This window comes from Paraplanobispora takensis, assembly GCF_016863195.1.
Lineage (GTDB): Bacteria > Actinomycetota > Actinomycetes > Streptosporangiales > Streptosporangiaceae > Planobispora > Planobispora takensis.
Window position 1 is genome coordinate 111694 of record NZ_BOOK01000031.1, and the last position, 94309, is coordinate 206002.

The following is a 94309-nucleotide window of genomic DNA, read 5'->3' on the forward strand; positions in this document are numbered from 1 at the left end:
GCTACGGCCGGATCACCACCGAGATCGCCCCCGCCGGCGAGTACTACTTCGCCGAGGAATACCACCAGCAGTACCTTCACCGCAACAAAAACGGCTACTGCGGAATCGGTGGAACGGGTGTTGCCTGCCCGGTCGGTTTGACCTCCGGCGAGGCGTAGACCTGCAGAGATAGCTAGATCCTGGCCCGTGGTCACCTGGCACGTCCGCCCTCGATCATGGGCCAGAGCCGTTTTCGGCGACAACCTTCACTACAGGTTCAAGGCGACGGCGCTCCGCGCCGCGCGACGGCCCGCGCTCGCCCGTCGTCCGGGCATGCGGCCTTGGGGCCGGTCCCGGCCGCCGGCGGCGCGGGCCGTCGCCGTACAGGCACCCCGCCGTACCGAACGCACCCGCCGTATAGACGCGCACCGTCGCTGGGCGTTCCGTCACCGCCCCTGCTCGCTATGCAGCGGTCTCCGGCGTTCTTCGGATCGACACGGGCCGCTGTGCTCATCGGCAGTCAGGGGTCTGTGCTGTACCAGCCCGGGTCCCCGTCGATCGGAACGATGACGCCTCTGGCGGCCAGGGTCTCCAAAGCAGCAGTCAGTTCCCCTCGGGTCACCCAGCCATGATGGATGGACTCGACAAAGAACTGGATTCGCCACAGATCAAACTTGAGTGAGCCTGGCTGGGAACCGAGGTCCGCATCCACTACGACCCGTTCCGGGTAGGCGGTGGTTATACGGCACCCGATCCCGTGGACGTAGTAGTGCACGCCGCTGGGCAATTGCCAGATGCGGGGTGCGTGACGTCGGATGACAGCCCGGTGCAGCGCCCATAGATCATCGCCGCCTGTCTGATCCGACATGGCGGTTCCGACGTGATGAGAGAGCTCATCGAGACGGACGACGAATGCTGTAACCAGCTCGATGGCATCCATTACGGAAGCTTCTGGCTATCCAAGGTGGAAACCTCATTCTGTCCCCAGTGAGGGTCCCAGCTCGCGGGCGATCAAGGTGCAACAGGACCGGGCGGCTGGATGAGCTGTGTCCAAACTCCGATGGGGTGATCCTCCGGCTTCAGCCACAGGTGAGGCTGAAGCTCGCGGTACTGCTCGTCATAGCCGGTGTTCCAGGGAAAATGCCCTTCACGGTCGGGCCAGACGACTTCCAGGATCGGAAAGGGCGGGTGGTGATAGAACGAGATCGCGCGACCGAAGAACTCGCGGTACCACTTGAGATCGACGTTCTTGAGGACCACGGGATAGCGGTCGAGGAGATCGTGCCGTTCCTGGTCGGCCTGTGCGGGTCGGCCGGCGGCGATTTCGTCGCCCAGGTCGTTCAGCAGTTCGTGCATGAGGTGAACGTCCAGGCCGAACATGGCCAGCTCAGGGGAGCGGTGAGTGTGCCACAGGCCGACCGTGTAGGCGAAGCCGGGACCATGATCGTCCTCGGGAATCATTTTCACACTCCAGCCGCGCGTCTGGACGTGTTCGACGGTGTGCTGATCCATAAGGTCCAGCTCATTCCGATCCCCGTAGTCATGGCAGAGGATGCAACGGCATTCGGGTTTGTCGGTGGGCATAGCGCGAGGTTACGGGAGACTCTCGGCAGAGAAGTAATCGGAATGCATCCGGTTACAGGTAACGGTCGATCGAGCCTCCCCACATGAGGACTCTTCGCTCGGCCATAGCTCGGCGACGGCGACGTTGGGCGACCCGCAGCATCCACTGAACCCAAGCAGTCTCGTCGGCATAATCGGGTTTGTCGGCTGGGTACGGGGCTGTCGATACGGCGAACTCAGCGAGTATGCGTCGACGAGTTCGCTCGTCCGGATGCTTGGGGTCCTGCTGGTCCGCCGATTCAATGATCATGGACTGTGGAGGACGATCGAGCCCGTTCCGTTGTCGCGCCACGCGCGTAGGAGAACGCGGCCGTACACGTATGAGGGATAGGGCGAGGCGGAGACATCGAGCCTCGCCGTACGGATGCATCCCGTTCCACTCGTCGGCATCGTGGTCAAGGCGTCGAGAAGCGCGCGGCGGGCACTGGCGGAGGCGTGGGCCACGCCACATGCGGCATGGCCGTTGCCTTCATCGGCTGACCAGACGTAGAGGACGGGGTCATCCAGAAAAGGCATACTCGCCGGGTCGAACACGGTGGTCTTAGGCTCTGGCATGGGTCGCACCTCCGATGTGCGATCAAGGCCCCGGTCGGTGGTTGCGTCATCTTCCGGGGCCGCCCAGATCAGTCGTTGACGTGCGCATCCATGAGACATCCCGAGTAGGCCGTGCAGGGAGCGGCGCTTGGGGGACACTGGAGGACACGGGCGGATCCCCCTTGTCCGGCGAAGGGTGCACGGTATGACCGAGGTCCCCGCGTGGGCGGTACGGCTACGGGCCGAGCGGCGTAACCGGCTGTGGTCGCAGAAGGACATGGCCTTGGAACTGGTCAGGGTCGCTGATGAGCGGATGCGCGTCCGGCTCCCGTCCCGGGAGTCGATCGTCAGGCGGATCAGGTCGTACGAGGCGGGGGAGCATCAGCCCGACGATCCGTACCGCATGCTGTACTGCCGGGCGTTGGGCCTCGACGAGGGGGAGCTGTTCGGCGATCATGCCGGAGACCCTCTTGACGATGAGATAGAGGCCCTGGAGTTGGCTCGCCGGGTGGCGGTGAGCGACGTCGGGAGCGGGACGCTGGAACAGTTGGAGCGCGCGGTGGACGATCTCGCCGTCGCCTATCCCGGCACTCCGCCGGCCCTGCTGCTCGACAGGACAAAGCGGCACCTGTCATATGTGGCGCGGTTGATCGACGCCAAGAAGACGCTCGCCGAGCATCGGCGGTTGCTCGTGGTCGGTGGGTGGCTGTCCCTGCTGGCAGCGACGTGTCACATCGATCTCCGGCAGTTCGTGGCGGCCGGTGCGCGGTTGCGTACGGCCGCGCAGTTGGCCGCCCACGCCGAGCATCCCGAGATCGCCGCGTGGTGTCTGGAGACCAGCGCGTGGCAGTCGCTCACGGCCGGTGACTACCGGCACGCGTTGGACCTGTCGCTTGGAGCACAGCGCGTCGCACCGAGGGGAAGCTCCGCCTACATTCAGGCGACCGCGCAGGAAGGCCGTGTGTGGGCTCGACTTGGAGCCGGACCGGAGACTCGGGATGCGTTGGATCGAGTGGCGCGAATGATCTCACCCCTTCCCGTGCCTGATCGTCCCGAGCACCACTACCGGTACGACCCCGCCAAGAGTGAGGCGTACGTGGCCACGACTCTGTCATGGCTGGGAGACCCGGCGGCTGAGCCGTACGCACGACAGGTGCTTGCCCGCCTGGAGTCGGTCAGCGACGGGCCGCCGCATCCACGTCGAGCCGTATCGGCACGGCTGGATCTCGCTCTGGCGCTCCTCGCGGCTGATCAGCCTGACGAGGCGGGGGATCTGGCGCTCACGGCGGTGACGAGCGGGCTGCTGGTCCCGTCGCAGTACTGGCGAGCACAGGAAGTGATCACTTCCGTCGAGGCACGTCATCTACCCGAGGCCGTCGAACTGCGGGAGGCGTACTTGGAGCTGTGCGGCCCTTCCCAAGAAGGGCCTGCCTGACCGCCATCGGCGGAAAGACGCCTCCGGCGGGGTCGAGGCACACGGGAAGATCAGTCCAGACATGGCCCTGCTACGCGGATTTGCTCCGCCGCTCGCGTTCGATCCCGCGCACGGTGCTTATTCGCTGCCGGACGACCTCTGCCCAGAAGTGCTCGCCATCACGGTGACCAGTTCCGGCGTACTGCCAATCTTGAACTGTGATCGCTTCGGCCGGGAGGTCAGGTAGATCGCGAGCCTTCCAGGACTCATCGGCTCGATAGCTCGCCCTGGCGTGGCGAAGAGCGCCGAGGGTCGTGGAGTAGTGGCGGCTCTTGGTCGAGAAATGGCCACGGTAGCCGAGCATGTGAGCCCAGCGCTTCAGCGGGATGTCTCCGTACTGGGGAAGCCCGTTGAGGACGAAACAGGTGTAGATCATGCGGCGTACGTGCTCGGTCACGTCGAGGAAGGCCACATCCCGGACGCGCCTGATGGGGTGATCAACGGTCCCGGCCGACTCCGCCCCCTTGGTCGCGTACTTGGCCACGTACGCCGCCACACGTTCATCGGTCACGCCGTCAAGCGACTGAGCAACGAAGACCGGCTGTACGTCGAGCTGACTTCCCCACTTCAGCGTCGGCGCCGGCCCCGGGGAGGGAGCCGGAACGAGGACCGCAACGGAGGCAGCCGCCTTCCGGATGGCTTGTTCGAGAGCTGAGACGGTGGTCCACTCGGGCGGGCGATCGTTGGGACCGGCAGGACCGTCGAGGCGGATCACGGCATGGAAGTGGACCAGTCCGCGAGCTTGGTACTCGGCGACCTTGGCGTACGAGAGCCGAAGGCACTGCCGCAGGGCCGCTCGGGAGACACCGAGCGCGCGGGCGAAGGTGGCCGGAAGTGCCTGAGCGAAGCGACGCCACAGCTCACCCGCATGAGCGTTCCACAGTACGGCCCCGCGGTAGTCGTAGCAGTCGACGCACAACGGTTGACCTACCTGGGGATCGTCCGCCTCGTGCCGTGCCCCGCAGCCCATCCGCCGACCGTGCTCGCAGAGAGGGTGATCGCGCCGGGGACGGCAGGGACGGTCGTCCTGGTGGGAATGGACGGCCCCGAAGGACGGGGCGGTGAACGTGACGAACACGCGTGGATGCACGCCAACGTCTTCGGGGACGCCCTTGCCGCCGCGCAGGCCGGACAGGATGAGGTGATACGTGTCGTCCTTGTACGTGGCCGAGCACGACGGGCAGCGGGACGCGCGCCGGTTTCCACAGGCTGTGAGCAGGAAGCCGGTCGGTTCGTCGGCAGTCCGGTACACATCCAGCAGTTCACCCGTTCCGGCGTCCACGGTGATCCGTTCACCATGGAGCCGGACGGGCCGGGCGCAGCCGCCCGTGGCGTACACCATTCGCAACCACCGGTCGAAGTCCGGCATGGCTGCGCGTTGCAGGGCGGCACGCATGTCAGAGGGGAGGGAAGGAACGTTGCTCATGCGACGTCCTCCTCGGTGTCCTCTGAAGCGGTCTGCGGGGCGTCGCGTCTGATCTCGACGCCCAAGACCGTGGCGACTCGCCGCCACTTGTCGGCGGTCCACTTGGGGGACCGGGCAGCTTGGCGCCTGCCCCACTCCTGGGCCTGCGCCATGGGGGACGGGGACTCCGTGACGACCTCCTTTCCGAGCCGGGAGCCACCATCGACGAAGGGACAGGACGAGCACCGATACGGGCATGCCGAAGACACGCTTGATGTACGGCGGTGCTGTCAGCGAGATGAGAAAGGAGTGGAGTATGTCTGGCGAACCGGTGAGCGTGCGCGTCATCTGCGGCCTACCGCTGGGCCGGGTCCCTCCAGCGGAACGGCGATCTATTCGTTTTCGTTATGCGCTGCCCGGTGATTTATCACGCTCGATTTAAGCCAGGGCCGGTTTCTCGCTGCCTGCCACTTCACGACGTGGCATTGACACTTCCTGTTGTACCACCGGTTTCTGACGAATAGACATATCAAGCCAGCACTGCCGACGCTTGCGTGGACGTCCCCCGACGTCCACCGGCGTCCGGTCGCGTCCCATGGCGTCCATCTGCGTACGGCTGCGCAGGGGCGAAAGTAAGAGAGCCGTCACCCCGCGGTCAGGGTGACGGCTCACGAGACGTCCGAAGACGTCCCCGCTCATTCTTCTCTCCAGATGGGTTCGAGCAGGTCAGGATTGAACTTGCGCCGTCCCTTGCCGCTTGGGTAGATGATGACGGCATGCAGAGCCTCCCGGATGTAGGCCCGCTTCACCGTCAACGGAAGTCCGCCCTCATCCTCCGGTAGGTACCAGCGACGCCGGATCTCTTCGACGTCGGTGGTGCGCCGTGCCTGACGACGCTGGGAGGAGGCGGTGAAGCTTTGGGCGTCAGCCCGGAGGCGGGCGATTCTCTTCTCCAAGTCGGGTGCCGTTGAGAAGAACAGCTCATTGCTGATGTTTCCGGCCGCCCACTGCGTCCGGAGTTCTTCAAGTCGAGATTTCGCGTCATCGTATTCCTGCTGTCCCGGCCACTCCACGGGATCGGCTGAAGACGCCAATTGGGCTTCTTCGAGTTTGGCGAGGACCGCTTCCGAGATGTAGAGATCGACCATGTCCCCCCGTCGGCCGAGGCTGCCGCAGCCTCCGACGGTCTTGGCGGGACAGATGTAGATGTGCTGGACACAGTCCTTGCTGTGCGTGACGCGGAGGGACGTGTTGCAGAGAGAGCCGTCGGGTTTGGCCTTCCCGCATCGAAGGAAGCCGGTCAGCAAGTAGTTGGGCTCCCGGAAGTCCGGGGCGAGGATGTGACCGATCCTGCCGTCCCGGTGGATGTAGTGCCCTTTGCGTGCGTCGAACAGGTTCTTGACGGCCATCCACTGCTCGGACGACACGATCGGTTCCCACTTCCCGACGACGGGGTTTCCCTCCGAGCCCCTCACGAGTTCACCGTTGATCTGTCGCCAGCCGCAGACCCGGGGGTTGGTGACGGTGATTTTCAGCGAGGACGGTGTCCAGTCATTGCCCAACGAAGTCTTGACGCCGTCTCTCTGCCACTGGTTCGCGATCGAATGAAGGGAACGGCCGCTGATCAGGTCGAGGATCGCCTGCCGTACCAGGGGAGCTTCGACGGGATCGAGGGTCAGGCGATCGGGCTTCCAGCCGAAGGGCCGCGTTCCGCCGACAGGTAGGCCCTGTTCCGCCCGTGTCCGGTGGGAGCGCCGCATCCGGCGCTGCATCTTCCGGACCTCCATCTTGGAGATGACCGCGCCGAAGAGACCCATGCTCTCCGTGTCCTCGCTGTAGAGGTCCTTCGCCCCGCGAGCGTCGGCGAACACGCGGCCGTCCTGATAGGTGATCGCCTCCACGAAGCGCTCGTAGTCACCGGGACGCCGGGCCAGGCGGTCCTCCGCCACGATGACGACGCCCCGCACCGCCGTACCGTCGGGCAACTCGCCGGCGCGCAGTGCCCTGAGCATGTTCTCGAACCCGTCGCGGACCACGTCGGCCTTGGCGGCCGACTTGTCGTTATCCGTGTACTCGTGGACGACGGTCCAGCCGTGCCGCTCCGCCGTCTCGCGGTTGAGCTTGTGCTGGTCCTGAACTCCGTGTTCGTCCCGCCTGATGTCGGCGGAGATGCGAGCGTATGAGACGACCGGGATCGGTGAGCTGCCCTGAGCCATGGTGACCTCCGCCACAATTATTGCGTCAAGAGAAGGTCTACTACCAGCAGTACCTTTACAAGATCCCGAACGGGTACTGCGGAATCGGCGGCACCAACGTCAAGCTGGGTGACCCGTCCGAGTGGGCCTGCCAGACGGGTCTGACGAGCTCGGAGCAGTAAGCACGGCAGGAGGGAGACCCTCGTACGGCCTCAGGGCTGTCCGGGGGTCTCGTTCGTTTCGGGGACGACGAGGGGCCATGCCTGAACGGCAAGAATGAAGCCCCGCCTCGCTGAGGCGCGTATTGGCCCTCGAGTGATCGTGTGAGTCGTATCGATTTCCCTCGACACTCCAACCCGCGGATGCGACATGTCGAACGTCCTCGGTTTGAGATCTGTTTGGGTGTAGCCTCCACTGTGTTACTTCCCCCAAAGGAGGCATCAAACGATGGATCTCGTCCTCCGTGCTCTCGATGCCGTCGCCGCAGGCACCATGGCTCGCAAGTGCGAGAACGAGAGGCTGGACTTCAAAGAAGCCAAGCCCGACTTCAAGGAAGCTTGTAGCGACCTGGCCGAGGCGGCGGTTTGCTTCGCCAACGCAGGCGGAGGCTTCATTGTCGTGGGAGTCGTCGACTCCAAGGCGGGACACGAGGCGTTCGTGGGATGTGAGCTCGATCCGGGAGTGCTGCGGGGCAGGATCCACCAGCTGACGAGTCCCAACCTGTTGGTTGAGGTCACTGCTTTGGAGTTCTCGGGTGCAAGGCTGTTGATCATTGCTGTCCCCGCAGGGTTGGATGTCTACTCCACAACCAAGGGGTATGCCTATCAGCGCATCAATGATCAATGTGTTCCGATGCGTCCGCTTGACATCAGCCGCCTCACGGAGGAGCGGCGTGGGATCGATTGGTCAGCGACATCGAGCGGGCGCTCGATCGAAGAAGTAGACCCCCTGGCCCTTCGTTACTGCCGACGGCTTCTCCAGAACTCCTCGGATGCGACACGGCAGTCATACGGCCGGCTGTCGGATATCGATCTTTTTCGAGTCTTGAAGGTCGTCGCAGATGACGGATCGTTAAACCGGGCAGGTGAGCTCCTGCTCTGCGAGAATTCAACGTCCACGCTTTTGGATCTTGCTGTCTATCAGCATCGCCGAACTCAGGCAGGAGAGGCGGATGCGATTGTGCGTATGCAGTCTCCGATGGTGCTGGCGTTCGAAGAGGTCCTGCAGTCCATACGGGCACGGCAGGGGATAACTCCGGTAACCCTGGCCGACGGGCAGCAGATCCAGATCGAAGACTACCCCTCTGCGGCCGTTCGAGAGGCTATCGCAAATGCCTTCATACATGGGGATTGGCGTCTCCGATCGCCTATTCAGGTGGACCATTCTTCCGAGTATCTCCGCATAACCTCTCCGGGTCCATTGGTGAATGGAATAACGGTTAACAACATTCTGACCATGGGCTCTCGTGCGAGATATCCGACGCTTGCATCAGCTTTCCGGCTGCTTGGGCTGGCAGAAGAGGTGGGGCAGGGGGTCGATCGCATGTTCAGAGAGATGATCAAGTCAGGTCGTGAGGCTCCGACCATCGTAGAAGACCGAGATCAGGTCGCTGTCGCGTTCCGCGGGCAGCCGCCCAATACAAAGATTGCACGTTTCCTTGCGACGCTTCCGATCGAAGAGCAGGAGGACACTGATGCTCTTCTGATAATCCGGGCTCTTTGTCGTAAGCGTACAGTCGATGCCAGTGAGATCGCCCCGGTGATTCAGCGTTCGGCTGATGAGGCTCAGGCGAGCCTCCTTCGGCTGTCAACCAGTCCGGTAGATATTCTTGAACCTACTCGAGGTACGATGCGGCGAACCTTCCCCTCCTATCGTCTTCGTGGAGAGGTTGTTTCTCGACTCGGCGCGGCCGTTTCCTACCACAGTAGAGCGATTGACGAGATAGATCGAAAGGTGATTGAGCATATCCGGGATTATGGAGAGGTGAATAGTAGGACCATTCAGCGCCTCTTCGATGTGGATGTGTATCAAGCGCGCGATATCTTGAGGGATCTCGTTGGCCGCGAGATTATCACGCGGACCTCGGAACAGAGTAGAGGGACAGCCGTTCGATATGGCCCGGGCCCTGCATTCCCGGCGAAGAAGGGCAGATCGAAGACGCCTCGTAAGGCAAAACCATCTCCTGAGAACAACGAGATGTTCTAGCGGCATGGCATGGCATGACGGCTACTGCGGAATCGGCGGCACCAACGTCAAGCTGGGTGACCCGTCCGAGTGGGCCTGCCAGACGGGCCTGACGAGCTCGGAGCAGCACTCCGGTTGAACTCGTAGAGACCGAAGCAGGCGATACGCGTAACGGGGCGGGTACACCCCCGCCGAGCAGGAATGGCGCGAGCAGGTGCGGCTGCAGGCGGCCGAGTGGTTCGAGGGCGGACGGGAGCTCAGGGTCACTGAAGGCACGTCCCTGGGCGCCGATCGGTGCCTGCCCGGTGGTGACCGTGCGCGGCAGAGGTCGGGGCCGGGTCGACATGGCTGGCGTCATCTGTGCCGCGATGGTGAGCGACCGCACCTGCTTGTACCGGCCGCACTTCTACCGGGGCCGCGCGGACGAGCCGAAGACGTTTTCCCGGAAAGGACCGCGAGACCTGATCGTGGCTGTCCATCAGCACTCGGGTGCACCACTGGTGAGGTGCTGGGGCGACCTGAAATGTGCACCTGAACGGCCAGTTGACCGGCTTCACCGTCGAGAACGCGCACTGGCTGCCGCATCATCCACCTGCCTGTCTATGCGCCCCACCTGAACTGTCAGATGCAACTGACTATGGCACTCACTTCCGATGCGCCCTCAACGGCATTTGAAGCCTGGCCGGAACGTCGCAGCGTCTCACCCCGCGAAGTCAAACCGACCAGGGCGTACGGCAAACGCCCAGGTGACATGCGGTGAAGGGGTGCATAGATAGCACATTGACGAAGAAAAGAAATGGTTGACAGGAACGACAGCGAATACTGATCATATCGGTGATCGCCTGGATATGCCGACCACCCGGCGAGTGCTCTCCAGCGCATGCCGTAGATGGAGGAAACGCAGCGCACATCGCCCCCAGCTCCGATGAGCCTGAAATTTACAGACTGTTTTGCCACCGGCGACGGCTACCGGCACGGCGTACTCCGTCATTTCCCGACCTCCGCTCCTACCTCCGATAAACAGTTTTGCCATGCCAGGAGAAAGGCCACCGATGGCGTCCACCGCCTCCGCTCCCGTCTCTGCCACTCCTCCCACCGACCTGCCCCGCCGCCGGGGACTGATCATCGCGGCCAGCGTGCTGGCCGGAGCGGCACTGGCCGTGTTGTGGTCCTTCCATTTCGTCGACAGTGTGATCGGTGACAACGTCGCCAACACGCTGCTCGGCTACGACGCCAAGCAGGCCGCGATCGGCGGTCTGGCGGCCGGGACGCTCTTCGCCTTCGTCTCGGGGCTGGCCGGGACGTTCACCGCGTGCAACATTGCCGCGTTCGGTGCGATCGCGCCGATGACCCATGCCCGGGATGAGGGAAAGTCCGCTGCGGCGACCGCGAGCGGGATCGGGGCGACCCTGCGGCCGATCGGGTGGCTGGCCCTGGGCATGACCGCGGTCTCGGCGCTCTACGGCGCACTCGGTGCGCTCGTCGGCCAACAGCTGCCTCAGCTGTCGGAGGCGCCGGCCGGCTCGGGGATCTCTCCCCGGCTGCTGCAGGCCTCGATCGTGTTCGGTGTGATCGGCCTGGTCTTCGTCTACCTCGGTCTGGCCGCGCTGCGTGTGGTTCCCGACCCCTTCGCCCGGCTGTCGCGCCGGTTCCCCCATCTCCGGCTGATCGTGATCGGCGCCCTGATCGGAGGGTTTCTCGTTGGGCGGCCGTTCCCGCTGTTTCGCAAGCTGTTCGAGTACGCGGTCGAGACCCACAACCCCTTCTACGGGGCGGCGGTGTTCGTCCTGCAGTCGCTGGGCAACATCACGCTGGTGGCGCTGCTGTTCATCGTTTTGATGCATGGGACCGGAGGCCGCTTCACCCGTTGGATGACCGCCTCGCCGTCCCGGGTCGTGACGATCACGGCGGTGGCGTTCATCACCTTCGGCGCGTTCACCTTCCTGTACTGGGATCTGCGCCTGCCCGCGCGCTTCGGCTACGGATGGTTCCCCACCGCACCCTGGCAATGAAAACCGCAGGCGGCAGAGTACGGTGCGCCGCTCAAGCCCGTCACCGGCCCACAGCGGACTCTACGAGTTCAATCGGAGAAGCACAGCAGGAGGGAGACCCTCGTACGGCCTCAGGGCTGTCCGGGGGTCTCGTTCGTTTTCGAGGTGATCGAGGAGGTCCGTGGATATCGTCCGCGTACCTGTGACGTCGGCCGGAGATCCACCTGGTCGGTACGGTACGCAGGGGGTGCTCTTCGACCTCCGTTCCGACGCGTGCGGGGTTCCGAAGCGGACCTGAAACGGCGGATCCCGGCCGTCAGGGGGCCGATGACGCCTCCCAGAGCGCGGACAGCGGAAGAGCCCGCATTCGGCCTCCGAAGGGAAGCGTTTCCTGGCCGGCATAGAGGACGTACCCGGCGATGAGCCGGTCGCCGAGTCTGCGGGCCAGGTGCTGGAGCCCTTTGAAGTCGTCGGCGCGTACGGTCTCGGCCGCTTTGACCTCGATGCCGACGACCTCACCGGAAGCGCGCTCCAGGATGCCGTCGACTTCGACTCCATCCCGATCGCGGTAGTGGTAGAGCCGGACGGGCTCCTCCGCCCAGGTCAGTTGGCGGGCCAGCTCGCCCAGGGCGAAGTTCTCCAGCAGCGGGCCCACGGGTGCGGTGATGTCGGTGATTCGGGAGGGGGTGAGTCCGGCGAGATGCGCGCCGAGCCCGGAGTCGACCACCAGGAGTTTGGGTGTGGCGATGGCTCGTGTGGTCGAGTTGGAGGACCAGGCAGGGATGCGCCGGATGAGGTATACCAGGTCGAGTAGGTCGACATAGCGTTTCACGGTGTTGCGCGGCACGCCGAGGTCGCGGCTGATGTTGTCGATCACGGCCAGGCCGCCCATCCGTCCGACAGAACGTTGAGCAGGCGGCGCATGTCGGCCGGGCGTTCGATATCGGAGACCTGCCTCACGTCTCGGTTGATCAAATCGGAGATGTAGGACTCGAAGAAGCGTGTTCTTCTGCGATGCGAGGAGCGGTGGACGGCTTCCGGATAGCCGCCTCGCAGTGCGCGATCCAGATAGTCGCTCCTGCGCAGGCCGGGCTGGGGACGGTGAGGTCGGGGCCGTGACGGAATACCGCATCGACGAATCCGTCGGCGCTTTGCTCGATCTCCCCCTGAGACAGGGGCCAGTGCTCGATCGTCTCGGATCTGCCGGGAAGGGCGTCCGGAAGGTCGCGCAGGCCCAGGAGGCGGGCGGATCCCGTCAGCGGGAAGCGCCCTGGTCGTGGATCGGCATCCACCTCCCGTTTGATGGACAGGAGCAGGCCGGGCACGCGCTGGATCTCATCGATGAGAAGAAGCCCGTTGTGACGCACGATTCCGTCCGGATCCTGCCGTGCTGCCGCGCGTACGGCCGCCTGATCCAGGTAGAGCTCACCGGCTCCTGCAGTGCTGCGCACGATGGCCTGGGCCAGGGTGCTCTTGCCGACCTGCCGGGCACCACTGATCACCACCACCCGGGTGTCCGTGGGTGCTTCCGTCGCCATGGCTTCCGCGCGGCGCGGGAAGAGCGTCAGCTCATCAATGTCCACGAGCCGAGGTTGGTCGTCTCCAGCTCGCGTTGTGGAAGATCTGCCCAGAGACTCATGGCAGTTTTGCCGAACGTTATGTGGCAGTTCTGCCGCTCATGTTGTGGTAGATCTGCCGGGCTGTGAGGAGTCGATCGGAGATGGCAGATATGAAGAACTCCCAGGTCATCGCGGGATCGGCGGCACCAGGGTTGCGTGTCCGGTCGGTCTGACCTCCGGTGAGGCCTGACGGACATTCCTTGATCCACAGTGGGTGGATCAGGGAGGGGAACGTGAGGGTCTTCTGCGAGATCCTCGCGTCGCTCGTGGGATACGAGTTCGATGACCTCGACTGGCAGGCTGTCGAGGTCGGGCTGGTGGACACCGATGATGAGCGGGAAGAACGCTGGTACGGCTGTCCGCTGATCGGTGCGGTGGTCAGTCTCGACCTCAAGCCGGCCCGGGCCGTGGGCGGGACGGAAGTCTCGGTCAAGGTGTACGGCGCCGCCGACGATGCTCTCCGGGCACAGGTGGAACTGGCCTGCGATGTGGCGGCCTCGTACGACATCAGCCGTGCTTGATCGCTCGGTGGCCTGCACGCAGAGTGATCCCGGCGAGGATTCTCTCCGCATAGTCAGGGCGGCGGTGCTCCGCACCGCGCGTCAGCTCGTGCTCGCCAGCCGTCCGGGCATGCGGCCTTGGGGACGGTCCGGGTTGTCGGGGAGGCGGGCTGGTGCGGCGAACAACTCGGGCTGCCTTTGTTCGGTCGGCAGCACGAGATCGCCAAGTTCCCGGGAGGCATGAAGCCGCCGCCGTGGCCGGAAGTTGATCCTCGGATGCGGGATTGGGTGAAGATGGCCGACGATCTTCGTGCGGAGTCGGACGAAGCGCTTCCCGAACGCTTGGCCCGTGTACATAAAGGATTCGAGCAGATACATCTGTTTCTCGATGGCAATGGGCGGACGGGCCGGTTGGTGCTTAACTTGATCCTTTGTCGAACGGGGTATCTCTCAGCGATCATCTATAAGCGCGATCGCGACAAGTGCCTCCAGGCGATGCGTCGAGCCGGCAGCGAGGAATTCGGCTCGTTGGGTGAGCTCGTCGCACGTAGCGTGACGACGAATCTGTACCGTTTCGTCATGCCGGCGGTGGTGGGTCCAGTCAAGCTCGTCCCTCTCCCCGCTCTTGCGACGCACGACGTGACCGAAACGCGCTCCTGGCCGCCCGCCGCCTCACGGGCCGTCTCGAGCACCTCGGCGGGCGAAGCGTCGATGAAGTGGAACGTCGATGAAGTGGAACGTCGTGCCGCCCTCCATCTCGATCGACGGACGCGGGTGATGGGTGAGGACGAAGACCGGTGTGCGGAACGGCGGGTTGGGTCCCATGGGCCCTTCCGGTCCGGATCCTCGTGCCTTGTTTGATGGACGGGGCTTTGATGGACGGGTCTTACCAGCGCTCCACAAGGTGCTCGCGGCCGGACGGTGGGTCGTACGGCTCGGGCCAGTAGTCGACGATCCGGCTGATCAGCCCCTGGTCGGAGATCTCGAACCACACGCACGCGTCCTGATGTCCGGTGCCGACGCGCGCGTCGATCCACGCCGCGGCATGGCGGCCATCGGCGACGACGCGCCGTACCCGCAGGTGCCAGTCACCGGGATACTCCATGTTGAACCGGAGGAAGGCAGGCTTCCCGCGGATCCGTTCCCGGGTCTGTGGCATCTCGTACACCACATCCTCGGCGAGCAGGGCACCGAAGCGCTCCCAGTCACGCCGCTCGGCGCTGTCGACGTAGGCGTGTACGGCCTGCCGGCTTCGGGAGGTCTCGTCCATGGACGGGACGTTACATCCGAGCACCGGCACCTGCTTCCACCGTGGCGTGGCGCGCACGGCAGGCGTTCCGCTCGCGTCCGGCGCGGGTGACGCGCTCCGCTGCGGGATCGGGGACAGCCGTGATCATCTCTGACGGGGCCGTCTTCGGGGGGCTCCCGGCCACTCGTCACAATGTCGGCCATGGCTTCTCTTGTGCATCACGTGAGCATCGACTGTGCGGACACCTACCGGCTCGGGACCTTCTGGGCCGAGGTGCTGGGTACCAGGATCAGCGACGAGGATCGGCCCGGCGACCCCGAGGCCCTGGTCGAGGCGGAGGGCATCTCGATCCTGTTCATCGCCGTCCCCGAGGGCAAGACGGTCAAGAACCGGATCCACTTCGACATCCAGCCCACGGACCGCACGCGCGACGAGGAGGTCGAGCGTCTGCTGTCCCTCGGCGCCACTCTCGTCGGCGACCGCCGCCGCCCCGACGGCTCCGGCTGGGTCACCCTCGCCGACATCGAGGGAAACGAGTTCTGCGTCGAGCGCAACGCCGCCGAGCGGGCCGCCACCACCGCCTGACCGGTAAGCGATCTGACCGGTAAGCGATCTCGGTGACGGCTTCCGCTGCGGGGCCAAGGTGACGCCCTGCCCCCCGGGCGACAGCTGATCGTGCTCCTGTCTCAGTCGCTGAACCAGGACCGTGCGGCCGGGCGGGCGAGCCAGAAGACCACCGCGATTCCCAGAGCCAATCCCGGAAACGAGCCGAGGTGGGAGCCGAGCAGGAAGAGGAGGCTGAACAGAATCACGAAGCCTTCGGCCGTGAACACGGTGATGCGCACCCATCGCTTGCGAGAGTCGTATCTCGTGGTCAATACGGTGAGTAGTCCGAGAGGGACCAGGACCAAAAGGCTCGACGGCGGCAGCAGCGAATACCACAAGGGCGGGAGGCTCCCCACCCCGAAGATGACGGGGCCGATCAGCAGGACGAGCCCCAGGAGACCTGTCGCCGCCTGAACCCTGATGAGGAGACGGGCTGTTCTCACTTCCTGCGGCATCTGATCGGCCGCGTACGCCTTCGTCATCGATGTCCCTGAGGTAGATGGACCGCCTGCCGGTGCCGGTTGAGCATAGAGGACCGAGCGGTCATCGATCATCTGGGAGAGGCCGGGGCGAAGGACTCCGCTGCCGGGTCCGGAAGGCCGTCGGGTGGCTCGCCGGCTTCCGGGCGTGAGCGTTCAGTTGAGGAAGTGGACTTCGAGATCGCCGTCGAGCAGGTCGGCGGTCTGTGCGATGAAGCCGGTGATGTGCGGGGACTCCAGGTTGGCGGCGTGGTCCTCGGGGGCGCGCCACACCTCGTAGAACCAGAAGCGGGCGGGCTCGCCCACCTCGGTGTGGAGGTCGTAGGTCAGGCAGCCCGGGGCCCGGCGGGTCGGTGCGACGAGTGCCGTCAGCGCGTCGCGCAGGGCGGCCTCGTGACCGCTCTTCGCACGCATCCGCGCGATGACCGTCAAGGGGGGCTTCGTCGATGTCATGGGGAGCTCCTCAGCGATATGCGATGGGGGACGCGGGACACGGGATGTGGGCCCCGGAACAGGGCCGGTTCAGAGGCTAGGGCGAACTGGTCCGGTGATACAGTCCACTCGCATGCCGCCAAACCGGACCAATCACATCACCGGCCTCCTCCTTGAGGTGCCCGACGACGGGCGGGCGCTGCACGAGCGTCTGACGGCCGCGATCAGAGGGGCCATCCTGGCGGGCCGTCTGGGGCCCGGGGACGCGCTGCCTCCGAGCCGGGCGCTCGCCGAGGAGTTGAGCTGCTCGCGCTGGGTCGTCAACGAGGCGTACGGGCAGCTCGTCGCCGAAGGACATCTCACGGCGCGGCAGGGGTCGGGCACACGGGTGGCGCCGGGTGTGCCGGTGCGGCCGGCCGTCCCGCCGGCCGTGCCCTCCGTGCGGGCGCCCTCCCCGGTCGTGGCCGATCTGCGGCCGGGGGCACCCGACGTGGCGCGCTTTCCCGCGGCGGCCTGGAGCCGGGCGACGCATCACGTTCTCATGACCGGCGGGGACGCGGACGTGTTCCCGCCGGCCCAGGGCGTACGGCGGCTGCGCGAGGTCGTGTCCGGTTATCTGGGCCGGACCCGGGGGGTGGCGGTCTCGCCCGAGGAGGTGGTCATCACCTGCGGCACCACACACGCGGTGGGACTGCTGGCGGGTGTTCTGGCCCGGCGCTCCGGGTCGCGGCTGGCGGTGGAGGATCCCGGCTGGGGCCGGCTCGGTGACGCGGCCGCCCACGCGGGGCTGACGATCGAGCCGGTGGCCGTCGACGGCGAGGGCATCGACGTCGGGCGGCTGCGGCGAACGGAGGCGGAGGCGGTGCTCTGCTCGCCCGCCCACCAGTTCCCCACCGGCGCCGCGCTGTCGGCCGGACGGCGGCGGGCCCTGCTGGCATGGGCGGCGGAGCGCTCGGCCGTCGTGCTGGAGGACGACTACGACGCCGAGTTCCGGTACGACCGCAAGCCGATCGGAGCGCTGGCGGCCCTCGACCGGGACAACGTCGCCTACCTCGGCTCCGTGAGCAAGACCCTGCACCCGGGCCTGCGGATGGGGTGGATGATCCCTCCCGCGCGTCTGAGAGACCCGGTGATCGAGGCTCTCGAAAGGTCGGGTGCGGGTCCCGGCGTGTTCGACCAGCTGGCGCTCGCCCGGCTCATCGGCGCCGGCGACTACGACAGGCACCTGCGCCGCGCCCGCGCGCTGTACCGCGAGCGCCGGGAGGCGGTGCTCGCGGCCCTGCGCGGTCACTCCGTCATCCGCGACGCCGGTCCCGTCGAGGGGATCGCCGCGGGGCTGCATCTGGTGCTCCCGCTGCCTGCCGGGCACGACGACCGCGAGGTCGCCGACCGCCTGGAGCGCCGGGGCGTGCTCGCGATGCCCCTGTCGCGCTACACCCGCCGCCCCCTCCGGCCCGCCCTGGTCATCGGGTACGGCCGGCTCTCGTCGGCCCGGGCGGCCTTCGCCGCGGTGGAGATCGCGGCGGTACTCGAAGACCGTGCCGGGTCCCGCTCCGTGCCCGTCGGACTATGACGTCGCGGCGACGTCGAAGGAGACCTTCTCGGCCCCGATCCGCCGGATGCGTCCGGTGCCCCACTCTCCCAGGGGGGCCAGGGCGGCGTTGAGGGAGAGGCCGTGCTCGGTCAGGGAGTACTCCACCTTCGGCGGGACCTCGCGGTAGACCTCGCGGTGTACGAGGCCGTCCTCCTCCATCTCCCGCAGGTGCTGGATCAGCATCTTCTCGCTGACGCCGGGCAGGCCGCGGCGGAGTTCGGCGAACCGGCGGGTTCCGTGGTCGTGCAGTTCCCACAGGATCAGGGACTTCCACTTTCCGGAGACGACGTCCATCGCCGCGTCGATGCCGCAGAAGTAGGGGCCGCGGCGTGCCGATTTCGTCATTCACCCCTCCGAGAGGTACTTACCAAAAGGTAAGTACCTGACTAATTAGTCTGTACTGGTCAAATCTACAGGCAGCGGAAAGGATCAACACGAGCGAAGGAAACACGAGGGGAGTCCCGAAGATGACGACCGATGGCAGCATCCGGGTGAGCGTTCTGGGACTGGGGGCGATGGGGAGCGTTCTCGCGGGCGCTCTGGTGAAGGCCGGATACGCGACCACGGTGTGGAACCGTTCGCCGGGCAGGGCGGACGAGCTTGTCGCGCAGGGGGCGCGGGCCGCCGCCACGGCCGGTGAGGCGGTCCGGTCCGGTCAGCTGGTGATCGCGTGTCTGCTGGACCACGAATCGGTCCGCGAGGTGCTCGATCCGCTCTCCGGCGAGCTGGCCGGGCGAACCCTGATCAACCTGACCACGACGACACCGGCCCAGTCGCGGGAATCGGCCGCCTGGGCTGCCCGGGCCGGGGTCGCATATCTGGACGGCGGCATCATGGCCGTACCCGAGATGATCGGCCGGTCGGGGGCGTCGATCCTCTACAGCGGATCGGCCGAGGTCTTCGAGCGGTACGAACCGCTGCTCGATCTGTGGGCGACCAGCACCTATTTCGGGGACGACGCCGGGCTGGCGTCGCTGTACGACCTGGCCCTGCTCGCGGGCATGTACGTCATGTTCGCCGGGTTCATGCACGGCGCCGCCATGGTGGCGCCGGCCGGTGTGACGGCCGGCGAGTTCGCCGCCATGGCCGCGCCCTGGCTGACGGCCATGACCGGCGGCTTCCACGGCTTCGCCGCGGTCATCGACGGCGGGGACTACGCCGCCGAAGGACAGCAGAGCCTCCGCTTCTCCGACCTCGGCGACATCCTGGCCGCCAGTTCCGAGCAGGGCATCGGCACCGAGGTGGTCGCCGTGGTCCAGCGGCTCATCCGGCGCCAGATCGACGCGGGCCACGGAGATGAGGGGTTCGCCCGGATCATCGAGAGCATCAGGCAACCGGCCTGAGAGGCCGTACCCTCCCGCCCAGGCTCCCGTAGGGGGTCACACCCCGTACCGGCCCGAAGCCGGGTGAGGGGTTCCGGTCGAGACGGCATTGTGATCCTCGATCGGCGGAATTCCCGGCCGGCGCAGCCGCGTCAGCGTGACGACGCGGGCGGCCAGCACGCCGAGGTTCGCCGCTGCCATGACCGCGAACCAGACGACCAGTGGCATCGAGTAGTAGCAGAGCTGCTCGAAGGTGATGTCCCGCCCGCCTCCGATGAGCCGGGTGAGCAGGTCGGGGAGGGCGATCAGGAGGGCGAGGGGGATGAGCCGGGGCGACAACCGCAGGGCGAGCCGCCGGTGAGACCGGGTGGCGAGCCGGTCCGCCCAGGCCCGCGTGCGCCGCAGGGTGCGGACGGCCAGGAGCAGGCTCAGCAGGGTCAGAGCGCCCAGCACCAGATCGACGCTCAGCCGTCCCGGGGCGGCGGCCGGTGGCTCGCCGCCGGTCACGAGGGCGGCCAGCCGGTCCGCCAGCGCTCCGACGCCCTCGTTGCCCAGGCCGAGGCCGCTGTTGCCGATGACCGCGACGCCGTAGCCGCCGGGCAGCAGCAGCACCTGGGCGGTGTAGGTGAACCAGACGCCGTCGTGGCCCACCCGGCCGTCCCGGTCGCGCCAGCCCAGCCCGTACGGCCGCCGCCGGTCCGTCGAGGTGTGCATGGCCGCGACGCTCGAAGCCGACACCAGCCGTGTGCCGTCGGCCGCCCGGCCCGCGTTGTTCTGCACGATCAGCCACCGGGCCATGTCCGCGGCCGTGCTGATCACGCCGTCGGAGCCGTTGACGAACCGCTCCGGCTCGGTGGCGGGGATCGATGCCCCGTACGCGTACAGATGCCCCCGGCGCACCTCGCGCGGCAGGTCGCGGGGGGTCCTGTCGATCGTGGTGGTCGCCCGCATGCCGAGCGGGCCGAACACGTGACGCCGCAGGTAGCCGGTGAACGGCTCACCCGAGACGACCTCCACCAGCCGGGCGGCGAGGTGGTAGTTCGTGTTGGTGTAGGAGTGCCTCGTGCCGGGGTCGGCGGCCAGCGCGGAGCCGCGGGCCCGCGTCACGGTGCCCGCGAGCGAGTCCGGCTGCGGCAGGCTCTTCTCCGCGAGTGTGCCGTCGGTGATCCCGGAGGTCTGGTTCAGCAGCTCGCGCACCGTGATCCGCGCCCCCCGGGGATCGGCGAGGAGGAAGCCGGGCAGATAGTCGCGCACCGGCGCGTCCAGCGCCACTTCGCCCGCCTCGACCAGCTGCATCACCGCCAGGGCGGTGAACGACTTGCTGACCGAGGCCACCGGCATCGGCGTCCGCTCGGTCACCGCCGCACCGGAGGAGTCGTGGCCGTACCCGCCGGTGTACAGCACCCGATCGCCCTTGGTGATCGCGACGGCGATGCCCGGGTATCCCGACGTGCCGGCGAAGTCGTCCACCACCCGCCGGACCGCCGACTCCTCCGGCGTCTCGCCCGCCGACGCCGGACCCGGCATCGCCATGATCATCGAACCGGTGACCGCCGTGATCACCGCGGCCACCGTACCCCGCCACCAGCCCCTGACCTGCCCCACACCGCACTCCGATCGTCTCGTCGAACGTCGGCCACGTTATGGATCGCGGGTATGCGGCCACAGGAACCGAAGGGCAGTGACCACCCCTGACCTTCGTCGGGTACGGCGCCGCCGCGCGTGCGGGGTCCCGTCAGCGGGCGATCAGCGCGCCCCGCAGGGAGAGGGTCCTGGTCTCGGCCACCCGGCGGTTCTTGATCCAGAACAGCCGGACCGACCTGCCGCCGGCGGCGGCGAGCTCGGGGACGGCGTCGCCGTCCAGGTCGAGCAGCGCCACGTTGACCCCGCCGCCCGGGATCCGGACCGGCGGTCGCGGCCCGCCGGCCGAGCCGTACAGGACGGCGACGTCGCCCGTGGCGCGGGCGGCCGCGACGATGTCGCTGTGGCCGTCCCCGTCGATGTCGCCGGTCGCCAGTGAACCGGCGTGGTCGTTGCCGGGAGCGCTGGTCCCGGTGATGCCGGGCAGCGCCACGATCTTCTTCCGATGCCTGTCGATGCCCGAGGGCCCGCCACGCAGGATGAGGAGCCTGCCGGTGCCGATCCCGGCGACCACGTCGGCGTACTTGCCGCCGTGCAGGCGGCCGACCCGCACCGACCAGCCGAAGGGGTCCCGCGTGCACTCGGCGGTGTTCGCCCTGTCTTCGGCGCCCTGTGAGCCGCCCGCGCACGCCTCGACGTTCATGACGCGGCCGTCCACGTTCCCGCTGGTCACCATGGTGTCGCCGGTGAGCGTCACCCCCTTGGCCGAGCCCTTGAACACGTGGACGGCCCCGCCGATGTCGTAGCCCGGCCGCCCGGACGGCGCGGTGACCACCAGGTCGCCGTAGCCGTCGCCGGTCACGTCGCCGGAGGCCAGGGCGGCGCCGAACAGGCGGCTGTGCTGGCTGAAGCCGAGCACCCCGGGTGTGTCCTCGCTGAGCCGCAGAGCCCGGGAGGAGGTGAGGCCGCCGCGGGAGCCGTACAGGACGACGGCCGCGCCGCCGTGCACCGCCGCGCTGTTCAGCGTGGTCTCCGGGGCGCCGACGGCGATGTCGGTGTAACCGTCCCGGTTGAAGTCGGAGGTGGTCAGCGCGTTGCCGAACCCGTGGCCGGTGCCCAGCGGGGGGACGCCGTCCCGGCCGGGGGTGAAACGGACGGTCCGGCCGAGGTGGGGGTAGGCGCGCCGGCCGTAGGAGACGGTGAGCGTGCCGCCGCCGCCGGCGGCCACGTCCGCGAGGCCGTCACCGTTGAAGTCGCCCGTCGACAGTGCGGTCGCCCGCCGGCTCAGGGTGGTGGCCTTGCTGCCCAGCGGCTGGACCATGACTGATCCCGAGCCGCCCACCACCAGGTCCGCCCGGCCCTCGCCGTTGACGTCCCCGCGGACGGGCCCGGGAGAGACCGTGGCTCCGACGCAGAGCGCGGCGGCCAGCACGACGATCACTACGCGAGGGGGCATGGGGGGATGCTAACCCTCACGTCCCTCGACGGACGGCATATCGCGATACAGGGATGAATCCGGCATGACATGATCCGCGCGGGGATCCCGGGGGTAGAGGGCGGCCAGGACGTGGGCGGTCTCGGCCATCCGGGTTCTCAGCTCGGCCGGTTCCAGGACCTCGACCTCGGCGCCGAGCTTGAGGAACTCGGTCCGCGCGTGCGTCAGCGACTCGATGGGCACGGTGGCCGTGACCCAGCCCCGGGCGTCGGGCGGACCGGCCGTCTCGTCCACGGCGCTGACCACGGCCGAGCCCATCAGCCGGGCGAGCTGCTCGCGCCCGCCGGGGGAGAGCCGGACGGTCGCCCGGCCCTGGAACAGCCGTGACCGGAAGTCCGCCAGATACGTGTTCCAGTGCCCGGCCAGATCGAAGTCGCCGGGCCGCTCGAACGTCTCACCCGTCACCTCCAGGCTGAGGATCTGGTTGACCCGGTAGGTCCGCATCATGCCGTCGCACCGGGCCACGAGGTACCACTTGCCCGCCTTGAGGACCAGGCCGTACGGCTCCAGCCTCCGGTCCACCTCGGACGGCGCCGCCCAGCGGCTGTAGCGCACCTGGATGACGCGCCTGTTCCAGACGGCGTCGGCCACGTCCGGCAGGTGGGGGACCCGGTCCCCGTCGTAGTACCAGCCGGGCGCGTCGAGGTGGAAGTGCTCCCGTACGCTCCTGGACCCCTCGCGCAGCTCGCGCGGGAGCGCGGCCTCGATCTTGAGCTCGGCGGCGGCGGCCAGGGCGCCGAGGCCGAGTTCGGCGGCCGGTCCCGGCATCCCGGCCAGGAACAGCGCCCGCGCCTCCTGGGCGGTCAGGCCGGTCAGGCGGGTCCGGAACCCGTCGAGCAGCCGGTAGCCGCCCTGATGACCGGCCTCGCCGTACAGCGGGATCCCCGCCGAGTGCAGCGACTCGACGTCGCGGTAGATCGTGCGGACGCTGACCTCCAGTTCGTCGGCGAGCTGCCGGGCGGTCAGCAGGCCGCGCGACTGCAGGAGCAGGAGGATGGAGAGAAGCCGGGACGCTCGCACATCACTGACATTACGTGTCAGTGGAGGGGTCATACGGTCCGGTCATGGCGTTCATCGAGAAGAACATGCGGCCGCTGGACCCGATCACCGTCGGCGGCCGTCCGTACAAGCGTTACCACGTCGACCGGCCCGACAAGCCGATCGAGCCGGAGGTCGAGAAGGCGGCCTACGAATATCTGCCGAAGCTCGTGCCGGCGCCCGCCGGCGACTCCCCGGCCGGCTGGACCGTCCTCCACAGGGGCGGGGACACCGGCGCCTACCTGCTCGTCTACACCTGGGCCTGGGACAACGTGGTGGAGGTGCACACCGCCGCGGCCGGCCAGCCCGCCGTCGGCTGCCCCGACGAGGATCCCGCGAACTTCGTGCCCGAGACGCGGCGCTGGGCCGGATGCGTGTGGGAACTGCCCGCCCTGGAGTACGAGCGGGCGGCCTGGGTCCGGCACATGTTCGTCAAGGACGCCCCGGACCTCGACGGCTATCTCGCCGACGCGCGCCCGGAAGGCCCGGTGGGACGGTGAACGACTTCGACTTCTTCGTCGGCACCTGGGACGTCGTCAACCGCAGGCTGCTCAGGCGCAACTCCGGGAGCGACGAGTGGGAGGAGTTCCCCGGCCGGAGCGTCGCCCGCGGTTTCTTCGGCGGGGCCGGGAGCTTCGACGAGATGACCCTCCCGACCAAGGACTTCGACGGCGCGACGGTCCGCGTCTACGACCCCGCGCGGCAGGAGTGGTCCATCCACTGGATCAACAGCACGCGGGGGATCGACCCGGTCCCGATGGTGGGCCGGTTCGCCGACGGGGTGGGCACGTTCTACGCCGACGACACCGACGAGGGCCACCCGATCCGCGTCCGGTTCATCTGGTCGGGCGTCACGCCGGAGTCGTGCCGGTGGGAGCAGGCGTTCTCCTACGACGGCGAGCAGACCTGGGAGACCAACTGGACCATGGACTTCACCAGGGTCTCCTAGGTTCCGCGCCGCTCGGGCCGGCGGCCACGCCCGTGTCCGGGGCACGGGATGCTGGAGGGCATGAGATCCGATGACCGCGTGCCCGGCGGAGTGCCGGGCGTCGATGTTCCCGACCGGCGGGGCCGTACCGGCCTGGACCGGGTGGGGACGGACCTGACCGGCAACCCCCGGGTCCGGGTGCGCGAGGTGGAGCTGCTCTCGTCGAGCTGGTACGTGCTCCGCAAGACGACGTTCGACTATCAGCACTCCGACGGGCACTGGAGCGTGGAGGAGCGCGAGACCTACGACCGGGGCAACGGCGCCACCGTGCTGCTCTACGACGCCGGGCGGGCCACGGTGCTGCTGATCCGGCAGTTCCGCTATCCCGTCTACGTCAACGGCCACCCCGACGGGTACCTGCTGGAGACCCCGGGCGGCCTGCTCGACGACGACGACCCGGAGACCGCGATCCGGCGGGAGGCCGCCGAGGAGACGGGCTACGAGATCGGCGAGGTCCGGCACGTCTTCGACGTCTACACGAGCCCCGGCTCGATCACCGAGCGGGTGCACTTCTTCGCGGCGCCGTACAGCGCGGCCGACAAGACCTCCGAGGGCGGCGGGCTGGCCGAGGACGGCGAGGACATCGAGGTGGTGGAGCTGCCCCTCGCGAAGGCGCTGGAGATGATCGGGACGGGGGAGATCGCCGACGCCAAGACCATCATGCTCCTGCAGTGGGCGGTTCTGTCGGGCCCGTTCGCGTCCCGGGCCTGACCTCCGGTATTCGCCGCGGTGTTTCCCGGCGGGCGGGGGCGGCGAATATAAGCGGACATCGTCCGGCCGGCCGTTTGCGGGAACTCCCACACCTCTCCGGAAAGGCTCCTGACCAGGACGGAGAGGACTGTTATTCGAAACCCGGGTGTACGGCCTCCGCCCCAGGGCGGGGCGGCTGCCGTGCACCCGGCGGAGCTGCGGCTTTCCGGAACGCTCCAGGAGCGGTCCAGTACGGCGCCGCGCATTCCCTGCATGATCGTATTCATTGGGCGCTGACACTTTGTATTTAGTGTTGTCAAACTGTCATTTACCGATATGTCTATTGCTGTCAGGCATTTCTCTACCATGTCGGCATGGACCTGGAAGTGCGCCATCTTCGAGTCATCCATGCCATCGCTGAGCATGGCAGCATCTCCAAGGCGGCCTCCTCGCTCGGCCTGTCCCAGCCGTCCCTGGCCGGCCAGTTGCAGCGCATCGAGCGCATGCTCGGCGGGCGCCTGTTCGAGCGCGCCGCGGAGGGAAGCCGTCCCACCCCGCTGGGCGAATGGATCATCGAGCGTTCCGGCTCGGCGCTCCGCGCCTTCGACACCCTGCGGTACGACGCCCGCCACTACGCCCAGCGGGGAGCGGATCCGGTCATCCGGGTCGGATGCGCGGACACGGCCCTGGCCAGCCACGTCACCACCTGCCTGTACGAGCTGTTCCCCGAGGCCGGTCTCACCGTCCGGACCGAGGAGTGCATGGATCTCCTGCCCTCCCTGCTGGAGGCCGGGCGGCTGGAGCTGGCCGTCCTGGCCGACTATCCCGGGTACGAGCTGACCTCGTCCTCCGGCGTGCTGTACGAGGCCTCCGTGGTCGAGCCGATCTTCGTCGGGATCTCGGCCTCGCACCCGCTGGCCGGTCGGGAGGAGATCGACCTGGCGGACCTGGCCGAGGAGCACTGGGCGATGTCGCCCAACACCGAGGCCGGGTACCGCGAGCACTTCTGGACGGTCTGCCGGCGGTACGGCTTCGCCCCGCGCCTGTCCTTCTCGGTGAACAGCACCCTCGCCCGCGACCTGATCAGGGCGGGCAAGTGCGTGGCGACGTTCCGCCCCACCGCCGTGGAGCATCCCGGCGTCGTCATCCGCCCGCTCGCCGACGCCCCCCTGCTGATGCGCAACGTCATCGGCCGGACTCCGTACGGGCTCCCGGCCGGGACCATGATGACGCTGGTCGGCACGGCGATGCGCAGGTACAGGCAGCAGGCGATGAAGGTCCCCATGTACGCGGCCTGGCGCAGGCGGCGCGGGCCGGGGGCCCTGGACGTGCACTTCGCCCACCCCGCCGGGATCCTGTAGCCCCCGCTCGCCGGATCCTGCAGCCCCCGCTCGCCGGGATCTCGCAGCTCCCGCGCGGCCGGGATCGCGACCTCCCTCTCCCATAGGGCGAACCTATGGAGAACTGGAGGGTTCTGCGCCGGGTGGTACGGGTGCGACCTTTGGTCCAGCCCTGGCCGGCCACGGCTCCTACGTCCCCCCACCCCCCGGGGACGCCTGAAAGGAGTCATCCAGAGTGAAGACCAAGGTCAAGTTAGGGACCGCGGCCGTCCTGGCCGTCGCCGTCCTGGCCTCACCAGCGCTCGTGGGCACCGCGGGCGCCGCGGCACCCCCGTCGGGCCCGACGGACCCGGTGCCGCTCAGCGGCGTGCGGGAGAGCAGGGACGCCTTCGTCCCGCCGGGCCCGGACGACCGCAAGCGCGCGATCGCGACCGCGGACAAGACGCTGGCGGCGGAGTCCGGGACGGTGCGCAAGGCACCCGAGGACAAGTTCGAGCAGGTCGGTGTCGTCACGGGCACGCACGGCGTCCAGTACGTCCACTACCGGCGGATCTACGACGGCCTGCCGGTCTACGGCGGCGACGTGATCGTCGTGACGGACAAGAGCGGCGAGACGGTGCAGAGCCTCAGCTCGGGCCAGAGCGCCCCGATCGACGTGGACACCACGCCCACGGTGAGCGCCCGGACCGCCGCCGCCACCGCGCGCGGAGAGCTGAGGAGCGTCAAGAGCGCCGCCGAGCCCGTCCTCGTGGTGCACGCGGCCACGGCCGAGCCCCGGCTGGCCTGGGAGGTCCTGGTCACCGGCCGGACCGCCGAGGCCCCGAGCGTGCTGCACGTCTACGTGGACGCCCGGACCGGCGCCGTCATCGACAAGGTGGACGACGTCAGGGCCGGGACCGGCAGCGGCCACTACAACGGCAACGTGACCATCGCCACCTCCGGGTCCGGCGGTTCCTACTCCATGACGGACACCACCCGCCCGGGCCTGCGCTGCGGCGGCCAGAACGGCTCCGCCTACACCGGCCCCGACGACAGCTGGGGCAACGGCCAGGGCACCAACCTGGAGACCGCCTGCGTCGACGCGATGTACGCGGCGCAGAAGGAATGGGACATGCTCCGCGAGTGGCTCGGCCGCAGCGGGTTCAACGGCAACGGCGGCGCCTTCCCCGCGCGGGTCGGCCTGAACGACGTCAACGCCTACTGGAACGGTTCCTACACCAACTTCGGTCACAACCAGGCCAACACCAAGCAGGCCACCCCGATCGACGTGGTCGCCCACGAGTTCGGCCACGCGGTCTTCCAGTTCTCCGGCAGCGGCGGATCGGGCAGCGGCAACGAGGCCGGCGGCCTGAACGAGTCCACCGGCGACATCATGGGCGCCCTCACCGAGCACTACGTCAACGCGCCCGCGACCTACGACGAGCCCGACTATCTGGTCGGCGAGGAGGTCAACCTGGTCGGGCAGGGCCCGATCCGCAACATGTACAACCCGGGCGCGCTGGGCGACCCCAACTGCTACAGCTCCTCGATCCCCAACACCGAGGTGCACGCGGCGGCCGGGCCGCAGAACCACTGGTTCTATCTGCTGGCCGAGGGCACCAACCCGCCCGGCAAGCCGTCCAGCACGGTCTGCTCCGGCACGGCGACGCTGACCGGCATCGGCATCCAGAAGGCCGGCCAGATCTTCATGGGCGGCCTGAACACCAAGACCGTCCCGTGGACGCACGCCAAGGCGCGGGTGGCCACGCTGAACGCCGCCAAGACGCTGTTCCCGGGCAGCTGCACCGAGTTCAACGCCACCAAGGCGGCCTGGAGCGCGGTCAGCGTCCCGGCGCAGAGCAACGAGCCGACCTGTCAGGTCCAGGGCGACGACTTCAGCGTCTCGGTCTCCCCGGCCTCCGGCACCGTCGACGCGGGCGGCTCCACCACGGCCACGCTCTCCACCGCCGTCACCAACGGCAACGCGCAGACCCTGACCCTGTCCGCGACCGGAGCGCCCTCGGGCACCCAGGTGAGCTTCAACCCCGCCACCGTCACGGCGGGCCAGAGCTCGACGGTGACGATCGCCACCTCGTCGGGCACCCCGGCGGGGACCTCCCAGATCGCGCTGAAGGCCACCGGCTCCACCACGAGCAAGACGGCCACCTTCGCCCTGACCGTCGGCGGCGGTGGGCCCGGCCCGGTCGAGCCGCCGGACATCAGCCTCGCAGGCGTCAAGGCGCACCTGCAGCAGTTCCAGAGCATCGCCACCGCCAACGGCGGCACCCGCAGGTCGACCGGGGCCGGTTACACCGCCTCGGTGTCCTACATCGAGCAGAAGCTCACCGCCGCGGGCTACACCGTGCGCCGGCAGTCCTGCACCTCGGGCTGCACCGGCGGAGCCGGGCCGAACCTGATCGCGGACTGGCCCGGCGGTGACGAGAACCAGGTCATCATGGCCGGCGCCCACCTGGACAGCGTCGCGGCCGGACCCGGCATCAACGACAACGCCTCGGGCTCGTCGGCCCTGCTGGAGGTCGCGCTGACCCTGGCGGCCACGAGGCCGCAGATGGCCAAGCACGTGCGGTTCGGCTGGTGGACCGACGAGGAGCAGGGCCTCAACGGCTCGGAGTTCTACGTCAACTCGCTCAGCTCCACCGACCGGAGCAAGATCAAGACCTATCACAACTACGACATGGTCGGCTCGACCAACGGCGGCTACTTCATCAACAACATCACCACCGAGGCCGCCCGTCCCCTGAAGGAGTTCTACGACAGGCTGAACCTCCAGCCCGAGGAGAACACCGAGGGCGCCAACCGTTCCGACGACGCCTCCTTCCGCAACGCCGGCATCCCCACCTCCGGGGTGGCGGCCGGGGCCAGCGCCACCAAGACCTCGGCGCAGGCGTCCAAGTGGGGCGGTACGGCGGGCCGGGCGTTCGACCCCTGCTACCACCAGGCGTGCGACACCACGGCCAACATCAATGACACGGTGCTGGACAGGGCCTCCGACGCCGCGGCCTACGGCGTCTGGAAGCTGGCCGTGGGCGGGGGATCCGAGCAGGACGACTTCTCCGTCTCGGTGAACCCGGCCGCCGGCACCGTCCAGGCGGGCGGCTCGCTCACCGCGACGCTGAGCACCGCGGTCACCCGCGGCGCCGTCCAGGACATCACGCTCAGCGCCTCCGGGGCGCCCTCCGGGACCACGGTGGCCTTCGACCCGGCGACGATCAAGGCGGGCGCGACCTCCGCGGTGCGGATCACGACCTCCGCGAGCACCCCGGCGGGCACCTATCCGATCGAGCTCAAGGCGACCGGCACCGCGGCGTCCCACTCGGTCACCTACACCCTGACGGTCGGCGGGACCGGCGGCGGGCGGACGTTCTCCAACGACACGCCCTTCCCGATCGACGACGGCTACCAGGACTCCACCGACATCCCGGTCACCCTCACCGGGTCCCCGAACGCCACGTTCGAGGTCACGGCGGACATCGACCACACCTGCGCCCAGGACCTGCGGCTGACCCTGGTCCAGCCGAACGGGACACGGCGGGTGCTGAAGTACGAGTCGTACGGCAGCTGCACGCCGTACAACGGTCCGGTGCGGTTCACGGTGAGCAACACCGCCCGCCTCGGGAACGGGACCTGGACGCTGGTCGTCGGGGACTACTTCCAGAACGACACCGGCACCTTCAACGGCTGGAAGATCACCTTCTAGCGGCGCTCCCCGGCCGGAGGGCGCAGGGGCCCTCCGGCCGGCGGGTGCGTCCCCGGCCGAGCCCATTCCCGGGGACGCGCCGCCGTACCCCTCAGGCCGTCTCGCGCCCGAGATAGGTGAGGGGACCGGCGTCGGGGACCTCGATCTCGTGGAAGCCGAGCCGGTCGTAGAAGGCGCGGGCGGCGGTGTTGGCGGTGACCATTCCGAGGTGGACGGCCGCAACGCCCTTGCGGTGCAGCGCGTCCAGGAAGGTCAGCATCAGCTCGCGCCCGTGCCCCCGGCGCTGGTAGGCGGGGAGCAGGTCGATGTGGAGGTGGGCCGGATAGTCGGCCAGCTCCGGGACGATCATGCGCTCCGGCCGGTACATGAGGTCGATCATGGACTCGCTCGGGGAGACCGGCGGGCCGTCGGGCGCGGGGAAGCGCTCTCTCATCCGGGGCAGCCACTCCCGGCGGTAGTTCCCGACGAAGGCGGCCGTGTCCGCGGTGCCGAGGACGTAGCCGACGGCCCGTTCCCCGTCGTCGAGGACGAAGGTCAGATCCGGCTCCAGTTCGGCGTACGGAGCGGCGAAGATGCCGGGCATCAGGTCGAGATCGGGATAGATGTGCCGGGAGTCGCCGCCTTCGTGGGCGGTCCGGACGCAGATGTCGTAGAGGTCGGCGCGATCATCGGGGCGGTAGGGCCGGACAGTCGTCATGGGAGCCATGATGCTTGCTGTGGGAGCGCTCTCACAAGATTTTCCGCCGGTGAGTGGGGTCTGACATGAGGGAATCGCCCCTGTTACGCTGCACCGCATGATCGAGGTGGAGCTGCGCGGCTGGCGGCCCGACGACGTGCCCGTCGTGCTGGAGGCCTTCCGCTCGCCCGACATGGCCCAGCAGTCCTCCCACCCGATCGACACGCCCCGCGCGGCGCTGGAGTGGATGGCGCTGTGGGGGTTCCGGGACGACGCGCAGGCGTTCGCGGTGGTGGCCGGCGGCGAGGTCGTGGGCAACGTCGCCGTGAGCAACATCGACGCCCACGACACGGGGTGGGTGTCCTACTGGACGTCGCCGCGCGCCAGGGGCAGGGGCGTCGCGGTGGCCGCGGCGATCAAGCTGGCCGAGTGGGCGTTCACCGAGCGCGGGCTGTTCCGGCTGGAGCTGGGACACCGCGTCAGCAACGCCGCGTCCTGCGCAGTCGCGACCAGGGCGGGGTTCGCGATGGAAGGGGTCGAACGGGCCAAGCTGCGTTACGGCGACGTCCGCCACGATGTGGAGCGGCACGCCCGCCTGGCCACCGACTGACACGCCGTACGGCGCACCGGGGGAGCCCCGGCGACGGGGACTACAGGGCCCTGAGGCCGGACAGTACGTCGCGCAGGAGGTTCTCGCGGGGCGCGGCGATGGTGGTGGGAGGGGTGTGGACGGTCAGCAGCCCGGCGTTGCGCAGATCGCCGAGGAGGACCCGGACCACCCCGACGGGCAGCCCGGTCCGGGAGGCCGCCTCGGCCACCGTGATCGGCCGGCGGCAGGCGCCCAGCAGGCGCAGGTGTTCCGGGGGCAGGTCGGGAGGGGCCGGTCTGATCGCCGCCACCGTGGCGATCAGGTCGAACCCCTCACCGGCCGGACGGGTCCGGCCCCGGGTCACCGTGTAGGGACGGATGATCGGTCCGGGATCCGGGTCGGGCCATCGGTCCGTCATCGGTCGTCATCCTCCTCGGCTCTGCGCCACCCCGCGCGGAAGGACGTCAGGACGGTGCTCGGGGTGACGGTCTCGGTCTCCGGCGCGGGCCGTACCCGCCGGGGCAGGCCGTTGCCGGGGACGGTCTGGCCCGTCTGCTCGGGCACGGCCGTCTGTTCGGGTGTGACCTGGGAGGTCTGCTCGGAGGCGTTCCAGGAGGCCTGCTCGGACACGGTCCGGGAGGTCTGCTCGGAGGTGCCCCAGGAGGTCTGCTCGGGAGTGCTCCAGAGGGACGGCTCGGACGACAGCGCGTCCCACGGCGCCGGGCCGGACGAGGCGGACCAGGCCGGCTGCCCGGACGCCGTCCGGGACGCCGGGGCGTGCTGGGGCGCAGCCTGCCGGACGCGCTTGGGCAGCCCGCTGTCGGTGGTGGGGATCCGCTCCACCTCGACCGAGTAGGGGGAGGCGGAGGGCAGTTCCGGCCTCTCGGCGACCAGTTCGGCGGGGATGAGCACGATCGCGGTGGTCCCGCCGTACGGCGACGGCCGCAGCGAGACGCGGATGCCGTGACGGGCGGCGAGCCTGCCGACCACGAACAGGCCGAGCCGGTCGCTGTCGGCCAGGTCGAACTCCGGCGGGTCGGCCAGCCGCTCGTTGATGTGGGCCAGCTCGGCGGGGGTCATGCCGAGACCGCGGTCCTCGACCTCGATGGCGTAGCCCCTGGCCACCGTCTCGCCGTGCACGCGCACCGTCGTGTTGGGCGGGGAGAAGATCGTGGCGTTCTCCACCAGCTCGGCGATCAGGTGGATCACGTCGGTGACGACCGTGCCGACGAGCGACGGGCCGCTCGGCACGGTGATCGTGACGCGGCGGTAGTCCTCGACCTCCTCGACGGCGGCGCGCATCACGTCGTAGATCTCCACCGGTACCCGCCAGCCGCGGGCGGGCACCGACCCGGACAGGATGATCAGGCCCTCGGAGTGCCGGCGCATGCGGGTGGTCAGGTGGTCCAGGGCGAACAGGCCGTCGAGGGACTCGGGGTCGACGGCGCGCCGCTCCATCGTCTCCAGCATGGTCAGCTGCCGGTGCAGGAGCGACTGGCTGCGCCGGGCCAGGCTCACGAAGACCTTGTTGACGCCCTTGCGCAGCTCGGCCTGGCCGACGGCCGCCTCGACCGCCGTGCGCTGGACCGAGGCGAACGCCTCGCCGACGCTCACGACCTCGGCGGTGGTGCCCTGGTGCAACTCGGGGGTGGCGGACTCGGCCTCGGTGCAGACGTCCTCGCCCCTGCGCAGCCGGGCGACCACGTCGGGCAGGCGCCGGTCGGCGAGGTCGAGGGCGGCCCGCTGCAGGCTCACCAGCTCGGCGCCGATCCGGCGGCCGAACCGCACCGAGATGAAGATCGACGCCACGACCGCGATCAGGCCGACCCCGCCGACGATGCCGACGCGCAGCAGGATCGAGGTGGCCAGCGGCGCGGAGCGGTCGCTGTTGCGGCGGCTGACCTCGCCGCCGAACCGGTCGAAGGTGTCCGACAGCGCGGTGGCGGCCGTCGCCCAGGAGGAGTCGGGGCGCGAGGCCGTGGCGAACGTCCGCTCGATCTGCTCGAACGTCCGGTAGGGGGCGCTGGCCGAGAGGTTCACATAGGGGGCGCGCAGCTCCTCGTCGAGCTGGTTGAAGCCCAGGGAGTAGAGGAGCTTGCGGCCGGCGGCCAGCTCGGCGAAGGCCGCGCGGTCCCGGTCGTCGAGGGACTTGGCGGCCACGACTCCGGAGATCAGCGCGGCCTGCCGGCTCAGCAGCTCGCGGCTGCGCCCCATCACGACGATGGCCCGGGTCTGGTCGACGAGCTCGGGATCCTGGGTGATGTACATCTTCTCGAAGGAGTCGAAGATCGCCCAGACGATCGAGGAGTAGGCGTCGAGGGTCTGCTGCCGGGTGGCGGAGCGCGAGTCGACCCCGGTGCGGATCGTGGTGAGCTGGTCCAGCTCGGAGGTGAGATGGGCCACCCGCTCCTGCAGCGCCTCGCTCATGTCACCGCGGTACTCCTCGGCCATCTGCCGCAGCTGCTCGCGTGAGGCGTTGGTCCGGGCCCGCTGGGTGTCGAGCGCGGAGCGCGCGGAGGTGTCGCCGCCGAGCAGGCTCAGGGAGAGCAGCCGTTCGTGCTGAAGGGCGGTGGTCAGCGTCCGGGTCGGCACGACCACGCTCTCGTAGAGCGCCCCGGCCCTGAGCAGGTCCGCCCCGCCCTGCAGCGTGGACGTGGCCGCGAACCCCCAGATCGCTACCAGCGAGACGAGTGGCACCAGCAGAAGGGTGAATATCTTCGTCTTGATCGAGTATTTTCGGCCACCCATAATGCCTCGCATTACGTGTATGCGCGGTTAACAGTGGCGAAACCCTAGCAATCTCCACGACCTACGGCCAGAGACATACAGGCCTAACCACAAGAAAGCATTTGTCTCTCTCTGGGTGACACGGAACCCGGAGGCCGCCGGGCACGTCTGTAGATGACAAGAGGGGGAGGCACGCCCATGACGAGGGTTGCGGAACTGATCGAGGCCGAGCTGGCCCGCACGGTGGAAGCGGTGCTCGCCGAGGGCGGCGAGCTGGAGCGTGCGGGGGCGGTGCAGCTGGTCAGGTTCGGGCCCGCGTTCATCACCGCCGAGGTGGGCGACGGCAGCGAGCGCGTGGAGCTCCAGGTCGCCGACGGAGCCCTGAAGTGGTACTGCACCTGTGCCGAGGGCAGGCGGGGCGCGTTCTGCCTCCACTGCGTCGCGACGGCTCAGTCGGTCAAGAGGAGGACGGACAAGAACGCCTCCTGCGGCGTCCCGTCGGAGACGGCGTCCGACAGCACGGTCCGGATCGCGTCGTAGGCCGGCCGGTCGGCGCCGCTCAGCACCGACGGCTCCGACCAGACCAGCACGTGCTCTCCCGGCGGCAGCCATGACAGGTCGGTCAGGCAGTCGTACAACGCGTCGAGGTTGTGCCCGAAGCGCTCGGGGAACGACAGCGCCTCGGCGATCGCGGTCATCGCCTCGGCGGAGGTGGTGACCGCCGTACCGTCCACCCGGTGCGGTGTGACGGCGCGCAGCATCTCCTCGTAGGCCGTCAGCGGGCCCCGCTCGAACATTCCCCTGGACAGCACCGGCCACCCCCGCATGGCTTCTGACGTTTCCTCCTGCCTACCCCCGGTGTGGCCAAAAGAAACGGAAGAATCGGACATTAGGGGAGAGAGGACGATTAAGCGCTGGACATTATTGTCTAGTTGTCTGACAATCGCACTGTGTCCTCCACTGTGACCGCGAAAACCGGGACCGCGGAACCCGCGACCACGCAAGCCGCGCCCGCCAGGAAACTCGCCGTCGTCGGGGCCGCCGTGCTGTGGGGTACGGCGGGCACCGCCGGACTGCTCGTCGGCGGCGTCGACCCCGTCTCCCTCGCCGCCGCCCGCCTGGTGATCGGCGGGCTGGTGCTCGCCGTCGCCGCCGGCGCGGCCATGCGGGCGCTGCCCCGCAAGGGGCTGCTCGCCGCGGCCGCCGCAGGGGTGGCCGCCTACCAGCTGTGCTACTTCGCCGCCGTCAGCAGGACCGGGGTGGCCATCGGGACCGTGGTCGCCATCGGCAGCGGCCCGGTGTTCACCGGGCTGCTCTCCTGGCTGGCGGACAGGGTGGTGCCCACCCGGCGCTGGGCCGGGGCGACCGCCGCGGCGATCATCGGCTGCGCCGTCCTCACCGGCGGGGGAGGCGAAGCCCGCGCGGACGGGATCCTGCTCGCGCTCCTCGGCGGCCTGATCTACGCCTTCTACGCGGTGAGCGCCGCCCGGGTGATCGGCGCCGGAGCCTCCTCCGACGCGGTCATGGGCGCGATGTTCGGCGGGGCGGCGCTGCTGATGCTCCCGGTCCTGCTCGGCACGGACCTCGGCTGGCTCGCCGAGCCGCGCGGCCTGCTGACCGCGCTCTATCTCGGCGGCGCCACCACGGCGCTGGCCTACCTGCTGTACGGCAGGGGCCTGCGCACCACCCCGGTGGCGACCGCCGCGACCCTCGCCCTCGCCGAGCCCGCCGTCGCCGCCCTGCTCGGCGTCGTCGTCCTGGGCGAGCAGCTGACCGCGATCTCGGCCGCCGGGTTGCTGCTGCTGGGCGCGAGCCTGGTGGCGGTCGCACTCCCCGAGCGGAAAGCGGCACAATCACTCCTGTGACGCTCCCGCTCCGTCCCGTATCCGCGGTCGCCGCCCTGGCCGACGCACTCCGCCGCCGGGTGCTGTCCGGCGAGATCGAGCCCGGCACGGCGCTGCCGGAGCAGGAGCTGTCGGCGGCCTACGGCGTGGCCCGCCCCACCGTCCGCGAGGCGCTGGCGGTCCTGGTCCACGAGGGCCTGCTCCGGCGGGAACGGCACCGCAGCGCCCAGGTGGCCGAGGTGACGGCGGCCGACCTGGACGACCTGATGTTCGTCCGGCGCCCGCTGGAGGACCTGATGGCCCTCTCCCTGGCCGGGCGGCGGGTGGCCGAGGCCGACGGGGCGCTGGCCCGGATGGCCGCGCTTCCCGGCGACGCCCCCTGGTCCGACGTGGTCGCCGAGCACATGGCGCTGCACCAGGCGCTGATCGTGGCGGTGGGCAGCCCGCGGCTGGAGCGCCTGTACTCCGCGCTGGCCGCCGAGACCCGGCTGGGCCTGGTCCGGCTGCGCACGGTCTACGCCGACCGGGACGTGCTGGTCGCCGAGCACCGCGATCTGCTCGACGCCATCGCCGGCGGACCGTCGCCGGAGGCCCGCCGCGCCGTCGCGGAACATCTGGACCACGGCTGGGGAGAGTCTTGACACTCGGACTTCAGCGGTTCTATTGCACGGGAAGGCCCTAAGTCGTCACAATCGCGGCCATGCACGGCAATTCAGTGCCGGATACGTACGTGTACGTCACCGAGGAAGGCGTGACTCGCCACTACGCGGACGGAAGCGTCGACGCGCTCGCATGGGAAGACGTCGTCGAGGTACGGGTCGTGGGGGACACGGACACGGACATCCTGTACATCCTGCTCGACCGGGACGGGCAGGGATGCGTCGTGCCCAAGTCGGCGACCGACGGAGCGTTTCTCACCCGCCTGCGGTATCTCCCGGATTTCGATCTCGACCGGCTCAGCGCGGCGGTGAGCACCGCCCGCGATTCATACGTCGTGGTCTGGCGCAGTCCCGATCCGCCCTCGGCCCTGCCCGACCTGGAGTACGACTGACCTCGCGAGGGTCAAGTCGTCATTTCTGTGTGTCCACACCCGATTACACAGTGCGTACGAATGGTTGAAAGTACACATTTGGACCGTTCCGTCAAGGCGTGCCTATCCGACTATATCGGCCACTAGTGGCCAACGGTCTCTATTCCGCTCTTCCTGCGTGATCAATATGATTTCGAAGGGTACTTGCGGCTTTCTGAGGCTTTTGGGAAATCTGTCAACCCTTGGCACCTTGTGTACGTCTGCTATCTGTTAATTCCCGGATAGTTGGGTGGGGAATGGTATGCGGGTGGGGACAGAGGGGCCCGCTGACGTGCTCCTCGACGGTATGGCACGTTCCGCATCGAGCATATGGACACGTTCGTATGCCCGTTTACTGGTGGCGGGAGATCTCGCCTGCGCGGTTCTGGCCTGCGAGATCGTGCTCGGGGTCAGGTTGTGGCTGGGCGCCTTCATCCCCCTGGGCGAGGCGATTTTCGGTCTGGGGCTCGCTCTGTGCTGGCCTTTGGCGCTGGCCTTGGGGGGCGCCTATCGCCGGCGCGCGCACGGTGAGGGAACGGAGGAGTTTCGGGCGGTTTTCGAAGGGGGAATCGGTCTTACCGCGGCTGTCGCAATCGGTGCTTATGCGACGCAGACCAGCATTGCCAGGAGTTTTGTCATGGCGATGCTGCCCGGCGCCCTGCTCCTCACGATTCTCTTTCGCTATCGCATGCGCAAAAGGCTGCACCGGCGGCGCACCGCCGGTGAGTACATGCGCCACATGGTCGCCGTCGGTCACCGGGAGTCGGTGCTCGACCTGGTGATACAGCTGCGAAGACAGCCCTACCACGGCATGGCCGTGGTGGCGGCGTGCCTGCCGTCCGGCGCCGAGCGGGCCGACGTCGGCGGGGTGCCGGTGCTCGGCGACTTCACCGACGTGCCCGAGGCGGTGGCCAAGGTCAAGGCCGACGCCGTGGCCATCCTGGCCTGCCCCGAGCTGGACGGCACCGCGCTGCGCCGGCTCGCCTGGGAGCTGGAGAACGACCGCGTCGACCTGTTCGTGGCGCCCGCGCTCATGGACGTGGCGGGCCCGCGCGTCAGCATCCGCCCGATGGCCGGGATGCCGCTGCTGCACGTCGAGCATCCCGAGTTCACCGGCACCCGCTACTGGGTGAAGAACCTGTTCGACCGCTGCGGCGCCGGGTGCGCGCTGGTGGTGCTGGCCCTGCCCATGCTGCTGATCTCGGCGCTGATCCGGGCGACCAGCCCGGGACCGGCGCTGTTCCGGCAGGCCAGGGTGGGCAAGGGGGGCGTGGAGTTCCGGGTCGTGAAGTTCCGCACCATGGTCGACGGCGCCGACTCCCTCAAGGGCCACCTGCTGCCGGAGAACGAGTTCGACGGCGTGCTGTTCAAGATCCGGAAGGATCCGCGGATCACCCGGGTGGGAGCGTTCCTGCGCCGCTACTCCCTCGACGAGCTGCCGCAGCTGCTCAACGTGGCCCGCGGGGAGATGTCACTGGTCGGCCCGCGCCCCCCGCTGCCCGAGGAGGTCGAGCAGTACGGCGTGGACGTCCGCCGCCGCCTGGTGGTCAAGCCCGGGATGACGGGCCTGTGGCAGGTCAGCGGGCGCTCCGACCTGTCCTGGGAGGAGTCGGTCCGCCTGGACCTGCGGTACGTGGAGAACTGGTCCCTCTTCCTGGACCTGCAGATCCTCTGGAAGACCTGGAGCGCCGTCGTCCACGGAGAAGGGGCCTACTAGACGTGAAAGCACTCGTGCTCGCCGGGGGGTCGGGCACCCGATTACGGCCGATCACCCACACCTCCGCCAAGCAGCTCGTCCCCGTGGCCAACAAACCGGTGCTCTTCTACGGGCTGGAGGCCATCGCGGCGGCCGGCATCCGGGAGATCGGGATGGTCGTCGGCGACACCCAGGCCGAGATCGAGGCCGCCGTCGGCGACGGGGCCGCGTTCGGCCTGGAGGTGACCTACCTGCGCCAGCGGGCGCCGCTCGGCCTGGCCCACGCGGTGCTCATCGCCCGCGACTATCTGGGTGACGACGACTTCGTCATGTACCTCGGCGACAACTTCATCGTCGGCGGGATCGACGACCTCGTGGAGCGTTTCGCCCGGGACCGGCCGGCGGCGCAGATCATGCTCACCCGGGTCGGCGACCCCCGGCAGTTCGGCGTCGCCGAACTCGACGCGCGGGGCCGGGTGATCCGGCTGGAGGAGAAACCGCGCGTGCCCAAGAGCGACCTCGCGCTGGTGGGCGTCTACCTGTTCACGCCGGAGGTCCACGAGGCGGTCGCCGAGCTCAAGCCGTCCGGGCGGGGCGAGTTGGAGATCACCGACGCGATCCAGTGGCTGATCGAGGAGGGCCGGCGGGTCGAGTCGTCCGTCATCTCCGGCTACTGGAAGGACACCGGCGACGTGACCGACATGCTGGAGGTCAACCGGCTGGTCCTGGAGTCGGTGGAACCCCGGCTGGACGGCCGGGTGGACGGCGTCAGCGAGTTGATCGGCCGGGTGGTCGTCGAGCCCGGCGCGGCGGTCGAGAGATCGCGCATCGTCGGCCCGGCGATCATCGGGGCCGGGGCCAGGATCCTCGACAGCTACGTCGGCCCCTTCACCTCGATCGCCGCCGGCTGCACGGTCAGCGGCAGCGAGATCGAGTACTCCATCGTCCTGCCCAGATCCTCGATCTCCGGGGTGTCCCGGATCGAGGCCTCCCTCATCGGCCACGACGTCGAGGTCACCCCCGCCCCCGCCACTCCCCGAGCCCACCGCCTCGTGCTGGGCGATCACAGCAAGGTCCAGATCAGTTCATGAGTGCACCTCTCTGCGGGCCCGCGCGGGTCCTCGTCACCGGCGGCGCCGGATTCATCGGTTCGGCCTACGCCCGGATGCTGGCGGCGGACGGAGCCGAGGTGACCGTGCTCGACCGGCTCACCTACGCGGGCAACCTCGCCAACCTGGAAGGGGTCCCGCACACCTTCGTGCACGGTGACATCTGCGACCCCGTACTGCTGTCGCAGGTGGTCCCCGGCCACGACGTCGTGGTCAACTTCGCCGCCGAGTCCCACGTGGACCGGTCGATCGACTCGGCCGCCGAGTTCGTGCGGACCAACGTCATGGGCGTGCAGACCCTCATGCAGGCCTGCCTGGAGGCGCGGACCCCGCGCGTGGTGCAGGTCTCCACCGACGAGGTGTACGGCTCGATCGAGACCGGCTCGTGGAACGAGTTCGCGCCGCTGCGCCCGCGCTCGCCGTACTCCGCCGCCAAGGCGGGCGGGGACATGATCGCCCGGTCCTACGCGATCACCCACGGCCTGCCGGTCTCCATCACCCGCTGCGGCAACAACTACGGGCCCCGCCAGTTCCCGGAGAAGGTGATCCCGCTGTTCGTCACCAACCTCCTGCAGGGACGCAAGGTGCCCCTGTACGGCGACGGGAGCAACGTCCGCGACTGGATCCACGTCGACGACCACTGCGCGGCCATCCGGCTGGTGTCCTGTGAGGGCGAGCCCGGCGAGGTCTACCACATCGCCGGGACGGCGGAGCTGACGAACCTGGAGCTCACCGAGCGCATCCTGCGGGCCTGCGACGCCGGGTGGGAGATGGTCGAGCACGTGCAGGACCGCAAGGGCCACGACCTGCGCTACTCCCTCGACGACGCCAGGCTGCGCTCGATGGGGTACGCGCCGAAGATCGGTTTCGACGCCGGCCTGGAAGAGACGGTGCGCTGGTACGCCGACAACCCGCACTGGTGGAAGGCGCTCTCATGACGCGATGGCTGGTCACCGGCGCGCGGGGGATGCTCGGCGCCGACCTGGTGACCCTGCTGCGGGGCGAGGGCGAGCAGGTCGCGGCGCTCGGCCGCGACGAGCTCGACGTGCGGGACCCCGACGCGGTGTCGCGGGCCGTACGGCTGCACAAGCCCGACGCGGTGGTCAACTGCGCCGGGTGGACGGCCGTGGACGACGCGGAGACGCGCGAGCCGGAGGCGCTGGCGGTCAACGGCCACGCCGTGCGGGCCCTGGCCCGGGGCTGCGACGAGCTGGGCGCCCGGCTGGTCCAGGTCTCCACCGACTACGTCTTCGACGGCGCGGCGCGGCGGCCGTACCGGGAGGACGACCCGACCGGCCCGCTCGGCGCCTACGGCCGGAGCAAGCTGGCGGGGGAGCGGGCGGCGCTGGAACACGGTCACCTCGTGGTGCGCACGGCCTGGCTGTACGGCGCCCACGGGGCGAACTTCGTCCGGACCATGGTCCGGCTGGAGTCCGAGCGCGACACCGTCACGGTGGTCGACGACCAGACCGGGCAGCCCACGTGGACCGCCGACCTGGCGGCCGAGCTGGTCCGGCTGGTCCGCGCCGACGCCCCCGGCGGCGTCTACCACGCCACCAACGCCGGCCAGACGACGTGGTACGGCTTCGCGCGCGAGATCTTCGCCATGCTGGGCGCCGACCCGGACCGCGTCCGGCCGGTCGGCAGCTCCCGGTTCCCCCGCCCGGCCCGGCGGCCCGCCTACAGCGTGCTCGCCCGCCGTGCCGGGCCCGCCATGCGGGACTGGCGGCGGGCGCTTCAGGCGGCGTGGCCGTCGGTGGTCGGCGGTGTCCGGTGACGGGCGGCGCAGACCCCGTAGTCGGGCAGCAGCCCGGCGGCCAGCGCCTCCTCCAGCGTGGGCGCCGCGGCGTCCTTGTCCGACAGCAGCGGCTCGCCCTCCAGCGGCCAGCCGATGCCGACGGCCGGGTCGAGCGGGTGGATCCCGTGCTCGCGCCCGGGCGCGTACGGCTGCGAGCACGCGTAGAGCACGGTCGCGCCGTCGCTGAGCGCGAGGAAGGCGTGGCCGAGTCCTTCGGCGATGTACAGGCCCCGGCGGGTCTCGTCGTCCAGGCGCACGGCCTCCCAGCGGCCGAAGGTCGGCGACCCGGCCCGGACGTCGACGACCACGTCCAGGACGGCGCCGGAGACGCACATGACGTACTTGGCCTGACCGGGCGGGACGTCGGCGAAGTGCACGCCCCGCAGCACGCCCCGCCCGGACACCGAGCAGTTCAGCTGAGCGAGGTCCAGCCGCAGGCCGGCGGCCTCCCGCAGGTCGGAGGCGCGGAACGCCTCCAGGAAGGCGCCGCGGGGGTCGGCGTGGACGCGGGGGGTGTAAAGCCAGGCTCCGTCGATGCTGAGGGGCTCCATGCGCCGAAGCATGTCACGCCACCGGGCGTTCCAGCCCGGAAGATCGGGAATTGCCCAAAGGAGATCAGATCCTCATGATGACCGCCGTTTTCTCCAACAGCTCCATGGGCGAGGCCCAGCGGCGAGAGTTGCTCTACGGCGGGGAGGTGTTCGTCTACTCGGCCACCCCCGCCTCCCGCGAACTGGTGGCTTTCACGAGGGAGCTGATCGCCGACGCGTTCGGCGGACGTGATCCGGAGACCGCCCAGCACGACATGGCGGTGGAGGAGTTCGCGGCACTGCTGGCCGATCTCAAGCCGCGCTTCATCCACCACCCGCGCTGCAAGAAGCTGCTGCCCGCGATCATGGAGGAGCTCGGCTGCGTGCCCGAGCGCACCTACTTCGACGTCCCCCGGCTGCGCACCTCGACCTCCGACGACTATCTCAGCTCCGGCATCTCCTACGCCTTCCACCCGCACCGCGACTGCTGGTACTCGGCGCCCTTCAGCCAGATCAACTGGTGGATCCCGGTCTACGAGGTGGTCCCGGAGAACGTGATGGCCTTCCACCCCCAGTACTTCGACCGCCCGGTGCGCAACGGCAGCGCCCGCTACGACTACGGCGAGTGGAACCGCACCAGCCGGCTCACCGCCGCCCGGCACGTGCGCTCCGACACCCGCGAGCAGCCCAGGCCGGAGGAGCCGGTCGAGCTCGAACCGCAGGTCCGGGTGGTCCCCGAGCCGGGCGGGGTGCTGCTGTTCTCCGGCGCCCAGCTCCACTCGACGGTGCCCAACACCTCGGGCAGGACCCGCTTCAGCATCGACTTCCGCACGGTGGACGTCGAGGACGTGCGCGACCGCCGCGGGGCCCCGAACGTCGACGCCGCCTGCACCGGGACCACCCTGCGCGACTTCGTGCGCTCCACCGACCTGGCGGCGATGCCCGAGGAGCTGGCGCTGGAGTACGAGTCCGGGGCGCTTTCGGGGGCGAGCTGAGTGGCCGGCGGAGCCTGTAACACCCACGGTGATCTACGCGAAAGGGGAATGTGCCGATGACGACCTGCCGGCTGTGCGGTTCGGAGAGCCTCGCGAGCGTCGTCGACCTCGGTGCGACCCCGCCGTGCGAGCTGTTCCTGACCGCCGAGCAGCTCGACCTCCCGGAGACCGCCTATCCGCTGCACCTGAGGGTGTGCACCGGGTGCCTGCTGGCGCAGATACCACCGCTGATCACTCCGGAGGACACCTTCACCGAGTACGCCTACTTCTCCTCCTACTCCACCTCCTGGGTGGAGCACGCCCGCCGGTTCGTCGCGGAGCGCGACCTGGCGCCGGACGCCTTCGTGGTGGAGGTGGCCAGCAACGACGGCTACCTGCTGCAGCACGTCGTCGCGCGGGGGATCCGGTGCCTGGGCATCGAGCCGTCGGCCAACGTCGGCCGGGCCGCCCGGGAGAAGGGGGTGCCGACCCTCACCGCGTTCCTCACCCCCGAGACCGGCGCGGCGGTGCGCGCCGAGCACGGCCCGGCCGACCTCGTCGTGGCCAACAACGTCTACGCGCACATCCCGGACGTCGTGGGGTTCACCGAGGGGCTGCGGGCCCTGGTCGCCGACGACGGCCTGGTCTCCGTCGAGGTCCAGCACCTGCTGACGCTGATGGAGCTCAACCAGTACGACACGATCTACCACGAGCACTTCCAGTACTACACCGTCGCCTCCGCGCAGCGGGCCCTGGCCGGCGGCGGGCTGAGGCTGGTGGACGTGGAGCTGCTGCCCACGCACGGCGGCTCGATCCGGCTGTGGGCGCGGCCGTACGGCGAGCCGGGCCCGCGGGTGGACGACGTGCTGGCCCGGGAGAAGGCCGCCGGGCTGCACGAGCTGTCCGGCTACGCCGACTTCGCCGCCCGGGTGGCCAAGGTCCGGCGGGACCTGCTGCGCTTCCTCGTCGAGGCGGCCGACGCGGGCAAGACCGTGGTCGGCTACGGCGCGCCCGGCAAGGGCAACACCCTGCTCAACCACTGCGGCGTCCGCCCCGACCTGCTGGCCTACACGGTGGACCGCAACCCCTACAAACACGGCAGGTTCACTCCCGGCGCGCGCATCCCGATCCTGGCGCCCGAGCGGATCGCCGAGGACCGGCCCGACTACGTGCTGGTCCTGCCGTGGAACCTGCGCGACGAACTCGTCGAGCAGCTGTCGTACGTCCGCGAGTGGGGCGGCCGGCTGGTCTTCCCCATCCCGAGCCTGGAGGTCGTCCCGTGAAGGTGGTCCTCTTCTGCGGCGGTTACGGCACACGCATGCGCAGCGGCGCCCCGGGGGACCCCCCCAAGCCCATGCAGCTCGTCGGACCCCGCCCGCTGATCTGGCACGTGATGCGCTACTACGCGCACTACGGGCACACCGAGTTCATCCTGTGCCTGGGCTACGGCGCCGAGCACATCAAGGACTTCTTCCTGAACTACCGGGAGACCACCTCCAACGACTTCGTCCTGCGCGGCGGCACCGTCGAGCTGCTGTCCACCGACATCGCCGAATGGTCGATCTCGTTCGTGCAGACCGGGATCGACTCCCCCATCGGGGAACGGCTGCGCCGGGTCCGCGAGCACATCGACGGCGACGAGCTGTTCCTGGCCAACTACGCCGACGTGCTCACCGACGCGCCGCTGCCCGAGATCGTCGACCGCTTCACCGCCTCCGACGCGGGCGCCTCGATGGTGGTCGTCCCGCCGACGGACACCTTCCACTGCATCGAGGTGGACGAGGACGGGTCGGTGGGCGGGATCACGCCGGTCAGCCAGATGCCGTTGTGGATCAACGGCGGGTACTTCGTGCTCCGCCAGGAGATCTTCGAGCACATCCCGCCCGGCGGCGACCTCGTCGCCGACGGCTGCATGGAGCTGGCCAAGGCGGGCCGGCTGCTGGCCTATCCCCACCGGGGGTTCTGGAAGCCCACCGACACCATCAGGGAGCGCGTCGCGCTGAACGAGGCCTACGCGCGCGGCGAACGCCCGTGGATGGTGTGGGAGGACGGCCGGGCGCCGCGCAACCCCCGCCGTCTGGTCAGGCAGGTGTCGTGATGTCCCGGGCGAGCGGCGCAAGGCGGGTGGCCCGATGATCCGGCTGCTCCCCGAACGCTGCGCCGAGATCCTGCTGCTCGGCGCGCACTGCGACGACGTCCCGATCGGGGCGGGCGGGACCCTGCTGGAGCTGTGCCGGGCCAGTCCGGAGGCGCGGGTCACGGCGCTCGTGCTGTCCGGCGGGGGCACCGCCCGCGAGGACGAGGAACGGGCCGCGCTGGCCGCGTTCTGCCCCAAGGCCGAGCTGGAGGTGACCGTCCTGGACATCCCGGACGGGCGGCTGCCCGCGAACTGGGAGCGGGCGAAGGAGGCGCTGGAGCGGGTGCGGCGGCGGTGCGACCCGGACGTGGTCTTCGCGCCGTCGCCGCACGACGCGCACCAGGACCACCGGGGGCTGGCCCGGCTGGTGCCCACGGCCTTCCGCGACCACCTGGTGCTCGGCTACGAGATCCTCAAGTGGGAGTCCGACCTGGCCCAGCCGAACGTCTTCGTGCCGCTGCCGCAGGACGTCCTGGCCGAGAAGACGGCGCTGCTGCACGAGCACTACCCCTCGCAGCACGGCCGTACGTGGTTCGACGAGGAGACCTTCCGCGGCCTGGCCAGGGTGCGCGGGGTGCAGTGCCAGAGCCGCTACGCCGAGGCGTTCCACGCGGCGAAGCTGACCATCGGTCACACGAGGTAATCGGGAGACAGGCGTGCGTGTTCTACTGACCGGCCACCAGGGATATCTCGGCACGGTGATGGCCCCGGTCCTCGCCCGGGCCGGCCACGAGGTGGCCGGCCTCGACTCCGGGCTGTTCGCCGCGTGCGTGCTCGGACCGGAGCCGGACGATCCCCGCGGGCTCGCCGTGGACCTGCGCGACGCCGGTCCCGAGCACGTCGCCGGATTCGACGCGGTGATCCACCTGGCCGCCCTGTCCAACGACCCGCTGGGCACGCTGGCCCCCGAGCTGACCTACGCCATCAACCACGACGCCTCGGTACGGCTGGCGCGGCTGGCCCGCGACGCCGGGGTGCGCCGCTTCCTGTACGCCTCCACCTGCTCGGTCTACGGCGCCTCCGGCGGCGACGACCTCGTGGGGGAGGACGCCCCGCTCCGCCCGGTGACGCCCTACGCCGAGTCGAAGGTCCGGGTCGAGGACGACCTGGCGGCGCTGGCCGACGACGACTTCTCCCCGGTGTTCATGCGCAACGCCACGGCCTTCGGGTTCTCGCCCCGCCTGCGCGCCGACATCGTGCTGAACAACCTGGTGGGCCACGCCGTGCTCTCCGGCCAGGTGAAGGTGCTGTCCGACGGCACGCCGTGGCGGCCGCTGGTGCACGCCCTGGACATCGCCGACGCCTTCGCCGCGGCGCTCACCGCCCCGCGCGAGGCCGTGCACGCCAGGGCGTTCAACGTGGGATCGGAGCAGAACAACGTGACCGTCGCGGAGATCGCCGCCACGGTCGCCGAGACCGTCCCCGGCTCCGAGCTGCTGATCACCGGGGAGACCGGGGCCGACCCGCGCTCCTACCGGGTGGACTTCTCCCGGATCCGCGCCGCGCTCCCGGAGCACCAGCCCCGCTGGACGGTCAAGGCCGGGGCGGTCGAGCTGGCCGAGGCCTACGAGCGGCACGGGCTGACCCGGGAGGGCTTCGAGCACCGCTTCACCCGGCTGGCGTGGCTGTCGGAGCGGCGCGCGGCCGGGAGCATCTCCCCGGAGCTGCGGCCGTGACCGCCGGGGAGGACAAGACCGCCGGGGAGCGGATGCACGCGCTGGTGCGCCGGCTCTATCCGATCTGCCGCAGCATCACCGGCGACGGCGTGCGCCGCACGCTGGAGATCGTCGGGGAGTCGATCCCGCTGCGGGTCAGCGAGGTGCCCACCGGCACCGAGGTCCTCGACTGGACGGTGCCGCGGGAGTGGAACATCCGCGACGCCTACGTCAAGGACCCCTCCGGACGCAGGGTCGTCGACTTCAACGCCTCCAACCTGCACGTCGTGGGCTACAGCGTGCCGGTCTCGGCCACGATGACCCTCGACGAGCTGCGCGGGCACCTGCACACGCTGCCCGACCAGCCCGGCCTGGTCCCCTACCGGACCAGCTACTACGCCGAGACCTGGGGCTTCTGCCTCAGCCAGGAGACCCTGGACGGCATGGGGCCGGGGCCGTACGAGGTCGTGATCGACTCGACCCTGCGGGACGGGCACCTGACCTACGGCGAATGCGTGGTGCCCGGCGAGACGGCCGACGAGGTGATCGTCTCCTGCCACACCTGCCACCCCTCGCTGGCCAACGACAACCTGGCGGGCATCGCGGTGGCGGTGGAGCTGGCCCGGCGGCTGGCCGCCGGGGGCACGCCGCGCCACACCTACCGGTTCCTGTTCATGCCGGGGACCATCGGCGCGATCACCTGGCTGGCGCGCAACCGGGAGCGGACCGGCCGGATCAGGCACGGGATCGTGCTGGCGTGCGCCGGGGACGGCGGCACCCTGACCTACAAGCGCAGCAGGCGCGGCGACGCGGTGATCGACCGGGCCGCGGCCCACGTGCTCGGGGACCGGCCGCACACGATCCTGGACTTCTCGCCGTACGGCTACGACGAGCGGCAGTTCGGCTCGCCCGGCTTCGACCTGCCGGTCGGCGGCCTGACCCGCACCACCTACGCCGGATACCCGGAGTACCACACCTCGGGCGACGACCCGGACTTCGTGCTGCCCGAGGCGATGGCCGACACCCTCGGAGCCCTGGAGGAGATCGTCGAGATCCTCGACGGCGACCGCCGCTATCTCAACCTCAGCCCGTACGGCGAGCCGCAGCTGGGCCGGCGGGGACTGTACGGCTCGCTGGGCGGGCGCAGCGACACCGAGCAGGCCCAGATGGCCATGTTGTGGGTGCTGAACCTCTCCGACGGAGAGCACGGCCTGCTCGACATCGCACAACGATCGGGACTGCCGTTCGCCACGGTGGCGGACGCGGCACGCGCGCTCGTGGGCGCCGGGCTTCTGAAGGAGAAGGTGACATGAGCCAGCTGGGTCTTCGGGTCGGCGAGCTGGTCGAGGTCCGCAGCGAGGCGGAGATCCTGGCCACTCTCGACGGGAAGGGCGAACTGGACAGCCTGCCCTTCATGCCGGAGATGGTGAGGTTCTGCGGGCAGCGGCTCACCGTGCACAAGGTGGCGTACAAACTGTGCGACACGATCAGCGGCACCGGCATGCGCCGCATGGAGCGGGCGGTGCACCTGACCGGGGCGCGCTGCGACGGGTCGGCGCACGGCGGCTGCCAGACGGCCTGCTCGATGTACTGGAAGGAGTCCTGGCTCAAGCGGGTGGAGGCGGGACCCCGTCTGGTCCCGGTCCCCGGGCCGGCCTCGGACGACCGGCTGCTGAAGCTGGTGGAGGTCAACACCCGCAAGGAGCCGGCGCCGGACGGCGAGGAGCTCTTCTCCTGCCAGGCCACCGAGCTGCTGCGGGCCGCGCCCACCTGCCTGCCGTTCCGCAGCCTCGGGCAGTACGCCGTGGACGTCAGGACCGGCAACGCGGGCGTGCTCGCGACGCTGTACACGATCTTCGTCGGGCTGTTCAACCGCTACCAGAAGCTGAGCAGGCGGATCCTGCCCGGACGGCTGTGGATCAAGAGCGGCATGGAGTGGGGCTTCGTCCCCGGCGGCCCGCACACCAAGACGCCGACCGGCGCCATCGGCCTGCAACCGGGCGAGCTGGTCAGGATCAAGTCCAAGGAGGAGATCGTCGCGACCCTCAACGCCGACCGGCTCAACCGGGGCATGGGCTTCGAGGAGGAGATGGCGCGCCACTGCGGCAAGGTCGCCCGGGTCCAGGCCAGGGTCGAGCGGGCGCTGGATGAGAAGACCGGCAGGCTGCTGACGATGAAGAGCCCCTGCATCACGCTGGAGGGCGTCTTCTGCGACGGCGCCCACAAGCAGAACTGCCCCCGGGAGTTCGTCCCGTTCTGGCGGGAGATCTGGCTGGAGCGCGTGGAGGAGCCCCGATGACCGGACCCGCCGCGGTGCCACCGTCCCCGCTCTCGCCGGAGCCTGCGGTCTCCCGGGATCCTCCAGTGTCCCGGGAGCCCCCGGAGACCGGCGCCGACCTTCACGAGCCCGCGGAGGCCGGTGCGGAGCTGCGGGAGATCGGCGACAAGGCGGGCCGGAGCCTGCGCTGGAGCCTGGCCGGGAACCTGGTGATGAAGGCCGGCTCCTTCGTGCTGAGCCTGGTGATGGCCTGGCTGCTCGCCCCCTCCGACTTCGGCGTCTTCGCCGTCGCGCTGGCCGCCACCCAGTTCGTCATGGTCGTCAAGGACCTGGGCGTGCAGGCCGCGGTGGTGCAGTGGCGGGGCAGGTTCGAGGAGATGACGCCCACGGCGACGACGCTGAGCCTGGTGTCGGCGGTCGCGCTGTACGGGGCGATCTGGCTGGGCGCGCCCGCCTTCGCGCGGTCGGCGGGGACCGAGGAGGCCGCCGGGGTGGTCCGGCTGCTCACCGCGGTCATCCTCGTCGAGGCCGTCACCGCGGTGCGCAGCGCCACGCTGGTGCGCCGGTTCCGGCAGGACCGGCTCTCCGTGGCCATCATGGCGGGGTTCGCGGTCCAGGCGGCGGTGTCGATCACGCTGGCCGCCGGCGGCGCGGGCCCCTACAGCTTCGCCTGGGGCCAGGTCTGCTCCGCGGTGGTCACCGGGGTGCTGGTGATGGCCTTCGCGCGGCTGCCGTACCGGCTCGGCTTCGACCGCGCGGTGGCCGGCCGGCTGTGGCGCTTCGGCCTGCCCTCCGCCGCCGGCCTCGGGCTGGAGGCGGTGCTGATGAACGTGGGCTACGTCATCGTCGGCAACGTCCTGGGCGAGGAGGAGCTCGGCCTCTTCCTGCTGGCCTTCAACGTCTCCAGCTGGGTGCCCCTGCTGATCACCAGCGCTGTGCGGTACGTGTCGCTGCCGAGCTTCTCCCGGCTGGCCGAGCACGACCCGGTGGCGCTGCAGGAGGGGGTACGGCGGGCGGTCCCGCTGCTGTTCTCCTTCGTCATGCCGATCGCCGTGCTGCTGTGGGTGCTGGCCCACCAGCTCATCGGCCTGCTGTACGGGGCCGAGTGGGACCGCTCCGCCGGCGTCCTGCGCTTCCTGGCCGTCCTGATGGTCGTGCGGCTGCTGACCTCGCTCGCCTTCGACATCCTGACCTCGGTGGGGGCGACCAGGAGCACCGTGTGGCTGAACCTGGGCTGGGGCGCGGCCCTGGTGCCCGCGACGTTCGCGGGGGCCCACCTCGACGGCATCCGCGGCGCGGCGGCCGGGCACGCCCTCGCCGCCGTGGCGGTGGCCCTGCCGCTGGCGGTCCTGGCGCTGAGCCGGGTGGGCGTGCGCCTGGGGCCGATCGCCCCGGCGCTGGTACGGCCGCTGCTCGGCGGCCTGGCGGCCGGAGCGCTCACCTGGGCGCTGGCCACCGTGATCGGGGACCGTCCCCTCCTGGAGCTCGGCCTGGCGGGAGGCGCCGGGCTCATCACGTATGTCCTGATCGTCGTGCCCGGGGAGCAGCTCCGGCGGTTCGGCGCGCGTCTGAAGACGAGGAAGTCAGATGAGTAGTACCGACACGCTGGTGTCCGTCGGGCTGCCGGTGTACAACGGCGCGGACCGGATGGAGGGCGTGGTCCGCTCGATCCTGGAGCAGGACCACGAGAACCTGGAACTGGTGATCTCCGACAACGCCTCCACGGACCACACCGAGGAGCTCTGCCGCGAGCTGGCCCGGCGGGACGGCCGGATCGTCTACCACCGCCAGCGCGAGAACATCGGCGCGACGAACAACTTCATCTACGTGGGCGACGTGGCCAGTGGCGCCTTCCTGCGCTGGGCGGGCGACGACGACCGGCTGGAGCCCTCGTGCATCTCGCGGTCGCTGCGCCCGTTCGCCGAGGACGAGCGGCTCGTCCTGGTCACCTCCCAGACGGCCTACACCGACGCCGGGGGCGTCACCCGGACGATGCCCTACACCGGCACCGGGCTCGGGTCCGACGACCCGGTCGCGCGCATGGCGGAGATGATGCGGCTGCACACCCAGACCTACCTCCTGCTCGACCCGCTGTACGGCGTGATCAGGCGCGAGGTGCTGGCCCGCATCCCGCGCCGCAACATGCTCCGCGAGGACGAGGTCCTCGCGATCAAGCTCGCGCTGGCGGGGCCGTGGAGCCACGTGCCGGAGGTCCTCTCGCACCGCAACGTCCACCACCGGCGGCTGTCCGCGCTGGTCCCGCACCTGGAGGTGCCCCGCTGGACGGCGCGTTTCGCCACCACGCTCCAGTACCGCGAGGTCCTGCGCTGGCTGCCCGAGGCCGGGCTCGATCCGCGGGACCTGCGGCGGGCCCGTGCCGTCGTCCTGAGCATGTACGTGCGCCGCCAGCGGGGTGTCGTCGCACGTCGGGGGCGCAAGGCCCTGCGGCTGGCCGTCGGCCGCCGCTGAACCGGATGTAACGGACACCCCCCTGGATTCCGATGGCCAGCATGAGAGGGGCTGCGGTTCGCCGACGCCCTGACGCGGAGGAAAAGGGACGACAGACCGAATGGATTTCTGGAAGATCGTAATCGGCCTTTTCCTGCGAAGAACGGTGGGACCGCCGCTGGTGCTCCTGTCGGTGCTCGTGGGGGCGCTCGCCTTCCTCCTCGTGCCGCCCACCTACAGCTCCAGCGCGTTCATGGTGCTGACCATGTCGGCGCAGGGCTCGACGCTCTCCCAGGACCCGGCCAAGCCGAACGGGCTGAGCAACCCCCTGCTGGAGTTCAACGACGGGCTCAAGACCACCTCCTCGATCCTCATCCAGGCCGTCGGCGCCCCGGACGTGCTCGCGCAGCTCGGGGTGCCGCAGGACGGATCGATCGAGGTCACGATCGACGACGGCAGGACCAACCCCGACATCCTCGACATCAGCGGGCCGTACATCTACGTGAAGGCCCAGGGCGGCTCCGCGGCCGAGGTCCGGGGGCTGGTGACCAAGGTGCAGAAGCGGGTCGTCGACGAGCTCACGCGCAGGCAGAAGGAGCTCAGGGCGCCGCCCATCACCTACATCACGGTCGCCGACGTCGTCCCGCCGACCACGCCGGAGGCGGACTCCGGGAACAAGGTGCAGCTCGCCGGTCTCGGCTTCGCCCTGACGCTGGCGGGCTCGATGTCCACCGCCTACTTCCTGATCCGCCGGCGCGCGCTGAGGGGCCCGCAGACGGCGCCCGCGGCGGCCGGGACGCCGCGGGAGGCCGCGGCCGAGGACTCTGCGGAGGCTGAATCATCCGCGTCATCCGAGCCGTCCACGCCGCCCTCGTCACCCTCGTCGCCCGTGCGGGAGCCGTCGGAGACGGGACCACCGGAGGAGGAGCCGCCCGAGGAGTCTCCGGGACGGGATGCCGGGGAGACCCCCGTGCGGGAGCCCCCGGCCGCGGAGGGACGGCCGGATGAGGAGATCACGCAGGAGCGGCGCCGGGAGGTCCCCGTCCCCCGGATGCTGACCGAGGACGACGACACGCAGGTGTTCATGGTGGTGAAGACCTACGGCTATCCGCGGGGCCGGGCGGGCAACGGGGACGGCACCGACGGGGGACGGGGCAGGGGGGACTGATCAGCCTCCGGCGGCCCGCAGGCAGTGCTCGATCGCGGCCCGCCGTACGTCGGGCGGCGTGTCGGAGTGGGAGGAGATCATCACGCCGATCGGGTCGGGGCCGAGCCGGTCGGCGAAGGCGGCGGCCGACCCGTGGTCGAGCGGCGTCCGCTCGTACCAGTTGTGGCAGGCCGGCGGGCTGGGGGCGGGCGGGGTCTCCAGGGCCTCGTCCGCGAAGACCCCGTAGACGATGAACTCCGAGATGTGCAGCTGGGAGGTGAAGGCGTCCAGCCAGCTGCGGCCGGTCGTCTCGCTGATCCGGGCCTGCATCGCCCGCACGACCGCCGGGTCCCAGAACACCAGCGGGCCCACGTAGTCGGGCAGCGGAGGCGGCGGGGCGGCGGGCAGCCCCAGCAGCTCCCGGGCGACCCGGTGCCACAGGACGTGCCGCTCCATCTCGGCGGTCACCGCCTTGTCCTCGCGCATCAGCGAGAGCCTGCCGTCCACCTTGAACCGCCCGGTGTCGACCGGCCGCACCAGCACCGCGTCGGAGTCGGCCAGCAGCATGACGTCGGCGTCGATCGTCCCGGCCGCGGCGATCTTGGCGGCCTGCTGCATGACCCAGCCGCGGACCGGCGGCCAGGGACGCGCGGCGTTGACCCACACTCCGCCGGGCATGCGCCAGTAACGGCGCGGGATCAGCTCGGGATGCGTCCAGATGCGGCAGCGCGGGCCGGCGTACTCGGCGAAGGTGGACCTGTGCGCCGCCGGAACGATCACATGGTGCACGGTGTCGTCGGAGGTGTGCTCCAGAACCGAGCGGTGCAGCTGTGCGAAGAGCTCCGCGTCCGGCCTCCAGCTGGGTGTGATCACAGCCAGTTCGGTCATGCCCAGTGTCTCCACTCCTGCGGCGTCCGGCGGCGGCGGGGGCCGGCCTCCGGCGCGGTCGGGTCAGGGGAAATCGAGCTCCGGCGTAACACAACCACGGAGTCGGAGCGATTGCCAAGGGGAGGCTCGGGGAGGGGCGCTCATGGATTTCTGGCGGACGGCGGTCGTCGTCTTCCGGAGGTGGTACGTCACCTTCCCGGCGTTCCTGGTGGGCCTGGCCGCCGCCTACGGCGCCTACCTGACGGTGCCGACCACCTACACCTCCTACGCGGTCATGGTCGTGACCATCCCGACCACCGGCAACGGCGTCTCCGGCGACCCGGAGCAGCCGTTGCTGTACACCAACCCGCTGGCCAACTTCGACCACGGGCTCAGCATGACCGCCGGCCTGCTGATCCAGGCGCTGAGCGCCCCGGGGGTGGCCGCCGAGATCGGCCTGGACCCCTCGGGCCCGACGGGATACAAGGTGAGCAACGGCGCCAGCAACCCCGAGCTGCTGATCAGCGGCCCCTTCGTGTTCATCGAGGGGGAGAGCACGACGCCGCAGGCCGCGCAGGACGTCATCAGGAAGGTGATGGAGCGGGCGAGGGTCGAGCTGGTCAAGCGGCAGGGCGTCGTGGGGGCGCCGCGGCGCACCTACCTGACCATGACCGACGTGGTGAAGCCGACGCCGCCGGAGGCCAAGCGGGGCAGCAAGCTGCGGGCCGCCGGGGCGACGCTGGCCGTCAGCGCGGTCCTCAGCCTGTGCGCCGCGTTCGCCGCCGAGAGCTTCGCGACCGCCCGTGCGGAGCGGGCCCGCCGCCGCGAGAACGGCGGGGACGGCGGGGACGGCGGGGACGCTGAGGACAGGGCCGCGCCGTCCGGGCCCGCCGCACGCGAGCCGGCCGGGCGGCGCTGACGACGATGGCGACCGGACAGGAGACGACGGGACAGGGGACGACCGGGCCGGGGACGACCGGACGGGGGACGACGCGCGGCCCGGAACCGGCCGTGCCCGGATCGCCCCGGGACGCACGGGAGGCGGTCGTGTCCGGATCGGCCGCCAGGACGGGCCCGGACGCGTGGAGAGCGGCGGTGGAGGCTCCGCGGGAGGGTCCGACGTGGTGGGACCGTCTGGCGGCGCTGGGGCGGCGGGAGCCGTCCTTCCGGCCGCGCGCCGACCCGCTGGCCGAGCCGCGCCTGCGGCAGCGCGCCGACGCCGCCACGCTGGCCGCGCTGTTCGTCGTCGCGCAGCTGGTGATCCCGGCCCGGCTGGTCCTGCGCGGCCTGCCGATCTCCCTGACACCGGCCGACCTGCTGGGCCTGTTCCTCCTGCTGTGCTGGCTGTGCGCGCACTTCACCACCACGCTCGGCGCCGCGAAGGGACGGCTGCCGATCAGGACCGCGCTGTTCGTCTACGGCGTCGGGCACCTGATCATCTACGGCTACACCACGCTGTCGTACCTGCCCAAGGACGAGCTCAACCTGGCCGACCACTCCGCGGTGCTGATCGCCGCCAACCTGGGGGTGGCGCTGGCGGTTTGCGACGGGGTCCGCGGCCGCGAGCGCCTGGACCTGGTGCTCAAGACCGTGGTGGTCTCCGGGGCGGTCATCTCCGTGATCGGGGGCCTGCAGTTCGTCTTCGGCCTCGACCTGACCCAGTACATGGCCCTGCCCGGCCTGCGTCCCACCGGCGTCGAGGGGGTCGAGGCGGTGATCGGCAGGTCCGACTTCAACCGGGTGGCCTCGACGATGGGGCACCCCATCGAGTTCGGCGTCGTGTGCTCGATGCTCCTGCCCATCGCCGCGCACTACGGCTTCCACGCCCGCGACCGGGGACAGCCCGCGGGGCGCTGGTGGCTGTGCACCGGGCTGATCGCCGGCGGCCTGATGTTCTCGGTGTCGCGCTCGGCGGTGCTGGGCGTGGCGAGCGTGGCGCTGGTGCTGTTCCTCGGCTGGCCGCACCGGCGGCGCCTGCAGGCGATGGCGGCCACCGTGGTCTTCCTCGCCGGGATCAAGGTCCTGGTCCCCGGCCTGCTCGGCACGCTGTTCAACCTGTTCGCCACCATCGGCTCCGACGACAGCGTCCGCTTCCGCACCCACGACTACTCCTGGGCGCTGGCCGAGATCGGCAGACGCCCGCTGCTGGGCCGCGGGGTCGGCACCTGGTACGCGCCCAAGCACCAGGTCTTCGACAACCAGTACCTCCTGACGCTGGTGGAGGCCGGAGCCCTCGGCCTGGCGCTGTTCGTCGGCATCGCGTCGTGCGGCATGGCCGTGGCGCTCATGATCCGCGCCCGCAGCACGGACGCCCGCGACCGCAACCTCGCCCTGACGCTGACCGGCTGCCTATTGGTCCCCCTGGTCTGCGCGGCGACGTTCGACCTGCTGTCCTATCCGGGGGTCACCGCCCTGATGTTCCTGCTCGTCGGCGTGGTGGGCGCACTGCTGCGGGCGACCCGGGACGAGCCCCCGCCCGCTCCTCAGCCGCAGGGCAGGGGCGCCACCGTCGAGGTGATGCGGTAGTCCTCGTCGATGGTGACGAGCTTGTTGCCGGAGAAGTCCACGCCGGCGCAGTCGACCACCAGCGGGCCGTACTCCCAGGACTCGTCCACCACGCTGTTGTCCCGCATGACCTTCTTCCCGCGCGCGTGCAGCAGGCGCATGCTGTAGGTGCCGCCCATCACCAGGTTCTCGGTCACCTCCACGTCCACCGTGCCGGTGTCGACCAGGAAGATCGGCGAGGTGACGTTCTCGGCCTGCCGCTGGTCGAAGGTGTTGTGGTGGACCACCAGTCCCTTGCCCGCGCCGATGGTCTGGACGCCGTCGCCGTGGTCGCCGGGGTTGGAGCACAGCAGCACGTAGGAGTCCTCGATGCGCACGTCGTCACCGGAGACGCTGAAGCCGTCGCCGTGACCGCGGACGTGCACGCGCTCGGCGGTGAAGTTCGTCGTCTGGATGCCGGGGGCGGTCAGGCAGCCCTTCTCGGGACCGACGACGGAGTCGGTGATGGTGAAGGAGTAGCCCTGGCCGTCGTACCAGTCCTGCACGCCGCCGTCGATCCGGCTGTTCCTGATGACGACGTCGTCGGCGGTGATCAGCAGGTCGCCGGGGATGTGCACGCCGTCCAGGACCCTTCCGTCCTTGGTCACGCGGTACGCGCTGTGGAAGTTCGGCTTCAGCCTGCGCAGCTCGGTGCCGGGCGGCACGCCCGTGCACGCCGGGGTGGGATGGTTCGGGCAGCCCTCCGGGCCGGTGGCGGCCGTCCGCGCCGGCGAGGGGGGCGCGGACGGCGTGCCCTGTGCCGCCGTTCCCCGGGTCCCCGCGGGCGTCGGGGACGGCCCCCCGGCCCGTTCGGAGGCGGGCGGACTGCAGGCCGCCAGCGGCAGGACCAGGCACAGCAGGAGGGCGGCCACGAGAGGTGGCAGGTGTCGCATCGGGTCATCCCGTCGTACGGAGCCGCTCGCGGAGCTGCGCCCACGATCCGGCGGCCAGGTCGCGCTCGCTGATCGCGGACACCGGCAGCGGCCAGTCGATCTTGAGTTCGGGGTCGTCGTAACGGACGGACAGGTCCTCGGCGGGGTCGTGCTCCCGGTCGATGCGGTAGCAGACGTCGGTCTGCCCGGTCAGGGCCTGGAACCCGTGCAGCAGTCCCGGCGGGACGTAGAGGGTCAGGAAGTCGGTGTCGTCGAGCACCACGGACATCCGCCGCCCGAACGTGGGCGAGTGCGGCCGGGCGTCGACGAGCACGTCGTGCACCGCCCCCCGCGCGCACCTGACCAGCTTGGCCTCCCCCCGTCCCGACCGGCCGTGCATGCCGCGGACGGTGCCCTGGCGGGAGCGCGACTGGCTGTCCTGGATGAACAGGGAGGCGTCCAGCCCGTGCTCCGCCGCGACCGCCGCGTCGAAGGTCCGGGTGAACAGGCCGCGGTCGTCCCGGTGCGGGGCCGGCACGAACAGCAGCACTCCCTCGATCGCGGCCCGTTCGACTCTCATCTCGTGATCCCGTCCGTTCTGCTGCTCGAATCCGTCGACCACGCCACGGGCGCCCCGCGGGAGCCGCGCGCCAGCGCCCGGTCGGCGACCTGGACGGCCAGATAGCAGGCCGCGTCCAGGGGGCTGACCGACCGCCCGGCCAGCAGCGCGACCAGCGGCCGCAACCCCAGCCTGCTCTGCGCGGGCCGGCCGAGCGCGTCCAGCTGCCGGTTGCCGAGCCGTACCCGGACCCGGCGGCGCAGGTGCGCGCGGACGGTCCGCGCCGGCCGGACCACCGAGCGGGCCTCGGGGACCGCCCGCCGCTCGCCGGGCGCGAAGTTCCTGTGCACCCATTCGTCATCGCACACCACGTCGGGAAGTGGGAAGACCCTGGCGTGCCCGGCCTCGGCGAGCGCGTAGACGCCCACGCCGGCCAGCACCCGGTGCGGCCCCATCATGCGGTCGTGCACCCGGTGGACCCGCCGGGCGGTACGGCCGGCGCCGCGCAGGTCCCACTCCGGGACGGGGGCGCAGGCCAGCACGCCGGGCCGGTCGAGCGCCGCGACCAGCGCGCGGGCCGACTCCGCCGACAGCCCGACGTCCGCGTCGAGATAGATCCGGGGGAAGACGCGGCACCGCGCGTCGCCCAGCCGCAGGGCGCCGACCTTGCCGGGCAGCGGCGTCTCGACCACCCGCACCCCCGCCGAGCGCGCCACCTGCGCGGTGCGGTCGGTGCACGCGTTGGCCACGACGACGACGTCGAACTCGCCCGGGGCCGTCCCGGCCAGCAGCCCGTCCAGGCACTGCGGCAGCACGGACTCCTCGTCGTGCGCGGGGATCACCACGGAGGCCAGTGGCGTCATCGGCGGCTCCGGGCGGCGTACGCCGCCTCGTACGCGGCCAGCAGGGCCTTCTTCGAGTGCTCCCACGACAGCGGGCCGGCGACCCGCTCGCGGCCGATCTCGCCCATCCTGCGGCGCTCGGCCGGGTCGTCGAGCAGCCGGGCGATCAGCTTGGCGAACTCCGAGACGTCGTTGGCCGGAGCGTACAGGGCGGCCTCCCCGGCCGAGACCCTGGCCTCGCGCAGCTCGAAGGAGACGATCGGCCGGGCCATCGCCATGTACTCCATGACCTTGTTCATCGTGGAGACGTCGTTGAGGGGGTTGAGCGGGTCCGGCGACAGGCAGACGTCGGCGGTGGACAGATAGCGCAGCAGGTCGGCGTCCGGGATCCGGCCGGTGAACTCGACGCGGTCGGCCAGCCCGAGCTCCCGCGAGAGCGCCACCATGGCCTCGAAGGTGTCGCCGCCGCCGACGAACACGGCGTGCCAGTCCGTCCGGCCCAGCTCGTCGCGGAGTCGGGCCAGGGCCCGCAGCGCGTAGTCCACGCCGTCCTGCGGCCCCATCACGCCCAGGTAGCACAACAGATGGGGCCTGCCCTTTCTGACGGCCTCGTCGGGGGGCACCCGGTGGAAGCGTTCGACCCGGGGCGCGCTGCGCACCACGAACACCTCCTCCGGACGCTTGCCGCCCCTGGTGACCGCGACCTCGCGGTAGCTCTCGTTGGTGGCGATGACGACGTCGGCGGCCCGGTAGGTGCGCCGCTCCAGGGAGCACACGGCGCGGTAGAGGAGGTCCTCGCCGCGGCCGAACCTGGACAGGTAGAGCTCGGGCACCAGGTCGTGCTGGTCGAAGACGAACCTGGCGCCGCGGCGCTTGAGGGCCTTGGCCACGAGATAGAACAGGTCCGGCGGGTTGCAGGCGTGCACCACGTCGACCCGGCCGATCCTGCGGGCCAGGCGGAAGGTGTGCCAGAGCGCCGTGCCGTACTCCCGCAGATAGCCGAGCGGGCCGCCGGTGGCCGCCCGCAGCCGGTAGCGGTGGATCCTGACGCCGTCGATCACCGCCTCGGGCTCGGTGTCCTGCGTGGCGCCCCGCGGGCAGATGACGTGGACCTCCCAGCCGGCCTCGCGCAGGGCGAGGCTCTCCTGCCACACGCGCCGGTCCATGGGGACCGAGAGGTTCTCGACGAGGATGAGCGCTCTACCAGCCAAGGCCCACATACCCGGGGTGCGCCCGGCGCTCTTCGGCGTCGGGGAGACGGACGAGGTCGACGACGGGGCGGTCCCCGCCGGCGGCGAGTGCCGCCTGGACGGCGGGCTCCCTGCTGCCGACGACGCACACCTCGGCGTGCGCGAGGACCTCCTCGGCGGAGTCGGTCAGCAGGTCGCCGAGGTGGGGCAACCGGTCGGCGATGTACTCCCGGTTGGCCCCCATCAGGCGGGACATCGAGACGTTCGCGTCGTAGATGCGCAGGTTGTAGCCCTTGCCGATGAGGCGCTCGGCCAGCTCGACCAGCGGGCTCTCGCGCAGGTCGTCGGTGCCCGGCTTGAAGGACAGCCCGAACAGCCCGATCTTGCGCAGTCCGCTCGCGGTGACCAGGTCGAAGGCCCGCTGCAGGTGGTCGTCGTTGGAGGGCAGGATGTGCGACAGCAGCGGCACCGAGACGTCGGCGCGCCGGGCCGCGTAGACCAGGCCCCGCAGGTCCTTGGGCAGGCACGAGCCGCCGAACGCGAAGCCGGGGCGCAGATAGGCCGGGCTGACGTTCAGCTTGCGGTCGGCCAGGAAGACGTCCATCACGCGGTGCGAGTCGAGCCCGAGGGCCTGGCAGATCGCGCCCAGCTCGTTGGCGAAGGCGATCTTCAGTCCGTGGAAGGAGTTGTCGGCATATTTGGTCATCTCGGCCACCGCGATCGGCACCCGGAAGACCTCACCGGGCAGTCCCTCGTAGAGCGCGGCCACCGCGTCCTCGCTGGCCGGGTCGGAGGCGCCGATGACCGTCTTGGGCGGTTCGAAGAAGTCCCGCACGCTCGTGCCCTCGCGCAGGAACTCCGGGTTGACGGCCACGCCGAAGCCGGTCCCGGCGGTCAGCCCGGAGGAGCGCTCCAAAATCGGGATGAGCAGGTCGGCGCAGGTTCCCGGCAGCATCGTGCTGCGGAAGACGATCGTGTGCCGGCGGCCGGGGCGCCCGGCGACGGCCCGGCCGATCTCCTCGGCGACCCGTTCCAGATAGACCGTGGACAGGCTGCCGTTCGGGGCCGAGGGGGTCCCGACGCAGACCAGCGAGACGTCCGTTCCGGCGACGGCCTCCGCGGCGTCGCAGGTGGCGCGCAGCGCGCCCGAGCGCACCACCTCCGCGGTGAGCTCGCCGATCCGTTCCTCGACGACCGGGGCCCGGCCGGAGTTGATCAGGTCGACCTTCGTCGGGTTGACGTCGACGCCGACGACCTCATGTCCCCGTACGGCCAGGCAGGCGGCGGAGACGCATCCGACATAGCCCAGCCCGAAGACACTTATCTTCATGTGCACTGCCCTTCGCCGCGTCACCCACCCGTTGATCGCGCGGAGCCGTGGAGCGATATGTCGTGGCCCGCTTCACACCGCTTGTATGTCGGTAAGTACCACTTGAGTGTTACATCCGAGTTGAGAGTTACGCCCGCAAAATCCGGCCTTTCTATTTCGAATAGGATGTGATAGTCAGTCCGGCGAGAATGCGATATTCGGCTCGCCGAGAATAAGAGATTCGGCTCAGCGGATGACCGATTCGGCGCATGGGGACGGTCAGCCCGGCAGGCTCTGCATCCGGCGCGACGGCCTCATCAGCGCGATCACCGCGGCGCGCGACGTGCGGCGCCCGGCGAGCGCGCGCAGCGTCTCGCCCAGCGTCACCGCGGCGTGGTAGGCGAGGGCCGCCACCGGGCCCCGGCGGCGGCGGAACAGCAGGACCTTGTTCACCGCGAGCAGCGAGGCGAGCATGGGGTTGACCTTCGCGTCCCCGCCGATGTGCTCGACCACCGCGGCCGGTTCGTACCACAGCGTCCAGCCCCGGTCGGCGGCGCGCAGCGCGAACTCGGTCTCCTCGCTGTAGAGCAGGAACGACTCGTCCCACGGGCCGACCTCGCGCAGCGCCGCCGCGGAGACGAGCATGGCCGCGCCGGTCGACCAGTCCGCCGGGCCGGGGCGCTCGTACCGCAGCGGATCGGTGATCACCTCTCCGAGCGTGCCGATCCGCCCGGCCAGCCGCCCGCCGATCAGCGCCTCGGCGACCGCTCCGCGCACGCTCGGCGCCCGGCGCAGGGACGGGTGCACGTGGCCGCCGGGATCGACGATGCGGGGCGCCGCGATGCCGCGTCCCGGCGCTCTGAGGGCATCGGAGAGCGGGGCGAGCGCGCCGGGCCGCAGCCGGCAGTCTGGGTTGAGGATCAGCACCGCGTCGAGCGCCTCCAGCTCCAGCGTCCGGGTCCCCGCGTTGATCGCGGCGGCGTAACCGCCGTTCCTGCCGGTCCGGACGACCCTGATCGGCAGTTCGGACCGCTCGGCGATGGCGGCCGATTCGTCCCGTGAGGCGTTGTCCGCCACCACGACCTCGGCCAAATGCGTGCCCCGCGCGCCTTCGGCCAGAGAGGCCAGGCAACCGGGGAGCACTTTCGCGCTGTTGTACGTGACGATCACGATCGCGATCCGTGCGGGGTGGGATATCGCCATGACGCGGAGTATTCACCCGAATAGGGGTGTAACGAAAGGGTTTCGATACGACGATGAGAAAACGGAGAAACCCGGACAGGACGGATGGAGAATCGCCGTGCAGGACGTCAAGGAATTCACTTTCCGCCGAGAAGACCTGCTCCCCCTCGCGGACCGTCTGCGCCCGCAGTTCCAGCAGGCCTCGCCGTTCCGGCACGTCGTCATCGACGACTTCCTGCCCCCGGGCGTCCTCGACCCGGTGCTCGCGGAGTTCCCCGAGCCCCGGGACGTCGAGTGGCAGCAGTTCGACAGCGCCAAGGAGGTGAAGCTGGCGCTGGCCGACACCGAGCGGATGGGCCCGGCCACCCGGCACCTGCTGGCCGAGTTCAACGGGCAGGTCTTCGTCGACTTCTTGGAACGTTTGACAGGCATCGAGCAGCTCGTCTCCGACCCGCACTACGAGGGCGGCGGGCTGCACCAGATCCGCCCGGGCGGCTTCCTGAAGGTGCACGTGGACTTCAACCGGCACCGCCGGCTCAACCTCGACCGCCGCCTCAACGGGCTGCTCTACCTCAACAAGGACTGGGAGGAGGGCTACGGCGGCCACCTGCAGCTGTGGAACAAGGACATGAGCAAGTGCGAGCACGCCATCCTGCCGGTCTTCAACAGGTTCGTGCTGTTCGCCACCACCGACGACGCCAACCACGGCCACCCCGACCCGCTGACCTGCCCCGAGGACCGCGCCCGCCGTTCGATGGCGCTGTACTACTACTCCAACGGCCGCCCGGCCGAGGAGATCACCGACGACCACACCACCGTCTTCAAGCAGCGGCCCGGGGAGTCCTGGAAGAGCAACCTCCGGCAGGTCGCCAAGCGCTGGACGCCGCCCGCCCTGCTGGATCTGGCCTCCCGGCGCAAGGACTAGGCAGCCGGTGGTGGGGGAGCCCCGGCTGAGACTGACCTACCTCGACGGCATCCGGGCGGTCGCCGCGATGTTCGTCGCGCTCCACCACATCTGGCTCGGCGTCTGGGACGACTTCCCGTCCAACGCCGGCCCGTGGTGGACCGGCTGGCTGCTGTACGGCCACATCGCCGTGGCCGTCTTCATCGTGCTGTCGGGCTTCTCACTGGCGATCGAGCCGGTCAGGAACGAGGGCAGGCTGCGCGGCGGGAACCGGAGGTTCTTCCGGCGCCGGGCCTGGCGCATCCTGCCCGCCTACTGGGCGGCCCTGGCCGTCTCGATCATGCTGATCGCGGTCAGGCGGTACGAGCTGCTGGGCCCGGACGGGACGGTGGTCGGCCACCAGCCCGTCACCGCCAAGTCCGTCGTCGTGCACGGGCTGCTGCTGCAGGACGTCATCGGCAGCCCGTCGCCCAACGGCGCCTTCTGGTCGATCGCCGTCGAGTGGCAGATCTACTTCCTGTTCCCCCTGCTGCTGTGGTGGCAGCGCCGCTTCTCGGCCCGGACGCTGGTCCTCGCCGTCCTCGCCGTCGTGATCGTCAGCCAGTACCTGTCGCTGGCCTTCGACGTGCTGTCCCCGATCCAGGGCCTGACCCCGCAGTTCCTGGCCCTGTTCGTGTTCGGCATGGTCGCGGCCAACGTGCTGACCGGCCCGCCCCGGCCCCGGCGGTGGGCCTCGGCCGGGGCGGCGGTGGGAACGGCGCTCCTGGTGGCCTGCGCCTGGGCCGCCGGGTCGCCGGCCATGGTGGAGAACTTCTTCTGGGTGGACCTGGCGGCGGGGGTGTGCACGGCGCTGCTGCTGGCCGGGCTGGTGCACGCGCGCTCCAGCCGCCTGCGGTCGTTGTTCGAGACCCGGTTCCTGCGCTGGACCGGCCGCTTCTCCTACAGCATCTACCTGGTGCACTCACCGATCCTGCTGACCCTGTGGTACTTCGCGGTGGTGCCGATGCGGCTGGAGCCGGTGCCCCGCTTCCTGGTCATGCTGGCCCTCGGCATGCCCGCCGTGATCTTCGGATCCTGGCTGTTCTCGCGCCTGTTCGAGGAGCCCTTCCTGCGTCACCGCAGCTGGGCGGGGCTGCGCGAGGCGTTCGCGGCCAGGGGCGCGGCTCTGCGGTCCCGGCTCGCGAGGATGCGGCCCGCCGGGACGGGGGCCCGGGCGCCCGAGACGGGGACGCCCGGACCCGAGGTGTCGCTGGTGCCGGAGGAGCGTTAGCGGCCGGCGCATCAGGCGACGGCCCCAGCGGCCGGCGTACCGGACGGCGGCCTCAGCGGTCGGCGTACCAGGCGACGGTCCGCTTCAGGCCCTCCTCCAGGCCGACCTCCGGCCGCCAGCCGAGCACCTCGGCGGCGGGGCCGGGATCCGCGGTCTGCCGGACGTCCATGGGACGGTCGGAGACGCTGCCGAACCGGGGCCGAGCCGGCCCGCCGACGATGCTGAACAGGAGCTCGACGGTGTCCCTGACGGAGGTGCCGACGCCGGTGCCGATGTCGAAGCACCGCCCGACGGCCCGGTCGGTCTCGTAGGCCGCGACGAAGGCGTTGACCACGTCCCCGACGTAGACCCAGTCGGCGAGCTTGGCGCCGCTGGTGAGTGCGGGCTCCTCGCCGCGCAGCAGCGAGAGCGTCACGTACGGCACCAGCTTGGTGGTGTCGCGCTGGCCGGGGCCGTACACCATCGTGGGACGCAGTATGGTGTATGGCACGCTCCACAGGCGGTGGAACAGCTCGGCGTATCCGCTCGCCGCCCACTTCGCCATGGCGTACGGCGAGGGCGCCGGCGTGTGGTCGTTCCCGGGCCGGGGCTCCTCCGACGATCCGGTGAGCAGCATCCTGACGTCCGGCGCCCCGCTGGCGGCGCTCAGCAGGTTGACCGTGGTCGTCAGGTTGTTCTCCATCGTGAGCAGGACGGTCTCGACGTTCCGGGCGCCGTTCACCTCGCTGGCCAGGTGGACCACCACGTCGGGGCGGGCGGAGTCGAAGAGCCCGGCGGTCGCCCGCGGGTCGCGCAGGTCGGCCACGTGCCAGACCTCGCCGTACTCGGCGTCCCTGGGACGACGGCTGACCGCGTGCACCTCGGCGCCCATCCCGGTCAGCCGCCTGACCAGGTGGGATCCGATGAATCCGGTGGCGCCCGTCACCAGGGCCCGGCTTCCCCTCCATCGCGACGGAGGTCGTTCACCGAACGGCGGGCCGTCCGGCCTCTTGCCTTCCATGGGGACCATAGGGATTTCCTTCTACTCGTAACGGGGAGACGCGCGGAGAAGGAAATCGCGGGGGAGGGCCCCGCGGGGGGCGGGAGAGATGATGGCCGTCGTCGGCGCGCCTTCGTCGGCGGGCGCGGCGGGAGGCTCCGGGCCGCCCCGCGGGCATCCGGCGGGCGCGGGCGCCCCGCCGCGGGAGGGGGTCGCGGCGGGGCCGCACTCCCCGGAGCGTCCGGGACGGTCTCGCGTGGAGCCGTGCGGAGCCCCGGGAGGCCGTGGCGCGGCGCGCCAGACCGGGGGTCCGGCGCTGGTGGCCGTTGCAGAGGGCCGTGTCACCCGGCTCGGCGGGAGCCTGCTCGCCTCCGGCGTACCCGGCCGCGGAGACCGCGGGGGCGGGAGGGGAGAGCACCGCCGACGGCAGCCCCGTAACCGCCGTGACGATCAGGATCATCAGGGCGAGGCCGTGGAGCAGTGCGCGGGGGGACATGACGATGTCTCCGCATCAGGTCGACTGCTGCCGGCTGCTGCGGAGACGAAGTGCGGAGTCCCGGACTCAGCCGATTCGCCAAGTGTCTCCGGCAAGGAGCAGATTGTCCAGATCGCCGGGACCGCGCTGGGCGACGGCCTCCTCCAGCTGCGCCGCCATCTGCTCGTCGTAGGACGGGCGGCCGACGCTGCGGAAGATCCCGATCGGGACGTGCTCGAAGGCGGGCTCGTCCAGCCGGGACAGGGCGAAGGCCAGCGACGGGTCGGCGCGGTGCGCGTCGTGGACGAGGATCTCCTCCTCGGCCACCGACGCCCGGTCGACGACCTCGATGCCGCCGTCGGCCGCCCGCCGTACCGCCTTGGAGGCCGAGACGATCGGCCGGCCGTGCTCCAGGCGCAGCGTGATGTCGTCGCGCTGCTCGGGGTCCTTGAGCTGGTCGAAGGCGCCGTCGTTGAAGATGTTGCAGTTCTGGTAGATCTCCACCAGAGAGGTGCCGTTGTGCTCGGCGGCCTCGCGCAGCACCGACTGCAGGTGCTTGCGGTCGGAGTCGATGGTCCGGGCGACGAAGGAGGCCTCGGCGCCGATCGCCAGCGAGATCGGGTTGAACGGCTTGTCGAGCGAGCCCATCGGGGTGGACTTCGTGATCTTGCCGACCTCGGAGGTCGGGGAGTACTGGCCCTTGGTCAGACCGTAGATCCTGTTGTTGAACAGCAGGATGTTCAGGTTGACGTTGCGGCGCAGCGCGTGGATCAGGTGGTTGCCGCCGATGGACAGCGAGTCGCCGTCACCGGTGATCACCCACACGCTCAGGTCGGGGCGCGAGGCGGCCAGGCCGGTGGCGATCGCCGGGGCGCGGCCGTGGATCGAGTGGAACCCGTAGGTGTTCATGTAGTACGGGAACCGGGAGGAGCAGCCGATGCCCGAGACGAACACCATGTTCTCGCGCTTGAGGCCGAGCTCCGGCACGAAGGACTGCACCGCGGCCAGGATCGCGTAGTCGCCGCAACCCGGGCACCAGCGCACCTCCTGGTCGGACTTGTAGTCCTTCATGCCCTGCTTGGCGTCGGACTTGGGGACCAGGGACAGGCCCCGGCCGTTCAGAAGCTCACTCACTGTCGATCACGTCCTGGATCACGCCGGCCAGCTCCTCGGCCTTGAACGGAAGCCCGCGCACGCGGTTGTAGCTGATGATGTCGACCAGGAACCGGGCGCGCAGCAGCAGCGCGAGCTGGCCGAGGTTGATCTCCGGGAGCAGCACCTTGTCGTAGGACTTCAGCACCTCGCCGGTGTTGGCGGGCAGCGGGTTGAGGTGCCGCAGGTGCGCCTGGGCGACCTTCCCGCCGGCCTTGCGGATGCGCCGTACGGCCGCCGCGATCGGGCCGTAGGTCGAGCCCCAGCCCAGCACGAGCACGCGCGCGTCGCCGTCGGGGTCGTCGATCTCCAGCGCCGGGATGTCCTTGGCGATCCCGTCGATCTTGGCCTGGCGGAGCCGGACCATGCGGTCGTGGTTGTCGGGGTCGTAGGAGATGTTGCCGGTGCCGTCGGCCTTCTCGATGCCGCCGATGCGGTGCTCCAGCCCCGCGGTGCCCGGGATCGCCCACGGGCGGGCCAGGGTCTCGGGGTCGCGCTTGAACGGCAGGAACGTCTCGCCCTCGTCCGGCGCGGTGGCGAACGCGGTGGAGATGTCCGGCAGCTCGGCGGCGCTGGGCACCTTCCACGGCTCGGAGCCGTTGGCGAGATAGCCGTCCGACAGGAGCATGACCGGCGTGCGGTACTTCACCGCCAGGCGGGCGGCCTCGATGGCCGCGTCGAAGCAGTCGCTGGGCGACATCGGGGCGACGACGGGCAGCGGCGACTCGCCGTTGCGGCCGTACATCGCCATCAGCAGGTCGGTCTGCTCGGTCTTGGTCGGCATGCCCGTCGAGGGGCCCGCGCGCTGCACGTCGACCACGATCAGCGGCAGCTCCGTGGTGACCGCCAGGCCGACCGTCTCGGCCTTCAGCGCCACGCCGGGGCCGGAGGTCGTGGTGACGCCAAGTGCCCCGCCGAAGGAGGCGCCGAGCGCCGCGCCGACGCCGGCGATCTCGTCCTCGGCCTGGAAGGTGCGGATGCCGAAGCGCTTGTGCTTGGACAGCTCGTGCAGGATGTCGCTGGCCGGGGTGATCGGGTAGGACCCGAGGAACAGCGGCAGCTTCGCCTGCACGGAGGCGGCGATCAGGCCGTAGGCGAGGGCCTGGTTGCCGGAGATGTTGCGGTAGACGCCCGCGGGCAGCGGGGCCGGCTTGACCTCGTAGGAGACCGAGAAGGACTCGGTGGTCTCGCCGTAGTTCCAGCCCGCGGTGAAGGCCGCGATGTTCGCCTTGGCGATGTCGGGCTTCTTGGCGAACTTGGTCTCCAGGAACGAGATCGTCGCCTCGGTGGGCCGGTGGTAGAGCCAGCTCAGCAGCCCGAGGGCGAACATGTTCTTGGAGCGCTCGGCGTCCTTCTTGGACAGGTCGAAGCCCTCCAGGGCCTTGACCGTCAGCGAGGTCAGCGGCACCGGGTGGACCCGCCACTCCGCCAGGGAGTCGTCCTCCAGCGGGTTGGCGTCGTAGCCCACCTTCTGCAGGTTGCGCTTGGTGAACTCGTCGGTGTTGGCGATGATGTCGGCCCCGCGCGGCAGGTCGCCCAGGTTGGCCTTCAGGGCGGCGGGGTTCATCGCGACCAGGACGTTGGGGGCGTCGCCGGGGGTGAGGATGTCGTGGTCGGCGAAGTGCAGCTGGAAACTCGACACGCCCGGCAGGGTGCCTGCGGGGGCGCGGATCTCGGCCGGGAAGTTGGGGAGCGTGGACAGGTCGTTGCCGAACTCCGCGGTTCCCGCCGTGAAGCGATCACCCGTCAGCTGCATGCCGTCACCGGAGTCGCCGGCGAAACGAATGATCACGCGGTCGAGTTGCTGAACCTGCTTGGTCACAGCTCAGTCCTCCTCGACGCGCCAGGGCGCCGTTATCGGTGGCACGTTCTTCATTTCCATGCTAGATCCCTCGGGGTCACGCGTTGGTCTTTCGCGTTCCACTCGGCGGAGGAGTGTGACGTAAGTCGCATATCCTCAACTGGCCGCAGCGGTGGGTCGTGGGGGCGCGGACGTCGTGATCGTGGCGCCGGGGAGGCGTCCACGGGGGGTCACGATCTCGGACGGTTGGCCCGACACAGTCCGGCGGCGAGCCGGCACAGATCCACGTGCAGACGGCCGAAGAGGACAGTTGGGGTCACGTTGCCCAACTATATGTCCCGGTGGCCGGTGAACCTCATTTCCAATTGCTATGGGGTCATAGTCGTCGGCTATGACGTTCCTCCTGGTGTGCCGGGCCCCCTGCCGCACCGGGGCTCTCCGCCTACCGCGCCGGGGCCGGGGCGGAGGCGTAGACCTGTCCAGGACGCATTCCGGCCGGGCCGTACAGCTCGGGCACCGTGACGAAGGTGTAGCCCTGCTCCTTCAGGTCCCGCAGGATCGCGGGGGTCGCCTCGACGCCCGCGGGGCTCGTGTCGTGCATGCGGATGATCGCCCCCGGTCTCGCCTGGGACACGACCCGGCGGGAGACCTCCTCGGCGTCCTCCGTGCCCAGGTCGCCGGCGTCGACGTCCCAGCCGACCAGCGACAGGCCGAGCCCGCGCGCGGTCTCGACGACCTCGGAGCCGGTCGCGCCGTACGGCGGGCGCACCAGGGCGGGGTCCTGCCCGATCGCCTGGCCGACCGCGTCGCGTCCCCGGGTGAACTGGTTGGCGATCTTGCTGGTGGGCAGCGAGGTGAGGCTCCGGTGGGACCAGGTGTGGCCGGCCACCAGGTGCCCCTGCGCGCTCATGCTCCGCAGCAGGCCGGGCTGGGCGACCGCGCTCATGCCGACGGTGAAGAAGGTGGCCCTGGCGTCGTGCTCGGCCAGCACGTCCAGCAGCGCGCCGGTCTCGGGCCCCGGCCCGTCCTCGTAGGTGAGCGCCACGCACTTGGCCCTCGCGCAGTCCACGGTGCCGGCCTCGACGCTCACGGCCGGGGGCCTGCCCGAGGCCGCCGCCTTGAGGACGGCCTCGGACGTCGGCAGGGGCGGCGTGCTCTTGATCGCGGTGGCCGCCCGCTGGGCGCGGAGCCCGGTGGGCGAGAGCAGGTCCGTCGCCTTCCGCGCCGGTACGGCGACCGCCACACGGCCCAGCGACCCGGCGGCGACCTGGTAGTCGTCGAACTCCACGACCAGCTCGCCCCGGGAGTTGAAGGCGAGGGAGTCGAAGAAGCGCTCGTCCGCCGTGACGGCGCCGGCGTCCACGCCGGTCTTGCCGGCCAGACCCTGACGGGTCAGCGCGGCCAGGGAGGCCAGCGCGTCGCCGTCCTTGAGCAGGCCGGTGGAGTCCACGGCCCGGCCCTCGGCCCGGTCGTACCAGACCGTGGTCCTGGAGTTGACCCAGCCGGCCTGCGAGAGCTCCCCGATGCTCAGCCGTACGCCGACGACCTGGTCGGAGGCGGCGCTCAGCTGCCAGTCGGCGTTGAACTCCGGGACCGCGGCGGGGGAGGCCGCGAGGGCGTTGCGCTCGAAGAGCTCGAGCCGCCCGGTCACCACCTCGCGGAGCCTGTCGGCGAGTTCGGGCGCGTCCTCGACCACCGGGTAGGCGGCATGGACCCGGCGGCCGGATTCGTCACTCTCCGTAATGATTCGAGTACTCAATCCCGCGACCCCGGCGGGGTCCACGTAGTCGACCAGAGTGGGCTCCGCGGGAACGCGCTCCTCCGCTGCCAGGGAGGTTGTCGCCGCGCCACAGCTGATCACCGTCGCGGTGAGGAGGGCAATTCCTCCGGCGAATCTGAGATTGAGCATGGATGTCACGTTAGACGGAGAGTAACCCGATTTACCCTCCCTTGACTTTTCCCGGGAACAGGCTTTGACGAATCGAGGTTTAGCGATTTCGAAGAGTGAATGATCCTGTGTGGAGCGTTATCGGAAGGACGATGAATTTGTCAGTTTGAGCCGTATCCCCGTGCGAGGAAGATCCATATTCTTTGTGGATGGACGTCCCGGGATCGCTGGCCGGATTCACACGGTCCGAACAGCTGCAACGGCGCCTTCACGACCTCGTCCCGGGTGGGGCGCACACCTACGCGCGGGGCTCCGACCAGTACCCCGAGGGCATGGCCCCGGTGCTGGTCCGCGGCCGGGGAGCCAGGGTCTGGGACGCCGACGGGAACTGCTTCGTCGAGTACGGCATGGGCCTGCGCGCCGTCACCCTCGGGCACGCCTACCGGCCGGTCCTGGACGCCGTCCGCGCGGTCCTCGGCGACGGGATGAGCTTCACCCGGCCCACCGAGCTGGAACTGGCCGCGGCCGAGGAATTCCTGGCGCTGGTGCCCGCGGCGGACATGGTGAAGTTCGGCAAGAACGGCTCCGACGCCACCTCGGCCGCCGTCAGGCTGTCGCGCGCGGCGACGGGCCGGGAACTGGTCGCCGTCTGCGATCAGCCTTTCTTCTCGGCCGACGACTGGTTCGTCGGCACGCTGGAGATGAACGCGGGGATCCCCGCCGTCGTGCGGGAGCAGACCCTCCGCTTCCGGTTCAACGACCTGGACTCCCTGCGCGGGCTGTTCGACGCCCACGACGGGCGGATCGCCTGCGTGGTCATGGAGCAGGCGACCGCGCTCACCGAACCGGATCCGGGGTTCCTGCAGGGCGTGCGCGAGCTGTGCGACCGGCACGGCACGGTGCTCGTCTTCGACGAGATGATCACCGGGTTCCGCTGGGCCGCGGGCGGGGCGCAGGAGGTCTACGGGGTGCGGCCCGACCTGTCGTGCTGGGGTAAGGCGATCGGCAACGGGTTCCCGATATCCGCGCTGGCCGGGCGCAGGGAGCTCATGGAGCTGGGCGGCCTGCGGACGGAAGCGCCCCGGGTGTTCCTGATGTCCACCACGAACGGGCCGGAGACGGTGTCCCTGACGGCGTTGCGCGCGGTCATCCGCGCCTACGCGGAGACCGACCCGGTGGGCGAGATGGAGCGGCGCGGGCGCGAGCTGGCCGAGGGGGTCAACGGCGCGGCCAGGGAACTGGGGGTGGACGCGCACGTGACGGCCGTCGGCAGGCCGTCCTGCCTGCTGTTCACCACCAAGGACGCCGAGGGCAGGCCCTGCCAGTCCTACCGGACGCTGTTCCTGCAGGAGCTCCTGCGGCGCGGGGTGCTCGGCCAGTCCTTCGTCGTCTCCGCGGCGCACACCCCGCAGGAGGTCGAGTTCACCGTCGGCGCGGCGCGCGAGGCGATGCTGGTCTACCGCAAGGCGCTGGAGAGGAAGGGCGTGGACGGGCTGCTGAGGGGCCGGCCGGTCGCCCCGGCCCTGCGGGCCCGCTCGGCTCCGCGCCGCCTGCCCTGAATGCCGGCTTCGGACACCCGCCGGTCCCCACGCCGTCCGCCCTGACCCTGGGTCGGGAGGGCGCCGGCGGTTACGATCGGTCCGTGGACGAGTATTTCGGTTCGTACGCCGTGGTGGCCGCGCTCTTCGCGGTCGGGCTCGTCGTGGTCGGGGGCGCCCTGTTCGCCAACCGGATGCTCCGCCCGAGCCGGCCGACCCCCGAGAAGCTGACCACCTACGAGTGCGGCGTCGACCCGGTCGGCGACGGCTGGGCCCAGTCCCAGGTCCGCTACTACGTCTTCACCTACCTCTACGTGGTGTTCGCGGTCGACGCGGTCTTCCTGTTCCCCTGGGCGACGATCTTCGCCGCCCCCGGGTTCGGGATGACCACCCTGGTCGAGATGTTCGTCTTCCTGGGGTTCATCGCGCTGGGAATCCTCTACGCCTGGCGCAAGCGCGTACTCGCCTGGACCTGACCTGAGAGGAAGAATGCGGGCTATGGCGGATCTCCCGATGCCCACCGTGGGACCCATCTCGCGACTGGCGCCCAGACCCATGCGCTTCATCCTCAACTGGGGGCGGCGCTACTCGCTCTGGGCCTTCAACTTCGGCCTGGCCTGCTGCGCGATCGAGTTCATCGCGACCTCGGCCAGCAAGCACGACTTCATCAGGTTCGGGGTGATCCCGTTCGCGAACGGCCCCCGGCAGGCCGATCTGATGATCGTCTCGGGCACGGTGACCGACAAGATGGCCCCGGCCGTGAAGCGGCTCTACGAGCAGATGCCCGACCCGAAGTACGTGATCTCCTTCGGCGCCTGCTCCAACACCGGCGGGCCGTACTGGGACTCCTACTGCGTGACCAAGGGCGTCGACCAGATCATCCCGGTGGACGTCTACGTCCCCGGCTGCCCGCCCCGGCCCGAGGCGCTGCTCTACGGCATCATGAAGATCCAGGAGAAGATCGCCGCCGAGTCCCTGGGCGAGCGGTACGCCCCGTCCGGGAAGGAGCCGGGCGCGTGACCCTCCCCGAGGCCCTCACGGAGCGGTACGGCTCCCGCATCCGGACGTCGGAGACGTTCGGCGACGTCACCGCGGACGTGGCGGCCGGCGACTGGATCGGGGTGCTGGAGGCCGCCAGGGACGCGGGCTACGCCTTCCTCGACTGGCTGACCGGCGTCGACGACGCTCCGGACGGCTTCCACGTCGTGGCCCACCTCTACGATCCGGCGGCGCGGGCCCGGCTGCTGGTGCGCACCCACGTGCCGCTCGGCGATCCCCGCCTGCCCACCGCGACCGGCGTGTTCCGCGGGGCGAACTGGCACGAGCGCGAGACCTTCGAGATGTTCGGCGTGGTCTTCGAGGGCCATCCGAACCTGGTCCCGCTGCTGCTGCCCGAGGGCTTCGAGGGCTTCCCGCTGCGCAAGGACTTCGTGCTGGCCGCCCGGGTCGCCAAGGCCTGGCCGGGGGCCAAGGAGCCCGGCGAGTCCGACCGCGGGGGCGCGCCGAGCCGCCGCAAGACGCTCCCGCCCGGGGTGCCGGCCGACTGGGGACGCGATGGGTGAGCCCGGCCGGGCCGCACCCGGTCGTGTCATGACAGCGCGCGGATGGAGGTGCGATGCCTGAGGTGCTCGACGCCGCCGTGCGGCTGCTCGCGATCCTGGCGGTCTTCCTGGTGCTGCCGCTGGTCGCCGGGCAGATGGAGCACAAGGCGATGGCCCACATGCAGGCCCGCCTCGGCCCGATGTACGCCGGAGGCTTCCACGGATGGGCCCAGCTCATCGCCGACGGGGTCAAGTTCATGCAGAAGGAGGACGTGATCCCGGCCGCCGCCGACCGCCGGGTCTTCGGCCTCGCCCCCGCCGTCGCGCTGGTGCCGTACCTCGTGGTGATGGTGGTCATCCCGGTCGGTCCCGGCCTGGTCGGGGTGGACCTGGACGCCGGGCTGTTCTTCGTGCTCGCCGTGATGGGCATCGGAGTGCTCGGCTCGATCATGGCCGGCTGGTCCTCCGGCAACAAGTACTCCCTGATGGGCGGGATGCGCTCGGCCGCCCAGCTCATGTCCTACGAGCTGCCGCTGGTGCTGGCGGCCTCCAGCGTCGCGATGGCGGCCGGGACGCTCTCCCTGCCGGGCATCGTGGAGGCCTGGCAGTGGTGGTGGCTGCCCTGGCAGGCGATCGGCGGCGTGGTGTTCTTCACGGCGGGCCTGGCCGAGCTGCGCCGCCCGCCGTTCGACATGCCGATCGCCGAGTCCGAGATCATCATGGGCCCCATGACGGAGTACACCGGGATCAGGTTCGCCCTGTTCATGCTGGCCGAGTACGCCGGGATCATCGTGCTCTCCGCGCTCACCGGTGTGCTGTTCCTCGGCGGCTGGCACGGACCCCTGCTGCCCGGGCCCGTGTGGATGCTCATCAAGGTGTTCGCCCTGGTGTTCGTGGTCATCTGGGTCCGGGTCAGCTATCCCCGCCTGCGCGAGGACCAGCTGCAGAAGCTCGCCTGGGCGGGCCTGGTCCCGCTGGCGCTGGTCCAGCTCGCGCTCACCGGGGTCGTCAAGGTCCTGACCGGCTGATCCCCCTCACTGCACGATCCGCAGCATGATGTCGGCGGCCGTGGGCCGCCTGGCGGGGTCCTTCTCCAGGCAGGAGGCGGCCAGCGGGCGCAGCGAGGGCGGCAGCGCCGACAGGTCCGGCTGGTGGTTGAGGACCCGGTTGAGGATGGCGGGGATGGTGTCCGAGCCGAAGGCGACGCGGCCCGAGGCGGCGAAGATCATGGTGGACGCCCAGCTGAACACGTCGGACTCCGGGCCGACGTGCCCGCCGCCGAGCTGCTCGGGGGACATGTAGGCCGGGGTGCCCATGACGCTGGAGGTCGCGGTGACCTGGTCGAGGGCGCGGGCGATGCCGAAGTCGATCACCCGGGGGCCGTCGGTGCCGATCAGCACGTTGGCCGGCTTGAAGTCGCGGTGCACGACCCCCGCCCGGTGGATCGCGGCCAGGGCGCCCGCCGTGGCCAGGGCCAGCCGGGTCAGCCCGTCCTCGTCGCGGGGCCCGCGGTCGCGCACGAGCTGCTCCAGCGAGGCGCCGTCCACGTACTCGCTGACGACGTAGGCCTGGTCGTCGTTGATGTTCACATCCAGCACCCGGGCGGTGGAGAAGGTCGCCACCCTGCGGGTCGCCTCGACCTCGCGCAGGAACCGCTCCCTGGCGGCCCGGTTCCCGGTGAAGTGCTCGTGCAGGACCTTGATCGCCACCTTCTGCCCCTGCGGGGTGAGGGCCAGGTGGACTGTCCCCTGTCCGCCCCGGCCGATGGTGTCGATCACCCGGTACGGCCCGATCCACTCCTGGGGCCGCTCGGACTGCCCGAACTGCATGTTCGTACGGGGAGGTTGGTCGCTGTACAGCGTGTTCTTCAGGTAGGGGGGCTGGCTGGGCTGCGGGATGGGGGTGTACTGCCCGGAGACCGGGCCCGGCGGCGGATACGTGGGCTGGACCGGGGCCGGCTGGGGATAGGACTGCGGGCCGAAGGCGGGCTTCGGGCCGAACGCGGCCGGTCTCGCGAACACCGCGCCCCGCAGGATCAGAGCGTGGCCGAGCCCGCCGATCCAGTTGCCGAAGAAGCCGAGCACGACCAGGACGTTCAGCCATCCCGGGATCAGGTCGGAGTCCCCGTACGTGCCCGCGCCGATGATGAACACGCCCAGCCCCAGGGCGTACACGGCGGTGGCGAAGACGAGGGGCACACTGCGGAGCCGCTGTGCGGCGTGCCCGATGACGAACGGCGTCCCCAGGCCGCAGGTGAAAACGGGGACCAGGGCCCACACCACACTCCAGCCCACGGTGGACGACGAGGGCTGCGGCTGCTGCGGCGGGTACCAGGAGGGGCCGGACTGCTGGGACATGGCGCGAACAATACGTACATCCGGGAACTCTCGCAGTCCCCTTCCGGATTGATTTTCGCGACTGAGACGCGGGGAGGCACGATAGTCGAACACACAGACTGTGGATAACGGTTGTGGATAACTTGGCGGGCCTGGGGACGACTTCTTCCTCAGGTTCCTCGGGTTCCTTCGGACCGCCGCATTCCCGAGCGCCGTGCCGTACGTCATGATGTTGAAGTGGCGCGGATACCAGGAGTGGGACTGGCGAAGGGACTGTCCGTCACCCTTCGCCACATGTTGAACAGGTCGGTGACCCAGCAGTACCCGGAGGTGCGGCCCGACCTGCCCCCCCGGAGCCGGGGGGTGATCGCCCTGGTCGAGGAGAACTGCACGGTGTGCATGCTCTGCGCCCGCGAGTGCCCCGACTGGTGCATCTACATCGACTCGCACAAGGAGACCCTCCCCGCCCCCGAGGGCGGCCGTCCGCGCGCCCGCAACGTGCTCGACCGCTTCGCGATCGACTTCTCCCTGTGCATGTACTGCGGGATCTGCATCGAGGTCTGCCCCTTCGACGCCCTGTTCTGGTCCCCGGAGTTCGAGTACGCCGAGGGCGACATCCGCAACCTCGTCCACGAGAAGGACCGCCTGGCCGCCTGGGTCCAGACGGTCCCCCCGCCCCCGGCCCACGAGCCCAACGCCGACCCCCCCAAAGAACTGACCGCGGCCTCCCGCCCCGCCCGCCCCACCCCCGGCTCCCCCCGCCCCGAGTCCGGTCCCGGCGCTCCGGCCTCCGGCCGGACTTCTGGCCCCGGCACCCCGGGCGCCCCCGCCCGCGCCTCCTCCGCCCCCGGCCGCGCCCCCGCCCCGGGCCGGACCTCCGGCGCCGATTCCCCCGGCACCCCCGCCCAGCCGGAATCCGGCACCGTCCTCTCCGAGGCTTCCGCCCGGCCCGAGTCCGGTCCCGGCGCTTCGGCCTCCGGCCCCGGTACGCCGGGCGCTCCCGCCCAGCCGGAATCCGGCACCGTCCTCTCCGAGGCTTCCGCCCGGCCCGAGTCCGGTCCCGGCACCCCGGGCGCCCCCGCCCGCACCCCCTCCGCTCCCGGCCAAGCCGCCAGCGGCGAGCGGGTCCGAGCCGGAGGCGAGGAGGAGCAGCCCGACGGCGGCGCCACCCCGCCGGGGCAGAGCTCCGCCCCCGGCTCCCCCGAGGCTTCCGCCCGGCCCGAGCCCGGGGACGGCGCCCCGGCCTCCGGCCGCGGTACCCCCCGCGCTTCCACTTCCGGCCAAGCGTCCGACGTCGCCGGTACGGACCCGGCGGAAGGCTCCGCCCACCCGCCCGCGGGCCGGACCCAGGCCTCCCGCCCCGAGCGGCCGGTACGGCGGGCGTCGGCCGGTCATGCCAGCGTCCGGGCGATCAGGCCGCCGGGGTCGCTTCCGAAGCCGGGGCAGCCCTCGGGCGAGAACGACTTGTCCACAGGCCGGTCGGATCCCAAGAAGTTATCCACAGATGAGAGCGGCGTGTCCCCGGCCGGCGGCACACCGGAGCAGACTTCTGCCACGGACCCCGACGGAGAGCCCGAGGAGGAATCGTGACGGAATTGGTGCCGTCCTACGCGTCGCCGACCGGGCAGGAGATCGTTTTCCTCCTCCTGGGCGTGATGGCGGTCGGGTCGGCGCTGTTGGTCGTGACCACCCGGCAGCTGGTCCACGCCGCACTGTGGCTGGTCGTCTGCCTCGGCGCCCTGGCCGGGTGCTATCTGGTGCTGACGGCCGAGTTCGTCGCGTGGGTCCAGGTGCTCATCTACGTCGGCGCCGTCGTCGTCCTGCTCCTGTTCGGCATCATGCTCACCCGGGCTCCGATCGGCCGGGCGGCCGACCTCGACAGCGGCAACCGGGTCGTCGCCGCGGTGGTGGCGATCGCGACCGCGGTCGTGCTGGTCACCGTGGTCGTCGACGGCTTCCGCACGGCCTACGCCCCGCTCGACCCCGGCGCGGGCTCGGCCAAGGAGATCGGCGCCACCATCTTCCGCAACTGGGTGCTTCCCTTCGAGGCGCTCTCGATCCTCCTGCTGGCCGCCCTGATCGGCGCCATCGTCATCTCCCGAACCGATATCCGGGGGAGGGGCTGACGTGCACGTCGTCTACCCGGCGATCGTCTCCGCGCTGCTGTTCTCCATAGGCGTGTACGGCGTGCTCGCCCGCCGTAACACCATCCTCGTCCTGATGTCCGTGGAGCTCATGCTCAACGCGGTCAACCTCAACCTGGTCGTCTTCGACGTGTGGCTGCGCGACCGGCTCCACGGCGGCCAGGTCCTCACGCTCTTCGTCATCGTGATCGCCGCCGCCGAGGTCGGCCTCGGCCTGGCCATCGTCCTGGCCCTCTACCGCAACCGCCAGACCGTGGATCTCGACCGTCTGCGCGCTCTGGCCGAACCCCCCTCCGGCCCCGGAACCGGCGCGCCCGCCAACCCCGGCACGACCCCGGAAACCGGCGCGGAAACGCCTGTCCCCGTCCCCGGCGCCTCCCGGTCCGGCGAGGAATCCTCAGGCGCCGCCCCCCGGTCCGGCGCAGGGCCCGATTCCGGTGCCACCCGGGCAGGCGCGGAACGAGGCTCCGGCCTGGGCGGCGCCGACAACGGCGGCCGTGACCGGGCCGGAGGCGGGAGCGGACGGTCCCGCAGGGGCGGAGTCCCGCCCGATGAGCCGGAGCGCACGGTCCGAGTGGAAGAGGCGCCGTGATCACTGTCGTCGCACTCGTCATCCTGATGCCGTTCCTCGCCTCCGTCGCGGGCCTGCTCGGCTCCCGGTGGCCCGGGCACGCCAGGGGAGGGAAGGCCGACACCGCCGCGAACCGCAGGGCCGCCTGGATCGCCATCGTGCCCACCGCGATCTCCACGGTCCTCGCGATCTGGCTGGCCTTCGGCCGGGCGGGGTTCGGCGGAGACCCGCGGGGGCCTGCCGGGTCCGCGGACGACGGCGTGACGGGCACGCTCACGGTCATCGACACCGGTGGGATCCCCATCTCCGTCGGACTCCTCCTCGACGGGCTCGCCGCGACGATCGGCGTCCTGGTCACGGTCGTCGCCCTGGCCGTGCAGATCTACTCCGTCGGCTACCTGCACGACGACCGCCGCTACCCGTCCTACAGCGCGTTCATCAGCCTGTTCACCAGCGCCATGCTCCTGGTCGTCTACGCGGCCGACCTCCTCGTCCTCTACGTGGGATGGGAGATCATGGGCCTGTGCTCCTACCTGCTGATCGGGCACTGGTGGGAGGACCGCGACAACTCCCGTGCCGCGGTCAAGGCCTTCCTGGTCACCCGGCTCGGTGACGTCGGATTCCTGTTCGGCATCTTCGTCCTCGGCACGGCGGCGGGCAGCTTCAAGATCACTGACATCCTCGCCCGGCTCCCGGAGATGTCCTCGGGGACGATCGTCGCGGCCACGATGCTCCTGCTCGCCGGGGTGGCGGGCAAGAGCGCCCAGGTCCCCCTGCACACCTGGCTGCCGGACGCGATGGCCGGCCCCACCCCGATCAGCGCGCTCATCCACGCCGCCACCATGGTCGCCGCCGGCATCTTCATCGTCGCCCGCCTCTACCCCGTCTTCCTCGCCGCCGGCCCCACCATGGACGTGCTCGCCGTCCTGGCCGCGTTCGGCATGCTCGGCGCCGCGCTGGCCGCGCTGGCCCAGGACGACCTCAAACGCGTCCTCGCCTACTCCACGATCAGCCAGCTCGCCTACATGGCGGCGGCGCTGGCGGCGGGCTCCGACGAGGCGGCGATCTTCCACCTGGTCACGCACGGCGCGTTCAAGGCCCTGCTCTTCCTGTGCGCCGGAGTGGTCATCCACACGATCGGCTCCAACCTGATGAGCGCGATGGGCGGCCTCCGCCGTGAACTGCCCGTCACCTTCGTCACGATGACGATCGGCTTCGCGGCGCTGATGGGCCTCCCCCCGACCAGCGGTTTCTTCAGCAAGGACGAGGTGCTCGTCGCCGTCGAGGGAGCCCTCTCGCAGGGACCGCTCACTGACGCGGCCGCCCTGCTGCTGTACGCCAGTGCCCTCACCACGGTCGCCGTCACCGGCGCCTACGCCACCCGTGCCTGGCTGCGCACCTTCTTCGGAGCCCGCCCGATCGTCGCGCTCCCCGAGCCCGCCCCCGGCACGGCCCACGTGATCGACGTCCGCGAGGCACCGGCCACCATGCGCTGGCCGGTCATCGTTCTCGCCGTGCCCGCCCTGCTGCTCGGATTCGCCAGGGTCGGCGGAGTCCACTGGAGTACGGCCGCGCTGAGCGTCGCGGTGGCGCTCCTGGGAGCCGGGGTGGTCTACGCCGTGTGGCGGAGCGACCCCGTGTCCGACCCGGCCCGCATGCTCGGCCCCCTCCGAGCCCCCTGCGAGCGCGCCTTCTACGTCGACTCGGTCTACCGGACGCTGTTCGCCCGTCCGGTCCTCGCCCTTGCCCGCCTGGTCGTCCGCGCTGACGACCGGGTGGTGGACGGCGCCGTGCGAGGCTCCGGCCGTACCGCCCAAGGCCTGTCCGGCCTGGTCCGTCTCGCCCAGAACGGCAACGCCCAGCTCTACGTGACCGGCCTGCTCGCGGGCGTTCTCCTCATCGCGGTGGGGGCGGTGATGTTCGGATGACCCCCTTCCCGCCGAGAAAGCAGACAGGTTCCCGGGAGCGCGGAGCGAGTCCCCATGAACGCGCGGCGAGTCTCGGGGAGAGGGCGATGAGGACCGGGTGGCCGGCGGCGGGTGAGGTGATCGTTTCATGAGCTGGTTGCCGATCATGCTGCTCGGGGTGCCGATGGCCGGTGCCGCCGCGTTGCTCGTGCCGTCGCGGATGGACGGCCCGGCCAGGGGACGGCTGCTCCGCGTGCACGGTCTGGCCGTCTCGGGGGTGACGTTCGTCCTGGCCCTGGTGCTCGCGGTCGCCTTCGACTACGGCGACCCGGCCCGGGTGCAGTTCGAGACCGATCTGACGTGGATCGCCGGCCTCGACCTCAGGTTCCACCTCGGCGTCGACGGGATCTCGCTGCCGCTGGTCGTGCTGACCGCGCTGCTGACCTTCCTGTGCTTCGTCTACCTGTGCTGGGGCGGTGCCGACAGTCCCGGACAGCTGCTCCGGCCCCGGGCGGGCGGGAACAGGCCGCGTGCCCTCGTCTTCACGCTGCTGGTCCTCGAGATCGGCATGATCGGCACGTTCCTCGCCCTCGACCTGCTGCTGTTCTTCGTGTTCTTCGAAGTCGTCCTCATCCCGATGTACTTCGTGATCGCCGTCTGGGGCGGTCGCGCCCGGCGGGCCGCGGCGATCAAATTCATCCTCTACACGTTGCTCGGTTCGGTCGTGCTGCTGCTCGGACTGCTCCTCATCTGGGCGCAGACCGGCACCCTGGACATGGTCGCCCTCGCTCAGGCCCACGGCACCGGCATGTCCCGCTCCGTGCAGCTCATCGCCTTCGTGGCCGTCGGCATCGGTCTGGCGGTCAAGACCCCGATGTGGCCGCTGCACACCTGGCTGCCCGACGCCCACACCGAGGCGCCCACCGTCGGCTCGGTGCTCCTGGCGGGCGTGCTGCTGAAGATGGGCACCTACGGCTTCGCCCGCATCGCGATCCCCGTCCTGCCCGACGGCGCCGTCGTCGTCGCCCCGTGGCTCGGAGCCTTCGCGGTGATCGGCATCATCTACGGTTCCCTCGCCTGCCTGGCCCAGCGCGACCTCAAACGGATGATCGCCTACTCCTCGATCGGGCACATGGGCTTCGTGCTCCTCGGGTTCGCCACGCTCAACTCGACCGGGGTCAACGCGGCCCTGTTCGGCAACGTCGCGCACGGCCTGATCACCGGACTGCTGTTCTTCCTCGCGGGAGCGGTCAAGGAGCGTCACGGCACCGCCGACATGTCCGCCCTCGGCGGCGGGATGTTGTCCCGCCTGCCGCACCTGGGGTCGCTGCTGACCTTCGCCTGCATCGCCTCCCTGGGCCTGCCCGGCCTGGCGGGTTTCTGGGGGGAGATGCTCACCCTCCTCGGCGCCTTCGAACCGGCCCCCGGACTGTCCCGGCCGCTCTTCCTGACCTTCATGGCCATCGGCGGCCTCGGCGCCGTGCTGACCGCCGCCTACTTCCTGACCATGCTCTCCCGCGTCACCCACGGCCGCTCCGTCGAGACCGTCGTCGCCCCCGTGCTCGCCGGAGTCGGAGGAGGCCACGCGTTCACGACGGCCGAGGACGACCCCGCCCCCTCCGGAGCCGACGGCAGCGGCGCCCCAACCACGGGCGCGAGCGGATCCCGCACCGAAGGCGGAGGCGGCACCCGTGCCGTGGCCGAGAACGGAGACTCCGGCGAGATCCGAGCCGGGAGCGGGCTGCCCGGCGGACCCCGCGCCGAGGACGCGAGCGATCTCCCCGGTGGGACTCCCGGTGAGGACAGGGCTGATCTCCCGGACAGGACCCCCGGTGAAGGCGGGGGCGATCTCCCGGGCGGCACCCGTCCGGAGGGCGGGAGCGGCCTGCCCGGTGGGGCCCGTGCCGTGAGGGCGGGCGGACTGCATGACGTCGCGGGCTACGAGCTGGCCGCCTGGGTGCCGCTGGTCGCGCTGATCGTGTTGTTCGGCCTCTGGCCGAAGGCGCTTCTCCTCATCACCGATCCGGTGGTCCGGACCTTCGTGGGGGCACCGTGATCCAGTCGATCGACTACTACGCGGTCGCGGCGCCGCTGATCCTCGCGCTGACCGGCGGGCTCGTCCTGATCCTGGACGCCTTCCTGCCCCGCAAGGCCTACGTGCGTCCCATGCTGGGCGTGATCACACTGGCCGGCGTGCTCGTGGCGCTGGGGGTCGTCGTGACGCAGGCGCTGCGCGACGGGGCCGCGCTGCGGACCTTCTGCGTCCCCGAAGGGCTCGCCGGTCCCACGAGGGCCGGACTCGGGGCGCTGCCCGCCGGTGGCGGGCCGGACGCCGCCGCCGGTGCGGCGGCAGGCCCTCCGTGTTCGTTCGTGGTCGACGACTTCACGACGGTCTTCGCGGGGCTCGCCCTCCTGGCCGGTGTCGTCGTGGTCCTGCTGTCGATGGCGGAGCTCGCCCACGCGGACATCCCCGTGGGGGAGTGGTACTTCCTGCTGCTGTGCACCCTCGTCGGCGCGGTGGCCCTGCCCGCCGCCAGAGACCTGGTCATGCTGGTGGTGGCGCTGGAGCTGGTCTCCCTGCCGGTCTTCGCGCTCACCGCGCTCAGGCGATACGACGGCCGCGCCTCCGAGGCCGCCGTCAAGCTCTTCCTGGTCTCGGTGGTCTCGACGGCGGTGATGCTCTTCGGCGTCTCCCTGCTGTACGGCATGACCGGGACCGTCTATCTCGACCGGCTGGCCCACACCCTGGCAGAGGCCGTCCCGGCGATCGACACCGCCGCGGGCCGGGTGAGCATCGGCTCCCGCGATGCCACGCAGGTCATCGCCCAGATGGGCGACCAGGGGATCTCCTCGGCCTACGCCTCCTCCCTCCAGATCACCTACGACCTGCCGCCGGTGGTCACCGTGGCCGTGGTCCTGGTCCTCGCCGGGTTCGCCTTCAAGGTCGCGGCCGTGCCGTTCCACGCCTGGGCGGCCGACGTCTACCAGGGGGCACCGGTCCCGGTCGCCGCGTTGCTGTCGGTGATCTCCAAGGCGGCGGGGTTCGCCGGACTGATCCTGGTCCTGGTCGCCGCCCTGGGCAGCCAGGCCCCCACGTGGGCCCCGATCGTCGCGATCATCGCCGCGCTGACCATGACGGTGGGCAATCTCCTGGCGCTCCGGCAGCGCCACGCCGTACGCCTCCTCGCCTGGTCCTCGGTCGCACAGTCCGGTTACATCCTCGCCCCGCTCGGCGTTCTGAGCGGTGAGGCGATGCGCGCGTCGATCACCTATCTGATCTTCTACGCCGCGATGAACCTCGGGGCGTTCACCGTGGTCATGCTGGTCGCACGGCGCAACGGCGGCACCGAGATCGACGACTACCGGGGGCTGGTGTTCCGCAACCCGCTCGCCGGGCTGGCGCTGGCGTTCTTCCTGATCTGCCTGGCGGGACTCCCGCCGGGGCTGGCGGGCCTGTTCGCCAAGATCGTGGTCTTCAGAGAGATCGTCGACGGCGGCGGCGCGTGGCTGGCCGTCGTGATGGCGGTCAACACCGTCATCGGTCTCTACTACTACGTCTCCTGGACCGTGCGGATCTTCACTCCCGTCCAGGTGACATCGCCCGTCCAGGTGACGTCATCCGCCCGGGTGCCGTCGGGCGTCGGCGTGACTCCCGGGGCGGACGGCGGTGACGAGCCCGCCCGCGCGGACGGCGAGGACTCGGACGGCGAGGACTCGGACGCCGCCTCCCGCAGAGACCGCATGCGCGGCGAATGGCTGCCCGTGGGCGTGGCGATCGCTCTGACGGGCGTCGTCGCGGTGGCGTTCTCCCTCGCCCCCCAGCTGGCGCTCGACCTCGTGCCCAGTTCCTTCCTCCCCGGCTGAGGGGCGTCCTCCGGATCCCCGTCGCATCGAGGATCCGGAGAAAACGATCGAGGATCCGGAGAAAACGTCAGGGATCGGATCCGCCCTGCCCGGCGGAGGTCGTCGCTTCGGGGTGGGTCTCCTGGGCCATGCGGGCACGGCTGGTGCTCCGATGGGCGTACCGAGGGACTGTCGTGATCGTTCAGGGGAACGTGCTGCCAGGTCGGAGACGTTGGACAGGTGGAACGGCACGGATCGAGGGGAGGGCGTAGTGCACCACAACGGTCTGCGGACCGCGGTCCTCCTGGGCGCACTGTCCGCGTTGATCATCGCGGTGGGCGCATGGCTGGGTGGTGGCATCGGTGTGCAGATCGCGTTGCTGATCGCCCTTTCGGCCAACGGAGCCGCCTACTTCTTCTCCGACCGGATCGCCCTGTCCGCGATGCGCGCCAGGCCGGTCGGCGAGGTCGAGCAGCCGGTCCTCTACCGGATCGTGCGGGAGCTCTCCACCGAGGCCCGCCAGCCCATGCCCCGGCTCTACGTCTCTCCGACCATGCAGCCCAACGCCTTCGCGACCGGTCGCAACCCGCGCAACGCCGCGGTCTGCGTGACCTACGGCCTCACCCAGGTCCTCGACGAGCGCGAGCTGCGCGGGGTGATCGGGCATGAGCTGTCCCATGTCTACAACCGGGACATCCTGATCTCCTCGGTGGCCGGCGCGCTCGCCACCATGATCACTTACCTCGGTTACGTCGGTCTGTTCTTCGGCGGAGGTGACGACGACGAGGGGCCCGGTCTGCTGGGCGCACTCCTGCTGGTGGTGCTGGGCCCGGTCGCCGCGGGGATGATCCAGATGACGATCTCCCGGTCGCGGGAGTTCCAGGCGGACGAGTCGGGCGCCAGGCTGACCGGCGACCCGCTGGCTCTCGCCTCCGCCCTGCGGAAGATCGAGATGGGCGCCCGGCAGCTCCCGCTCCCGGAGAACGGGCGGCTCGCCTCCGCCTCCCACCTCATGATCGCCAACCCCTTCCGGGGCGCCGGCATCGGCCGGATGTTCTCCACCCACCCCTCCACCGCGGAACGCGTCGCCCGTCTGGAGCGGATGGCCGGCTACCGCCGCTGACCAGGGCCCGCGCGGGGTGGGCGGCCTGTCCGGGAAGGCACGGCCTGTCCCGAAGATGCGGCCCACCCCGAAGGCACGGCCTCCCCGGCGGTACGGCCTCCCCGTGAGGTACAGCCCGCCCCGAAGGCACGGCCCGCGGGCCTGCGGGCCGTACCTCACGGGGCGAGACCGGGAACCGTCACTGGACCATGCCGGGGACCATCGCGTTGGGGAAGGGATAGGTGTGCAGCAGACGGGCCTGGCCGGTGGTGACGTTCACGGCGTAGACGGTCGTCGTGTCGTTGTCCCGCCGGTGGCCGTCCGAGGACACGACGGTCCGGGCCGTGACCGTGGTGCCGTCGAGCCAGTGTCCCAGGCGCATGACGACGCCGTCCTCGGGCAGACCCCGGATCTCGACCTTGCTCCAGGCCTTCTCGGCGATGTCGTAGACGCCGAGGGTGCCGTCCGCGCGGATGGGCAGGTCATCGCTCGGCGTCATGCCGATCTTGACGATGGTCCGCCCGTCGGGTGAGAGCGCGCTGAACTCCTGGCCGTACTCCGGAATGACGTACGCGGAGTCGTCGCCGCGCGGGGAGATCAACCGGACCGTGGACGAGGTGTCCGTCCACTTGACCACCGTGACCGGACCACCGTCGTTCGCGACGCTCACCGGCATCCAGCCGGAGGGGAGGTCCGTGGTCCGGCCGTTGCGCATGTCGAGCGAGACCGCGAGCGGCTTCTCCGCGCCGAAGACGGTGATCGCCAGATGGCGCCCGTCATCGGACAGCCGCAGGAAGACCTCTCCCGCCAGCCGGCTCTGTTCGATCCGTATCGGAGCGGAGAGTTCCTTGCCGCTTTCCAGGTCGCGGACCTTGAGGGTCTCGTCCTGCCTGCTGTAATAGGCCATGGCACGGCCGTCAGGAGTGATCACCACGGGTCCGTGGATCTCCCCGGTGTCGCTGAGCCCCATGGCCTGCGGCACGTCGTAGGTCTCGCCGTCCCGGGTCACCACCCGCCAGGCGCCGGACTCGCAGCCCGGCGGTGCGTCCCTGTCGGGGCACGAGGTCAGGTAGGCGTAGGCGAGCGGGCCGACCCCCCTGTCCGGCAGGGGTGACGACTCGATCTCCCAGCTCCGCGGGTTCACCGGTGAGGCGACCGTGTCGTGCGCCTGGCGGAACGGCAGCAGGCCCGTGCCCCCGCCCACCACCAGGCCGCCGACGACGACCGCTGCGACGGCTGCCAGCGCCGTCCTCCTGCGCCGCCTGCGCCGGCTCCCGCGGACCGCCCGGTCGGCGAGGTCCACGGCCGGTGCCTCGTCCGCGATCCGGTGCAGCGTGTCGTGCAGGCGGGTCATCGGTTCACCTCCTGGGTGCCGGCCTCGGTGAGCAGGTGAGCCAGTTCGGGTGCGAGCACGCGCAGACGTCCCAGCGCGTGGTGGGTCTGGCTCTTGACGGTGCCGAGCGAGCAGTTCAGCAGCTCGGCGGTCTCGCGTTCGGTGCGGTCCTCGTAGAAGCGCAGGACGATCACGGCGCGTTGCCGGGGGGTCAGCCGCGCGAGGGCCTGGCGCAGGACGATCCGGTCGATCGTGGAGTCGTCGTGGGAGCGGCCGTACTCCGGTGGGTCGGCGCTGGGCAGTTCCCTGCGGATCCGCCGTCGCCAGGAGATGTGCTGGTTGATCAGCGCCTTGCGGGTGTACGCCTCCGGGTTGCCGTTCCGCAGCAGCTTGGGCCACTGTCCGGCGACCTTGACGAGAACGCTCTGCAGCAGATCCTCGGCGAGGTGGGCGTCCCCCGTGAGCAGGTACGCGGTCCGGATCAGCGACTGCTGGCGGGCCCGTACGAACTCACGGAAGCCGTCATAACGGTCCATGCGGTCTCCTCTCCCCCGTTACCAACGCGGGAGAGGGCCGCCGGGGTTGGAACCCTCATTCAGGAGTGCTGGGCCACCGGGTCGGTCTCGTCGGCGGAGAGGCCGGGGATGCCGTCGATGCTCTCGCGGTTCTTCTTGGCCCGGTAGGCGCGTCTGGACTGCGTGTCCTTGCGTCCGGCCCACTCGTCCAGCAGCGTGCGGTCCTGCTCGAAGGACATGAAGGGTACGGCGTAGCCGCACGAGTCGGCGATGCGCTCGCAGTCGACCACGATGATCGACCGCACGCCGGGATGCGAGCCGAACAGCTTGATCAGGTCGTTGAACCCGGGGTCGTCCGGGACGACGACGCGGCCGGTGCCGTACAGGCGCAGGATCTTGGGCGGACCGGAGAACGCGCAGAACATGACCGTGACGCGGCCGTTCTGGCGGATGTGGGAGATGGTCTCCACGCCGCTGCCGTCGAGGTCGAGGTAGGCGACCGTGGTGTCGTCGACGACGGCGAAGGTGTCGGGGTAGCCCTTGGGAGAGAGATTGACGTGGCCGCCCTGCTCGGGTGCGGTCGCCACGAAGTAGACCGGCTGCTCCTGGATGAACACGCGCAGCCGGTCGTCGATCCTGTCATAGATTTTCCCCATAGAAGGGAAGATAGTTGGTGGTCACTCGCCGGGCAGCCACCAGCTCCACGGACTGCCCTTGATCTTGAAGGAGTCCAGCGTGCGGGTGGTGCCGCTCCCGGCGTCGACGGTCCGCTTGACGGCGGCGGTGACGTCGCCTTCCTCGTCGAGGAGGGCGGTCCAGAGTGTGAGGATGCCCGAGGGGTTCCAGAAGAGCCGCTGCGAGCTCTCCTTCTTGGGGATGCCGAGCGGTACCGCCTCGGAGACGGTGTCGGCGGCCAGGTCGTAGGTGCGCAGGCTGGTCTTGCCCGACCCGCCGGTGATGACCAGTGCGACGGTGTTGCCGTCGTCGGCCAGCGCGATCGGGGCGTTGTTGGACACGATCTGCGGGACGACCTGGCTGGCCGTCTTCTCACCCGCGGCGTCGAAGACCGCGAACTCGGTGGTGTTGTCGTCGGTGTACCGGCTGGTGAGCAGGTGCTCTCCGTCGGGGCTGAAGCTCAGCACGGCGTACTTGGCGGACAGCTTGATGACTTTGCCGGTCTTCACGTTGGCGACCATGCTCGGCAGCCTGTCCTTCTCGTCGAAATAGTCGACCACGACGATCGAGCCGTCGGGGGAGAGCGTCGTGTCGAGGTTGTCCATGCCCAGTCCCTTGGGCAGGACGGCGGCAGCACCCGGCAGGGGCCGGACCTCGCCGGTGTTCACGTCGCGGACGACCAGTTTGTCGCCCTTGAAGTAGTTCACGACGCGCCCGTCACCGCTGACCGCGAAAGTGGTGATGCTCTCCTTGTCCACCTTTCCCTTCTTGTTCACAGGACGGGTGCGCGCGTCGGTCAGCTTGATGGTCTTGCCGCTGCGCATGGTCAGCGTCCAGTGGCCGCAGGGGAAGATGTAGTCCTTCTTCTGGCAGCTCTTGGTCCAGGCGTACCGGACGGTGTCGGCGGAGGCGGCTCCCGTATTCGCCTGCGCCGGACTTGCGGTCACGGTGGCGGCCGCGGCTGCGGTGAGGGTGAGGGCGCCCAGTCCGCGCGCGAAAGTGCTCGGGGTCATCGCGGAATCCTTTCGTCACCCGGGTAGATGCGAGGTGGGTGTGAAAGGTTGTGTCACGAATCGGCCACAGGGCTCGCCGTACGGGGAGGTCGCGGGCCGGTCGGGCCGTTTGGCCGTGGTGATCGCCCACGGAGGCCGTACCCGGAGAATGCTGTCTTCCTCCGCCTTCCCGGGCCCCGTGCTCGTAAGGTGCGGTTCCATGTGGAGGCCCCTCGTGGTTCTGTCGTCGGCCGGGCTGGCGTGCCTGCTCGCCACGGGGACGGCCGGCGCGGAGGCTGTACGGCGGGCGGATGTGAATGCGGGCGCGGGTGCGGTACGGCGGGCCGATGCGGATGCCGTACGGCGGGCCGCCGGGCCCGTGCCCACCGGCGTCGGAGCCCTCACCCGGAACCCGCTCTACGGCTCCGGCGAACTGGCCGTCTCATGCCCGGGACGACCCGCCGGCCACGGCGCCGAGGCGGCCGAGCAGTACCTGCTGGCGGTTACCCGCTGCCTCGACGCCTCCTGGTCGGCGTACATGAGGCGGGTCGGGCTGCCGTTCGGCAGGCCGGGTATCGGGATCATGACGAAGCGGGGCCCGATCTGCGGGAAGGAGTGGAAGGCGCCCTCCACCGGCCGTTACTGCAACCGGTACCAGTGGATCTACGTCCTCGCCGGGAAGAACGCCCAGCGGGATCCCGCCAACCCGGTGACCCTGCACCTGCTCGCCCACGAGTACGCGCACCACGTCCAGAACCGCGCCGGAATGTGGGCGGTCTACTCGACCATGCGCGCCGGGGGAGCGGAGGGGGGCCTGGAACGGAACCGCCGCTACGAGCTCCAGGCCGACTGCCTGGCCGGTGTCTTCCTTGGCGGCGTCTGGCGGTCCCAGCGGCGCACCGGCACGCAGTGGAAGCGGCTCATGGGAGTCATCGGGGACAGCGGCGACGACACGTTGGGGTCACGCAGCCACGGGAGCGGCGGGAACAGGGTGGCCTGGCTGAAACGGGGCTTCGTGAGCGCGTCCCCCGGGATGTGCAACACCTGGACGGCTCCGGCGGCGCAGGTCTCCTGACACCGTCGCGCCCCGTGTCTCCGGCGGGAGAGGCCGTGCTCCGTTCAAGGGGGCCGGGCAGGTGAAAAGGAGACCGGGCAGGTGAAAAGGAGACCGGGTGGGCGATAGAGAGACCGGGCGGGTGAAAGGGAGGCCGGGCGGGCGAATGGCCGGGACGTGGCAAGCCCTGCCCCGGCCGCGTGCCCGGAATGTGCCCTCACAGAGCCGCGGTGTCACGGAACCGCGGCTCGGAGCGCCGGCCATCCGCCTGCCTACCGGTAGTTCGTGAACTGCAGGGCGACGTCCAGGTCCTTGCCCTTGAGCAGGGTGATGACGTCCTGGAGCTCGTCCTTCTTCTTGGAGCTCACCCGCAGCTCGTCACCCTGGATCTGGGCCTTGACGCCCTTCGGCCCCTCATCCCGGATGATCTTCGAGATCTTCTTGGCGTGCTCCTGGTCGATACCCTCCTTGAGGGTGATCAGGAGGCGGTACTCCTTGCCGGAGAGCTTGGGCTCGTCCGCGTCAAGGATCTTGAGTGAGAGGCCCCGCTTGATCAGCTTCTCCTTGAACACGTCAAGGACGGCGTTGGCGCGCTCCTCACTGTTGGCCTTGATCTCGACGGCCTTGTGGCCACCGGACCAGGCGATGCTCGCGCCGGTGCCCTTGAAGTCGAACCGGTGCCCGATCTCCTTGACCGTCTGGTTCAGCGCGTTGTCGGCCTCCTGATGGTCGATCTTGCTGACGATGTCGAAACTGCTGTCGGCCATGCGTCGACTATCCTCTCTGGACTCTCTCACCGACCATAGCGCCTCGTGCATCGGCTCATGGTGAGGTGATCGTCAACGCCGGAACTCCCACGGCGAAAGGACCGGGAATACCCCACCGAAGCGGCCCCGCCCCGCCCGCCCCGCCCGCCCCGTCCCGCCCGGCGCCTGCACCGCCACCCGCACGCCGTCACCGGCCCTCGCCTGCGACGCCCCAGCTGAGCCCGAGTACGGCGGGCCGCACGGACCCATCACCACCGATGTCACGTCACGTCCGGAAGTCCGCTATTCTTCTTCCTGTCGCCGCTTCGAGCGGATGACGCGGCAGGTTGCCCGAGTGGTCAAAGGGAGCGGTCTGTAAAACCGTCGGCTCAGCCTACGCAGGTTCAAGTCCTGCACCTGCCACACCGGCAGAAAGAGCCCCCGATCGGCAGAGATGCGATCGGGGGCTCTTTCGTTGATGTCCGGCCGTTCCCGGTTGGCGGCGAACCGCTACGGCTCGTCACGGTGAATGCGCGGTGAAGTTTTCCGGGTCGACTTGCTTTCCTTGAGTGAGCACATGGTGGGCGAGTAGGGCGTCGGGACGGTCGAGCATGTGTCTGATCGCAATGAGGAGTCGCGGGAACGGGTCCAGCGTGCTCGGGAGCGTGCGCAACGGGCCGATGAGTGAGCCGCGCAGGTGCGCCAGCGGATCGGAGAGCTGGTGGAGGCGCGGGAGCAGTTCCCGCACGAGGTGACGCCCGGTTCCACTCGGCGGCAGGCGCAGCAGGCGACCGAGCAGGCCGAGCAAGCCGCTCAGGAGGCGGCGCAGGCGGATGTTGAGGCTCGTGCGGGTTACTGGTGGGCCGCGCGGGCGCATCGCGAGAATGCCGCGCAACATGAGCACACGGCTCAGGAAAGACTCGGGGATGAGTCCTGGCATCGGGAGTGGGCGGCGCAGGAGCGCCAGGAAGCACGTCAAGACGATCTGGATGCTCGCGGAGATGCTTCTCAGTGAATGCTGACTGGTCACGCAGCATGGCACCAGGGTGATGGTGACCAGATGAGGTGCGCTTCAGCTCACTGAGCGGAGTCCGACGCAGGTCGTGCCAATGGGGCCAGCAGTCGCACATACACGCAGGTGCCCTCACCGGGGGTGTAGGTCAGACTTATAGTGCCGCCGTGCAAGTCGATGATCTTTTTGACGATGGACAGGCCTACCCCGATGCCGCCGATCGCCTGAGTCTCGGCCTCCGGCGTGCGATAGAAGTCGTCGAAGACATGCTCGGCCTGGTCGTCGGGAATGCCGATGCCGGTGTCGTGGATGGCCACGCTGGGGACTGGGTCGGTGCTGACGGTCACGGTGATGCGGCCGCCGTCAGGGGTGAACTTGATCGCGTTGTCGAGCAGGTGCACCAGGGCGTGGTGCATCCGGGTCGTATCGATCCAGGCGAGCGCGGGATCGGGCGCGTACAAGGTCAGGCTGTGGTGTTTGTGCCAGGCCTTGGTCTGGGCTTCACTGACCGCGCTCTCCGCCACGGTGACCAGGTCGGCCGGCTGGGGGGCGAAGGCCACAGTCTGGGCGCTGAGGCTGGCCAGCAGTAGCAGTTCGTCGAGTTTCTCCAGCAGCCGATCGCTGTTGCGCTCGATCACCTCCAAAAAGCGTTGCTGGGTGGCGGCGTCCAGGCCGTCCTCGTCGTGGATCAGGTGCAGGTAGGAGCGGATCGAGGTCAGCGGGGTGCGCAGCTCGTGGTTGACGTTGCGCAAGAACAGCTGCTTGAGGTCGTCCATCTGCTGCAGCCGCTGGGTGACCTGTTCGGCCTGCCGGCTGTAGTGGTGCTGTTCGATCAGGGCGCTCACGCAGGTGCCCAGCGCGCTGAGGGCTCCTTGCTGGGGCGGGGACAGCCGGCGTGGATGTCGGTCCATGACGCCCACCGTGCCCAGGGCGTGGCCGCGGCTGCTGATGATCGGAACACCCGCGTAGAACCGGATTCCTGGCTCTCCGGCGACCAGGGGGTCAGTGTGAAAGCGCGGGTCGGCCTGGGCGTCGGGCACCTGCATCAGCTCGCGTCCACAGATGACATAGGGGCAGAACGCGATATCGCGATCCATGACCGCCATGCCCAGCCCGATCTGCCCCTTCAGGTGCTGCAGGTGCTCGCCGATCAAATTGACCAGCGCGATCGGCGTACGGCAGATGGAGGCGGCCAACTGGGCGACGCCCGTCAAAGCTGGCTCCAGTGGCGCCTGCAGGGCCTGCAAGTCGGTTAGCTCGGCCAGACGCGCGGCTTCATCGCCGGGCACCGGCGCCGGGCTCATCATGGTCGCAGCGCCATGCGTGGGCCGCCGGCCTGGAGGTGTCGGCTGCTGGCAGGTCCGCCGGTCTCGGGCCGGTCGTGGGGAGCCGAGTTGCTGGGCATGGTGGGGCTTTCTGCGGATGGTGTTACCGGTGGCCGGGATCTTCCGGGCAGGACGGATCTACCCCCGTCACCGGGTGAAAGTGCCAGGAGCAATACAAAAAATCTTGATTTCCTGCTGAGGTTTTGCATCCTGTATTCCGGCAAAGGCAATGCGTCTATAGGAGCCGGACGTGGCAGCGTCCGGTGCTACAGGGGGAAGCTCAGGGCGCTATCAGTGCCTTGATCAGCAGGGAGTGTCGACAGGGCAGACATCCGTGCATGCTTTGCACCGTCCCGATGGGGCAGGGGCGCCGATATGGATCAGTCTTCGGGGAGCTTTCCGGCAGATGACTTCCCTCTGTCGCCTGGAGAGGCTCACCGCTATCAGGCCTTGGGTGAACTGGCCTTGGGCGCGGCCATGGCCGAAGCCCTGGCCCGGCACAATCATCACGAGCTGGCCGCGGTCCATAATCGCGCCGCCGATGCCTATCGCAGATTGGCCGAGGCGGAAACAGACCACGCAGCCCAAGCCGAGTATCGCCGGCTGGAGCAGTGGCATCGATCATGTGCGGTGGTGGAAGAGCAGCTGGCCACCGAAGCCGACCGCCGCCTGCCAGGACCTGGCTAGTCATCGGCCGCCGTGGGTGGCTCGGCGGGCACCTGGACGACGACCTGCCCGTGGGACGGGCCGCAGGCGACCCGGTAGCCGGCCCGGGTCAACACCTCTCCCAGGGCCAGCCGGATCGCCGCGCAGATGGAGCTGTGGTGGGCCAGCTCCTCGGACAGGGCCCGGACCGCCGATATTCGGCTGATCACTATGCCCAGGTCAGGATCATGGCACACCTGTAGGCCGCCTTCAGTGTGAAGCGCGGCTGAGTCCGTGACAAATCCGGCCTGAACCAACTCCTGGCGGATCTGCGTGATCAGTATGGCGATCTGGCGCTCGTCCATGACCCCCACCGGTCTTTCCCTCGCCTTGCGTGACGATGTTGTCACGCTCAGGCCGGGCGGAGGAGGCATTTGCGCAAATGGTGCCGGCCGAGACGGGGCATGAGGTCGGCCGGTGAACGAAGCAGCAGGTCGTCTTCTC

Annotated in this window: 89 protein-coding genes, 1 tRNA gene and 4 pseudogenes (1 of these 94 cut by a window edge); 53 read left to right on the forward strand and 41 right to left on the reverse strand. The window is 70.1% G+C overall.

What is annotated here, in order from left to right; translation table 11 throughout:
- Positions 1-158: the 3' portion of a peptide-methionine (S)-S-oxide reductase MsrA gene (gene msrA, locus Pta02_RS21240; RefSeq protein WP_203876634.1), read on the forward strand. The gene continues 505 nt to the left of window position 1, outside the view; only the last 158 of its 663 coding nucleotides appear in the window; its start codon lies off the left edge, out of view; its stop codon occupies positions 156-158.
- Positions 159-499: 341 nt separating this feature from the next.
- Here the strand turns inward: msrA and Pta02_RS21245 are convergent, their stop codons facing one another.
- Together Pta02_RS21245 and Pta02_RS21250 are read right to left on the reverse strand one after the other, a co-directional pair.
- Positions 500-919 carry a DUF6896 domain-containing protein gene (locus Pta02_RS21245; RefSeq protein ID WP_203876635.1) on the reverse strand — a complete coding sequence of 140 codons (420 nt, stop codon included), beginning with the start codon at positions 917-919 and terminating at the stop codon, positions 500-502.
- Positions 920-990: 71 nt separating this feature from the next.
- Complete coding sequence (locus Pta02_RS21250; protein ID WP_203876636.1) at positions 991-1563, reverse strand: DUF4262 domain-containing protein; 573 nt, start codon at positions 1561-1563, stop codon at positions 991-993.
- 778 nt (positions 1564-2341) lie between these two features.
- Between Pta02_RS21250 and Pta02_RS21255 the strand changes: the two genes are divergently transcribed.
- Positions 2342-3571, forward strand: a complete 1230-nt coding sequence (locus Pta02_RS21255; protein WP_203876637.1) for a helix-turn-helix domain-containing protein — start codon at positions 2342-2344, stop codon at positions 3569-3571.
- Between the two features lie 70 nt (positions 3572-3641).
- On the opposite strand, the gene Pta02_RS21260 is transcribed toward Pta02_RS21255, so the two are convergent.
- The 3 genes from Pta02_RS21260 to Pta02_RS21270 form a co-directional block, all read right to left on the reverse strand.
- Complete coding sequence (locus tag Pta02_RS21260; RefSeq protein WP_203876638.1) at positions 3642-5036, reverse strand: replication initiator; 1395 nt, start codon at positions 5034-5036, stop codon at positions 3642-3644.
- Positions 5033-5188: a hypothetical protein gene (locus Pta02_RS21265; protein ID WP_203876639.1), complete on the reverse strand. Its 156-nt coding sequence runs from the start codon at positions 5186-5188 to the stop codon at positions 5033-5035. Before Pta02_RS21265 ends, Pta02_RS21260 begins: the two co-directional genes overlap by 4 nt.
- A 522-nt stretch (positions 5189-5710) precedes the next feature.
- A complete protein-coding gene (locus Pta02_RS21270; RefSeq protein WP_203876640.1) occupies positions 5711-7231 on the reverse strand; it encodes a recombinase family protein in 1521 nt (506 codons plus the stop codon).
- Between the two features lie 20 nt (positions 7232-7251).
- Here Pta02_RS21270 and Pta02_RS21275 point away from each other — a divergent pair, with 20 nt between their 5' ends.
- The 3 genes from Pta02_RS21275 to Pta02_RS21285 all read left to right on the forward strand — a co-directional run bounded on the left by Pta02_RS21275 (position 7252) and on the right by Pta02_RS21285 (position 11406).
- Positions 7252-7392: a hypothetical protein gene (locus Pta02_RS21275; RefSeq protein WP_203876641.1), complete on the forward strand. Its 141-nt coding sequence runs from the start codon at positions 7252-7254 to the stop codon at positions 7390-7392.
- A 265-nt stretch (positions 7393-7657) separates the two neighbouring features.
- A complete protein-coding gene (locus Pta02_RS21280) occupies positions 7658-9415 on the forward strand; it encodes an RNA/DNA-binding domain-containing protein (protein ID WP_203876642.1) in 1758 nt (585 codons plus the stop codon).
- A 1031-nt stretch (positions 9416-10446) separates the two neighbouring features.
- Complete coding sequence (locus Pta02_RS21285; protein WP_203876643.1) at positions 10447-11406, forward strand: hypothetical protein; 960 nt, start codon at positions 10447-10449, stop codon at positions 11404-11406.
- A gap of 382 nt (positions 11407-11788) precedes the next feature.
- On the opposite strand, the pseudogene Pta02_RS42490 reads toward Pta02_RS21285, so the two are convergent.
- Positions 11789-12471: pseudogene (locus Pta02_RS42490) on the reverse strand (ATP-binding protein); the annotation flags it as partial.
- The gene (locus Pta02_RS21295; protein WP_203876645.1) at positions 12357-12968 is read right to left on the reverse strand and encodes an AAA family ATPase; all 612 of its coding nucleotides are present in this window, start codon (positions 12966-12968) and stop codon (positions 12357-12359) included. The gene Pta02_RS21295 and the pseudogene Pta02_RS42490, both read right to left, overlap by 115 nt.
- Before the next feature lie 269 nt (positions 12969-13237).
- On the opposite strand from Pta02_RS21295, the gene Pta02_RS21300 reads away from it, so the two are divergent.
- Positions 13238-13525 carry a hypothetical protein gene (locus Pta02_RS21300; RefSeq protein WP_203876646.1) on the forward strand — a complete coding sequence of 96 codons (288 nt, stop codon included), beginning with the start codon at positions 13238-13240 and terminating at the stop codon, positions 13523-13525.
- 219 nt (positions 13526-13744) lie between these two features.
- Positions 13745-13924 (forward strand): annotated as a pseudogene (locus Pta02_RS42470) (Fic family protein); the annotation flags it as partial.
- A gap of 233 nt (positions 13925-14157) precedes the next feature.
- Here the strand turns inward: Pta02_RS42470 and Pta02_RS42475 are convergent.
- A pseudogene (locus Pta02_RS42475) lies at positions 14158-14338 on the reverse strand (dihydrofolate reductase family protein); the annotation flags it as partial.
- A gap of 52 nt (positions 14339-14390) precedes the next feature.
- Positions 14391-14774, reverse strand: a complete 384-nt coding sequence (locus Pta02_RS21310) for a nuclear transport factor 2 family protein (protein WP_239131121.1) — start codon at positions 14772-14774, stop codon at positions 14391-14393.
- 180 nt (positions 14775-14954) lie between these two features.
- Between Pta02_RS21310 and Pta02_RS21315 the strand changes: the two genes are divergently transcribed.
- A complete protein-coding gene (locus Pta02_RS21315) occupies positions 14955-15338 on the forward strand; it encodes a VOC family protein (protein ID WP_373872405.1) in 384 nt (127 codons plus the stop codon).
- A gap of 101 nt (positions 15339-15439) precedes the next feature.
- Here the strand turns inward: Pta02_RS21315 and Pta02_RS21320 are convergent, their stop codons facing one another.
- The gene (locus Pta02_RS21320) at positions 15440-15841 is read right to left on the reverse strand and encodes a hypothetical protein (RefSeq protein WP_203876648.1); all 402 of its coding nucleotides are present in this window, start codon (positions 15839-15841) and stop codon (positions 15440-15442) included.
- Between the two features lie 153 nt (positions 15842-15994).
- On the reverse strand, positions 15995-16291 hold the full coding sequence (locus Pta02_RS21325) for a putative quinol monooxygenase (RefSeq protein WP_203876649.1): 297 nt from the start codon (positions 16289-16291) through the stop codon (positions 15995-15997).
- A gap of 112 nt (positions 16292-16403) precedes the next feature.
- On the opposite strand from Pta02_RS21325, the gene pdxR reads away from it, so the two are divergent.
- On the forward strand, positions 16404-17843 hold the full coding sequence (gene pdxR, locus Pta02_RS21330) for a MocR-like pyridoxine biosynthesis transcription factor PdxR (RefSeq protein ID WP_203876650.1): 1440 nt from the start codon (positions 16404-16406) through the stop codon (positions 17841-17843).
- Here the strand turns inward: pdxR and Pta02_RS21335 are convergent.
- Positions 17838-18209, reverse strand: coding sequence for a winged helix-turn-helix transcriptional regulator (locus tag Pta02_RS21335; protein ID WP_239131122.1), 372 nt, complete (start codon positions 18207-18209; stop codon positions 17838-17840). The genes pdxR and Pta02_RS21335 overlap by 6 nt on opposite strands.
- 122 nt (positions 18210-18331) lie before the next feature.
- On the opposite strand from Pta02_RS21335, the gene Pta02_RS21340 reads away from it, so the two are divergent.
- Positions 18332-19207, forward strand: coding sequence for an NAD(P)-dependent oxidoreductase (locus Pta02_RS21340; RefSeq protein WP_203876651.1), 876 nt, complete (start codon positions 18332-18334; stop codon positions 19205-19207).
- Between the two features lie 36 nt (positions 19208-19243).
- On the opposite strand, the gene Pta02_RS21345 is transcribed toward Pta02_RS21340, so the two are convergent.
- From Pta02_RS21345 to Pta02_RS21355, 3 genes are all read right to left on the reverse strand, one after another.
- On the reverse strand, positions 19244-20791 hold the full coding sequence (locus Pta02_RS21345) for a serine hydrolase domain-containing protein (RefSeq protein ID WP_203876652.1): 1548 nt from the start codon (positions 20789-20791) through the stop codon (positions 19244-19246).
- Positions 20792-20921: 130 nt separating this feature from the next.
- Positions 20922-22223 (reverse strand): FG-GAP-like repeat-containing protein, encoded by a 1302-nt coding sequence (locus Pta02_RS21350; protein ID WP_203876653.1) that lies wholly within the window; start codon positions 22221-22223, stop codon positions 20922-20924.
- A gap of 9 nt (positions 22224-22232) precedes the next feature.
- A complete protein-coding gene (locus Pta02_RS21355; protein WP_203876654.1) occupies positions 22233-23282 on the reverse strand; it encodes a helix-turn-helix transcriptional regulator in 1050 nt (349 codons plus the stop codon).
- 44 nt (positions 23283-23326) lie between these two features.
- On the opposite strand from Pta02_RS21355, the gene Pta02_RS21360 reads away from it, so the two are divergent.
- From Pta02_RS21360 to Pta02_RS21380, 5 genes are all read left to right on the forward strand, one after another.
- Positions 23327-23800 (forward strand): hypothetical protein, encoded by a 474-nt coding sequence (locus Pta02_RS21360; RefSeq protein ID WP_203876655.1) that lies wholly within the window; start codon positions 23327-23329, stop codon positions 23798-23800.
- Complete coding sequence (locus Pta02_RS21365; RefSeq protein ID WP_203876656.1) at positions 23797-24249, forward strand: hypothetical protein; 453 nt, start codon at positions 23797-23799, stop codon at positions 24247-24249. The genes Pta02_RS21360 and Pta02_RS21365 overlap by 4 nt, the downstream gene beginning before the upstream one ends.
- Positions 24250-24309: 60 nt before the next feature.
- On the forward strand, positions 24310-24999 hold the full coding sequence (locus tag Pta02_RS21370; RefSeq protein ID WP_239131123.1) for an NUDIX domain-containing protein: 690 nt from the start codon (positions 24310-24312) through the stop codon (positions 24997-24999).
- A gap of 353 nt (positions 25000-25352) precedes the next feature.
- Entirely contained in the window at positions 25353-26339 is a 987-nt protein-coding gene (locus tag Pta02_RS21375; protein ID WP_203876657.1) for a LysR family transcriptional regulator, read from the forward strand.
- A 214-nt stretch (positions 26340-26553) separates the two neighbouring features.
- On the forward strand, positions 26554-30015 hold the full coding sequence (locus Pta02_RS21380; RefSeq protein WP_203876658.1) for a M28 family peptidase: 3462 nt from the start codon (positions 26554-26556) through the stop codon (positions 30013-30015).
- 91 nt (positions 30016-30106) lie between these two features.
- Here the strand turns inward: Pta02_RS21380 and Pta02_RS21385 are convergent, their stop codons facing one another.
- Positions 30107-30712, reverse strand: coding sequence for a GNAT family N-acetyltransferase (locus tag Pta02_RS21385; RefSeq protein WP_203876659.1), 606 nt, complete (start codon positions 30710-30712; stop codon positions 30107-30109).
- A gap of 97 nt (positions 30713-30809) precedes the next feature.
- Here Pta02_RS21385 and Pta02_RS21390 point away from each other — a divergent pair, with 97 nt between their 5' ends.
- On the forward strand, positions 30810-31301 hold the full coding sequence (locus Pta02_RS21390; protein WP_203876660.1) for a GNAT family N-acetyltransferase: 492 nt from the start codon (positions 30810-30812) through the stop codon (positions 31299-31301).
- Positions 31302-31341: 40 nt separating this feature from the next.
- Here the strand turns inward: Pta02_RS21390 and Pta02_RS21395 are convergent, their stop codons facing one another.
- Positions 31342-31698 carry a DUF742 domain-containing protein gene (locus tag Pta02_RS21395; RefSeq protein WP_203876661.1) on the reverse strand — a complete coding sequence of 119 codons (357 nt, stop codon included), beginning with the start codon at positions 31696-31698 and terminating at the stop codon, positions 31342-31344.
- Positions 31695-33977 (reverse strand): sensor histidine kinase, encoded by a 2283-nt coding sequence (locus Pta02_RS21400; protein ID WP_203876662.1) that lies wholly within the window; start codon positions 33975-33977, stop codon positions 31695-31697. The genes Pta02_RS21395 and Pta02_RS21400 overlap by 4 nt, the downstream gene beginning before the upstream one ends.
- 228 nt (positions 33978-34205) lie before the next feature.
- Between Pta02_RS21400 and Pta02_RS21405 the strand changes: the two genes are divergently transcribed.
- Positions 34206-34547 (forward strand): SWIM zinc finger family protein, encoded by a 342-nt coding sequence (locus Pta02_RS21405; RefSeq protein WP_203876663.1) that lies wholly within the window; start codon positions 34206-34208, stop codon positions 34545-34547.
- Here the strand turns inward: Pta02_RS21405 and Pta02_RS21410 are convergent.
- Complete coding sequence (locus tag Pta02_RS21410) at positions 34457-34834, reverse strand: barstar family protein (RefSeq protein ID WP_239127308.1); 378 nt, start codon at positions 34832-34834, stop codon at positions 34457-34459. The two genes, Pta02_RS21405 and Pta02_RS21410, sit on opposite strands and share 91 nt — an antisense overlap.
- Before the next feature lie 123 nt (positions 34835-34957).
- Here Pta02_RS21410 and Pta02_RS21415 point away from each other — a divergent pair, with 123 nt between their 5' ends.
- The 7 genes from Pta02_RS21415 (at position 34958) to rfbD (ending at position 41502) form a co-directional block, all read left to right on the forward strand.
- The gene (locus Pta02_RS21415; protein ID WP_239131124.1) at positions 34958-35872 is read left to right on the forward strand and encodes a DMT family transporter; all 915 of its coding nucleotides are present in this window, start codon (positions 34958-34960) and stop codon (positions 35870-35872) included.
- Positions 35869-36492, forward strand: a complete 624-nt coding sequence (locus Pta02_RS21420; protein ID WP_203876664.1) for a GntR family transcriptional regulator — start codon at positions 35869-35871, stop codon at positions 36490-36492. Before Pta02_RS21415 ends, Pta02_RS21420 begins: the two co-directional genes overlap by 4 nt.
- A gap of 59 nt (positions 36493-36551) precedes the next feature.
- On the forward strand, positions 36552-36902 hold the full coding sequence (locus Pta02_RS21425; protein WP_203876665.1) for a hypothetical protein: 351 nt from the start codon (positions 36552-36554) through the stop codon (positions 36900-36902).
- A gap of 280 nt (positions 36903-37182) precedes the next feature.
- On the forward strand, positions 37183-38637 hold the full coding sequence (locus Pta02_RS21430) for a sugar transferase (protein ID WP_203876666.1): 1455 nt from the start codon (positions 37183-37185) through the stop codon (positions 38635-38637).
- 2 nt (positions 38638-38639) lie between these two features.
- Positions 38640-39707 carry a glucose-1-phosphate thymidylyltransferase gene (locus Pta02_RS21435; protein ID WP_203876667.1) on the forward strand — a complete coding sequence of 356 codons (1068 nt, stop codon included), beginning with the start codon at positions 38640-38642 and terminating at the stop codon, positions 39705-39707.
- Positions 39704-40663 (forward strand): dTDP-glucose 4,6-dehydratase, encoded by a 960-nt coding sequence (gene rfbB, locus Pta02_RS21440; RefSeq protein WP_203876668.1) that lies wholly within the window; start codon positions 39704-39706, stop codon positions 40661-40663. Before Pta02_RS21435 ends, rfbB begins: the two co-directional genes overlap by 4 nt.
- The gene (rfbD, locus tag Pta02_RS21445) at positions 40660-41502 is read left to right on the forward strand and encodes a dTDP-4-dehydrorhamnose reductase (protein WP_203876669.1); all 843 of its coding nucleotides are present in this window, start codon (positions 40660-40662) and stop codon (positions 41500-41502) included. Before rfbB ends, rfbD begins: the two co-directional genes overlap by 4 nt.
- On the opposite strand, the gene rfbC is transcribed toward rfbD, so the two are convergent.
- Entirely contained in the window at positions 41463-42074 is a 612-nt protein-coding gene (gene rfbC, locus Pta02_RS21450; protein WP_203876670.1) for a dTDP-4-dehydrorhamnose 3,5-epimerase, read from the reverse strand. The two genes, rfbD and rfbC, sit on opposite strands and share 40 nt — an antisense overlap.
- A gap of 74 nt (positions 42075-42148) precedes the next feature.
- On the opposite strand from rfbC, the gene Pta02_RS21455 reads away from it, so the two are divergent.
- The 10 genes from Pta02_RS21455 to Pta02_RS21500 all read left to right on the forward strand — a co-directional run bounded on the left by Pta02_RS21455 (position 42149) and on the right by Pta02_RS21500 (position 52713).
- Complete coding sequence (locus Pta02_RS21455; RefSeq protein ID WP_239131125.1) at positions 42149-43048, forward strand: phytanoyl-CoA dioxygenase family protein; 900 nt, start codon at positions 42149-42151, stop codon at positions 43046-43048.
- A gap of 56 nt (positions 43049-43104) precedes the next feature.
- Entirely contained in the window at positions 43105-44310 is a 1206-nt protein-coding gene (locus Pta02_RS21460) for a class I SAM-dependent methyltransferase (protein WP_203876671.1), read from the forward strand.
- Positions 44307-45125 (forward strand): glycosyltransferase family protein, encoded by an 819-nt coding sequence (locus Pta02_RS21465; RefSeq protein ID WP_203876672.1) that lies wholly within the window; start codon positions 44307-44309, stop codon positions 45123-45125. The genes Pta02_RS21460 and Pta02_RS21465 overlap by 4 nt, the downstream gene beginning before the upstream one ends.
- Before the next feature lie 34 nt (positions 45126-45159).
- Positions 45160-45807: a PIG-L deacetylase family protein gene (locus tag Pta02_RS21470; protein WP_203876673.1), complete on the forward strand. Its 648-nt coding sequence runs from the start codon at positions 45160-45162 to the stop codon at positions 45805-45807.
- Positions 45808-45820: 13 nt separating this feature from the next.
- The gene (locus Pta02_RS21475) at positions 45821-46840 is read left to right on the forward strand and encodes an NAD-dependent epimerase/dehydratase family protein (protein WP_203876674.1); all 1020 of its coding nucleotides are present in this window, start codon (positions 45821-45823) and stop codon (positions 46838-46840) included.
- Positions 46837-48132: a DUF4910 domain-containing protein gene (locus Pta02_RS21480; protein ID WP_239131126.1), complete on the forward strand. Its 1296-nt coding sequence runs from the start codon at positions 46837-46839 to the stop codon at positions 48130-48132. Before Pta02_RS21475 ends, Pta02_RS21480 begins: the two co-directional genes overlap by 4 nt.
- Entirely contained in the window at positions 48129-49118 is a 990-nt protein-coding gene (locus Pta02_RS21485) for a hypothetical protein (RefSeq protein WP_203876675.1), read from the forward strand. The genes Pta02_RS21480 and Pta02_RS21485 overlap by 4 nt, the downstream gene beginning before the upstream one ends.
- A 65-nt stretch (positions 49119-49183) precedes the next feature.
- On the forward strand, positions 49184-50692 hold the full coding sequence (locus tag Pta02_RS21490; protein ID WP_239131127.1) for an oligosaccharide flippase family protein: 1509 nt from the start codon (positions 49184-49186) through the stop codon (positions 50690-50692).
- Positions 50685-51566 carry a glycosyltransferase family 2 protein gene (locus tag Pta02_RS21495; protein WP_203876677.1) on the forward strand — a complete coding sequence of 294 codons (882 nt, stop codon included), beginning with the start codon at positions 50685-50687 and terminating at the stop codon, positions 51564-51566. The genes Pta02_RS21490 and Pta02_RS21495 overlap by 8 nt, the downstream gene beginning before the upstream one ends.
- Positions 51567-51711: 145 nt before the next feature.
- Entirely contained in the window at positions 51712-52713 is a 1002-nt protein-coding gene (locus tag Pta02_RS21500) for a hypothetical protein (RefSeq protein WP_203876678.1), read from the forward strand.
- Here the strand turns inward: Pta02_RS21500 and Pta02_RS21505 are convergent, their stop codons facing one another.
- Positions 52714-53580 (reverse strand): DUF6492 family protein, encoded by an 867-nt coding sequence (locus Pta02_RS21505; protein WP_203876679.1) that lies wholly within the window; start codon positions 53578-53580, stop codon positions 52714-52716. It lies immediately after the preceding gene.
- A 142-nt stretch (positions 53581-53722) separates the two neighbouring features.
- On the opposite strand from Pta02_RS21505, the gene Pta02_RS21510 reads away from it, so the two are divergent.
- Positions 53723-54478, forward strand: a complete 756-nt coding sequence (locus Pta02_RS21510; protein WP_203876680.1) for a hypothetical protein — start codon at positions 53723-53725, stop codon at positions 54476-54478.
- Positions 54479-54654: 176 nt separating this feature from the next.
- Positions 54655-56085, forward strand: a complete 1431-nt coding sequence (locus Pta02_RS21515; protein WP_239131128.1) for an O-antigen ligase family protein — start codon at positions 54655-54657, stop codon at positions 56083-56085.
- Here the strand turns inward: Pta02_RS21515 and Pta02_RS21520 are convergent.
- The 6 genes from Pta02_RS21520 to Pta02_RS21545 all read right to left on the reverse strand — a co-directional run bounded on the left by Pta02_RS21520 (position 56043) and on the right by Pta02_RS21545 (position 62078).
- Entirely contained in the window at positions 56043-56996 is a 954-nt protein-coding gene (locus Pta02_RS21520; protein WP_203876682.1) for a right-handed parallel beta-helix repeat-containing protein, read from the reverse strand. The two genes, Pta02_RS21515 and Pta02_RS21520, sit on opposite strands and share 43 nt — an antisense overlap.
- Before the next feature lie 4 nt (positions 56997-57000).
- Positions 57001-57555 carry a dTDP-4-dehydrorhamnose 3,5-epimerase family protein gene (locus Pta02_RS21525; protein WP_203876683.1) on the reverse strand — a complete coding sequence of 185 codons (555 nt, stop codon included), beginning with the start codon at positions 57553-57555 and terminating at the stop codon, positions 57001-57003.
- Positions 57552-58397, reverse strand: coding sequence for a glycosyltransferase family 2 protein (locus Pta02_RS21530; protein ID WP_203876684.1), 846 nt, complete (start codon positions 58395-58397; stop codon positions 57552-57554). Before Pta02_RS21530 ends, Pta02_RS21525 begins: the two co-directional genes overlap by 4 nt.
- Positions 58394-59587, reverse strand: a complete 1194-nt coding sequence (locus Pta02_RS21535; protein ID WP_203876685.1) for a glycosyltransferase family 4 protein — start codon at positions 59585-59587, stop codon at positions 58394-58396. Before Pta02_RS21535 ends, Pta02_RS21530 begins: the two co-directional genes overlap by 4 nt.
- A complete protein-coding gene (locus Pta02_RS21540) occupies positions 59577-60896 on the reverse strand; it encodes a nucleotide sugar dehydrogenase (protein ID WP_203876686.1) in 1320 nt (439 codons plus the stop codon). The genes Pta02_RS21535 and Pta02_RS21540 overlap by 11 nt, the downstream gene beginning before the upstream one ends.
- Before the next feature lie 258 nt (positions 60897-61154).
- The gene (locus tag Pta02_RS21545; protein ID WP_203876687.1) at positions 61155-62078 is read right to left on the reverse strand and encodes a glycosyltransferase family 2 protein; all 924 of its coding nucleotides are present in this window, start codon (positions 62076-62078) and stop codon (positions 61155-61157) included.
- A gap of 97 nt (positions 62079-62175) precedes the next feature.
- Here Pta02_RS21545 and Pta02_RS21550 point away from each other — a divergent pair, with 97 nt between their 5' ends.
- A complete protein-coding gene (locus Pta02_RS21550) occupies positions 62176-62982 on the forward strand; it encodes a 2OG-Fe(II) oxygenase (protein WP_203876688.1) in 807 nt (268 codons plus the stop codon).
- Positions 62983-62989: 7 nt separating this feature from the next.
- Complete coding sequence (locus Pta02_RS21555; protein WP_203876689.1) at positions 62990-64231, forward strand: acyltransferase family protein; 1242 nt, start codon at positions 62990-62992, stop codon at positions 64229-64231.
- A 52-nt stretch (positions 64232-64283) separates the two neighbouring features.
- Here the strand turns inward: Pta02_RS21555 and Pta02_RS21560 are convergent, their stop codons facing one another.
- The 5 genes from Pta02_RS21560 to Pta02_RS21575 form a co-directional block, all read right to left on the reverse strand.
- Positions 64284-65240, reverse strand: a complete 957-nt coding sequence (locus Pta02_RS21560) for an NAD-dependent epimerase/dehydratase family protein (RefSeq protein WP_203876690.1) — start codon at positions 65238-65240, stop codon at positions 64284-64286.
- Between the two features lie 532 nt (positions 65241-65772).
- Complete coding sequence (locus tag Pta02_RS21565) at positions 65773-66819, reverse strand: 2-oxoacid:ferredoxin oxidoreductase subunit beta (RefSeq protein WP_203876691.1); 1047 nt, start codon at positions 66817-66819, stop codon at positions 65773-65775.
- Positions 66812-68659: a 2-oxoacid:acceptor oxidoreductase subunit alpha gene (locus Pta02_RS21570; protein WP_203876692.1), complete on the reverse strand. Its 1848-nt coding sequence runs from the start codon at positions 68657-68659 to the stop codon at positions 66812-66814. The genes Pta02_RS21565 and Pta02_RS21570 overlap by 8 nt, the downstream gene beginning before the upstream one ends.
- Positions 68660-68868: 209 nt before the next feature.
- The gene (locus Pta02_RS42335; protein ID WP_373872406.1) at positions 68869-68958 is read right to left on the reverse strand and encodes a putative leader peptide; all 90 of its coding nucleotides are present in this window, start codon (positions 68956-68958) and stop codon (positions 68869-68871) included.
- A gap of 122 nt (positions 68959-69080) precedes the next feature.
- Positions 69081-70547 (reverse strand): polysaccharide deacetylase family protein, encoded by a 1467-nt coding sequence (locus Pta02_RS21575; RefSeq protein ID WP_203876693.1) that lies wholly within the window; start codon positions 70545-70547, stop codon positions 69081-69083.
- A gap of 188 nt (positions 70548-70735) precedes the next feature.
- On the opposite strand from Pta02_RS21575, the gene Pta02_RS21580 reads away from it, so the two are divergent.
- The 5 genes from Pta02_RS21580 to nuoH all read left to right on the forward strand — a co-directional run bounded on the left by Pta02_RS21580 (position 70736) and on the right by nuoH (position 74633).
- Entirely contained in the window at positions 70736-72085 is a 1350-nt protein-coding gene (locus Pta02_RS21580) for a glutamate-1-semialdehyde 2,1-aminomutase (protein WP_203876694.1), read from the forward strand.
- Positions 72086-72168: 83 nt separating this feature from the next.
- Positions 72169-72540: an NADH-quinone oxidoreductase subunit A gene (locus Pta02_RS21585; protein ID WP_203876695.1), complete on the forward strand. Its 372-nt coding sequence runs from the start codon at positions 72169-72171 to the stop codon at positions 72538-72540.
- A 22-nt stretch (positions 72541-72562) separates the two neighbouring features.
- The gene (locus tag Pta02_RS21590; protein WP_203876696.1) at positions 72563-73084 is read left to right on the forward strand and encodes an NADH-quinone oxidoreductase subunit B; all 522 of its coding nucleotides are present in this window, start codon (positions 72563-72565) and stop codon (positions 73082-73084) included.
- Positions 73081-73626, forward strand: a complete 546-nt coding sequence (locus tag Pta02_RS21595) for an NADH-quinone oxidoreductase subunit C (RefSeq protein WP_203876697.1) — start codon at positions 73081-73083, stop codon at positions 73624-73626. The genes Pta02_RS21590 and Pta02_RS21595 overlap by 4 nt, the downstream gene beginning before the upstream one ends.
- Positions 73627-73679: 53 nt before the next feature.
- The gene (gene nuoH, locus Pta02_RS21600) at positions 73680-74633 is read left to right on the forward strand and encodes an NADH-quinone oxidoreductase subunit NuoH (protein ID WP_203876698.1); all 954 of its coding nucleotides are present in this window, start codon (positions 73680-73682) and stop codon (positions 74631-74633) included.
- 6 nt (positions 74634-74639) lie between these two features.
- On the opposite strand, the gene Pta02_RS21605 is transcribed toward nuoH, so the two are convergent.
- Positions 74640-75962 carry a serine/threonine-protein kinase gene (locus Pta02_RS21605; protein ID WP_203876699.1) on the reverse strand — a complete coding sequence of 441 codons (1323 nt, stop codon included), beginning with the start codon at positions 75960-75962 and terminating at the stop codon, positions 74640-74642.
- A 273-nt stretch (positions 75963-76235) separates the two neighbouring features.
- On the opposite strand from Pta02_RS21605, the gene Pta02_RS41970 reads away from it, so the two are divergent.
- The 7 genes and pseudogenes from Pta02_RS41970 (at position 76236) to htpX (ending at position 85529) form a co-directional block, all read left to right on the forward strand.
- Positions 76236-77531 (forward strand): 4Fe-4S binding protein, encoded by a 1296-nt coding sequence (locus tag Pta02_RS41970; protein WP_275423599.1) that lies wholly within the window; start codon positions 76236-76238, stop codon positions 77529-77531.
- A complete protein-coding gene (locus tag Pta02_RS21615; RefSeq protein ID WP_203876700.1) occupies positions 77528-78067 on the forward strand; it encodes an NADH-quinone oxidoreductase subunit J family protein in 540 nt (179 codons plus the stop codon). The genes Pta02_RS41970 and Pta02_RS21615 overlap by 4 nt, the downstream gene beginning before the upstream one ends.
- 1 nt (position 78068) lies before the next feature.
- Positions 78069-78371, forward strand: a pseudogene (gene nuoK / locus Pta02_RS21620) (NADH-quinone oxidoreductase subunit NuoK); the annotation flags it as partial.
- 302 nt (positions 78372-78673) lie between these two features.
- A complete protein-coding gene (locus Pta02_RS21625; RefSeq protein WP_203876701.1) occupies positions 78674-80584 on the forward strand; it encodes an NADH-quinone oxidoreductase subunit 5 family protein in 1911 nt (636 codons plus the stop codon).
- Between the two features lie 127 nt (positions 80585-80711).
- Positions 80712-82619 (forward strand): complex I subunit 4 family protein, encoded by a 1908-nt coding sequence (locus Pta02_RS21630; RefSeq protein WP_239131129.1) that lies wholly within the window; start codon positions 80712-80714, stop codon positions 82617-82619.
- Entirely contained in the window at positions 82616-84427 is a 1812-nt protein-coding gene (locus Pta02_RS21635) for an NADH-quinone oxidoreductase subunit N (RefSeq protein ID WP_203876702.1), read from the forward strand. Before Pta02_RS21630 ends, Pta02_RS21635 begins: the two co-directional genes overlap by 4 nt.
- A 250-nt stretch (positions 84428-84677) precedes the next feature.
- Entirely contained in the window at positions 84678-85529 is an 852-nt protein-coding gene (htpX, locus tag Pta02_RS21640) for a zinc metalloprotease HtpX (protein WP_203876703.1), read from the forward strand.
- Between the two features lie 178 nt (positions 85530-85707).
- Here htpX and Pta02_RS21645 read toward each other — a convergent pair whose 3' ends face one another.
- The 4 genes from Pta02_RS21645 to Pta02_RS21660 are packed head-to-tail and all read right to left on the reverse strand — an operon-like array spanning position 85708 to position 89044.
- Positions 85708-86862, reverse strand: a complete 1155-nt coding sequence (locus tag Pta02_RS21645) for a WD40 repeat domain-containing protein (RefSeq protein WP_203876704.1) — start codon at positions 86860-86862, stop codon at positions 85708-85710.
- Complete coding sequence (locus Pta02_RS21650) at positions 86859-87377, reverse strand: SigE family RNA polymerase sigma factor (RefSeq protein ID WP_203876705.1); 519 nt, start codon at positions 87375-87377, stop codon at positions 86859-86861. The genes Pta02_RS21645 and Pta02_RS21650 overlap by 4 nt, the downstream gene beginning before the upstream one ends.
- A 59-nt stretch (positions 87378-87436) precedes the next feature.
- Positions 87437-88012 carry a pyridoxamine 5'-phosphate oxidase family protein gene (locus tag Pta02_RS21655; protein WP_203876706.1) on the reverse strand — a complete coding sequence of 192 codons (576 nt, stop codon included), beginning with the start codon at positions 88010-88012 and terminating at the stop codon, positions 87437-87439.
- 21 nt (positions 88013-88033) lie between these two features.
- Positions 88034-89044, reverse strand: coding sequence for a TolB family protein (locus Pta02_RS21660; protein WP_203876707.1), 1011 nt, complete (start codon positions 89042-89044; stop codon positions 88034-88036).
- A 199-nt stretch (positions 89045-89243) separates the two neighbouring features.
- Between Pta02_RS21660 and Pta02_RS21665 the strand changes: the two genes are divergently transcribed.
- Positions 89244-90098: a neutral zinc metallopeptidase gene (locus tag Pta02_RS21665; protein ID WP_203876708.1), complete on the forward strand. Its 855-nt coding sequence runs from the start codon at positions 89244-89246 to the stop codon at positions 90096-90098.
- A 251-nt stretch (positions 90099-90349) separates the two neighbouring features.
- Here Pta02_RS21665 and Pta02_RS21670 read toward each other — a convergent pair whose 3' ends face one another.
- On the reverse strand, positions 90350-90844 hold the full coding sequence (locus tag Pta02_RS21670; protein WP_203876709.1) for a YajQ family cyclic di-GMP-binding protein: 495 nt from the start codon (positions 90842-90844) through the stop codon (positions 90350-90352).
- A gap of 320 nt (positions 90845-91164) precedes the next feature.
- Between Pta02_RS21670 and Pta02_RS21675 the strand changes: the two genes are divergently transcribed.
- A tRNA-Tyr gene (locus Pta02_RS21675) sits at positions 91165-91246 on the forward strand.
- Positions 91247-91343: 97 nt separating this feature from the next.
- Here the strand turns inward: Pta02_RS21675 and Pta02_RS21680 are convergent.
- Positions 91344-91853, reverse strand: a complete 510-nt coding sequence (locus Pta02_RS21680) for a hypothetical protein (RefSeq protein ID WP_203876710.1) — start codon at positions 91851-91853, stop codon at positions 91344-91346.
- 47 nt (positions 91854-91900) lie between these two features.
- Positions 91901-93142, reverse strand: a complete 1242-nt coding sequence (locus Pta02_RS21685; protein ID WP_203876711.1) for a GAF domain-containing sensor histidine kinase — start codon at positions 93140-93142, stop codon at positions 91901-91903.
- A 393-nt stretch (positions 93143-93535) separates the two neighbouring features.
- Between Pta02_RS21685 and Pta02_RS21690 the strand changes: the two genes are divergently transcribed.
- Positions 93536-93847 (forward strand): hypothetical protein, encoded by a 312-nt coding sequence (locus Pta02_RS21690; protein ID WP_203876712.1) that lies wholly within the window; start codon positions 93536-93538, stop codon positions 93845-93847.
- On the opposite strand, the gene Pta02_RS21695 is transcribed toward Pta02_RS21690, so the two are convergent.
- Positions 93844-94035 (reverse strand): hypothetical protein, encoded by a 192-nt coding sequence (locus tag Pta02_RS21695; protein ID WP_203876713.1) that lies wholly within the window; start codon positions 94033-94035, stop codon positions 93844-93846. The genes Pta02_RS21690 and Pta02_RS21695 overlap by 4 nt on opposite strands.
- Between the last annotated feature and the right edge of the window lie 274 nt (positions 94036-94309).

What these genes read in the sequence shown, in the direction of transcription:
- Pta02_RS21265 (WP_203876639.1), bottom strand. Translation starts at nt 5,188, where the DNA reads ATGGCGCAGGCCCAGGAGTGGGGCAGGCGCCAAGCTGCCCGGTCCCCC.
- Pta02_RS21270 (WP_203876640.1), bottom strand. Translation starts at nt 7,231, where the DNA reads ATGGCTCAGGGCAGCTCACCGATCCCGGTCGTCTCATACGCTCGCATC.
- Pta02_RS21560 (WP_203876690.1), bottom strand. Translation starts at nt 65,240, where the DNA reads ATGGTCCCCATGGAAGGCAAGAGGCCGGACGGCCCGCCGTTCGGTGAA.
- Pta02_RS21665 (WP_203876708.1), top strand. Translation starts at nt 89,244, where the DNA reads ATGTGGAGGCCCCTCGTGGTTCTGTCGTCGGCCGGGCTGGCGTGCCTG.
- Pta02_RS21280 (WP_203876642.1), top strand. Translation starts at nt 7,658, where the DNA reads ATGGATCTCGTCCTCCGTGCTCTCGATGCCGTCGCCGCAGGCACCATG.
- Pta02_RS21255 (WP_203876637.1), top strand. Translation starts at nt 2,342, where the DNA reads ATGACCGAGGTCCCCGCGTGGGCGGTACGGCTACGGGCCGAGCGGCGT.
- pdxR (WP_203876650.1), top strand. Translation starts at nt 16,404, where the DNA reads ATGCCGCCAAACCGGACCAATCACATCACCGGCCTCCTCCTTGAGGTG.
- Pta02_RS21350 (WP_203876653.1), bottom strand. Translation starts at nt 22,223, where the DNA reads ATGCCCCCTCGCGTAGTGATCGTCGTGCTGGCCGCCGCGCTCTGCGTC.
- Pta02_RS21370 (WP_239131123.1), top strand. Translation starts at nt 24,310, where the DNA reads ATGAGATCCGATGACCGCGTGCCCGGCGGAGTGCCGGGCGTCGATGTT.
- Pta02_RS21315 (WP_373872405.1), top strand. Translation starts at nt 14,955, where the DNA reads ATGGCTTCTCTTGTGCATCACGTGAGCATCGACTGTGCGGACACCTAC.
- Pta02_RS21545 (WP_203876687.1), bottom strand. Translation starts at nt 62,078, where the DNA reads ATGGCGATATCCCACCCCGCACGGATCGCGATCGTGATCGTCACGTAC.
- Pta02_RS21410 (WP_239127308.1), bottom strand. Translation starts at nt 34,834, where the DNA reads ATGCGGGGGTGGCCGGTGCTGTCCAGGGGAATGTTCGAGCGGGGCCCG.
- Pta02_RS21645 (WP_203876704.1), bottom strand. Translation starts at nt 86,862, where the DNA reads ATGACCCGCCTGCACGACACGCTGCACCGGATCGCGGACGAGGCACCG.
- Pta02_RS21525 (WP_203876683.1), bottom strand. Translation starts at nt 57,555, where the DNA reads ATGAGAGTCGAACGGGCCGCGATCGAGGGAGTGCTGCTGTTCGTGCCG.
- Pta02_RS21425 (WP_203876665.1), top strand. Translation starts at nt 36,552, where the DNA reads ATGCACGGCAATTCAGTGCCGGATACGTACGTGTACGTCACCGAGGAA.
- Pta02_RS21505 (WP_203876679.1), bottom strand. Translation starts at nt 53,580, where the DNA reads ATGACCGAACTGGCTGTGATCACACCCAGCTGGAGGCCGGACGCGGAG.
- Pta02_RS21605 (WP_203876699.1), bottom strand. Translation starts at nt 75,962, where the DNA reads ATGTCCCAGCAGTCCGGCCCCTCCTGGTACCCGCCGCAGCAGCCGCAG.
- Pta02_RS21395 (WP_203876661.1), bottom strand. Translation starts at nt 31,698, where the DNA reads ATGACGGACCGATGGCCCGACCCGGATCCCGGACCGATCATCCGTCCC.
- Pta02_RS21385 (WP_203876659.1), bottom strand. Translation starts at nt 30,712, where the DNA reads ATGACGACTGTCCGGCCCTACCGCCCCGATGATCGCGCCGACCTCTAC.
- Pta02_RS21285 (WP_203876643.1), top strand. Translation starts at nt 10,447, where the DNA reads ATGGCGTCCACCGCCTCCGCTCCCGTCTCTGCCACTCCTCCCACCGAC.
- Pta02_RS21685 (WP_203876711.1), bottom strand. Translation starts at nt 93,142, where the DNA reads ATGATGAGCCCGGCGCCGGTGCCCGGCGATGAAGCCGCGCGTCTGGCC.
- Pta02_RS21510 (WP_203876680.1), top strand. Translation starts at nt 53,723, where the DNA reads ATGGATTTCTGGCGGACGGCGGTCGTCGTCTTCCGGAGGTGGTACGTC.
- Pta02_RS21485 (WP_203876675.1), top strand. Translation starts at nt 48,129, where the DNA reads ATGAGCCAGCTGGGTCTTCGGGTCGGCGAGCTGGTCGAGGTCCGCAGC.
- Pta02_RS21260 (WP_203876638.1), bottom strand. Translation starts at nt 5,036, where the DNA reads ATGAGCAACGTTCCTTCCCTCCCCTCTGACATGCGTGCCGCCCTGCAA.
- Pta02_RS21690 (WP_203876712.1), top strand. Translation starts at nt 93,536, where the DNA reads ATGGATCAGTCTTCGGGGAGCTTTCCGGCAGATGACTTCCCTCTGTCG.
- Pta02_RS21580 (WP_203876694.1), top strand. Translation starts at nt 70,736, where the DNA reads ATGGACGTCCCGGGATCGCTGGCCGGATTCACACGGTCCGAACAGCTG.
- Pta02_RS21340 (WP_203876651.1), top strand. Translation starts at nt 18,332, where the DNA reads ATGACGACCGATGGCAGCATCCGGGTGAGCGTTCTGGGACTGGGGGCG.
- Pta02_RS21650 (WP_203876705.1), bottom strand. Translation starts at nt 87,377, where the DNA reads ATGGACCGTTATGACGGCTTCCGTGAGTTCGTACGGGCCCGCCAGCAG.
- Pta02_RS21325 (WP_203876649.1), bottom strand. Translation starts at nt 16,291, where the DNA reads ATGACATCGACGAAGCCCCCCTTGACGGTCATCGCGCGGATGCGTGCG.
- Pta02_RS21455 (WP_239131125.1), top strand. Translation starts at nt 42,149, where the DNA reads ATGATGACCGCCGTTTTCTCCAACAGCTCCATGGGCGAGGCCCAGCGG.
- Pta02_RS21540 (WP_203876686.1), bottom strand. Translation starts at nt 60,896, where the DNA reads ATGAAGATAAGTGTCTTCGGGCTGGGCTATGTCGGATGCGTCTCCGCC.
- Pta02_RS21460 (WP_203876671.1), top strand. Translation starts at nt 43,105, where the DNA reads ATGACGACCTGCCGGCTGTGCGGTTCGGAGAGCCTCGCGAGCGTCGTC.
- Pta02_RS21245 (WP_203876635.1), bottom strand. Translation starts at nt 919, where the DNA reads ATGGATGCCATCGAGCTGGTTACAGCATTCGTCGTCCGTCTCGATGAG.
- Pta02_RS21575 (WP_203876693.1), bottom strand. Translation starts at nt 70,547, where the DNA reads ATGCTCAATCTCAGATTCGCCGGAGGAATTGCCCTCCTCACCGCGACG.
- Pta02_RS21495 (WP_203876677.1), top strand. Translation starts at nt 50,685, where the DNA reads ATGAGTAGTACCGACACGCTGGTGTCCGTCGGGCTGCCGGTGTACAAC.
- Pta02_RS21310 (WP_239131121.1), bottom strand. Translation starts at nt 14,774, where the DNA reads ATGGACGAGACCTCCCGAAGCCGGCAGGCCGTACACGCCTACGTCGAC.
- Pta02_RS21520 (WP_203876682.1), bottom strand. Translation starts at nt 56,996, where the DNA reads ATGCGACACCTGCCACCTCTCGTGGCCGCCCTCCTGCTGTGCCTGGTC.
- Pta02_RS21390 (WP_203876660.1), top strand. Translation starts at nt 30,810, where the DNA reads ATGATCGAGGTGGAGCTGCGCGGCTGGCGGCCCGACGACGTGCCCGTC.
- Pta02_RS21630 (WP_239131129.1), top strand. Translation starts at nt 80,712, where the DNA reads ATGAGCTGGTTGCCGATCATGCTGCTCGGGGTGCCGATGGCCGGTGCC.
- Pta02_RS21530 (WP_203876684.1), bottom strand. Translation starts at nt 58,397, where the DNA reads ATGACGCCACTGGCCTCCGTGGTGATCCCCGCGCACGACGAGGAGTCC.
- Pta02_RS41970 (WP_275423599.1), top strand. Translation starts at nt 76,236, where the DNA reads ATGTTGAACAGGTCGGTGACCCAGCAGTACCCGGAGGTGCGGCCCGAC.
- Pta02_RS21360 (WP_203876655.1), top strand. Translation starts at nt 23,327, where the DNA reads ATGGCGTTCATCGAGAAGAACATGCGGCCGCTGGACCCGATCACCGTC.
- rfbC (WP_203876670.1), bottom strand. Translation starts at nt 42,074, where the DNA reads ATGGAGCCCCTCAGCATCGACGGAGCCTGGCTTTACACCCCCCGCGTC.
- Pta02_RS21655 (WP_203876706.1), bottom strand. Translation starts at nt 88,012, where the DNA reads ATGGGGAAAATCTATGACAGGATCGACGACCGGCTGCGCGTGTTCATC.
- Pta02_RS21430 (WP_203876666.1), top strand. Translation starts at nt 37,183, where the DNA reads ATGCGGGTGGGGACAGAGGGGCCCGCTGACGTGCTCCTCGACGGTATG.
- Pta02_RS21590 (WP_203876696.1), top strand. Translation starts at nt 72,563, where the DNA reads ATGGCGGATCTCCCGATGCCCACCGTGGGACCCATCTCGCGACTGGCG.
- Pta02_RS21375 (WP_203876657.1), top strand. Translation starts at nt 25,353, where the DNA reads ATGGACCTGGAAGTGCGCCATCTTCGAGTCATCCATGCCATCGCTGAG.
- Pta02_RS21405 (WP_203876663.1), top strand. Translation starts at nt 34,206, where the DNA reads ATGACGAGGGTTGCGGAACTGATCGAGGCCGAGCTGGCCCGCACGGTG.
- Pta02_RS21320 (WP_203876648.1), bottom strand. Translation starts at nt 15,841, where the DNA reads ATGACGAAGGCGTACGCGGCCGATCAGATGCCGCAGGAAGTGAGAACA.
- Pta02_RS21335 (WP_239131122.1), bottom strand. Translation starts at nt 18,209, where the DNA reads ATGACGAAATCGGCACGCCGCGGCCCCTACTTCTGCGGCATCGACGCG.
- Pta02_RS21470 (WP_203876673.1), top strand. Translation starts at nt 45,160, where the DNA reads ATGATCCGGCTGCTCCCCGAACGCTGCGCCGAGATCCTGCTGCTCGGC.
- nuoH (WP_203876698.1), top strand. Translation starts at nt 73,680, where the DNA reads ATGCCTGAGGTGCTCGACGCCGCCGTGCGGCTGCTCGCGATCCTGGCG.
- Pta02_RS21660 (WP_203876707.1), bottom strand. Translation starts at nt 89,044, where the DNA reads ATGACCCCGAGCACTTTCGCGCGCGGACTGGGCGCCCTCACCCTCACC.
- Pta02_RS21250 (WP_203876636.1), bottom strand. Translation starts at nt 1,563, where the DNA reads ATGCCCACCGACAAACCCGAATGCCGTTGCATCCTCTGCCATGACTAC.
- Pta02_RS21670 (WP_203876709.1), bottom strand. Translation starts at nt 90,844, where the DNA reads ATGGCCGACAGCAGTTTCGACATCGTCAGCAAGATCGACCATCAGGAG.
- rfbD (WP_203876669.1), top strand. Translation starts at nt 40,660, where the DNA reads ATGACGCGATGGCTGGTCACCGGCGCGCGGGGGATGCTCGGCGCCGAC.
- rfbB (WP_203876668.1), top strand. Translation starts at nt 39,704, where the DNA reads ATGAGTGCACCTCTCTGCGGGCCCGCGCGGGTCCTCGTCACCGGCGGC.